This window comes from Leptothrix ochracea (genome assembly GCF_041083635.1).
In the GTDB taxonomy this organism is placed as follows: Bacteria; Pseudomonadota; Gammaproteobacteria; order Burkholderiales; family Burkholderiaceae_C; genus Sphaerotilus; species Sphaerotilus ochraceus.
Map to the genome: position 1 here is coordinate 1 of NZ_JBFPHB010000006.1, position 105919 is coordinate 105919.

At 61.6% G+C, this 105919-nt stretch carries 104 protein-coding genes and 2 tRNA genes; 45 read left to right on the plus strand and 61 right to left on the minus strand.

The features are described 5' to 3' along the window. Positions 1–152 precede the first annotated feature (152 nt). The 6 genes from AB3X39_RS02525 (at position 153) to AB3X39_RS02550 (ending at position 3873) form a co-directional block, all read left to right on the plus strand. Entirely contained in the window at positions 153–830 is a 678-nt protein-coding gene (locus AB3X39_RS02525; RefSeq protein WP_369415783.1) for a hypothetical protein, read from the plus strand. Between the two features lie 161 nt (positions 831–991). Then, the gene (locus AB3X39_RS02530; protein WP_369415784.1) at positions 992–1510 is read left to right on the plus strand and encodes an Imm21 family immunity protein; all 519 of its coding nucleotides are present in this window, start codon (positions 992–994) and stop codon (positions 1508–1510) included. A 66-nt stretch (positions 1511–1576) separates the two neighbouring features. Further along, positions 1577–2122, plus strand: a complete 546-nt coding sequence (locus tag AB3X39_RS02535) for a hypothetical protein (protein WP_369415785.1) — start codon at positions 1577–1579, stop codon at positions 2120–2122. Positions 2123–2213: 91 nt separating this feature from the next. Next, positions 2214–2552 carry a hypothetical protein gene (locus tag AB3X39_RS02540; RefSeq protein ID WP_369415786.1) on the plus strand — a complete coding sequence of 113 codons (339 nt, stop codon included), beginning with the start codon at positions 2214–2216 and terminating at the stop codon, positions 2550–2552. A gap of 102 nt (positions 2553–2654) precedes the next feature. After that, complete coding sequence (locus AB3X39_RS02545) at positions 2655–2966, plus strand: hypothetical protein (protein ID WP_369415787.1); 312 nt, start codon at positions 2655–2657, stop codon at positions 2964–2966. Positions 2967–3045: 79 nt separating this feature from the next. Further along, a complete protein-coding gene (locus AB3X39_RS02550) occupies positions 3046–3873 on the plus strand; it encodes an SDR family oxidoreductase (protein WP_369415788.1) in 828 nt (275 codons plus the stop codon). Between the two features lie 618 nt (positions 3874–4491). Here the strand turns inward: AB3X39_RS02550 and AB3X39_RS02555 are convergent. Genes AB3X39_RS02555 through AB3X39_RS02570 form a run of 4 tightly spaced genes read right to left on the minus strand, consistent with a single transcriptional unit; the run spans position 4492 to position 11873 of the window. Beyond that, positions 4492–4998, minus strand: a complete 507-nt coding sequence (locus tag AB3X39_RS02555) for a transposase (protein WP_369415789.1) — start codon at positions 4996–4998, stop codon at positions 4492–4494. 44 nt (positions 4999–5042) lie between these two features. After that, positions 5043–10337: an AAA family ATPase gene (locus AB3X39_RS02560; protein WP_369415790.1), complete on the minus strand. Its 5295-nt coding sequence runs from the start codon at positions 10335–10337 to the stop codon at positions 5043–5045. Positions 10338–10343: 6 nt separating this feature from the next. Then, the gene (locus AB3X39_RS02565; RefSeq protein WP_369415791.1) at positions 10344–11066 is read right to left on the minus strand and encodes an MBL fold metallo-hydrolase; all 723 of its coding nucleotides are present in this window, start codon (positions 11064–11066) and stop codon (positions 10344–10346) included. Positions 11067–11081: 15 nt separating this feature from the next. Beyond that, positions 11082–11873 (minus strand): gamma-glutamylcyclotransferase family protein, encoded by a 792-nt coding sequence (locus tag AB3X39_RS02570; RefSeq protein ID WP_369415792.1) that lies wholly within the window; start codon positions 11871–11873, stop codon positions 11082–11084. Between the two features lie 99 nt (positions 11874–11972). Here AB3X39_RS02570 and AB3X39_RS02575 point away from each other — a divergent pair, with 99 nt between their 5' ends. From AB3X39_RS02575 to AB3X39_RS02585, 3 genes are all read left to right on the plus strand, one after another. Next, positions 11973–14372: an alkaline phosphatase family protein gene (locus AB3X39_RS02575; RefSeq protein ID WP_369415793.1), complete on the plus strand. Its 2400-nt coding sequence runs from the start codon at positions 11973–11975 to the stop codon at positions 14370–14372. Positions 14373–14381: 9 nt separating this feature from the next. Beyond that, complete coding sequence (locus AB3X39_RS02580; protein WP_369415794.1) at positions 14382–15773, plus strand: hypothetical protein; 1392 nt, start codon at positions 14382–14384, stop codon at positions 15771–15773. 113 nt (positions 15774–15886) lie between these two features. Further along, complete coding sequence (locus tag AB3X39_RS02585) at positions 15887–17149, plus strand: AGE family epimerase/isomerase (RefSeq protein ID WP_369415795.1); 1263 nt, start codon at positions 15887–15889, stop codon at positions 17147–17149. Here the strand turns inward: AB3X39_RS02585 and AB3X39_RS02590 are convergent. From AB3X39_RS02590 to aroC, 3 genes are all read right to left on the minus strand, one after another. Further along, positions 17096–18190 (minus strand): GGDEF domain-containing protein, encoded by a 1095-nt coding sequence (locus AB3X39_RS02590; RefSeq protein WP_369415796.1) that lies wholly within the window; start codon positions 18188–18190, stop codon positions 17096–17098. The genes AB3X39_RS02585 and AB3X39_RS02590 overlap by 54 nt on opposite strands. A gap of 274 nt (positions 18191–18464) precedes the next feature. After that, positions 18465–19685 carry an MFS transporter gene (locus AB3X39_RS02595; RefSeq protein WP_369415797.1) on the minus strand — a complete coding sequence of 407 codons (1221 nt, stop codon included), beginning with the start codon at positions 19683–19685 and terminating at the stop codon, positions 18465–18467. A gap of 4 nt (positions 19686–19689) precedes the next feature. Then, on the minus strand, positions 19690–20808 hold the full coding sequence (aroC, locus tag AB3X39_RS02600; RefSeq protein ID WP_369415798.1) for a chorismate synthase: 1119 nt from the start codon (positions 20806–20808) through the stop codon (positions 19690–19692). A gap of 111 nt (positions 20809–20919) precedes the next feature. Between aroC and AB3X39_RS02605 the strand changes: the two genes are divergently transcribed. The 4 genes from AB3X39_RS02605 to AB3X39_RS02620 all read left to right on the plus strand — a co-directional run bounded on the left by AB3X39_RS02605 (position 20920) and on the right by AB3X39_RS02620 (position 24177). Further along, positions 20920–21834, plus strand: a complete 915-nt coding sequence (locus AB3X39_RS02605) for a C1 family peptidase (RefSeq protein ID WP_369415799.1) — start codon at positions 20920–20922, stop codon at positions 21832–21834. 100 nt (positions 21835–21934) lie between these two features. Then, positions 21935–22657: a DUF2589 domain-containing protein gene (locus tag AB3X39_RS02610; protein ID WP_369415800.1), complete on the plus strand. Its 723-nt coding sequence runs from the start codon at positions 21935–21937 to the stop codon at positions 22655–22657. 29 nt (positions 22658–22686) lie between these two features. Continuing rightward, positions 22687–23556 carry a hypothetical protein gene (locus AB3X39_RS02615; RefSeq protein WP_369415801.1) on the plus strand — a complete coding sequence of 290 codons (870 nt, stop codon included), beginning with the start codon at positions 22687–22689 and terminating at the stop codon, positions 23554–23556. A 30-nt stretch (positions 23557–23586) separates the two neighbouring features. After that, on the plus strand, positions 23587–24177 hold the full coding sequence (locus tag AB3X39_RS02620; protein ID WP_369415802.1) for a hypothetical protein: 591 nt from the start codon (positions 23587–23589) through the stop codon (positions 24175–24177). On the opposite strand, the gene AB3X39_RS02625 is transcribed toward AB3X39_RS02620, so the two are convergent. Both AB3X39_RS02625 and AB3X39_RS02630 read right to left on the minus strand, forming a co-directional pair. Continuing rightward, positions 24178–24675 carry a CBS domain-containing protein gene (locus AB3X39_RS02625; RefSeq protein ID WP_369415803.1) on the minus strand — a complete coding sequence of 166 codons (498 nt, stop codon included), beginning with the start codon at positions 24673–24675 and terminating at the stop codon, positions 24178–24180. A gap of 46 nt (positions 24676–24721) precedes the next feature. Next, positions 24722–25945 carry a YihY family inner membrane protein gene (locus tag AB3X39_RS02630; protein ID WP_369415804.1) on the minus strand — a complete coding sequence of 408 codons (1224 nt, stop codon included), beginning with the start codon at positions 25943–25945 and terminating at the stop codon, positions 24722–24724. Between the two features lie 25 nt (positions 25946–25970). Here AB3X39_RS02630 and AB3X39_RS02635 point away from each other — a divergent pair, with 25 nt between their 5' ends. Further along, the gene (locus AB3X39_RS02635; protein ID WP_369415805.1) at positions 25971–26369 is read left to right on the plus strand and encodes a DUF2069 domain-containing protein; all 399 of its coding nucleotides are present in this window, start codon (positions 25971–25973) and stop codon (positions 26367–26369) included. Next, positions 26366–27799, plus strand: coding sequence for an FAD-binding oxidoreductase (locus AB3X39_RS02640; protein WP_369415806.1), 1434 nt, complete (start codon positions 26366–26368; stop codon positions 27797–27799). The genes AB3X39_RS02635 and AB3X39_RS02640 overlap by 4 nt, the downstream gene beginning before the upstream one ends. Here the strand turns inward: AB3X39_RS02640 and AB3X39_RS02645 are convergent. From AB3X39_RS02645 to AB3X39_RS02760, 24 genes are all read right to left on the minus strand, one after another. Then, the gene (locus tag AB3X39_RS02645) at positions 27771–28226 is read right to left on the minus strand and encodes a DUF1178 family protein (RefSeq protein ID WP_369415807.1); all 456 of its coding nucleotides are present in this window, start codon (positions 28224–28226) and stop codon (positions 27771–27773) included. The genes AB3X39_RS02640 and AB3X39_RS02645 overlap by 29 nt on opposite strands. Positions 28227–28248: 22 nt before the next feature. Continuing rightward, on the minus strand, positions 28249–28863 hold the full coding sequence (locus AB3X39_RS02650) for an NUDIX domain-containing protein (RefSeq protein ID WP_369415808.1): 615 nt from the start codon (positions 28861–28863) through the stop codon (positions 28249–28251). Further along, positions 28860–29165, minus strand: coding sequence for a DUF2818 family protein (locus AB3X39_RS02655; protein ID WP_369415809.1), 306 nt, complete (start codon positions 29163–29165; stop codon positions 28860–28862). Before AB3X39_RS02655 ends, AB3X39_RS02650 begins: the two co-directional genes overlap by 4 nt. Positions 29166–29188: 23 nt before the next feature. Further along, complete coding sequence (nuoN, locus tag AB3X39_RS02660; RefSeq protein WP_369415810.1) at positions 29189–30673, minus strand: NADH-quinone oxidoreductase subunit NuoN; 1485 nt, start codon at positions 30671–30673, stop codon at positions 29189–29191. A 19-nt stretch (positions 30674–30692) separates the two neighbouring features. Further along, the gene (locus AB3X39_RS02665) at positions 30693–32183 is read right to left on the minus strand and encodes an NADH-quinone oxidoreductase subunit M (protein WP_369415811.1); all 1491 of its coding nucleotides are present in this window, start codon (positions 32181–32183) and stop codon (positions 30693–30695) included. 19 nt (positions 32184–32202) lie between these two features. Then, positions 32203–34224, minus strand: a complete 2022-nt coding sequence (gene nuoL / locus AB3X39_RS02670; protein WP_369415812.1) for an NADH-quinone oxidoreductase subunit L — start codon at positions 34222–34224, stop codon at positions 32203–32205. A 21-nt stretch (positions 34225–34245) separates the two neighbouring features. After that, entirely contained in the window at positions 34246–34554 is a 309-nt protein-coding gene (gene nuoK, locus AB3X39_RS02675; RefSeq protein ID WP_369415813.1) for an NADH-quinone oxidoreductase subunit NuoK, read from the minus strand. Further along, the gene (locus AB3X39_RS02680; RefSeq protein WP_369415814.1) at positions 34551–35177 is read right to left on the minus strand and encodes an NADH-quinone oxidoreductase subunit J; all 627 of its coding nucleotides are present in this window, start codon (positions 35175–35177) and stop codon (positions 34551–34553) included. Before AB3X39_RS02680 ends, nuoK begins: the two co-directional genes overlap by 4 nt. A 6-nt stretch (positions 35178–35183) precedes the next feature. Beyond that, complete coding sequence (gene nuoI / locus AB3X39_RS02685) at positions 35184–35693, minus strand: NADH-quinone oxidoreductase subunit NuoI (RefSeq protein ID WP_369415815.1); 510 nt, start codon at positions 35691–35693, stop codon at positions 35184–35186. A gap of 38 nt (positions 35694–35731) precedes the next feature. Beyond that, positions 35732–36790, minus strand: a complete 1059-nt coding sequence (gene nuoH / locus AB3X39_RS02690; RefSeq protein WP_369415816.1) for an NADH-quinone oxidoreductase subunit NuoH — start codon at positions 36788–36790, stop codon at positions 35732–35734. 31 nt (positions 36791–36821) lie between these two features. Further along, on the minus strand, positions 36822–39161 hold the full coding sequence (nuoG, locus tag AB3X39_RS02695) for an NADH-quinone oxidoreductase subunit NuoG (protein ID WP_369415817.1): 2340 nt from the start codon (positions 39159–39161) through the stop codon (positions 36822–36824). A gap of 20 nt (positions 39162–39181) precedes the next feature. Next, positions 39182–40525 carry an NADH-quinone oxidoreductase subunit NuoF gene (gene nuoF, locus AB3X39_RS02700; protein WP_369415818.1) on the minus strand — a complete coding sequence of 448 codons (1344 nt, stop codon included), beginning with the start codon at positions 40523–40525 and terminating at the stop codon, positions 39182–39184. Positions 40526–40578: 53 nt separating this feature from the next. Further along, positions 40579–41106 carry an NADH-quinone oxidoreductase subunit NuoE gene (gene nuoE / locus AB3X39_RS02705; RefSeq protein WP_369415819.1) on the minus strand — a complete coding sequence of 176 codons (528 nt, stop codon included), beginning with the start codon at positions 41104–41106 and terminating at the stop codon, positions 40579–40581. Between the two features lie 5 nt (positions 41107–41111). Then, positions 41112–42365 (minus strand): NADH-quinone oxidoreductase subunit D, encoded by a 1254-nt coding sequence (locus AB3X39_RS02710; protein WP_369415820.1) that lies wholly within the window; start codon positions 42363–42365, stop codon positions 41112–41114. Between the two features lie 8 nt (positions 42366–42373). Beyond that, entirely contained in the window at positions 42374–42973 is a 600-nt protein-coding gene (locus AB3X39_RS02715) for an NADH-quinone oxidoreductase subunit C (protein WP_369415821.1), read from the minus strand. Between the two features lie 14 nt (positions 42974–42987). Then, positions 42988–43464: a NuoB/complex I 20 kDa subunit family protein gene (locus tag AB3X39_RS02720; protein WP_047484384.1), complete on the minus strand. Its 477-nt coding sequence runs from the start codon at positions 43462–43464 to the stop codon at positions 42988–42990. Between the two features lie 46 nt (positions 43465–43510). Beyond that, positions 43511–43870, minus strand: a complete 360-nt coding sequence (locus AB3X39_RS02725) for an NADH-quinone oxidoreductase subunit A (RefSeq protein WP_369415822.1) — start codon at positions 43868–43870, stop codon at positions 43511–43513. A 153-nt stretch (positions 43871–44023) separates the two neighbouring features. Beyond that, a tRNA-Leu gene (locus AB3X39_RS02730) sits at positions 44024–44108 on the minus strand. Between the two features lie 132 nt (positions 44109–44240). Continuing rightward, positions 44241–44621, minus strand: a complete 381-nt coding sequence (gene secG, locus AB3X39_RS02735) for a preprotein translocase subunit SecG (RefSeq protein ID WP_369415823.1) — start codon at positions 44619–44621, stop codon at positions 44241–44243. 34 nt (positions 44622–44655) lie between these two features. Continuing rightward, positions 44656–45405, minus strand: coding sequence for a triose-phosphate isomerase (gene tpiA / locus AB3X39_RS02740; RefSeq protein ID WP_369415824.1), 750 nt, complete (start codon positions 45403–45405; stop codon positions 44656–44658). Between the two features lie 38 nt (positions 45406–45443). Next, entirely contained in the window at positions 45444–46439 is a 996-nt protein-coding gene (locus tag AB3X39_RS02745; RefSeq protein ID WP_369415825.1) for an NAD(P)H-quinone oxidoreductase, read from the minus strand. 35 nt (positions 46440–46474) lie between these two features. Then, the gene (gene pnp, locus AB3X39_RS02750) at positions 46475–48802 is read right to left on the minus strand and encodes a polyribonucleotide nucleotidyltransferase (protein ID WP_369415826.1); all 2328 of its coding nucleotides are present in this window, start codon (positions 48800–48802) and stop codon (positions 46475–46477) included. Positions 48803–49060: 258 nt separating this feature from the next. Beyond that, positions 49061–49324 carry a 30S ribosomal protein S15 gene (gene rpsO / locus AB3X39_RS02755; RefSeq protein WP_407069379.1) on the minus strand — a complete coding sequence of 88 codons (264 nt, stop codon included), beginning with the start codon at positions 49322–49324 and terminating at the stop codon, positions 49061–49063. 175 nt (positions 49325–49499) lie between these two features. Beyond that, the gene (locus AB3X39_RS02760; RefSeq protein ID WP_369415827.1) at positions 49500–49718 is read right to left on the minus strand and encodes a cold-shock protein; all 219 of its coding nucleotides are present in this window, start codon (positions 49716–49718) and stop codon (positions 49500–49502) included. A 23-nt stretch (positions 49719–49741) separates the two neighbouring features. Between AB3X39_RS02760 and AB3X39_RS02765 the strand changes: the two genes are divergently transcribed. The 4 genes from AB3X39_RS02765 to AB3X39_RS02780 all read left to right on the plus strand — a co-directional run bounded on the left by AB3X39_RS02765 (position 49742) and on the right by AB3X39_RS02780 (position 51878). After that, positions 49742–49894 carry a hypothetical protein gene (locus tag AB3X39_RS02765; protein WP_369415828.1) on the plus strand — a complete coding sequence of 51 codons (153 nt, stop codon included), beginning with the start codon at positions 49742–49744 and terminating at the stop codon, positions 49892–49894. Positions 49895–50002: 108 nt separating this feature from the next. Beyond that, entirely contained in the window at positions 50003–50968 is a 966-nt protein-coding gene (gene ylqF / locus AB3X39_RS02770; RefSeq protein WP_369415829.1) for a ribosome biogenesis GTPase YlqF, read from the plus strand. Between the two features lie 8 nt (positions 50969–50976). Beyond that, positions 50977–51615, plus strand: a complete 639-nt coding sequence (locus AB3X39_RS02775; RefSeq protein ID WP_369415830.1) for an SOS response-associated peptidase — start codon at positions 50977–50979, stop codon at positions 51613–51615. Beyond that, positions 51612–51878, plus strand: coding sequence for a YkgJ family cysteine cluster protein (locus AB3X39_RS02780; protein ID WP_369415831.1), 267 nt, complete (start codon positions 51612–51614; stop codon positions 51876–51878). The genes AB3X39_RS02775 and AB3X39_RS02780 overlap by 4 nt, the downstream gene beginning before the upstream one ends. Positions 51879–51889: 11 nt before the next feature. Here the strand turns inward: AB3X39_RS02780 and AB3X39_RS02785 are convergent, their stop codons facing one another. Genes AB3X39_RS02785 through AB3X39_RS02805 form a run of 5 tightly spaced genes read right to left on the minus strand, consistent with a single transcriptional unit; the run spans position 51890 to position 54115 of the window. Further along, positions 51890–52348, minus strand: a complete 459-nt coding sequence (locus AB3X39_RS02785) for a GNAT family N-acetyltransferase (protein ID WP_369415832.1) — start codon at positions 52346–52348, stop codon at positions 51890–51892. A 55-nt stretch (positions 52349–52403) separates the two neighbouring features. Further along, positions 52404–52628 carry a BrnA antitoxin family protein gene (locus AB3X39_RS02790; protein ID WP_369415833.1) on the minus strand — a complete coding sequence of 75 codons (225 nt, stop codon included), beginning with the start codon at positions 52626–52628 and terminating at the stop codon, positions 52404–52406. After that, entirely contained in the window at positions 52625–52912 is a 288-nt protein-coding gene (locus AB3X39_RS02795; RefSeq protein ID WP_369415834.1) for a BrnT family toxin, read from the minus strand. Before AB3X39_RS02795 ends, AB3X39_RS02790 begins: the two co-directional genes overlap by 4 nt. A 35-nt stretch (positions 52913–52947) precedes the next feature. Then, complete coding sequence (locus tag AB3X39_RS02800) at positions 52948–53496, minus strand: hypothetical protein (protein ID WP_369415835.1); 549 nt, start codon at positions 53494–53496, stop codon at positions 52948–52950. Then, on the minus strand, positions 53480–54115 hold the full coding sequence (locus tag AB3X39_RS02805) for a nuclease-related domain-containing protein (RefSeq protein WP_369415836.1): 636 nt from the start codon (positions 54113–54115) through the stop codon (positions 53480–53482). The genes AB3X39_RS02800 and AB3X39_RS02805 overlap by 17 nt, the downstream gene beginning before the upstream one ends. Positions 54116–54197: 82 nt before the next feature. Here AB3X39_RS02805 and AB3X39_RS02810 point away from each other — a divergent pair, with 82 nt between their 5' ends. Next, the gene (locus AB3X39_RS02810; RefSeq protein ID WP_369415837.1) at positions 54198–54329 is read left to right on the plus strand and encodes a hypothetical protein; all 132 of its coding nucleotides are present in this window, start codon (positions 54198–54200) and stop codon (positions 54327–54329) included. Between the two features lie 346 nt (positions 54330–54675). On the opposite strand, the gene AB3X39_RS02815 is transcribed toward AB3X39_RS02810, so the two are convergent. The 5 genes from AB3X39_RS02815 to AB3X39_RS02835 are packed head-to-tail and all read right to left on the minus strand — an operon-like array spanning position 54676 to position 60050. Further along, on the minus strand, positions 54676–55209 hold the full coding sequence (locus AB3X39_RS02815; RefSeq protein WP_369415838.1) for a hypothetical protein: 534 nt from the start codon (positions 55207–55209) through the stop codon (positions 54676–54678). A 44-nt stretch (positions 55210–55253) separates the two neighbouring features. Then, positions 55254–56495 (minus strand): M20 family metallopeptidase, encoded by a 1242-nt coding sequence (locus AB3X39_RS02820; protein WP_369415839.1) that lies wholly within the window; start codon positions 56493–56495, stop codon positions 55254–55256. Further along, positions 56492–58288, minus strand: a complete 1797-nt coding sequence (gene uraD, locus AB3X39_RS02825; RefSeq protein WP_369415840.1) for a 2-oxo-4-hydroxy-4-carboxy-5-ureidoimidazoline decarboxylase — start codon at positions 58286–58288, stop codon at positions 56492–56494. The genes AB3X39_RS02820 and uraD overlap by 4 nt, the downstream gene beginning before the upstream one ends. Before the next feature lie 8 nt (positions 58289–58296). Beyond that, positions 58297–59265, minus strand: coding sequence for an allantoinase PuuE (gene puuE / locus AB3X39_RS02830; RefSeq protein ID WP_369415841.1), 969 nt, complete (start codon positions 59263–59265; stop codon positions 58297–58299). An 8-nt stretch (positions 59266–59273) separates the two neighbouring features. Beyond that, a complete protein-coding gene (locus AB3X39_RS02835; RefSeq protein ID WP_369415842.1) occupies positions 59274–60050 on the minus strand; it encodes a GntR family transcriptional regulator in 777 nt (258 codons plus the stop codon). A gap of 61 nt (positions 60051–60111) precedes the next feature. Between AB3X39_RS02835 and uraH the strand changes: the two genes are divergently transcribed. From uraH to AB3X39_RS02860, 5 genes are all read left to right on the plus strand, one after another. Continuing rightward, entirely contained in the window at positions 60112–60471 is a 360-nt protein-coding gene (uraH, locus tag AB3X39_RS02840; RefSeq protein ID WP_369415843.1) for a hydroxyisourate hydrolase, read from the plus strand. A 40-nt stretch (positions 60472–60511) separates the two neighbouring features. Next, entirely contained in the window at positions 60512–61729 is a 1218-nt protein-coding gene (locus AB3X39_RS02845; protein WP_369415844.1) for a urate hydroxylase PuuD, read from the plus strand. 65 nt (positions 61730–61794) lie between these two features. After that, positions 61795–63189, plus strand: coding sequence for a nucleobase:cation symporter-2 family protein (locus AB3X39_RS02850; RefSeq protein ID WP_369415845.1), 1395 nt, complete (start codon positions 61795–61797; stop codon positions 63187–63189). A 42-nt stretch (positions 63190–63231) separates the two neighbouring features. Further along, on the plus strand, positions 63232–64251 hold the full coding sequence (locus AB3X39_RS02855) for a porin (RefSeq protein ID WP_369415846.1): 1020 nt from the start codon (positions 63232–63234) through the stop codon (positions 64249–64251). Positions 64252–64263: 12 nt separating this feature from the next. After that, entirely contained in the window at positions 64264–65145 is an 882-nt protein-coding gene (locus AB3X39_RS02860; RefSeq protein ID WP_369415847.1) for an urease accessory protein UreD, read from the plus strand. 26 nt (positions 65146–65171) lie between these two features. Here AB3X39_RS02860 and urtE read toward each other — a convergent pair whose 3' ends face one another. From urtE to AB3X39_RS02890, 6 genes are read right to left on the minus strand one after another with little or no spacing between them, the layout of a single operon-like run. Beyond that, positions 65172–65876, minus strand: coding sequence for an urea ABC transporter ATP-binding subunit UrtE (urtE, locus tag AB3X39_RS02865; RefSeq protein WP_369415848.1), 705 nt, complete (start codon positions 65874–65876; stop codon positions 65172–65174). Positions 65877–65900: 24 nt separating this feature from the next. Continuing rightward, positions 65901–66704 (minus strand): urea ABC transporter ATP-binding protein UrtD, encoded by an 804-nt coding sequence (urtD, locus tag AB3X39_RS02870; RefSeq protein ID WP_369415849.1) that lies wholly within the window; start codon positions 66702–66704, stop codon positions 65901–65903. Then, positions 66701–67777: an urea ABC transporter permease subunit UrtC gene (gene urtC, locus AB3X39_RS02875; protein ID WP_369415850.1), complete on the minus strand. Its 1077-nt coding sequence runs from the start codon at positions 67775–67777 to the stop codon at positions 66701–66703. The genes urtD and urtC overlap by 4 nt, the downstream gene beginning before the upstream one ends. An 8-nt stretch (positions 67778–67785) precedes the next feature. Further along, a complete protein-coding gene (urtB, locus tag AB3X39_RS02880; RefSeq protein ID WP_369415851.1) occupies positions 67786–69390 on the minus strand; it encodes an urea ABC transporter permease subunit UrtB in 1605 nt (534 codons plus the stop codon). A gap of 11 nt (positions 69391–69401) precedes the next feature. Then, on the minus strand, positions 69402–70679 hold the full coding sequence (gene urtA / locus AB3X39_RS02885) for an urea ABC transporter substrate-binding protein (RefSeq protein ID WP_369415852.1): 1278 nt from the start codon (positions 70677–70679) through the stop codon (positions 69402–69404). A 38-nt stretch (positions 70680–70717) separates the two neighbouring features. Then, entirely contained in the window at positions 70718–70897 is a 180-nt protein-coding gene (locus tag AB3X39_RS02890; protein WP_369415853.1) for a hypothetical protein, read from the minus strand. Between AB3X39_RS02890 and AB3X39_RS02895 the strand changes: the two genes are divergently transcribed. Continuing rightward, positions 70896–71567: a DUF1345 domain-containing protein gene (locus AB3X39_RS02895; protein ID WP_369415854.1), complete on the plus strand. Its 672-nt coding sequence runs from the start codon at positions 70896–70898 to the stop codon at positions 71565–71567. The two genes, AB3X39_RS02890 and AB3X39_RS02895, sit on opposite strands and share 2 nt — an antisense overlap. A 28-nt stretch (positions 71568–71595) precedes the next feature. Here AB3X39_RS02895 and AB3X39_RS02900 read toward each other — a convergent pair whose 3' ends face one another. Together AB3X39_RS02900 and AB3X39_RS02905 are read right to left on the minus strand one after the other, a co-directional pair. Continuing rightward, positions 71596–72573 carry a response regulator gene (locus AB3X39_RS02900; RefSeq protein WP_473964882.1) on the minus strand — a complete coding sequence of 326 codons (978 nt, stop codon included), beginning with the start codon at positions 72571–72573 and terminating at the stop codon, positions 71596–71598. Then, positions 72570–75569 carry an ATP-binding protein gene (locus AB3X39_RS02905; RefSeq protein ID WP_369415856.1) on the minus strand — a complete coding sequence of 1000 codons (3000 nt, stop codon included), beginning with the start codon at positions 75567–75569 and terminating at the stop codon, positions 72570–72572. Before AB3X39_RS02905 ends, AB3X39_RS02900 begins: the two co-directional genes overlap by 4 nt. Before the next feature lie 77 nt (positions 75570–75646). On the opposite strand from AB3X39_RS02905, the gene AB3X39_RS02910 reads away from it, so the two are divergent. The 13 genes from AB3X39_RS02910 (at position 75647) to AB3X39_RS02970 (ending at position 86901) form a co-directional block, all read left to right on the plus strand. Then, positions 75647–75949, plus strand: a complete 303-nt coding sequence (locus tag AB3X39_RS02910) for an urease subunit gamma (RefSeq protein WP_369415857.1) — start codon at positions 75647–75649, stop codon at positions 75947–75949. Positions 75950–75993: 44 nt separating this feature from the next. Continuing rightward, a complete protein-coding gene (locus tag AB3X39_RS02915; protein WP_369415858.1) occupies positions 75994–76590 on the plus strand; it encodes a HupE/UreJ family protein in 597 nt (198 codons plus the stop codon). 15 nt (positions 76591–76605) lie between these two features. Then, a complete protein-coding gene (locus tag AB3X39_RS02920) occupies positions 76606–76911 on the plus strand; it encodes an urease subunit beta (protein WP_369415859.1) in 306 nt (101 codons plus the stop codon). Next, a complete protein-coding gene (ureC, locus tag AB3X39_RS02925; protein ID WP_369415860.1) occupies positions 76911–78683 on the plus strand; it encodes an urease subunit alpha in 1773 nt (590 codons plus the stop codon). Before AB3X39_RS02920 ends, ureC begins: the two co-directional genes overlap by 1 nt. 16 nt (positions 78684–78699) lie before the next feature. Beyond that, entirely contained in the window at positions 78700–79293 is a 594-nt protein-coding gene (locus AB3X39_RS02930) for a transglutaminase-like domain-containing protein (protein ID WP_369415861.1), read from the plus strand. Between the two features lie 84 nt (positions 79294–79377). Further along, complete coding sequence (locus AB3X39_RS02935; RefSeq protein ID WP_369415862.1) at positions 79378–80091, plus strand: YebC/PmpR family DNA-binding transcriptional regulator; 714 nt, start codon at positions 79378–79380, stop codon at positions 80089–80091. A gap of 57 nt (positions 80092–80148) precedes the next feature. Next, entirely contained in the window at positions 80149–81378 is a 1230-nt protein-coding gene (locus tag AB3X39_RS02940) for a hypothetical protein (RefSeq protein ID WP_369415863.1), read from the plus strand. A 53-nt stretch (positions 81379–81431) separates the two neighbouring features. Then, complete coding sequence (ureE, locus tag AB3X39_RS02945; RefSeq protein WP_369415864.1) at positions 81432–82004, plus strand: urease accessory protein UreE; 573 nt, start codon at positions 81432–81434, stop codon at positions 82002–82004. A gap of 31 nt (positions 82005–82035) precedes the next feature. Next, positions 82036–82716 (plus strand): urease accessory protein UreF, encoded by a 681-nt coding sequence (locus AB3X39_RS02950; protein WP_369415882.1) that lies wholly within the window; start codon positions 82036–82038, stop codon positions 82714–82716. Between the two features lie 3 nt (positions 82717–82719). Then, positions 82720–83400 (plus strand): urease accessory protein UreG, encoded by a 681-nt coding sequence (gene ureG, locus AB3X39_RS02955; RefSeq protein ID WP_369415865.1) that lies wholly within the window; start codon positions 82720–82722, stop codon positions 83398–83400. A gap of 9 nt (positions 83401–83409) precedes the next feature. Then, positions 83410–84429 carry a porin gene (locus AB3X39_RS02960; protein WP_369415866.1) on the plus strand — a complete coding sequence of 340 codons (1020 nt, stop codon included), beginning with the start codon at positions 83410–83412 and terminating at the stop codon, positions 84427–84429. Between the two features lie 41 nt (positions 84430–84470). Next, entirely contained in the window at positions 84471–85862 is a 1392-nt protein-coding gene (gene dbpA, locus AB3X39_RS02965) for an ATP-dependent RNA helicase DbpA (RefSeq protein ID WP_369415867.1), read from the plus strand. 259 nt (positions 85863–86121) lie between these two features. After that, on the plus strand, positions 86122–86901 hold the full coding sequence (locus AB3X39_RS02970) for an HTH domain-containing protein (RefSeq protein WP_369415868.1): 780 nt from the start codon (positions 86122–86124) through the stop codon (positions 86899–86901). 78 nt (positions 86902–86979) lie between these two features. Here AB3X39_RS02970 and AB3X39_RS02975 read toward each other — a convergent pair whose 3' ends face one another. The 3 genes from AB3X39_RS02975 to AB3X39_RS02985 form a co-directional block, all read right to left on the minus strand. Beyond that, complete coding sequence (locus AB3X39_RS02975; RefSeq protein WP_369415869.1) at positions 86980–88968, minus strand: TonB-dependent receptor plug domain-containing protein; 1989 nt, start codon at positions 88966–88968, stop codon at positions 86980–86982. A 23-nt stretch (positions 88969–88991) separates the two neighbouring features. Then, complete coding sequence (locus tag AB3X39_RS02980; protein ID WP_369415870.1) at positions 88992–89843, minus strand: DNA ligase; 852 nt, start codon at positions 89841–89843, stop codon at positions 88992–88994. A gap of 116 nt (positions 89844–89959) precedes the next feature. Next, a tRNA-Arg gene (locus AB3X39_RS02985) sits at positions 89960–90035 on the minus strand. Between the two features lie 71 nt (positions 90036–90106). On the opposite strand from AB3X39_RS02985, the gene AB3X39_RS02990 reads away from it, so the two are divergent. Both AB3X39_RS02990 and AB3X39_RS02995 read left to right on the plus strand, forming a co-directional pair. After that, a complete protein-coding gene (locus AB3X39_RS02990) occupies positions 90107–90409 on the plus strand; it encodes a hypothetical protein (protein WP_369415871.1) in 303 nt (100 codons plus the stop codon). A gap of 10 nt (positions 90410–90419) precedes the next feature. Next, entirely contained in the window at positions 90420–91010 is a 591-nt protein-coding gene (locus AB3X39_RS02995) for a c-type cytochrome (RefSeq protein ID WP_369415872.1), read from the plus strand. On the opposite strand, the gene AB3X39_RS03000 is transcribed toward AB3X39_RS02995, so the two are convergent. The 7 genes from AB3X39_RS03000 to guaD form a co-directional block, all read right to left on the minus strand. Continuing rightward, positions 90966–91889 carry a DMT family transporter gene (locus tag AB3X39_RS03000; protein ID WP_369415873.1) on the minus strand — a complete coding sequence of 308 codons (924 nt, stop codon included), beginning with the start codon at positions 91887–91889 and terminating at the stop codon, positions 90966–90968. The genes AB3X39_RS02995 and AB3X39_RS03000 overlap by 45 nt on opposite strands. Further along, positions 91890–92993: an adenosine deaminase gene (locus AB3X39_RS03005; RefSeq protein WP_473964883.1), complete on the minus strand. Its 1104-nt coding sequence runs from the start codon at positions 92991–92993 to the stop codon at positions 91890–91892. Positions 92994–93187: 194 nt separating this feature from the next. Then, positions 93188–94345, minus strand: a complete 1158-nt coding sequence (locus AB3X39_RS03010; protein ID WP_473964884.1) for a BMP family ABC transporter substrate-binding protein — start codon at positions 94343–94345, stop codon at positions 93188–93190. A 34-nt stretch (positions 94346–94379) separates the two neighbouring features. Further along, the gene (locus AB3X39_RS03015; RefSeq protein WP_369415885.1) at positions 94380–95300 is read right to left on the minus strand and encodes an ABC transporter permease; all 921 of its coding nucleotides are present in this window, start codon (positions 95298–95300) and stop codon (positions 94380–94382) included. 14 nt (positions 95301–95314) lie between these two features. After that, a complete protein-coding gene (locus AB3X39_RS03020; protein WP_369415874.1) occupies positions 95315–96394 on the minus strand; it encodes an ABC transporter permease in 1080 nt (359 codons plus the stop codon). Next, the gene (locus AB3X39_RS03025) at positions 96381–97958 is read right to left on the minus strand and encodes an ABC transporter ATP-binding protein (protein WP_369415875.1); all 1578 of its coding nucleotides are present in this window, start codon (positions 97956–97958) and stop codon (positions 96381–96383) included. The genes AB3X39_RS03020 and AB3X39_RS03025 overlap by 14 nt, the downstream gene beginning before the upstream one ends. After that, positions 97955–99271 carry a guanine deaminase gene (guaD, locus tag AB3X39_RS03030; RefSeq protein ID WP_369415876.1) on the minus strand — a complete coding sequence of 439 codons (1317 nt, stop codon included), beginning with the start codon at positions 99269–99271 and terminating at the stop codon, positions 97955–97957. Before guaD ends, AB3X39_RS03025 begins: the two co-directional genes overlap by 4 nt. A 58-nt stretch (positions 99272–99329) precedes the next feature. Here guaD and xdhA point away from each other — a divergent pair, with 58 nt between their 5' ends. From xdhA to AB3X39_RS03050, 4 genes are all read left to right on the plus strand, one after another. Beyond that, the gene (gene xdhA, locus AB3X39_RS03035; RefSeq protein ID WP_369415877.1) at positions 99330–100862 is read left to right on the plus strand and encodes a xanthine dehydrogenase small subunit; all 1533 of its coding nucleotides are present in this window, start codon (positions 99330–99332) and stop codon (positions 100860–100862) included. Between the two features lie 4 nt (positions 100863–100866). Continuing rightward, positions 100867–103278, plus strand: coding sequence for a xanthine dehydrogenase molybdopterin binding subunit (gene xdhB / locus AB3X39_RS03040; RefSeq protein ID WP_369415878.1), 2412 nt, complete (start codon positions 100867–100869; stop codon positions 103276–103278). Between the two features lie 6 nt (positions 103279–103284). After that, entirely contained in the window at positions 103285–104175 is an 891-nt protein-coding gene (xdhC, locus tag AB3X39_RS03045) for a xanthine dehydrogenase accessory protein XdhC (protein ID WP_369415879.1), read from the plus strand. 186 nt (positions 104176–104361) lie between these two features. Continuing rightward, complete coding sequence (locus AB3X39_RS03050; RefSeq protein WP_369415880.1) at positions 104362–105783, plus strand: 8-oxoguanine deaminase; 1422 nt, start codon at positions 104362–104364, stop codon at positions 105781–105783. Positions 105784–105919 lie beyond the last annotated feature (136 nt).

Here is a 105919-nt window from a genome sequence, read left to right on the forward strand (position 1 = left end):
CTCTAGGGCAAGCCGGCCTGCTATGCCGACTTGCACTTCGAAATGGTCGGCATGGGAAGGCATAACCACTCATTGCAACGGACCTGCGCCAGCAACGCTGGCTGGTCCGCTGAATTCAAACGTTAGGGCCCTTGATTGAGAGCGCGCTCGTCATGAAGATCCAAGTATGCTTACTGATAATGCTAGTTACGTATACGCCTTGTAGTGCTGGCACGACTGCCCCGGTAGATGCGCCTGAAATTCAGTCCGTTGCAGTGGGTGAAGTTTGGAGAAAATCGGAACACAGAAACAATGTTGGAAATTTTCTCCCACCGTGGAAAGAGATATCCATTACGAATATCTTTGGGTTCAAACAAAAACCCATGATCGGCACGAAAGTTACCGTTATTCCTCTTGCTGAGGGCGTTCATCCTCTAGAGCTGCGGATCGTCAAGACAAATTTGAAAAGTGGGTGCACCGAACGTGGGCCAAAGTGGTGGGCGGTTGAACTAGAGCCGATTACCCGAGAAGAATTTTTTACGGCGCCGCCGAATCGTAATCGGGGAAATGAATTTCCGTTTTCTGTAGCCATTATTTATCCGTCCGTGACGAGCGCGCAATTACAAGCAAAGTCTCAGCTTTCGCGTGAGAACCTACCCAAAGGTATTTCCTTAAACACAGTAACGGCTGCAATCACGCTGATGAATAGCGAAAATCCAGATGTGGTAATGACGGAATATTGCTGCGCGAAGCCAAACAAATCAGAAGAAGCGTGCGATTACACGTGTAGCAAGACTTTTATAAAAGTGGACCGTACTTGGAAACTAGTCGACAGTTCCACACCATGCTAGCGTTGCGTAAAGCCACGACTCGTGGCGTTCGTCTCGTCGGCTTTGTCTTGGCACCGTGCACCACCAGGGTACCCTGCCGCCCAAGCCCTAACAGGCTATTCAAGCCGGATTGCCTTCGGCAACCGGTTTAATCGCAACGTTAGGCCTCACAAACTACGACTATGACTCGCTGGCTCGACTTCTCTGGCGCACCGCCGCTGCTGATTCCGACGCGGCTCCTTTCGCAATGGCGAGGCGGGATCAATCCTGCAACTGGTAAGTACTCCGAACTAAACACGAAGGCCCCACTCACTGACTATGACCGTGCTTGCGCTTCCGCGTGGCCTGGTCGCGGAGTCCTGCCAATCGCCGACGCATCAGCACTCGTTCTATACACAGAGTACGACCAGCACACCTGGCATGCACCCCACAATGTTGTGGCTTGCGGCAGTTGGTTGCCAACCGAAGCTGAACTTGTGGCGGCATCGTGGGAAGACCCGTTGTCTTGGAATGTTCAAGACACGGACTTCTTTCTCGTCAATTCCGCCGCTGACGGTGCTGCGGGTTTACGCGCGGACGAGTTCATGGAGGTTCGTCTGGCTCCTGGCAAGTACGTCATCGAATACGCGGCCTTGGAGGGAACGTATATTGGTTGCTTTCACAGGTTATCTCTAGTCGAGAGTGGGCGATGTGCGGCCTAACTCGGCGTTCAACACGGACAAAAATGCTCCGCATTTTTGCCGGTTAACTTGGGCGTTAGCCATCACATGAGCCTCACGCGCCGTACCCTCCTTAAGTCTGCACTGGCCACTGCGGTAGTTGCACTTGCCGACTGCTGTGCCGCGTCCGATGCCAAACCAATGAAACCATCCACTTCTCTCGTCTCGTTTCAGGAGTTCCTGAAGCAACAGCACCTCGCCCAGAGCGAGCTAACTGTGCCTCAGTTGGTTGAGCGCACGTTGTCGTTCTACCAGTCCGTTCGCGCCACTGGTCTCGCTACGGACGCACAGTCCGACATGCTGCTGTTTCAATGGGGCGTCTTCGACTGGGGCCACGGCGAGCGCTTTGAATTTGACATTACGCGCCAATTCATTAGTTCCGGCGCCTTCGGTGATGACGCCATTAGCCAACTCCACTGCACTGCCTACTTCCCGCCCTCGCCAGAGTTACGCGCCATCCCGGTAGCAAATCGCTGGTGCAGCTCGGTCGCAGACGTCGAGTCTTTTTCGGCATTCATCCGTGACAGTGCCGCCTATCGTGCCGTCAGTTCGCTCAAACCTGCTCAAGTGTCTTTGCACTGGGAGAAGGTCTGATGGCTAACATTCCAATCCACCGGACCTCCGGCAAGCTGCGCTTGCCTGCGTCCGGTGATTTACAACGTTAGGCCCATGAGAAGAAACACCGATGACCATTGACGATCTGCCGCTGCTGATTCCCACCGAACACGCCGATCTTCAAAGTGATCTGGCGCGTTGGATCACTGATTGGAAGCGCTCGGAGGATGACATTGAGAGGCTTCGCTTTCTTGTTGACAAGTGGCTTGGCAACGTTTGGATCAACGACGAAAACGCATTCAAGGCGCTTATGCAAGCGTGGCAAACCTTCAAGGCGGAATCACTTGATAGAGTCCCGGCGCTCACCGTGAATGAAAGGCTGTTCATTTTTGGACTATTCGAACAATGGGACGCGTCGGGTCCTGAAGGGCATAAAGCCCTCATGGCAAAGGTGCATGCCAATGCCTAGCAGTCTCATCGGCCTAACAGGTTGTTCAAGGGGACGCCAACATATATCGCGTCGCTTCGGCCAAGCCAAGCGCGGCGCCCCTTAACGCCGGCGTTGGTCGTCATGAAAACGTTTCCTTTAATAGCAGAGATGCACGATGCAACGCTCGAGTCGATCAAATTCGAGTGGAGTACTCGAACCTGTGTTTTTGAGTTTTCCGGTTCGCCGCAATTCGAATTTCCTTTCAGCATCACATTCTCTGGTGTCACCCAATTGTTGGTGCCAGCGACCTTAGCGTGGGGGCCTTCAGCCTCGATACTTGAGATCCAAGAGCCCACGAATGGGCATTTTCAAATTGCAATGCAATCAGGTGACACCATCACCGTCATGGCGTCCAACCATACATTCCAGCAGACCGCCTTCGGCGTCTGCTGAATTCAAACGTTGGGCCTACCTTTAGCCTTCGCAAGGCTCAATGCTTACTCAAAGTGGTTTGGTTTTGGGAGAGACTGCAATGACAGATGTAATCGTCGTTATCGGCGCCGGATCAATCGGTCAGGCAATCGCGCGGCGCGTAAGCGCAGGCAAGCACGTTCTGCTATCGGATATCCGCAAAGAAAACGCCGATGCTGCTGCCAAGGTACTGAGCGAGGCCGGTTTTGAAGTCAGTACAGCGATCGTTGATGTCTCTTCGCGGGAGTCGGTTCATGCGCTTGTCGAGACAGCCGCTGCGTTCGGCTCCATAACCGGTGTTATTCACGCGGCAGGGGTATCCCCATCGCAAGCATCGCCAGCCACGATCCTGAAGGTCGATCTCTTTGGTACTGCGCTCGTCCTTGAAGAATTTGGCAATGTCATCGCTCGTGGTGGAGCAGGTGTCGTGATCGCGTCCCAGTCTGGCCATCGCCTCCCGGCGCTAACACCTGAGCAATACAAGGCACTCGCCACCACTCCCGCCGACGATCTGCTCGCACTTCCCATGCTTCAACCAGACCGCGTGACGGATTCACTCCACGCATATCAAATTTCCAAGCGTGGCAATTCGCTACGGGTAATGGCCGAAGCGGTAAGGTGGGGTAAGCGCGGCGCGCGGATCAACACAATCAGTCCAGGCATCATCATTACTCCTCTCGCCAAGGACGAACTGACAGGCCCACGCGGCGCAGGTTATAAGCGCATGATCGAGCTTTCCGCGGTCGGACGCGCCGGAACCCCGGATGAAGTTGGCAATGTCGGCGCTCTCTTAATGGGGTCGGACGGAGCGTTCATCACAGGCAGCGACTTCCTCATGGATGGAGGAGTCACGGCAGCCTACTGGTTCGGCGAGCTTGCTCCTAAATAATGACCGGCAGGCCCAACCCATCATTCCACCGGACCTGCGCGAAAGGCCGCGCAGGCCGATGAATTCAAACTACAAGGGCATCCCCATATGTCAAGCAAAAGTAGGCCCTGACGAATTGCGCAGCAATTCGCCTGGGAATAAGTGATCTGAATCTCTCCATCGCGACGACAGCATCTCAAGCAAAACAAGGGTGCGGACTGCAAAACGACAACCGGTCTTTGATGCGGCCTTTAATGCCGCTGACCCTGATGAAAGACGCGCGCGGGGGCTCCATTCGTTAGCCGAGGTCGCTCCTAAAAGCGCCTCCTTGAATTAAACGAGCACTCCCCGCGCAGGTCCAACCTTGTCCCATCAACGCAAGCATCACGCGGTGGCAGATTCCATATTCAGTTTGGGCGGGTTCGATTCAACTCGTCCTCAGCCAACGTCGTCGCCCAGCGACTCAGTCGGTCTGTTTTCTTCGCAGAACTGGCACAGCAAACAGACTGCACATGGATCTCCATTCGCAGTCCTGAGTCGCTCACCCCCGTTGTGGCGCTGATACCGCATATCGGCTACGACCGCGCCGCCCATCAAGAAGGCTTGAACCCGCGCGATGGGGGCCACCGCGGCTTTCAGTCAGGGCTCGAACCGCCCGACATCCGGATGCAAGGCGTCGTCCGACCAGCGTTGGGGGTTGGTGAGGAGTGCGGCGGTGGCGCGTTCTTCGTCGAGGTCGGAGCGCAGGAGGTGTTCGTGGGCGTGGCGTTCCCAGACGATGGCGCCGGGGGTGTCGAGCACGATGTTGATGCGCTGGGTGACGAGGGACTTGAAGGCGCGGATCTCGTCGCGTAGGCAGACCGGGGCCGCCGTAGACGCTTGGATGCGAACGATGGCGTGGATGTGGTTGGGCATCACCACCAGCGCGCCTCGGCTCAAGCCCTGCGGTTGGCGAGGTGGCGGCTGGAGCCATGTGGCTTGCACGATCTCGCCCAGCGCGTTGAGGTGCATCACGCCGTCGCTGATGTCACCGAACAAGCAACGCCGGTCTTGGGTGCACGCGGTGATGAAGTAGGCCCCGGAGCGCGTCGCAGCATGAGCATGGGTATGGGGGGCGGCATGGTTTTGGCGGCGACGTGAGGTCATGCAACACCGTCCTCGTGGCTTATATGGCTTATAGGGCTGATGGCTTATTTGCTGGTGAGTTTTTCGAAACCTTGCCAGTCAGCACTGGGGGGTGCGGCGAGGTAGCGGTGGCAGCGCTCGACAAAAAGGGGCGGCACCAAGTCCTCGGGATCGCGCTCGATGATCTGTTGCAGCAGCGCCAGCGCCCCAACAAAATCCCGCCCGAAGTAGGCCTGCATGGCCGCCTCAAGCAGCGGCGCGGTGGCCAGTTTGGCGGCGCGCCGTTCGGGCTGCTCGGCATCGATCACCTCGTAGAGTTCGACCGCCGTGTTCTTGCCCTTGACCGCCACCCGGTCCACCTTGCGAATGGCCCACGCCTCAGGCTGCGCCAAAGCCCGGAAGGTGTGCTCACCGATCAGCAAGGGCGCACCGTAGAGCTTGGTGAGCTGCTCGATGCGCGAGGCCAGATTGACGGTGTCGCCAATCACCGAGCACTGGATGCGTTGCCGCGCCCCCACCGTGCCCAACACCACCGGCCCGGTGTTCAGGCCCACGCCCATGAGCAAAGTCGGCTGATCGGTGGCGCGCAAATGTTCGTTGAGCGCGTCCAGGGCACGCCACATGCCCACAGCGGCTTGCACCGCCGCGTCGGTCGAGGCCTGGTCGAACAGCCCCTTGATCTCATCGCCCGCAAAGGAATCGATGAAACCGCCGCTCTGGGTGATGGGCCGCTCCATGCTGGAAAAAAACTGATTCAGCAAGGCGATCACGGTGCGCGGATCAAGGCGCTCGGCCAAGGGAGTGAAGCCTCGCAGATCGCAAAACAGCACGCTCATGCGCTTGGCCACATGCTCGCCCAAGCTCACGCGGGCCAGGTCGTGGTGATTCAGGCTTTCGAGAAACTCACTGGGCACAAAGTGGCTTTGGGCCTCAATCAGCCGCGATTGATCTTCATAGAGCTTGGCGTTCTCGATCGAGATCGACACCTGTGCAGCCAGCAGACGCAGCACCTCGATGCGATCTTCGGTGAAGGCCCCGACCGCCAGCCGGTTCTCCATGTAGATCGCCCCTTCGAACTTGCCCTGACGCTGTAGCGGGATGCACAGCACCGACTGCGGCCGATGCGCCAGCAAATAGGGGTCGCGCGCAAAGTGCCCTGCCCGGCTGGCGTCGTTCAGCACCACCGGGGCGTGGCTATGCAACACCTGATGGACGATGGCCATCGGCAGCAGGGTCTCGACGGCAGAGCGGTCGGGCGCATCCTCGCTGACCCAACCTTCGATGTGCAAAGCCCCGTCCTTGCGCACCACGAAGCAGCCGCGCTGGCCGCCGGCGTTCTCCAACATGATGCGCATCGTGGTGGTCCAGAGTTGCTCCAGCACGATCTCACCCGAAATGGCTTGCGAAGCCTTCATCACCGAAGCCATGTCCAAGGTCGCGGCACCCGTCCCGGCCAAACCCGCGTGCCGAACCTTGAAGATCGCGGCGAACTCCTCGCTCAGATGCTCGACCTTGCGTTTAGCGCCCCAGCGCTCATAAAGATGCAAAGCAGCGCGCAAATAACCTTCGGCTGCCTTGTGTCGGCCCACCGACCACAGATGCCGGCCCGCCAGCTCGTGAGCCATGGCTTCGTCGCGGATAAAGCCGCTGGCGTGGGCCGCGTCGATGGCGCGCTCGTAGGCGCGCAAAGCCGCTTCGATCCGGCCATCAAGCCGCGCCAGCTCAGCCTGCATCAAGAGCTGCAAGTGCAGGAAGTTGTCCGGGCAGTGGCGCGCCCAGCGGCGCATGCGCTGATGGTCACGGACCAGGCGCTGGCGGGTGCGGGCCTGCTCCTCGGCGCTCATGGCCGGTAAACAAGCGGCCAAGGTGAGAAAGGCCACGATGTGGTAGCGCACCAGCTGCGGCAGCGACATCGCCGACGCCATCAGCTGATCCTGGGCCCGCACATGCACCAGCGCCTGATCCAAGGCGCCGTACAGGAAGCAGATCTCGACCTTGTAGATGTGATGGTTGGCGATACCGGTCATGAAATGGCGCTCGACCATGCCGGCCACGCAGCGCTGCTCATCAAAGCTGGCGTCGTTCATCGAGCACAAAGCATCGGTGCGGCCGAGAAAGTTGCGCTGCATCTGCAAAAACAGCGAGCCGGAATCGAAGGAGTCTTGGTAGGCGCAGTCGCGCACGATCTGGAGGTAGTCAGCGTGCTCGCGCTCGGCCGCCTCCAGATCCAGACTCGGGTCCCAGATGATGCAATCCTGGGCGCTGTAGGCAAGGTACAGCAGATCGCCCGACTGATAGCCCGCCTCGATGCCCTTGCGAAACCACGGCGTCATGCTCGCCCACGGTCGGCTCCAGTGATGGATGAACATCGTGTAGAGGTAGATCACTCGCGACTTGAGCGCGATGTCGTCGAGCTGCTCGTTCATGGCAACCGCCAGCTGCCCGAACTCGAAGCCCAAGGCCGGATCTTCCAGCACGCCACAGAGCAACATGCCGTAAGCCGCGTAGGCAAACGCCGACTCGGGGCTGTTGCCACCGCGCAGCGAGATCGCCACCGACTTGAGCACCAGAAACGGGAAGAGATTGCCGCTGCCGGAGAGAAACGCCGCCGGAAAAATCTCCATCAGCAGCCGGATCGCCACTTGCTGGTGCGGATCGGTGAGCGGCGGCGCATGGATCAGATCGGCGATCCGGCGCCCGGCCAAGGCACGACGCACGCTGGCACGCTCACGGGCGATGGCCGCGCGGTCGGGATCCGCCAAGAAGCGAATACCCAACAGGTTCAGGCCCATGATCGCGGCTTCGATCGACTCGACCATCCGGCCGGTGGTGGCGTACTGGCGGGTGCGCATCGACAGAATCTCGGCCTTTTCCAGCGCCGTGCGGGCTTGGCTGAGCATCTGCTCGATCCCGCGCTCGGCCTCGTCGAACTGCGCTGTCAGATAAGCACATTGCTGCGATTCCATGGCCAGCGCCATGGTGAGCGTGTAGGCCGAATCCCAAGCATCAGCGGGCAGCAGGTCCTGGCCGATCTGCAAATAGCCCCGCGCCGACTCGTAGGCCGAGGAACGCTGCGCCAAGATGCCGGCCGCCAGATTCATCGCCGCCAAGGCCAAACGCTCGGCCGGGTCTTCGATCAGCCGGCGTCCTTCGTTGAGGTGGCCGACGATGTTGATGAGCTGCTCGCGCCGCTCGTCCTCGCTCGCATGACGCTGGATCAAGCGACCGATGGACAAATGCACCGCCTGCTTGCGGTCCTCGTCGATCAAGGCGTAAGCCGCTTGCTGCACCCGGTCATGCTGAAAACGGTAGCTCGGATTCAGCCCCGTGCCAGCCCCAGCGGCCTGCCCCACCAGCTTGTAGTCCGCATGCAAGGGCAGGACCATGTAACGCTGCAAAGCGGGCAAAAGCTCTGCCCCAGTCTGATCCATCGACGCTTCGCGAATGATCGACAGGGTGCGCAGATCGAAGGTATTGCCGATGCATGCCGCCAATTGCAAGACGCGCTGAGTGGCTGGGTCGAGCTTGCGCAGATTGCTGACCACCAAATCGACCACGTTACCGCTGAGCCCATGGCGGCGTACGGCGGCCATCGCCCACTGCCAACGCCCCAAGTGCGGCGAAAAATGCAGCACACGCTCTTGCGCCAGGGTACGCAGCGTCTCGTTGAGGAAGAACGGATTGCCCTCAACTTGGTCATGCAGCAAAGCACTCAAAGGCTGGACGCTGGCCCGATCGGTGGACAACGTGTCAGCCACCAAGGCCTCGACCGAGGCCAAATCCAGCGGTTGCAGCGGCCAAGCATGGACCCGTCGCAGCCCTTCGACCTCGTTGAGCATCAAGCGCAAAGGATGGCCCGCACCGACTTCATTGCTGCGATACGCACCGATCAACATCACCCGTTGCAGATCTCGCGCCGCCGCCAGCCAGCGGATCAAGTGCAGGGTGGCGACGTCGCTGAACTGCAAGTCATCGAGAAAAATGACCAACGGCTGATCGCGGGTGATGACGCGCACAAAGTTCAGCAAGGTGAGCTGAAAACGATTCTGGGCCTCGGCGCGCGGCAGCTCGGGCACGGCCGGTTGCGGGCCAAGAATCAGCGCCAGCTCGGGGATCAGATCGATCAGCACTTGGCCGTTGGGCTCGACCGCTGCGACAAGCTTGCTTCGCCACGCCTGAAGACGCTCGGGCGACTCAGCCAGCCACTGCCGAGCCAAGGCCCGGAATGCCATGGCCACCGCCGCGTAGGGCGTGCCGCGTTGAAATTGATCGAATTTGCCCTGAATCAGATACCCCTGGCGTCGCACCAAGGGTTTGCTGAGTTCGTTGACCAGCGCCGACTTCCCCACGCCGGAATAGCCCGAGACCATGCACAGCTCGGTCTGACCTGCGGCCACTTGCTCGAACAGCGCCATCAAAGCGGCCAGTTCAGGCTCTCGACCGTACAGGCGTTGCGGAATCTGCAACTTGCTGGAAATGTCATGCTGCCCGAGCACGAAAGGTGCCACCGTGCCCGTTTGTCGCCAGTCTTGCTGACAGCGCCGCAAATCGTTGAGCAGGCCAAAACCGCTTTGATAGCGGTCTTCAGCGTTCTTTGCCAACAATTTAAGGACGATGGCCGAGACCATGAGCGGAATCGACGGATTCAGATCGCTGGGTGAAAGCGGCGGTTTGCTGATGTGGCTGTGCACCCACGCCAACACGGTCTCGGCCTGAAACGGCCACTGTCCGGTGAGCATCTCGAACAGCAGCACACCGAGGGCGTAGCCATCCGAGCGGTGGTCTAGGTCACGGTTCATGCGCCCGGTCTGCTCGGGCGAAAGATAGGGCCAACTCGCTGGGCTTTGCTGCGCCATCGCATCCGGACTCTGGCGCTCCAACCCCAACTCGCAAGCCCCGTTGAAGTCACTCAGGAACAAGGTGCCAGCGGCGTCAAACAACACACTGCTCGGCTGCAAACGCTTGTGCACCATGTCGAGCGCATGGATCTTGGCCAGCACCAAGCTCAGGTCGATGCCGATGGCCAAGCAGCGCTCAACCGGGAAAACCTGCCCAAGCTGGCGTCGGCGCGCTGTCCCCAAGTCATGGTCCAGCGCCACCAACACCAAGGCCCAGTTGCCGTGGCCGTGGCCCATTTGATCCAGCAGGCGGACCACACCGATCACGGGCTCATGGCCGGTGTGCAGGCGCTGGAGGATGCTGCCCTCACGCCGTAGCGCGGCGACATGCGTCCGATCGGGGTATGGGGCCTCCAGCGTCTTGATGATCACGGGCTGAGCGTCATCCAAGCGCACAGCCCGGTAGATGCTGTGAAGCGCCGAGCGATGGATGCGCTCGCCGAGGACGTACCCGGGAATCACCACCCGTCAGCGGCCAAAAACTTGCTCGCAGCGGGCTGTGTAGGCGGCCTTGGCGGTTTCACGCAGGGGGGAACCATGACCACACAGGGCGTGCTTGAAATCCAGCGCCAGCAGACGGGTGTAATCCTCACGCTTGGGTTCGCTGACTTGCAAGAACACCAGACCAAAATTGGCTTCTTGGAAGAAACCCATCTCGGCCATCATCGTGCGCGACTCGTCCGAGAAGAACGCATCGGGCGCCAGCCAGTTATGCAGCGCATCGCACGCCACCAAGATGCCGCCCGCACGCTCAATGAGCACCAAACTCTCAGGCAGCTTGGTCGATTGGAAAACAACGAAGCGGGCATCTGGGAAGGGCCGCTCCGCCCCCTCATCCGCGCTGATCAGCTTGTCGGGCTGCAAGCCCTCAGGCATCGGCATGCCGGGCAAGGCCCAGAAGGTGGCGCCATAGCGATCTTTGTAGAAGGCATCGTCCCGACCATGCAAAGCGCCGATGCGCAACACATGGGTCACGCGACCCAAAGCCTCAAGCTGGGCCAGCCCGTCGGCATCCAGACGCACGCTGTTGATCAACGTGAGCTCTTGGCCGCTGCGCACCACGGTCATGTTGCGACTGAAATGCCAGTGCGCCCCCATCAAGACCGTCTGCATGGCGCCGGTCACCACAAAGATGTCGGGAAAAACTTCTTCCAAAGCACCGTGTGACAGGGCAGGCGGAAAAGTATCCATGAAACCAGACTCCAATCAATCGTAGGAAAAGCGCCCGACGTAGCGGTACTCGGCATTGTAGGCATGCAGATAAGCGTCCAAATAGGCCCGCTGGACCCAACTCAAGCGGTCATGACGCAAATCATCCAAGCACTCGTGGCCGTCGGATTGATCCATGCGCCGCAAGTGAAACAGCGTCATGTCTTTGCCGCCGAAATAGCCTTTGAGGAAATCATGCTGCCAGCGCGCCGGTGACATATCGAACACCGACCCGGCCAAAGCCGTCAGCGGCGGATCCAAGGTCAAGGTCTGGGCCGTGAACACCGGAAAGACGCCCGCCGGCGGCTCGAAGGGGGCCACGGGCGGATTGACATGCACCGGCTGCGACCGCAAGGCCTCGATGTAGGCCGCGTCAAGACCCGCAGCTTGGGCGCCTTTGAGCAAGATGTTCAGATAACGCTGGGTGGGCCGACAGTGCTCATTGAGGAACGACGGGATGCCCACATAGGCAATCGCCCGCTGCGGGCCCTGTGCGGTACTCACCGCCACCTCGATGCGGTCGTAGCCGTGACCATAGGCTTCAGCGTCATCAAGCAAGGCCAAATGATGGTCCTCGCAGCGATGCAGCACCCCTTGAACCGCTGAGCCAGCCTCGGTGCAGGGTTCGATGTTGCCGACCCCACCTTCGTGGAGAAAAAAGTGCTGCACGTTGAAGCGCAAACGCCAACCGGGCAAGGTGGCCCGCAGCGATGCGAGCGGCGCCACACCCTTGGCGCGCAGCGAGGTGCGCTCCATGTTCGATCCATAACCAAAGTACAAGAAAGTCACACTTTTATCCTCATGGCCCGAAAACCTCTCAGCTAGCATTCAGCGCGGTTGGACCAGCCTGCAGGCGCGGGATTGTGTCACCCCAAAGGAGTCTCTGTGATGGCACGCAACACCGCCGGAGCGCTTGAGCGCTACGACTTCCTCATCAGCCGCAGCCAGGTCGATGATCGCTACGGCGTTTGGCGCATGGATCTCAGCGCTGAAAACTGGCTCCAGCCACTGCCGCTGAGCGCCGAAGCGCGCTTCGATCACACCCATCAGATGGTGCCCATCGGTCGCTACCTGCTGGAGTGGGGCCCCCTGACCCTCAAGGCTTATCAGCCGTGCTTTCCCTATCGGCTCTTCGAGTTCGATCCCAACAGCCCCGATCCGCTGGCCGGCAAGACGGTGCAAAAAGGGCTTTGGACCAAGACCAAGTTCTGGCAGTACCGCCCTGACTTTGGCAACCCCAACGGCGCCCATGAAGGCTATGACTCGGGCGACGTTTTGATGCTGATTCCCTTGGGCAGCTTTGTGCTCAATGTCATCCCGACCGAAGGCCGAGGTACGTTTCAGCTCTGGAACTTCGACCCCAACCCCCAAGCCCCCGGACGCAGCGATCCCCTGCCCCAGCCTTACAGCCCTCAAGGCTCGTTCAACGACATTCAGATCGGGCACGAACTGATCCCGCTGGGCAATTACGTGCTTGATCGCGAGGTCGACAGCGGCCGTTACCGGCTTTGGAGTTTTGATCCACAACAGGCCATCCCTCTTTCTCTGCCCGCCATCCAGCAAGGCTGCTGGGCCGACATCGACAGCCAGCACCAACTGGTGGCCATCGGCGACTTGGTGCTGGACTGGGTGCCCGCCACCGGGGCGTACCGCCTCTGGCAGTTCGACCCCCAAAGCAGCAATCCCCTCACAGGCCCCGTGCGCAGCGGTGTGTTGCCGCCCGAGTTTGATGCCAACACCAGCATCACCGGCTTTCAGCCGCTGCTGCCCATCGACGCCGTCCGCAAAGAGCAGCCCGGCACGATCGACTTCATGCGCTCGAAGATCAAGCACGTGGTCTATTACATGGTCGAAAACCGCTCCTTCGATCACGTCTGCGGCTGGCTCTATGACAAGGGTGAGAAAGGCATGCACTTCTTGGGGCATGACGGCCCCTTTGAGGGCGCCACTCTTGCGATGCACAACATCGATCCGGGTGCCAAGGAGGGGTCAAGGGTGGTCCCGCTCTACAAGTACCTGGGCGGCAAGCCGGATCCCCACCAACCGCTGGACTTCTTGCCCAACGATCCGTATCACGACAACTCCGATGTGCTGCGGCAGCTCTACTTCCTGGACAAACAGGGTTACGCCAACCAAGCCACACCGAACATGGGCGGCTTTGTCTGGAACAACGGGGGCGATGCCGTCATGGGCACCTACACCCCGGCACAACTGCCGGTCCTGAATGGTTTGGCGCGCCAATTCGCCGTCTCGGATGCGTGGTTCAGTGCCATGCCCGGCCCGACCGATCCGAACCGGGCCCTGGCTTTCACCGGCTCCACGCTCGGACAACTGAATAACTTTCAAAACGGCAACCAGTACATCCACTGGTCTGAATCGCCCCATCGACCCTCGATGTGGAAGGTGCTCTGGGCCAACGGCTTCACGGACTGGAAGATCTACAACTCGGTCGAGTGGCTCGGCTTTGTCCACACCTATCAGCTCTTCCTCAAAGGGCAGATCCCTTCGGTCGATGCCAACCCCAGCCAACACATCGCCGGGATCGAACAATTCAAGCAAGACGCCAAGGCGGGGCACCTGCCGGCATTCAGTTTTCTGGAACCGGTCTGGATCGCCAAGGACGGCACCACCTCCTATCACCCCGGGGCCGATCTGGTGCCGGGTGAGCGCGCCCTCAACGAGATCTACGAAGCCCTCAAATCGAGCCCGGCTTGGCATGAGACGCTGCTGGTCATCACCTTTGACGAACACGGCGGTATCTTTGACCACGTCCCGCCGCCCACGGCCCACAACCCCTGGCCCAACGACGAGATCGATGGATTTCGCTTCGACCGGCTGGGCGTGCGCGTCCCCACCCTCGTGGTGTCACCGTGGATCGACAAAAAAACTGTCTTCCGCTCCAGCACCCCGGTGGCCTATGACGCCACCTCGTTCATGGCCACCTTGTTGCAGTGGTACGGCATTCCACGCTCGCGCTGGGGTCTGGGGGATCGCACCGATCACGCTCCCAGCTTCGAAGGCCTGCTCCGGCGCCACAGCCCACGCCGGGACAAGCCGAGCTTCGAAGCACCGCACGACAGCGAGTTCCCGGCGGACGGCAGCAGCCCGGACCGCATTGCGCTGCACGACCTGCACCGCTTGATGCTGCCGCGCCTGATCGAGTCGCTGATCGGCCACAAGCTCCGTCCGGCCCGCATCCAGCAGCTGAGCCAAGAGCTGCTGTCTCAGGCCGATGACCTCCAGAGCTTGCACCGACTCATCCAGGACTTGGTCCGCCAACACAGCTAAGACACCCTCATGAAATCCCGTTTTCAACCCCTGATGCAGGCGCTGGCCTTGAGCATCGTCTTGGCGGCTACCTCGATCACAGCAACAGCGGCAACGACCCCCGCCAGCATCAGCTACACCCTGGGTCCCAAAGCCACGGTGCAACGCCTTTACCCGGATGCGTCGTGGTTACCGGCGGACTACGCTGGCAACTATCCTGACTTGGCCGCCACGATCGAAAAATTCACCCTGCAATCCTTGGCCCGCGACGGCGTGACCGACGCCAAGGTGACGGTGAGCTTTCCCAAGAGCAAGGGGCAGATCCAAGTCCGGGTCAAGATTGAGCCCACCAGCGCGTTAGGCAGAACTGTGGCTAAGCGCTATGCCAAGGTCCACCCCCAACTGCTGGACGCCACCCATGCGCAAGCGGCTTTGAGCGCTGTCACGGCCTGTCAGGCCGCACAGACCTCCCCAGCCGCTCCAGCTTGCTGGGACCCGCAGCCCGTGGCCCATCAGCCTTGGGCCTTGTATCTGCCCTTGGGGCTGCCGATGGCAGCACAGCGCTCGGTGCTGTTTCTCGACTATCCGCCCATCCCTGCGCTCACGGGACAGGACTATCTGAACAACTTCACCATGTGCCGCTGGGAACGGATCATGGGCGCGGCCGGTGCGACCAACCCGCACGCTTTTGAAGCCATCGTCGATTCCCGACCGATTGCTGCCCCCGGCAGCGGCGCGGAAAAGCTCTTGCCCAATCCGCAAACCTGGTTCAACAGCCCCACAGGCGCCGTTTACCTCACCCCCACCCTGCAACTGCTCAGCAGCCCACCACACGCCAGCAGCAAGCAGACCTTGCCGGTGGCGGTGTTCGGCAGCGCCCCACGCGCCACATGGGCGCAGATCGTCGGTCAAAAGACCGTCAAAGTGATGGACGTCGGCACGACCCCACTGGGCGGTCAGGCGCGCCAGACCCCTTGGATCGCCACCAATCATCCCGATGTGACGAGCTACAACTGCTGTCCCGGTGATCCGGCGGCCTCGTGCGCAGGCAGCCACGATTTGCTGGCCGATGAGCAGCTTGATTTCGTCGCGGCCTGCTGGCTGCAAACCATGTCGGCCCCCGGCGCACCGACCGCTGAAGTTGCAAAACAACGCTGCCAAACCACTTGGCAGGACAGTGCATCGAGCCAGCCAAGCGCGCAGGCCAAGCAGACCCTGTGCGTGCAAGCCAAGCTGGATAACCAGAACCGCAGTGCACAGTGCGCGTCCTTTGAAGAAGCATGGAACTACTGCTCGGCGCACGACGCCAACGCCTGCGCCACCTTCGATTGCACCTTTGACGCCACCCAGGTCAAACAGCCGGTGCCCGCCCTGGATTTGCGACCCACGGGCTGGCAAGACACCTGTCATCACAAGTTCTAAGCACCACGGCGCAGCGTTCTATGCAAGAGGTCAACGAATAAGGTTCGATTTGATGGGTGGCTCGGCTACAGTCCGGTAAACGTTGACCTCTTGCGACGGAAGCCCTTGATCCCATGCGTGCCCATCCCGACTTTCGATCCCCCGCCTTTTTGCGTCGTCACGCCCACGAAATCATGGCGTTCTACGACGGGCGTTGCGTCGATCCAAGTGGCGGTTTTTTTCACTATTACAAAGACGATGGCCGGGTCTACAACCCGAGTCGGCGTCATTTGCTGAGCAGTGCAGGCTTCATCACCATGCACGCACGCATGCTCCAGCACTTTCCAGACGATGCCCAAGCCGAAGTCTGGCGACGTTCCATGAACCACGGTTTGGCCTTTCTGGAGCATGTGCACCGCGACCCACATACCGGTGGCTATGCTTGGACGTTGGAATGGCATGAACACCGTAAAACGGTGGTGGATGGCACCCAGTACACCATCGGACTGGCCCACGTGCTGATGGCCCATGCCCACGCCATGCTGGCCGGGTTTGAGGCCTCACGCCCACGCTTGCAGGCCGTTTTCGACCTCTTGGAAAAACACGTCTTTGATCCGGCCACAGGGCTCTATAGTCCAGGCGCACGGGCGTCGGTGGAGTCGTGGCAACCGGATGACAGCTACCAGCAGCCAAGCGCCAACATGCATGTCTGCCAAGCCTTGATGGTGGCGTTCTCGGCGACCGGCGATGAGCATTTGCTGCAACGCGCCGCCCAAGTGGCTGAAACCATCTGCATGCATTTGGCGCCACGCACCGGGGGTCTGATCTGGGACCATTACCTCGCCAACTGGACGCCCGATCTGAATCATCCGGGGGATTTCGATGTACGCACCCGCCCGTGGGGGTATCAGATCAGTGATCAGTTGCAGTGGGCTCGATTGCTGCTGCAAATCGACCAAGATCTGTCCTCGGAAGTGAGTCAAAACGAGCTGCATCCCCTGGCCCAACGGGCCAAGGAGCTGTTTGCGCTCAGCACCCGTCTTGGCTGGGACCGTAGTCATGACGGTTTGGCCCAAGGCTTGGGATTGGATCATCAGGTGTGCGACGCCACCCGACATCACACCGCCTTGGCAGAAGCCCTCTGTGCCGCAGCCTTACTCGGTCAACAGACCGCCAGCGGGGCTTACTGGGACTGGTATGACCGCCTTTGGAGCTTTGCGTGGAAGCATTTTGTCGATCCCAAGCATGGCGGCTGGTGGCGGGCCCTCAACGGTAGCAATCACAAAATCAGCGACGACAAGAGCCCCGCTGGGAAAGTCGATTTGGTCAACCTGAGTGCGTGTCTAGATATTCTCGAGGCCTTCGAGACCCAGACCATCCCCGGCGCCCTGACCTGAGGACGATGTTTCATCAAGATCGGAAAACCCGCTGGTGCGCACCTTGTTTCGGCCCGATTTCTTCGCCTTATAAAGCGCAACATCAGCGGCTTGCATGGCCGTGGGCACATCGACCGTCCATTCATCAAACTCAGCCACACCCAAGCTCACGGCCGCTTGCCGAGTATCTTGGTCGAACGTGAATATCTTTGATTCGACGTTTTGGCGAATTTGCTCGGCAATCCGTGCTGCTGCCGCGCCATCGCACCCCATCAATAAAACGGCAAATTCATCGCCGCCCAAACGTGCCACCGTATCGCTGGAACGCACCCCGGCACGCAAGATGTCGGCCACACCGATCAGCACCTGATCGCCCGCTGCATGACCATGGGTGTCGTTGATGCTCTTGAAATGGTCGATGTCGATGTAGAGCAGCGCTGCGGGCAAAGACATCGGGCGATGCTTCAATCGATTGGCCACCATCGTCTCGAAAGCTGCCCGGTTGAGCAGCCCGGTCAAGGCGTCATGGGTCGCCATCCAAGACAGGCGCTCGCGGGCATCGCGCTCATGCGTCACGTCCATCAAAATCCAGGTCGTTCCGGAAGAGGCATCATCTTCATCCACCGGGCTGCCCTGTAGCCGCCCCCAAAACGAGCTGCCATCCTTGCGGCGAAATTCGAATTCTTCAGAAAAAACACGGCGATCTGCAAAAGCCTGGGCCACCTTGGGCCCCAAAGTCTCGTAGCTGGTCACATCCGCGAACAGTTGATGGGTGGGCATGGCCAAAAGCTCAGCCTCCGAATACCCCATCATCCCCGCCCAACGGGTGCTGATGATCTCAAAACGTCGAAAACGCGTGAACGCGATGCCCACCGGTGCCGTGGTCAAGATGGAGTGCATTTGTTTGAGCAACGCTTGAGCGGTTTGCTCAGCAGAGGCATGGCGTTCGAGGGCGGATGCCAAGGCATGTAACTGGCGCACCATGAACCCAAACGCCAACCCACCGACCCCCGCCACCAATCCCAGCACCCCGAACTGAAGCCCAGGGTTATCGGCATCCATGCTTGGAAGATACAAAAGAATCGTTGCAACCACACCACCAACGACCCCTATCCATGAAGCCCAAATTAAGCGATACCGGGGAATGTTGCGCATTGATGGATCGACCCTCGCCTCTAAAATTGACAAATATCAACTCATTCATCAATCGCTTAGATTTATTAAAAATCCAAGTAAAGTTAATCGGCATGATTGTGGTCAATCTATGACGCAAGAAATCATAGTAAGCGTTATACGGATAAATCTTGGCAATACCTGACTAGTTTCATCAAACGAATCATTTTTCGAGCAAATTTGGCATTTTCATGGCACGCCATGCACACATCGCTCCGATCAAGGCAGAGGCGCTGGCCGCCCAGAAGATGCTTTGATAGCCCAGATGCTGCGCCAGCCAGCCGCCCCCCAAACTGCCCAAAACCCCCGGTACGCCGTAACCGACCGCCGAATAAAGCGCTTGGCCACGGGCACGTAAACGCCCCGGAAAGTGCTGCTGAATCAACGCCACGCTGGCGGTGTGCTGCGCCGCAAAGCTCAAAGCGTGCAGCGCCTGCGCCAGCAAAAGCACCCATAAATGCATGCCTGCGGCCGCGGTCAAAGCAAATCGAAACGCACTCACCAGCGATGTCGCGATCAACCAAGGGTGGATGGCGGTGCCGAACCAACGACCTTGGAACCAGAACCAAACGATCTCGACCGCCACAGAAACACCCCAAGCGGCCCCAATCACTGCCGGCCCATGGCCCAAGGCGGTCAGATAGAGCGATAAGAACGCATAGAGCGCCATATGCGCCAGCACCGTGAAAACAATCCCTGCCAGCGCCCAGCGAAACTCGGGCCGCGCCAGCACCGGGGCCATCGACGGCATCGCCTCTTCTTGGCTCGCACGCACACCGTCGTGTTGCAACGGTGTCCAGTAACTGGTGGCCCACACCAAGGTGAAGATCAGCAGCAGCGCGGGGGCAAAGGTGCCCACGCCCATGTGTTCAAACCAAACGCCAAAACCCAGCACACTGCACAGAAAACCGACGGAGCCCCAAACCCGCACCCGGCCATAAGCCCCAGCGTTCAACGCTCCATCGGCCGAGACGATCTGACTCACGACCGCCTCGCCCAAGGGCATGATGCCGGCGTTGCTCAAGAACACCCCAGCGGTGATGGCCGCCAGCCAAAACAGCGGCTCAGCCTGCCACGCCAGCGGCAAGCCCGGCACGGGCCAGAGATAGAGCAGCGCCAAGACCCACGTGGCCGCACAAGCGCGGCGAATCCAACGCACCCGCTCGCCATGCCGGTCCGCCCACCAACCCCACAGATAGGGACCCAACAAGCGGGTCAGGCTGGGAACCGCGGCCAGCACCCCTAAACCCAAAGGTCCGAGGCCCCAACTTTTGAACCAAAGGGGGGCGTACAGATTGAACAAACCGAGCGCCGCAAAGTAGGCGGCCGACAACGCCGCAAAGGCCGGCAGAGCCCGTCGTGCGGCATGAGGGTCGGGAGGCAAGGCCTCAGTCCGGCTGCTGTGCCGCCGAAGCCGGCAAACGTGGTGTGCTTACCCGCACGTCCCCGCATTGCGCCCGGTGGCGCAGCGCCAAATCGATCACCACCAACGCCAACATGGCCTCAGCGATGGGTGCAGCGCGAATGCCCACACACGGGTCGTGTCGGCCGTGGGTCTCGACCACCGCCGGCTCACCCGCGATGTCGATCGAGCGCCGGGGCAACCGGATGGAGCTGGTTGGCTTGATGGCCAAATGCACCACCAAGTCTTGGCCGGTCGAGAGACCGCCCAAGGTGCCGCCTGAATGGTTCGAGGCAAAGCCTGCGGGCAACAACTCATCGCCGTGCAAACTGCCACGCTGGCGCACCGTCTCGAAGCCATCGCCAATCTCGACCCCCTTAACGGCGTTGATGCCCATCATCGCGTAGGCGATCTCAGCGTCGAGCTTGTCAAACAGCGGCTGACCCAAACCCACCGGCATGCCCAAGGCCTCCACTTGCAGCCGCGCACCGACCGAATCACCCGCCTTGCGCAGCGCGTCCATGGCCGCTTCAAGCGCGGCAATGCGCTCAGCGTCGGCCGTGGCGGCAAAGAACGGGTTCGAGCCGATCTGACTCCAGTCCTCGACCGGGATGTCAAGGTCACCGATGGCCGTCATGCAGCCGCGAAACGTGGTGCCGTACTGTTCCCGCAACCACTTCTTGGCCACGGCCCCAGCGGCCACCATCGGTGCGGTCAACCGGGCCGAGGAGCGGCCACCGCCACGCGGATCGCGCTCGCCGTATTTGTGCCAGTAGGTGTAGTCGGCGTGCCCGGGCCGGAAACTCTGGGCGATATTGCCGTAGTCCTTGCTGCGCTGATCGGTGTTGCGGATCAGAAGCGCAATCGGCGTGCCGGTGGTGCGCCCTTGATAGACGCCCGAGAGGATTTCGACCGCATCGGGCTCATTGCGCTGTGTCACATGGCGACTGGTGCCGGGACGACGCCGGTCCAGATCAGGCTGGATGTCAGCCTCGGACAACGCCAAACCCGGCGGGCAGCCGTCGATCACACACCCGATGGCCGGCCCATGGCTCTCGCCAAAGTTGGTCACACAGAAAAGCTTGCCAAAAGTGCTACCGGACATGGATTCAAACCACCCTGAACGAAAGAGAACAGGGGCTGATTGTAAGAGTAGACCGAGGCGCTGGTTTGGGCGCAGAATCGGCGACGACATACGCCACAAAGAGGTTTGATCATGTCAAGTCTTGAAACCACCCCCCGGTTTGGCTGGCTACCGGACTATCCAAGTTTCAGCGATTACACCGCCCAGCATGACAAAATCAAGGCGCGGCACAAGGAAATGGGGCAAAAGCATTCGATCAAGAAACTCTTGGCCACCACCACCTCCAACGTTTATTCAGCCTCCGCCTTACCCAAATCAGTCGATTTAAGAGCTTGGTTTTCTCCGATTGAAAATCAACTCAGCATCAGCTCCTGCACCGCACATGCGGGCGTCGGTTTGGTTGAATATTACGAACGGCGTGCTTATGGCAAACATATCGACGCTTCGCGTTTGTTTTTATATAAATCCACCCGTAATTTATTGCACTGGACAGGCGATACGGGGGCCTTTCTGCGCAGCACCCTCGAAGCCTTGGTGCTTTGCGGCGTGCCCCCTGAAGAGTATTGGCCCTATGACATCACCAAATATGACGTCGAGCCCTCGGCTTTTGCCTATGCCTTGGCCCAGAGTTTCAAGACAATCAACTACTACCGCTATGACCCCCCCGGTACCGCGCCAGAGGCCGTTCTGGCGTTGATCAAACAGAATTTGGCAGCCGGTCTGCCTGCCTTTTTTGGCTTCACCGTGTACGCCTCTTACACCCAAGGTGCACAGAGCGGCCGCTTGCCCTACCCCAGCGCAGGCGAGAAAGTCTTGGGTGGCCATGCCGTGATCGCCGCTGGCTTTGATGACACCCTCAAAATCAAGAACACCGCCCCCGGCGCCCAAGAAACCACCGGCGCCTTGCTGATCAGAAACTCTTGGGGCACCGGGTGGGGCGAAGCCGGCTACGGCTGGTTGCCCTATGACTACGTGCTGAACCGGCTCGCCACCGATTGGTGGTCGGTGATTTCTCAGGGCTGGGTGGATACCGGCAACTTTGGATGATCCATGAAGACCGCGATGGGTCGGCTCCCTCAGGCTCGAAACCAGCCCATCCCGTGACACACCCGATCGAGCCTCCTTTTGGTTCTACGGAGTCATCATCATGACCACCTCCAAGCCCCCCAAGGGCACACCCTCGGATACCCCGATGGTTCCTTCTTCATCGATCCCCACCGATGACCACAGCTCTGCGGCTTTAGCGGCTCACGTGGGTGGAGCCCAGCAAGCTCTGCAAACGGCGACCGGTGTCTTTGGGGGCGGTGTTGGCCCACTGGGGGCCACACCGTCCACCGATCTGACCAGCGAACTCAACAACATTGACTTCAAGAAGATGATCGGCGGGCCCCTGCAAGCGGCCGTTGATGCTCAAGTGGCCTCATCCATGGCCTCGATCAACTTCATCAAGGAAGTCGGTTTCCAAACCGATGCCAGCACCGGAAAAAGTGAGTTGGTGATGGTCGATTTTTCACACACCCGCAAGGATGTGGATAAAGACGGCAATCCGGTTGAAACCGATGTCAACATCAAGGTGCCGCTGCTGGCCATGGTGCAAATTCCCAGCTTGCGCATTGAGCACGTCATCATTGATTTCAACGTCAAGCTCAATTCGGTCGAAAGCTCCAAGGTTTCGGACAAGTTGGGCATTGATGCCTCGGTCAGTGGTGGTTGGGGCCCGGTGAATTTCAAGGTTTCTGCGTCTTACCAACGTCAATCAACCACGGGCGTGGAAGTCAAGAAAGAATATGCCTTGAATGTGAATGTCAAGGCGGTTCAGGATGAAATTCCACTGGGACTTGAGAAGATCCTGAACATGCTGGCAGCCTGAGTCAGCGATGCCGCGATGGAGATAAAGACATGTCAGAAATCACCTTATCCGACTACACCGGCTATATCTTCATCGAGATCATCAAAGCCCGAGAAATGGCGGATGCCTATGCGCGCGAGGTGGCGCAGCGGTATGCCCAAGATGAAGTGCTGCGCCATTTCTCGGCACCACGATTCAAAATACCCAAAATGAATCTCACGGTGCCGGTGCTTATTTCCGGGGCCAAGTTCTCCCAGATTGTTCGGTTCAACATGGAAGAAACCGCCTTCAGGGACTACATCAGCAAGGAAATCCAACTGATCCTTCGCACGATTGAGTTCAACACCATCAAGGTCTTGCCCATCATCGACCGGCCCATCAAGCCCGTGGCGCCCATCATCACACCGATCATCAGCCCGATCACGCCGATCAGCCCGATCAATCCTGTCAAACCCTTCAGTCCTTTGACACCCCTGACACCGCTCCTGATGGCCGCCCCAGAAGGTGCCATGGGTGCATCGGCCACGGATGACACGATCGGCATCTTCTACAAAGATTTGACTGGCAACGCCTTGGCCACCCAACCCGAGATCACGATCCGTGATTCATGGCGACTGATCTTTGACACCGCCATCAAGGAAGCGGGCTTGAGCGAGGTCTATCAAAAGCAAAACCCGAATAACGAGCTGTTCGATCAGTCCGTTGCGGACATCATCAGCACGATCAACACCCATACGGTCATTGCCAAGACGCAAATCGAGAGCTTGCTGGTCGATCCAGAAACCAATGTGGTCAAAAATGGCAGCTCGGATTCCTCCGTCTTCACCCTGCAAGCCGAACTCAACGAAGAGGGGTTCTTCATCAAGTCGGTCAAAGACGCCAACACCGGCATGCAAAGCCTGATCGTCGAGTTCGATTGACGTCGCATCACGGGAGAGGGGCCCAGTGCCATGAACGTTTTTCTCCACGGCCACTTGCATCAACTGACCCAGTTGCAGCAACTTTGCAATGGGCTGCTCAGTCGATACAACCAAGCCGATCCAACGTTGAGCGCCGATCTGGCCTTGTTTCTCGACACGGTGTCAGAGGCTTATCGCAAGATGGCCCGTCACGACATGGAAGGCCAAGCTTTGGCCCTGAAGGCCGAGCTGCTCAGCGTTCATCGCGGCCTTGATCCACGCACTTTGGAGCACATCACCGGGCGCCGTCGCGAGGTGGAAATGGGCGTGATCTTGCGTATCTTGCAACGCAGTCACGAACAGGTCTGTGGCGATCGACAAACGACCGAGAAATCACTGGCCGACGCCAGAGCACTTCTCAGCCCCGTGATGCTCGCCAGCTTGCAACGCGGCTTGATCAAGGGCAGCGATCTCCACCAAGGAGCTTACAAACGTCAAGCCAAGGTCGAAGCGCTCTGGAAGTTGATCCGTATCGATCCAGCCTTGGCTTTGGCCGCCAATCAGATCAGCATCAACCTGAGCGTTCATGACATCGTCATCTTGGCGATGGAGCTGCTGGCCGGTATGACGGCCCTGCCATGATCAAGGCTGCGAGCGTGCTTCCAGCGTCGCCTCGTTCTGCTTGCCATCCTCATCTTCCGGCCAGTCGCGGATATAGGCCTTGAGCATGCGGTTTTCGAAGTCTTGGGCTTCGACCACGGCCTTGGCGATGTCGTGGAACGAAATCACCCCCATGAGCGTGCCGCCTTCATCGTTTTCATCGATCACGGGCATGTAGCGTGCATGACGCCCGAGCATCAAACGACGAGCCGCATCGATTTCGGTCTCTGGGGTGCACGTCAGCGGTTTAACTTCCATGGCGTTTCGCACCAGAGCGACCCCAATTTCACCGCCATTTTTGACGATCGTTTGCAGCACTTCTCTGAAAGTCAGGATACCGTCGATGCGCCCATGTTCCATGACAACCAGCGAACCGATATCGCGTTCGACCATGGTTCGAACGGCTTCAGCCAGAGGCTGCTCGGGAGGCACGGTATAGAGGGCGTGGCCCTTGACCCGCAGGATGTCGCTGACATGCATGATCGTCTCCGGTAGAACGCTGAAAGGGTGTTGCGAGCAATATAGCCTAGAGCTTGGCTCCACCGTCATGGGGTGCGCCCTCAATCAGTGCATCGAGTGCGGCGTTTTCTAATTGCGTGACAGCCCAGAAAGCAGCGGTCTCCGGCTCGTGACTGAGCAGCATCTGTTCCAACATGGGTTTTGCGAGGGTCCGGGCAGGATCGATCAGCAAAACATGGCGCGGCTCACCCCCTTCGTCTAACCGCCCAACCCAATCAAGCGCCATCAAACCCTCCAGCACCGGTTCAACGTGTACCGGCTCCACACCGCTGACCGTCACCAAATCGCTCATCCGCATTCCACCCGCAGCCTCAGCACGACTCACCGCCAAATGGCGCAGCAAGACCAAAGCCAACGCAAAGCGCCCCCCAACCCGTGAAACATCCCGCAGCGCCTGACCTCCCAAGCTCGGCGCACTGGCCACCAACACCGCACCAGCCAACACGATGCCCCAGCTCAAATAAAGCCAGATCAAAAAAATCGGTGCCATGGCAAAGGCTCCGTAGATCGCGGCGTAGGTGGTGACCTTGCTCAAGTACCAGCCCATCAAACGCTTGGCGATATCGAAGCCGATGGCGACAAAAATCCCACCCGCCAACGCATGACGCCACCGCACAAAGGTGTTGGGCACAAAACAAAATAACCCCGAGATCGCCAAAGCGAACAGGATGAATTCAAGACACTCCATCAACAAGTGAACCCCCCACGGCGGCGCCCCCACCCAGCCTTTGGAAGCCGTCAGCGCATAAGACGTGAAGCTCAAACTCACGCCCAAGACCAAAGGTCCAAGCGTCAAGGTGGCCCAGTAAATCAGCACCTTCTGCGCCAAAGGACGCGACTGGCGCACATGCCAAATGCTGTTGAGCGTGCGGTCGATGGTCAACATCAGTGAGAGCGCGGTCACGCCCAAAACGATCAGGCCGACGGTGCCCAGCCGATTGGCCTTGGTGGAGAACTGCGTCAAGGTCTGCATCACCGGCTTGGCGATGCTGTCCGGGATCAGGTTATCGACGAAATAGGTTTGGAGCGAGGTCTCGAAGGTCGAGAACATCGGAAAGGCGCTGAAGATCGCCAACGCCACCGTGATCAGCGGCACCAAGGAAATCACGCTGGTGAATGTCAGGCTTCCCGCACTGACCCCCAAACGCTCCTCACGAAAACGCGCTCGCAGGATATGGATGGACGTTCTTAGCGTTTGTCGCCAATGGATGCGGGTCGTGGAAGCGGTCATGGTCATGCGAACTATCATGCCAAAGATGTCTGCCACCCCTGTGATTTCCTCCTTGCCCCCTCCGACGGTTCGTTGGGCCCGCCTTGCTTGTTTGATCCTCTGCGCCGCACTGGTGCTGCTTGGCCTGCTGTGGGAGCTTTGGCTGGCCCCCACCGGCCGAGGCACATGGGCGATCAAAGTGCTGCCCCTTGCCGCCGCCCTGCCCGGCCTATGGCGCTACCGGCTCTATACCGCCCGCTGGTTGAGTCTGTTGGTGTGGGCTTATAGCGCCGAAGGCTTGATTCGGGCCTTGACAGAATCCATGCCCTCTGCGGCCTTGGCAGCCACGCAAACCCTCCTAGCGGTCGGCCTGTTTGCGGCGTGCACCGTGCAAATCCGCCTGCGACTCGCCATGGGTCCTCACAGCACGGTCCCGGCGCCATGACATCCCTCCCTTTGATCGCCGCCCTGCAAACCTGTGTGGGGGCACGCCATGTGCTGGTTGAACCGACCGACATAGCCCCGTTCATGCGTGACTGGCGCAAGCGCTATGTCGGCCAAGCCTTGGCCGTGGTGCAACCAGCAACCACAGCCGAGGTGGCCGCCGTGATGCGGCTTTGCCATGCGCATCGGGTCGCCGTGGTTCCCCAAGGCGGCAACACCAGTTTGGTCGGCGGCGCAGTGCCCGACACCTCGGGCCAGCAAGTGCTGCTGAGCCTGCGCCGTCTCCAACACATCCGGGCCATCGACCGCGCCAACCTGACCATGACGGTCGAGGCCGGCTGCATCCTGCAAGACGTACAAATCGCGGCCCAAGACCAAGGGCTGCTCTTTCCGCTCAGCCTGGCCTCTGAGGGCAGTTGCACGCTTGGCGGCAACTTGGCCAGCAATGCGGGCGGCACCCAGGTGCTGCGTTACGGCAACGCGCGCGATCTGTGCCTTGGATTGGAAGTCGTCACGCCCAGCGGCGAGATCTGGCACGGTCTATCGGGCCTGCGCAAGGACAACACCGGCTACGCCTTGCAGCAGCTCTATATCGGCAGCGAAGGCACGCTGGGTGTGATCACCGCCGCCGTGCTCAAGCTTTTTCCCCAACCCCGCACGGTGATGACGGCTTTGGCAAGCTGTGGTGACATCAAGCAGCTGGTCACACTCCTTGGCCTCGCCCAAACGCAGGTGGGCGCGGCCCTCACCGGCTTTGAAGTGATGGGGGCCTTGGCACTTGATCTGGTGCGCAAACACTGCCCTCAGCTCCCACAGCCGCTGCCCCCCAGTCCTTGGATGGTGCTGATCGAATTGTCGGACGCTGACAACGACGTTCACGCCCACCAGCGACTCGAAGACCTGCTTGGTCAAGCACTTGCCGAAGGCGTGATTGCCGACGCCGCCGTGGCGATGTCAGGGGTGCAATCGCAAGCCATGTGGCACCTGCGCGAGGCCATCCCGCTGGCCCAAGCCCTCGAAGGGCTGAACATCAAGCACGACATCGCCGTGCCGATCTCGGCGATACCCGCCTTTGTGGCCCAGACCGACGCGGCCCTGCACCAGCTGCTGTCCGGCGTGCGGCTGGTGACCTTTGGTCATTTGGGCGACGGCAACCTGCACTACAACGTCCAAGTGCCCGAAGGCGGGGACGCGGCGAGCTTTCTACAAGCGCACGAAGCCGCCGTCAACGCGGTGGTCTACGATGCGGTGCAACGCTTTGGCGGCTCGATTTCGGCCGAGCACGGCATCGGTCAGCTCAAGAAGGAAGAACTGGCGCAGCGCGCCGATCCGGTGGGTTTGGGGCTGATGCGCACCCTCAAGCAGGCCTTGGACCCCGACAACCGGATGAACCCTGGCCGGGTTATTGCAGCGAGCCCCGGGGTGGCATGAGTGGCAACGGCACCGCCAGCACCTCAATGCCTTCGTCTTGAAGGGCCTCGGCCTCTTCCCGTGTCGCTTGGCCGCGGATGTTGCGGGAGTCGGTCTCGCCGTAGTGCATCCGCCGAGCCTCTTCAGCAAAACGCGCCCCCACGTCTTCGGTGTGCTTGAGCACATGCTGCACAGCCTGCTGCCACAAGGCCTCCACGCCTTGCCCTTCTGGGCTGGACAACGATGCAGATGCGGTGTGGGCGGGAGCGGGGGCGGCGGTTGCCCCGAAGTTCAAACGGGTGGCCGACGGTAGGCGCCGGATGGTGTGCGAGTGGCACATCGGACAGCTCAGCAAGCCAACGTCAAGCTGATGGTTGTAATCGGCTTCCGAGCCAAACCAACCTTCGAAGCGGTGATCTTGGGCGCAAACAAGATCGAACACCTTCACAGCAACGTCCTCATCAACAACCTCAGGCAGATAAAACGCCCATGGGCTCGGGCTGCCACGTCAACGGCCAAGCACCGGCTTGCCATTGCTGCCACCACAACAAGGCGATGAGGGTCTTGGCATCCGTCACTTGACCGTCACGCACACCGTCCATCAACGCTTGCGGTGTGGCAGTGAACACATCGAGAAACTCGCCTTCGTCGAGATGGCGTTCACCCAAACTCAAGCCTCGGGCAAACCAGATCTCAATGCCTTCGTCGCAATAAGCGATGGCATTGTGCAAGATGCCGGCATAGGCCCATTCGCGGGCGCGGTAACCGGTTTCTTCGTGCAGTTCACGCACAGCGCAGTGCCAAGGATCCTCACCCCGACCGAGCTTGCCAGCGGGGAATTCGATCACCGCCCGGCCCAAGGGATAGCGGAATTGCCGCTCTAAAACGAACTGCCCGTCGTCGAGCAGCGCCACGATGGCCACCGCACCGGGATGCACGATGTATTCGCGCGAGGCCAATTTACCGTCGGGCAGACGAACTTGGTCGCGGCGCACATCAAGGAAGTGGCCGCGAAAGACTTGCTGGGACTCGACACAAGCTTCACGCAGATGGGCGCAAGAAGCCTTGTCATCGCCCAAACTCATGGCTGAGTGCGCCGCATGTAGCGCCAGACAAAACCCGGAAACGCCAAGGTCAAGAGCACACACAGCACCACGGCATAGAACTGCCAGTTCTGTGCTTGCACTTGACCCAAGCGGCCTTCAAGCCATCGACCCGTGAAGATCACGCCCAAGCCGAAAACAACCAGCTCGACCAATCGCCAAGCAAAGATCTTCGGGGCGCGCTTCGGGCCCACCAGAAAGATCCGCTCGCTGAGAAACGGCACATTCGCAGCCGCCAAGGCCAGGATAAAAATCAGGCCAAAGCCTTGGTTTGCGGCATCCATACGCGTTCGGGCATTCAGAGGGTTCAGGTATTCGACAACGCTTTGATGATCGACTGCTGACACAGGGTCATCAAACCACCGGGCAACACGCCCAAACCCAACACCAGCGCACCGTTCAAGGTCAGCATGAAGCGGGCATCGGCCGGAGCTTCGAGGTAGAGGCTTTCGTCTTCGGGTTCTTCAAAGTACATCACCTTGATGACGCGCAGGTAGTAGAAAGCGCCGATCAGCGACATCACCACCGCGAATACCGCCAAGGCGATCAAGGTGCTGCTGCCCGTGGCCACCAGCGCTTGCAAGACCGACAACTTGGCGTAGAAGCCAGCCAGCGGCGGGATACCGGCCAAGGACAGCATGAACACGGCCATCACGCCCGCAAGCAGCGGATTGCGCCGATTCAAACCGGCCAGATCGCTCAGGTGTTCGGACTCAAAACCGTAGCGGCTCAAGACCAAAATCACGCCGAAGGTGCCCAGCGTGGTGATCACGTAAGTGATCATGTAGAACATGGCCGAGCCGTAGGCCGCACCGGCCAGTTCGGTGTTGCCGTGCGCCACGCCCGAGATCAGACCCAGCAACATGAAGCCCATTTGCGCGATGGTCGAATAGGCCAGCATGCGCTTGAGATTGGTCTGCGCAATCGCCGCCAAGTTACCCACCAAGAGCGAAGCCACGGCCAAGATGGCCAGCATTTGCTGCCAATCCACCGCCAGACCCAGCATGCCGTCCACCAGCAAACGCATGGCCATACCGAAGGTGGCAATTTTGGGCGCACCAGCAATCAAGAGGGTCGCAGCGGTCGGAGCACCGTGATAGACGTCGGGCACCCACATGTGGAAAGGCACCGCCCCAAATTTGAAGGCCAACCCTGAAACCACAAACACCAGACCAAAAACCAGCACTTGGTGGTTGATGTCGCCCCGGCCGATGCGCTGGAAGGCTTCGTCCAAATCAAGCGTGCCGGTGGCACCGTAGACCATCGACATGCCGTACAGCAAGAAGCCGCTGGCAATGGCGCCCAGCACGAAGTACTTCATGGCCGCTTCGGTGGCCATGCTGTTGTCACGGCGCAAGGCCGTCAAAGCGTAGAGCGACAAGCTCATCAGCTCCAAGCCCAGATAAACCAGCAGCATGTTGTTGCTGGACACCATGATGTTCATGCCGAGCAAGGCAAACAGGCTCAGCGTGAACAACTCGCCCTTGAGCATCTCACGCTCACCGGCATAAGCACGGGCATAGATCAAGGTGACCGCCACCGACAGCGTGGACACCAAGGCCAGCAACTGGCCCATCGCGTCACTGACCATCATGCGATTCATCAGGAAAAGCGCTTTCCCGTCGATCAGCATGGCGTGATCAAAGGCCACCGCCAGCAGCGTGGCCAAGCTCAGCCCATACGTCAGCAGCCGACGCGGATCCACGACAAACAGATCAACGATGGCGATGACGCAGGTCATCACGAGCAGAAGGATCTCCGGGGAGACCGCGAGCCAGTTCATTGCAGTCATAGGTGTGCTCGCTCAGCAATCAAGGTTTCAAGGGTTGCGGGAGTTTGGAGACACCCACATGGCGGATCAGTTCGTTGACCGAGGTGTGCATCACGTCCGTGAAGGGCTTCGGATACAGGCCCATGACGAGCACCGCCACGGCCAGCACCGCCAACATCGAGAACTCACGGGTGTTGACGTCTTGCAACTCCGCCACGTGGTCGTTGGCCACGTCACCGAAGTAGACCCGCTTGATCATCCACAAGGTGTAGGCGGCGCCCAAGATCAGCGCAGTGGCCGCGATGGCACCGATCCAGAAGTTGAACTTCACCGCACCCAGAATGACCATCCACTCACCGATGAACCCCGCTGTGCCCGGCAAACCGCAATTGGCCATGCCGAAAAAGACCGCCAGCGCCGTGAACTTGGGCATCACGTTGACCACCCCGCCATAGGAAGCGATTTCACGCGAATGCATGCGGTCGTAGAGCACGCCGATGGAGAGGAACATCGCGCCCGACACAAAGCCGTGCGAGATCATCTGCACCAAGCCGCCCGAAATACCGAGGTCGCTGAAGATGAAAAAGCCCAAGGTCACAAAACCCATGTGCGCGATGGACGAATAGGCCACCAGCTTTTTCATGTCGTTTTGCACCATCGCCACCAAGCCGATGTAGACCACCGCAATCAGCGACAAGGTGATCACCATCGGCGCCAAGTCATGGCTGGCATCGGGCACGATCGGCAGCGAGAAGCGCAGGAAACCGTAGGCGCCAAGCTTAAGCATGATCGCCGCCAGCACCACCGACCCCCCCGTAGGGGCTTCGACGTGAGCATCCGGCAACCATGTATGCACCGGCCACATCGGCACCTTGGCGGCAAACGCGATGAAGAAGGCCAAGAACAGCAAGGTCTGCGCGGTCTCACCCAGCGGCAACTTGTGCCACACCAGCACGTCGAAGCTGCCGCCCGACTGGGTGTAGAGATAGACCAGTGCGACCAGCATCAACAACGAGCCAGCCAAGGTGTAGAGGAAGAACTTGAACGCTGCGTAAACCCGGCGCGGCCCTCCCCAGATGCCGATGATGACGTACATCGGGATCAGGGTCGCTTCGAAGAAGACGTAAAACAGCAGCCCGTCCACCGCACAGAACACGCCCACCATCAAGCCCGAGAGGATCAAGAAGGCGCCCAAGTACTGATGCACGTTGTTGGTGATGACTTCCCAGCCCGCCACCACCACGATGACGGTGATGAAGGCGGTGAGCAGCACAAACCAGACTGAAATACCGTCCACACCCAAGTGGTAGAAGACGTGGAAACGCTCAATCCAAGAGACGTTTTCTTGGTACTGCATCAGCGCGGTGGTCGGATCGAAATTCGTGATCAACGGGATCGTGACCGCGAAACTGATCAAGGAGCCGACCAGCGCGATCCAGCGCATCAAGGACGCATTGTGATCACGCCCGAGGGCCAGCAAGACAACACCGAAAGCAATCGGCAGCCAGATCGAAAGCGAAAGATAAGCCATGACGTCGTAACCCTTGCGCTCAGCGATGCACCAAGATGAACCAGGTCATCAGCGCGAACACGCCAACCAGCATGACCAAGGCGTAGTGATAGATGTAGCCGGTTTGGAACAAGCGCACGATCTGCGCCAACCAACCCACAGCCTTGGCGGAACCATTGATGACCCAACCATCGATCAAGGCCACATCGCCGCCCTTCCACAGGCCGCGACCCAACATGCGGGAGCCCGCAGCGAGAACGCGTTCGTTGAAAGCATCCATGTAGTACTTGTTTTCCATCACGGTGATGACCGGTGCCAAGACCCGGGCAAACGCAGCCGGGATGGCCGGATTGACCATGTAGAACACATAGGCCGTCACCACCCCGCCCAGCGCCAAGAAGAAGGGCAAGGTTGTCACCGCATGCAGGGCCATGGCCGCTGCACCGTGGAACTCATGGGCCAACTCTTCCATGGCCGGATGGTGTTCGAGGTTGATGAAGATGACGTCCTTGAAGAAGTCGCCAAACAACATCGGCTCAATCGTCAGGAAGCCAATCAGCACCGACGGGATGGCCAGCAGGATCAGCGGCAGCGTCACCACCAGCGGCGATTCATGCGGCGTGTGGTCATGGGCGTGACCATGATCGTCATGCGCATCGTGGGCATCATGGTGATCGTGTTCACCCGGGAACGGCTTGTGGCGGAAGTTTTCCTTGCCGTGGAAGACCAAGAAGTACATCCGGAACGAATAGAACGCGGTCACGAACACACCGATGATCGCAGCCCAGTAAGCCCAGTGCGCCGCCGGCAAGTGGCTGGCGTGCAGCGCCTCGATGATCGAATCCTTCGAGTAAAAACCCGAGAAAAACGGTGTGCCGATCAGCGCCAAGGAACCCAACAGCGAGGTGATCCACGTGATGGGCATGTACTTGCGCAGGCCGCCCATGTTGCGAATATCTTGGTCGTGGTGCATGCCGATGATCACCGAGCCGGCACCCAAGAACAGCAGCGCCTTGAAGAACGCGTGTGTCATCAAGTGGAAAACAGCGACCGAGTAGGCCGAAGCCCCCAGCGCCATCGTCATGTAGCCCAGCTGCGACAGGGTGGAATAGGCCACCACACGCTTGATGTCGTTTTGGATGATGCCCAGAAAGCCCATGAACAGCGCCGTGATCGAACCGATGATCAAGATGAAGTTCAGCGCGGTGTCCGAGAGCTCAAACAGCGGGCTCATGCGCGCCACCATGAAGATACCGGCCGTCACCATGGTGGCGGCGTGGATAAGCGCTGAAATCGGCGTCGGGCCTTCCATAGAGTCCGGCAGCCAGACGTGCAGCGGAAACTGTGCCGACTTGCCCATCGCACCGATGAACAAGCAAATGCAGGTCACGGTGATCAGCATCCAATCAGAGCCCGGGAAGCCGAGCTTGCTGTACTCACCCGCCTTGGCGAAGGTCTCAGCGTAGTTCAGCGTGCCAGCGTAGGCCGCGATCAGGCCGATGCCCAAGATGAAGCCGAAGTCACCGACGCGGTTGACCAAAAAGGCCTTCATGTTGGCGAAGATCGCCGTGGGCTTCTTGAACCAGAAGCCGATCAGCAAGTACGACACCAAGCCCACCGCTTCCCAGCCGAAGAACAGCTGTAGGAAGTTGTTGCTCATGACAAGCATCAGCATCGAGAAGGTGAACAGCGAGATGTAGGAGAAGAAGCGCTGATAGCCGTCGTCTTCTTCCATGTAGCCGATGGTGTAGATGTGCACCATCAGCGACACGAAGGTCACCACGACCATCATCATGGCGGTCAGGCTGTCGATGAGGAAACCGACTTCCATCTTCAGGCCGCCCACGTTCATCCACTCGTAGACCGTCTGGTTGAAGCGTGTGCCACCCTGCACATCGATCAGGGTCATGACTGAAAGCACGAAGGCGATCAGCACACCCAAAATTGTGGCGGTATGGGCGCCACGACGGCCCACCTGTTTGCCGAAGAAGCCAGCGATGATCGACCCGGCCAGCGGGGCCAAGGCGACAGTGAGCAAGGTTGATTGCGAGAGCTGCGACATGTGTCTGGTTTCCTCTTGGCCTCAGCCCTTCAGCGAGTCGAGTTCATCAACGTTGATGGTCGAGCGGTTACGGAACAGCACGACCAAGATGGCCAGCCCGATGGCCGATTCAGCCGCCGCCACCGTCAGGATGAAAAACACGAACACCTGCCCGGCCATGTCCCCCAAATAATGGGAGAACGCGACGAAATTCAGGTTGACCGCCAGCAGCATCAGCTCAATGGCCATCAGCAGCACGATCAGGTTCTTGCGGTTCAGGAAGATGCCGATCACCGACAGGGCAAACAAAATCGCCCCAAGCGACAGGTAATGGCCAAGCGCGAGCGTCATGCTGCGGGTCCTTTCGATGCTGCGATATCACGCTCAGCGTCCATCTTGACGATGCGCACGCGGTCGGCCTTGCGAGCCTTGAGCTGTTCAGAAGGTGCCATGGCCTTGCTGTCCTTGCGATGACGCAGGGTCAGAGCGATGGCCGCAATGATGGCCACCAAGAGCAGCACGGCAGCGATCTGCAAGGGCAAGAGATAGGCCGTGTAGATCTCGATACCGAGCATCTTGGTGTTACCCAGCTTGAGCGCAGCGGCTTCAAAGGGATGCGGCGAGGAGACGTGAAAACCACGCACCAAGACGTAGGCCATCTCGACCGAGATGATCGCCCCGACAAAACCCGCCAAGGGGAAATGCCGCCAGAAACCTTCGCGCAGCGTGTCGATGTTGATGTCCAACATCATCACCACGAACAAGAACAGCACCATCACGGCGCCGACATAGACCAGCACCAAGGACAGGGCCAGGAATTCGGCTTGCAGCAGCATCCAAACGCCGGAAGCATTGAAGAAGGCCAACACCAGATAAAGGGCGGCGTGCACCGGGCTGCGCGCTGTGATGACGCGAAACGCGGCAAACAGCAGCACAGCCGAGAAGGTATAGAAAAGCGCGGTGGTCGTGTCCATGTCGTCTCAGCGGTACTTGGCGTCCGCACCCTTGTTGGCGGCGATGTCTTTTTCGTAGCGATCCCCCACCGCGAGCAGCATGTCTTTGGTGAAGTACAGATCGCCGCGCTTTTCGCCGTGGTATTCGAAGATGTGCGTCTCGACGATCGAATCGACCGGGCAACTTTCTTCGCAGAAACCGCAGAAGATGCACTTGGTCAAATCGATGTCGTAGCGCGAAGTCCGGCGCGAAGTTTGTCCGTTCGCATCCTGACGCTCGGTGGACTCGATGGTGATCGCCATGGCGGGGCACACGGCCTCGCACAGCTTGCAAGCGATGCAACGCTCTTCGCCGTTGTCATAACGGCGCAGCGCATGCAGACCGCGAAAACGGGGACTGAGCGGGGTTTTTTCTTCCGGAAACTGCACGGTGATCGTGGGCTTCAGGAAATGCCGCCCAGTCAGCTTCATGCCCTTGAAAAGTTCCAAGAGCAAGAAGCTCGACAGGAAATCCTTGACGGTGGCCACTGCGAACATGTGTATGTCTTCCTATTCCGAGATTCCAGCGGGCCGGATCACTTCCAGATATTCCAAGGTGTCTGCATCCACAGGCCCACCACGAGCAACCACACCAAGGTGATCGGAATAAAAATCTTCCAGCCCAGACGCATGATCTGGTCATAGCGATAACGCGGGAAGGTGGCACGAACCCAGAGGAACATGGTCACGACCGCAAAGGTCTTGATGCCCAGCCAGATCCAACCTGGGATGACATCGAGGAACCCAAACGGTGGCAACCAGCCGCCCAAGAACATGAGCACGGTCAGGATCGAGACCAGCCACATGTTGGCGTATTCGGCCAAGAAGAACATCGCAAACGACATGCCCGAGTACTCGATCATGTGACCGGCGACGATTTCCGATTCGCCTTCGACCACGTCGAAAGGATGGCGGTTGGTTTCGGCCAAACCAGCGATGAAATAGATCAGAAAGATCGGCAGCAGCGGCAACCAGTTCCAAGACAGCACGCCCGCACCGTGATCAGCCATCATGCCCTTGCCTTGACCCATCACGATGTCGGTGATGTTCAGGCTGCCTGAAACCATCAGCACCACCACGAAGGCAAAGCCCATGGCAATTTCGTAGCTCACCATCTGTGCCGAAGCCCGCAGCGCGCCCAGAAAAGCGTACTTCGAGTTCGAGGCCCAGCCAGCGATGATCACGCCATAGACTTCGAGCGAGGTGATCGCCATGACAAACAGCAAGCCTGCGTTGATGTTGGACAGCGCCACATCGGGACCGAAAGGCACCACCGCCCAAGCCGCCAGCGAAGGCGCAATCGCCATGATGGGGCCGAGGAAAAACAGGCCTTTGCTGGCCACCGTCGGGCGGATGATTTCCTTGAAGATCAGCTTGACCGCATCAGCGATGGGCGTCAGCAAACCGTAGGGGCCAACGCGATTCGGACCCGGACGAATCTGCGACCAAGCAATCGCCTTGCGCTCCCACAGCGTGAGATACGCCACCGCACCCAACAGGGGCAGCAGCACCGCGACGATCTTGATCAGGGTCCAGACGACCGGCCACAACCCACCCAGGGTTGCAGCGCCAAAAGATTGCAGGGCATCGAGCATCATCAGTTCCTTGTTGCCGTCTTTGGCCGACTCAAGCGCCTGCGCGTTCGACGCTCAACGCGCCGAAAGCACCACCCAAAGCCGCCGTCGCCGCATGGCCCATCGGCACCCGCACCACCGTGTCCGCCAAGCTGGCATCGAGCACGGCGTCCAGCTCCACGCTTTGTTCGAGCATGCGCACCCGCACGCGGGGCGCCACGCCGGCTTGATTCAAGCCCAAACCCATCCACGTCGCCGCAGACAGTGCAGCCACCGGGGCCGCAGCATCGACGGTGTGTTGCAAGGCCGGCGCGCGACGCACCAAAGCGTCGGTGCTGTAGATCGGCACATCGGCCAAACGCTCCAAACCAGCCGGAGCGATCGCGCCATAGCCATCGCCGGCGTTGTGGCTGGAACGGTTGGACAAGCGCGTCGAGAGATCCTGCGCGCTGACCCCAGCGGCTTGCAAGGCCGCAGCCCGCACAGCCTCCACGCTGTCTTGGGTAAAGCCAGCCAGCCCCAGCATCTCACCGAGCACGCGCAGCACCTTCCAGCCCGGACGGGTTTCGCCCAGCGGCCGCACCACACCGTGGAAGCTTTGCAGACGACCTTCGGCGTTGACAAAGCTGCCGGCGGTTTCGGTGAACGGCGCAATCGGCAGCAGCACGGTGGCGTGCTCCATGGCCGTCTTGAACGGGCTGAACGCAATCACCAACTCCGCAGCGTCCAACGCCTTGGTGGCTTGAGCGCCGTTGGCGCTGTCAAGCACCGGCTCGGTGTTGTAGAGCAGATAAGCCCGACGCGGCTCAGCCAGCATCTGACCGGCGTGAGCCCCTTGAGCTTGGGGCTGCGCGCCCACAAGCTGTGCGCCCACGCTGTTGGCCGCTTCACCCAAGACGCCACAGGTGGCGCCGCATTGGTCAGCGATCCAATGGGCCACCGCCAGCAACTCGGCTGCTTGCGGATGCTGCATGGCGGCGTTACCGAGCAAGATGGCGGCGTGTTCACCGGCAAACAAACTGGCCGCGATGTCTTGGGCCGCTTGGCTGGGCTGAGCCGGGACATCCATCCCCTTGGCCAACGCCACCGCTGCCGCGACTTCTTGCAAAGCGCTCAACCACGCCGAAGGCGCCGTGATCATCTGCGCGGTGATCGGCATGTTCCAAGCGTCGTTCAAAGCATGGATGCGCGAGATCTTGGCGCCGTGGCGCGCTGCTTGACGCAGGCGCTGCGCAAACAGCGGGTGATCCTTGCGCAAGAAGGAACCCACCACCAGCGCCCCACTCAGGCTCGACAGCGCAGCCACCGAAGTCCCCAGCCAACGCACGCCGCCGTCGTGGCGGAAATCGCTGTGACGCAAACGGTGATCGATGTTGTCGCTGCCAAGACCGCGCACCAACTGCGCCAACAAGGACAATTCTTCAAGCGTGCTGTGCGGCGAAGCCAGGGCGCCCAACGCATCGGCACCATGGCTGCTGACAATGTGGCGCAGCCCGTTGGCCACCACTTCCAGCGCGGTCTTCCAGTCCACCGTGCGCCAAACGCCATCTTGACGCAGCATCGGCGCACTCAGACGCTCGTCGCTGTTCAAGGCTTCGTAGCTGAAACGATCGCGGTCGGCCAGCCAGCATTCGTTGACCGCTTCGTTTTCGAGCGGCACCACACGCAACACTTGGTTGTTCTTGACTTGAACGATCAGGTTGGCGCCGGTCGAATCGTGCGGGCTGACGCTCTTGCGACGCGACAGCTCCCACGTGCGAGCAGAGTAGCGAAACGGCTTGCTGGTCAGGGCACCGACCGGGCAGATGTCGATCATGTTGCCCGAGAGCTCTGAATCGACCGTGCCGTTCAAGAAGGTGGTGATTTCAGCGTGCTCACCCCGGTGCAGCATGCCGAGTTCCATCTCGCCAGCGATTTCCTGTCCAAAACGCACACAGCGGGTGCACTGGATGCAGCGGCTCATCTCTTGCATCGAGATCAGCGGGCCGACTTCCTTGGGCATGACCACGCGCTTTTCTTCGTCATAGCGCGAAGCGGTTTTGCCGTAGCCGACCGCCAAGTCTTGCAGCTGGCACTCGCCGCCTTGATCGCAAATCGGGCAATCGAGCGGGTGATTGATGAGGAGGAACTCCATCACCGACTGCTGCGCCTTGATCGCCTTATCGCTTTGGGTACGCACGATCATGCCTTGCGTCACCGGCGTGGCACAGGCCGGCATCGGCTTGGGCGCCTTCTCGATCTCGACCAAGCACATGCGGCAATTGGCGGCGATGGAGAGCTTCTTGTGATAACAAAAATGCGGAATGTGGCAACCCGCCTTCTCGGCTGCATGCATCACCATGCTGCCGGGGGGCACTTGGACCTTTTGGCCGTTGAGTTCGATTTCAACCATCTTTGTGCGCCAGTTCGACTTCAGACGTAAGCGGGGACCATGCAGGTCTTGTGTTCGATGTGGTGAACGAACTCATGCCGGTAATGCTTGATCATGGCCCGTACCGGCATGGCCGCCGCATCACCCAAGGCACAAATCGTGCGCCCCATGATGTTTTCAGCCACGTTGTCCAGCAAGTCCAAGTCTTCAGCACGGCCTTGACCGTGCTCAATGCGATTCACCAACCGCCACAGCCAACCCGTGCCTTCACGGCAAGGGGTGCACTGACCACAGGATTCATGCGCGTAGAAATAAGACAAGCGCAGCAAGCTCTTGACCATGCAACGGCTGTCATCCATGACGATGACCGCGCCCGAGCCCAGCATCGAGCCCGCCTTGCTGATGGCGTCATAGTCCATCGTGCAAGCCATCATGATCTCGGCCGGCAACACCGGTGAGGACGAGCCCCCAGGGATCACGGCTTTGAGCTTTTTGCCGCCCTTCACCCCACCCGCGAGTTCCAGCAGGGTTGCGAAAGGCGTGCCCATCGGCACTTCGTAATTGCCCGGACGCTCAACATCACCCACCATCGAGAAAATCTTGGTGCCGCCGTTATTGGGCTTACCGCATTCGAGATAGGCCTGACCACCGTTGTTGATGATCCAAGGCACGGCGGCGAAGGTTTCGGTGTTATTGATCGTGGTCGGCTTGCCGTAAATACCAAAGCTGGCCGGGAACGGCGGCTTGAAGCGCGGTTGGCCTTTTTTGCCTTCGATCGATTCGATCAGGGCGGTTTCTTCACCGCAGATGTAGGCCCCAAAACCGTGATGGGCGTGCAACTGAAAGCTGTGCGCGCTGCCAAGGATGTTGTTGCCCAAATAGCCAGCGGCGCGCGCCTCTTCCAAGGCCTCTTCAAACCGGTCATAGACCTCAAAGATTTCGCCGTGGATGTAGTTGTAGCCCACGCTGATACCCATCGCCCAAGCGGCGATGATCATGCCTTCGATGACGATGTGCGGGTTGTAGTTCAGGATGTCACGGTCCTTGCACGTACCCGGTTCACCTTCGTCCGAATTGCAAACCAAATACTTTTGCACCGGCAAAGCACGCGGCATGAAGCTCCACTTCAGCCCCGTGGGGAAACCCGCACCGCCGCGACCGCGCAAGCCCGAAGCCTTGACTTCAGCGATCACTTGCTCCGGGCTCATGCCGGCGCCGTCCAAGGCCAGCACCTTGCGCACAGCTTGGTAGCCACCGCGTGCTTCGTAGTCTTTCAGACGCCAATTGCGGCCATTCAAGCCGGTATAAATCTGCGGCTGGATGTGCCGGTCGTGGAAACAGGTTTCCTGGCCTGTGGCCTGAAACTTGGAAAGGTCCAACGTCATCGTGGTCAACTCCGTCTCTGCCGTCTTTGCTGCTGTGCCGTGACGATGGATGTTCAAGCGCCCTGCCCGGCATGCGCCTGCAAGGTCTGAACCAACTCATCAAGGCGGTCATGGCTCATGAAACTGAGCATTTGGCGATCATTGACCAGCATCACTGGTGCATCGGCACAAGCACCCAAGCATTCGCAAGGCTGCACCGTGATCAACCCATCTTGGGTCGTACCACCGGGTTCAACACCCAGCTTGGCGCACAGATGATCGAGCGCCGCTTGCCCGGCACGCAACTGACAAGGCAAATTGGTGCAGACGTTGAGCTTGAAGGTCCCCACCGGCTGCTGGTTGTACATGTTGTAGAAGGTCGTGACCTCCTTGACCGCAATCGCGGGCATGCCCAGATAGTCGGCAATACCTTGCTCGGCCTCGGGAGACACCCAGCCGGCTTCTTGCTGAGCAATGGCCAGACAAGCCATCACGGCCGACTGCTTCTGATCGGCGGGATATTTGGCAACTTCGCGCGCAAAACGCGCCAGGGTGGCTTCACTGAACATGATGGGGGCGGTCGGGTTCGGGTGCGGCGACATGGGGTTCAACGGTCAATCTCACCGAACACGATATCCATCGTGCCGATGATGGCCACAGCGTCGGCAATCATGTGACCGCGCGACATTTCATCCAAGGCCGCCAAGTGCACAAAGCCTGGGGCGCGGATCTTCAGGCGATAGGGCTTGTTGGCACCGTCGCTGACCAGATAGATACCGAACTCACCCTTCGGATGCTCAACGGCTGCGTAGGCTTCGCCTTCGGGAACATGGAAACCTTCGGAGAAGAGCTTGAAGTGATGGATCAACGCTTCCATCGAGGTTTTCATGCCTTCGCGCGACGGCGGAGCCACCTTGTGGTTGTCGGTGATGACCGGCCCCGGATGGACACGCAGCCAATCGACGCACTGCTTGATGATGCGGTTCGACTGACGCATTTCTTCGATACGCACCAAGTAGCGGTCGTAGGTATCGCCGTTCACGCCCACCGGAATGTCGAAGTCCATGCGGTCATAGACGTCGTAAGGCTGCTTCTTGCGCAGATCCCATTCGATGCCCGAACCACGCAACATCGCACCCGTGAAACCGAGATTGATCGCGCGCTCCGGCTCGACCACACCGATACCCACCGTGCGCTGCTTCCAGATGCGGTTCTCGGTCAAGAGCACTTCGTACTCATCGACCAAAGCCGGGAAACGCTGGACGAAATCGTCGATGAAATCGAGCAGTGAGCCTTGGCGGTTTTCGTTCAGCTTGGCAATCGCCTTGGCGTTGCGCACGCGGCTGGCTTGATACTGCGGCATGGTGTCGGGCAGATCACGGTAGACACCGCCCGGACGGAAATAGGCTGCGTGCATCCGCGCACCCGACACCGCCTCGTACATGTCGAACAGGTCTTCCCGCTCGCGGAAGCAGTAGATCAAGATGTTCATGGCGCCACAGTCCATGCCGTGGGCACCCAACCAAAGCAAATGGTTCAGCAAGCGGGTGATTTCGGCAAACATCACACGGATGTATTGCGCACGCACAGGCACATCGACCCCCAGCAGTTTCTCAACCGCCAAGCAGTAGGCGTGCTCGTTGCACATCATCGAGACGTAATCGAGCCGGTCCATGTAGGGCAGCGACTGCATGTACGTCTTGGTTTCGGCCAGTTTCTCAGTGGCCCGGTGCAACAACCCGATGTGCGGGTCCGCACGCTGAATCACTTCGCCATCCAGCTCAAGCACCAAACGCAGCACACCGTGCGCCGCTGGGTGCTGGGGACCGAAGTTAAGGGTGTAATTCTTGATCTCAGCCATGACTCGCCTCAGTGCAGACCGCCGTAGTTGTCTTCCCGGATGATCCGGGGCGTAATCTCACGGGTCTCGATCGACACCGGCTGGTAAATCACTCGCTTTTGCTCCGGGTCATAACGCATTTCAACGTGTCCCGTGACTGGGAAATCTTTGCGCATCGGATGCCCGATAAAACCATAGTCGGTCAAAATGCGCCGCAAATCCTCATGGCCTTCGAAAATAATGCCATACATATCAAAGGCTTCGCGCTCAAACCAGTTGGCAGCACCCCAAATAGTATTGACCGAAGGAATGCGCGGGAAATCATTGTCCGCGCAGAAAACCTTCAAGCGCAGACGCCAGTTATGCCGAATCGACAAAAGGTGCAGCACCACGCAATAACGCAGGCCCTCCCAAGGCTCATCCTTGTAAGCGCCGTAATCCACACCGCACAAATCAATCAACTGCTCAAAAGCCAGTTCATGGTCTTCTTGCAGCACCAGTGCGGTGGTTTGGTAATCTTCAGCGCTGACCGTGATCGTGATTTCACCGCGAGCATTCACTTGCTTCACGATCCGCTCACCGAGCACATTTTCAAGGGCCGCCGTCAGTGCTTGGAGTTTCTGAGTCATGCTATTTCCTCAGCTCAACGAGCAATGGTGTTTTCGCGCCGGATCTTGGCTTGCAGCTGCAAAATGCCATAGAGCAACGCTTCCGCCGTCGGCGGACAACCCGGGACATAGACATCCACCGGGACAATCCGGTCACAACCACGCACCACCGAATAGCTGTAGTGGTAGTAGCCACCGCCATTGGCGCAAGAACCCATCGACAAAACCCAGCGAGGTTCAGCCATCTGGTCATACACCTTGCGCAGAGCCGGAGCCATCTTGTTGCACAAGGTACCCGCCACAATCATCAGATCGCTCTGGCGCGGACTTGGCCGGAAAAGCATGCCAAAACGATCAATGTCATAACGGGCCGCACCCGCATGCATCATCTCGACCGCACAACACGCCAACCCAAAGGTCATGGGCCACAACGAACCGGTCTTTGACCAGTTGATCAGTGTATCCACACTTGTTGTGACAAAGCCTTCCTTGAGAACGCCTTCAATACCCATTGCTTATCCCGTCATCCAGAGCCGAACAGAGAGAGTCAAAAAAGGATTATTCCCAATCCAACGCCCCTTTTTTCCACTCGTAGACAAATCCAACGACCAGAATCCCGAGGAAGACCATCATGGCCCAAAAGCCTGCCGCCCCAATTTCCTTCAGGGACACAGCCCACGGAAATAGAAAAGCGATCTCCAAATCAAACAAAATAAAGAGAATGGCCACCAAGTAGTAGCGCACATCAAACTTCATGCGCGCATCTTCGAAGGCTTCAAAACCGCACTCGTAGGGAGAGTTTTTTTGCGCATCCGGCCGCTGAGGACCCAGCAAAAAACCGAGGATTTGAGGAGCGATACCGACCCCAATGCCCACGAGAATAAAAAGAAGAACAGGAAGGTACTGGTCGAGGCCCATGATTACAAACGTCTCTCCGTGCCGAATCAGACAGCAAAAAGCGCGCCTGCATCAGTCGTCGATTTTGACAGAACTGCACAAAGAGCGCGCCGCGTACTTTCCCCAATACCTGACCAAAAACTGACGTCAGTCAGGTATTGTTTTTTATTTGCTTGGTGCCGACGGCGAGACTCGAACTCGCACAGCTTTCGCCACTACCCCCTCAAGATAGCGTGTCTACCAATTTCACCACGTCGGCACAAACTTCGTCCAAGTCACTGACTTGATCCCTTGAAGGGCCGGTCAACAACCTGAAGCCCTGCATTCTATCGCCAAATTGTGCTCAGCTCAAGACTGCCAAACACAATGGTCGGATAAAAATCCAAGATGTTTATCGCCCGGGAATTTGTGCTGGGGCTTGAGTCGGGATGGTCACGCTATTCACCGAACTCGCTGCTTGCACAGAAGCCGATGCCGCCGGACGCATTTGAGCGGGACGATCGAGCACCGACTCAGCAGCCGCAGCCGCGCCGCGCTGATGCCCAAAGTACGCCAACACCAAAGTGGCAGCAAAGAACACCGTGGCACTGACTGCCGTGGTCCGCGACAGGAAGTTCGCACTGCCCGTGGCACCAAACAGGCTGCCTGATGTGCCGCTACCAAAAGCAGCCCCCATATCGGCACCCTTGCCGTGTTGGATCAAAACCAAGCCAATCATGGCCACAGCAGAAAGGATCTGGAGGGCCAGAACCAAGTTCATCACGATATGCATCAGACGGGACTCCTCAGGAAAAGATGCAGAAATATCAGGCGGCAGCCCGAACAATGGCGACAAAATCAGCCGCTTTAAGTGCAGCGCCACCAATCAGCCCGCCATCAATGTCGGGCTGCGAAAACAAAACGGCAGCGTTATCAGGCTTGACGCTACCGCCGTACAACAACGTCATCTCAGCTGCGCGCGCCGTCGCAGCAGCAAGTTGGGCGCGCAACACGGCATGCACCGCCTGGGCTTGCTCGGGCGAGGCCGTCAAGCCCGTACCGATGGCCCAGACCGGCTCATAGGCCACCACGATTTCACCGATGCACTGCCCCAAGGTGTGGATCACCACCGAGAGTTGACGCTTCACCACCGCTTCGGTTTCACCGGCTTGACGCTGTGCCAAAGTTTCACCCACACAAACAATCGGGGTGATGCCGCGCGCCAGCGCCGCTTTGGCTTTGTCGGCCACGATTTGATCGCTTTCACCGTGATAGGCCCGACGCTCTGAGTGGCCCACGATGGCGTAGCGGCAACCGAATTCCACCAACATGGCGGCGGAAACTTCACCGGTATAAGCGCCTTGTTCGTGCGCAGACACGTCTTGCGCCCCCCAAGCCAAGCCAGAGTTGGCCAAGGTCACGGCCACTTCGGACAAATAAGGGAACGGCACACACACCGCCGCATCAGCCCCCAAGGGGCGAACAGCCAAGATGCCTTGCAGCAATTCCGCATTGGCTGCGTGATTGCCGTGCATTTTCCAGTTACCAACAACGAGTTTGCTGCGAGCTTGGGTCATGACGATTCCTTGTCTCTTGATGTCTACTGCTTTGTTGTTCACCACGCCAGCACGATCTTGCCGATGTGCTGGCCACTTTCCATCAGGGCGTGTGCCTCAGCGGCTTTTGAAGCCGGCAGCACCGCATGAATCACGGGTCGGATCTGACCCGAAGCGATACGCGGCCAGATGTGCTGCTTGAGCGCTTGGGCAATCGCCGACTTGAATGCCACCGAACGCGCCCGCAAGGCTGAGCCAGTGATCACCAAACGGCGCTGCAAGATCAAACCCGCATGGATGCTCGCTTTGGAGCCCCCCTGCACCGCGATGATCACCAAACGGCCATCCTCGGCCAAGCAGGACAATTCACGCGCGACATAGTCACCCGCCACCATGTCGAGGATCACATCCACCCCTCGACCATCGGTCAGGCGCAACGCCTCGGTGCTGAAATCCTGCTCACGGTACGCGATGGCGTGATCGGCCCCCAGACGCAAAGCGGCCTCGCACTTGGCGGCACTGCCCGCTGTCACAAGCACCTTGGCGCCGAGCGCTTTGGCCACTTGAAGGGCCATCACACCGATCCCGCTGGTGCCCCCCTGAATCAACAGGGTTTCCCCCGCCTTCAGACCGGCTCGATCCACCACGTTGGACCAAACGGTGAACAGCACCTCGGGCAAGCTGGCCGCGTCAATGTCTGTCAGACCTTGGGGCACTGGCAGACATTGGCCGATCGGTGCAACACAGGCTTGGGCATAGCCCCCGCCGCTCACCAAGGCGCAAACACGCTGCCCGATCGCCAAACCAGCTTCAGCCAGCTCAGCCAAGCTGTCGGGATGCACCGCTTCGATCACGCCGGCCACCTCCAAGCCCGGCAAATCGCTGGCTCCTGGCGGTGGCGGATAGACGCCTTTGCGTTGCAACACATCGGGCCGATTCACCCCGCTGGCAGCCACCCGGATCAGCACCTCGCCGGGTGCTGGCACGGGCAGCGGACGCTGCACCCAGCGCAACACATCGGCCGCGCCCGGTTGGCTGATTTCAACAGCGTGCATGTCCACAAGCAGCAGCCAGAGCGAGCGGTTGTGGGTTATTGCTGTTGTTGCTGCTGAGCTTGGGTGTCGTCACCGGCACCTTGCTCGACAGCACCGTCAGCACGCGCTTCATGACGCGGCTCACGCTCACCACGATCGCTGCGTTCTTGGCGCGGCGGACGATCGCCACGTTCACGGCGCGGACCACGGTCACCACCACGATCACCATAACCACCACCGTCGCGATCACGACGCGGCGGGCGGTCTTCGCTGACGGCTTCCATGCCTTCCGGACGCTCGATCAGCGCCTTCATCGACAGCTTGATGCGACCCTTGTCGTCGGTCTCCAGCACCTTGACCTTGACGATCTGACCCTCGGTCAGGAAGTCGGTGACCTTCTCGACGCGTTGATGCGCGATCTGGCTGATGTGCAGCAGGCCATCCTTGCCGGGCAGCACGTTGATCAAAGCACCGAACTCCAAGATCTTGACCACGGGGCCTTCGTAGACCTTGCCGATTTCAGCTTCAGCGGTGATGTCGGTGATGCGCTTCTTGGCCAGTTCAGCCTTTTCAGCGTCGGTCGAAGCGATGGTGATGGTGCCGTCTTCACCGATGTCGATGTGACAGCCAGTTTCTTCGGTCAGCGCACGGATGACCGAGCCACCCTTGCCGATCACGTCACGGATCTTTTCCGGATTGATCTTCATGCTGTACAGACGCGGTGCAAATTCGGAGACTTCCGTGTTGGCACCGGCCACTGCCGTGGTCATTTTTTCCAAGATGTGCAGACGCGCTTCCTTGGCTTGAGCCAGCGCGACTTGCATGATTTCCTTGGTAATGCCCTGGATCTTGATGTCCATTTGCAAGGCGGTGATACCACCCGTGGTGCCGGCCACCTTGAAGTCCATGTCGCCCAAGTGATCTTCGTCACCCAAGATGTCGGTCAGCACCGCGAAGCGGTTGCCTTCCTTGATCAGGCCCATGGCGATACCCGCCACGTGGGCTTTCATCGGCACACCGGCGTCCATCATGGCCAAACAGCCACCGCAGACCGAAGCCATCGAGGACGAGCCGTTCGATTCGGTGATCTCAGAGACCACGCGCACGGTGTAGGCAAAGTCTTCACGGTTCGGCAACAACGGCACCAGCGCGCGCTTGGCCAAACGACCGTGGCCGACTTCGCGGCGCTTGGGCGTGCCCATGCGGCCGGTTTCGCCGGTGGCGAACGGCGGCATGTTGTAGTGGAACAAGAACTTGTCTTGGAACTCACCGGCCAGCGCGTCGATCTTTTGCGCGTCTTGATCGGTACCGAGGGTGGCGATCACCAAGGCTTGGGTTTCACCCCGGGTGAACAGCGCCGAGCCGTGGGTACGCGGCAGCACGCCGGTACGAATTTCGATCGGACGCACGGTGCGGGTGTCGCGACCGTCAATACGCGGCTCGCCCGACAGGATCTGACCACGCACGGTGGCAGCTTCGAGTTCGAACAGCAGGTTTTCGACCTTGACGTCGTCAAAGCTCACACCTTCAGCCGTCAAAGCTGACTTGATGTCGGCATAAGCGGCACGGCAAGCGTGGGTACGGGCTTGCTTGGAACGGATCTGATAAGCGGCCTTGATCTTTTCTTCGCCCAGCGCCTTGACCTTGGCGATCAGGTCTTCGTCCTTGGCCGGAGCTTGCCAATCCCAAGCAGGCTTGCCAGCGTCACGCACCAGTTCCTTGATCGCTTCGATGGCGACCTTGCCTTGTTCGTGACCGAACACCACGGCGCCCAGCATCACGTCTTCCGGCAGCTGGTCGGCTTCGGACTCCACCATCAGCACAGCAGCTTCAGTACCGGCCACCACCAAGTCCATCTTGGACTGGCTGAGTTGGGTCGGGCCCGGGTTCAAGACGTATTCACCGTTGATGTAGCCCACGCGCGCACCAGCGATCGGGCCATTGAACGGGATGCCAGAGATGGCCAGCGCAGCGCTGGAGCCGATCAAGGCGGCGATGTCGGCCGAAACTTCTGGGTTCAACGACATCACGTGCACCACGACTTGGACTTCGTTGTAGAAGCCTTCGGGGAACAACGGGCGCAGCGGGCGGTCGATCAAGCGGCTGGTCAGCACTTCCAGTTCAGAAGGCTTGGCTTCACGCTTGAAGAAGCTGCCCGGAATGCGGCCAGCAGCGTAGGTCTTTTCGATGTAATCGACCGTCAGGGGGAAGAAGTCTTGGCCCGGCTTGGCGTTCTTGGCGCCGACCACGGTGGCGAGCACCACCGTGTCTTCCATGCTGACCATCACGGCACCGCCCGCTTGACGCGAGATTTCACCGGTTTCCAGCGTGACGGTGTGTTGACCCCATTGGAAGGTCTTAGAGACTTTATTGAACATGCTCATGCGTTTTTCCTTTGCCGCTTTAGCGGCTGGTTGCATCCAAACGGTGGGATGCGACACCCGGAGTCGGTTCATGGGCGCAATGCCATTCCAGCGAAGCACCGCAGCCCTGAGGCCACGGAACGCCGGTGGAATGACACAGCAGCGCGATCAAAGACCGGAACTCCACCAACAAAAAAGCCAACACAAAGAGCCCGTTCTGGAAACTGACGTCCAGACAGGCTCTTCATGGGAGCGTACGTAACAAGTACGTGACGCGAATTACTTACGCAGGCCCAGGGTCTGGATCAGCGCGGTGTAACGACCTGCATCGCGGCTCTTGAGATAGTCAAGCAGCTTGCGACGACGGCTCACCATGCGCAGCAGACCACGGCGACCGTGATGGTCCTTCATGTGGGCCTTGAAGTGCGGGGTGAGGTGGTTGATACGAGCTGTCAGCAGTGCCACTTGCACTTCAGGAGAGCCAGTGTCGCCAGTACCACGAGCGTGGGCGGCAACGATTTCAACGGTATTGATGTTCGACATGTTGATTTCCAAAACGATGGAAACCGCGTCGCAGCCGAGCGCGGGGGCGCCTGCTGCCGACGGTTTCCGGGTTGACTTGCGGACACAGGTGAAACCGACCCGTGCCGTGTGGACTTCTCGAACCCGGGCCTTGAGCAAAGCTCAGAGCCCGGGCACGAAGCCCGGGATTATAGGCTTACAGCGGGCGGATGTTGGCCGCTTGCAAACCCTTGGGACCTTGCTTGGTCTCAAATTCGACGCGTTGGTTTTCTTGCAGGCTGCGGAAACCGCCACCGTTCTTGATTTCGCTGTGGTGAGCGAACAAGTCCTTGCTACCGTCTTCCGGCGTGATGAAGCCGAAGCCCTTGCCGTCGTCAAACCACTTCACGATGCCGACTTGTGTTTGGGTACTCATGGATGATGTTCCTTGGAGTGTTGATGAAAAAAGAAAAAGCCACCCTGCAAGCCATGAAACAGCCAGCAGGAACAGAGACACTCAAGAAACGTCAAACCGGGGAAATTCCACCTGAGCCGACCACGCAAGAGAACAAAAGCACATCAAGCGAAGTGGGTAAAAGAGCAAGACCTTGAAAAAAACGGCCTTGTGTATGTCTGCGGCGCGGAGTGTAGCGCACTATGCCTTGGAGCGAGGTGATAGATTCACCCGCCCAAACCCTAACCCCCAAGAAAGACTCCCCGATGGCGATCCAATGGTTTCCCGGTCACATGCACTTGACCCAGAAAGCCATCACCGAACGGTTCAAGGATGGCATCGATGTCGTCATCGAACTGCTCGATGCTCGGCTGCCCGGCTCCAGTGCCAATCCACTCTTGGCCAAACTTGCCCAAGGCCGCCCAGCCTTGAAGGTGCTGAACAAACAAGATCTGGCCGACCCGCTGCAAACCGAAGCCTGGCTGGCGCATTACAACGCCCTGCCCCAGACCCAAGCCTTGGCGCTTGACGCCAGCGTCACCGCCCCCGCGCAGCGCCTGATCGCCGCATGCCGCGCCTTGGCACCCACACGCGGCGGCATGGCCAAGCCGATGCGGGTGCTGATCTGTGGCATCCCCAATGTGGGCAAATCGACCTTGATCAACACCATGGTCGGCAAGCGGGCTGCTAAAACCGGCGACGAGCCCGGCATCACCAAGCTGGAGCAGCGTATCGCCTTGGCGCCCGACTTCTACCTCTACGACACCCCCGGCATGCTCTGGCCCAAGATCACCGTGCCCGAGAGCGGCGAAAACCTTGCCGCCAGCGGCGCGGTGGGCCGCAACGCCATGGACGAAGACGTGGTGGCCGCCGCCTTGTTGGGCTACGTGCGCCAGCACTATCCCGGCCAGATCGAGGCGCGCTACAAACTCGACCCGAGCAAGCTTGATCTGAGCGCCCTCAACGCCGCTGAGTGGCTGGTCGTCATCGGCAAAAAGCGCGGCGCCATGCTGGCTGGGGGACGCGTCAACCTGCAAAAAGCAGCTGAGATGGTGCTGCACGAGTTCCGCGCTGGCACCTTGGGCCGCATCACGCTTGAAACCCCCGAGGAGTACAGCCGCTGGGTCGTGGCCGCTGAGGCGGTTGAAGCCGCCGCCCAAGAGAAAAAGCACGCCCGCAAAGAAAAACGCCACAGCTCGCGCCAACCCGCCACTGAAACGTCACCGGAGTAAACCCCGCGATGTGCGTCCACTTTCAAACCCAAGGCCGGGACGTGTTTCCGGGCCAATCGGCCTCGATCTGGCTCAAAGGTCCGCTCAAGGATCAGCGGGTCTGGGCGCGTTTCGGCCTGATTCCCAGTTGGGCCAAGGATGAAAGCTTGGCACGCCATACCCTCAACGCCCGCAGCGAGAGCGTGGCTGAAAAGCCCAGCTTTCGCGGCCCTTGGCGCTTGGGTCAACGCTGCGTGGTGCCGATCAGCACCTTTTTTGAGCCCTGCTGGGAAAGCGGCCACGCTGTGCGCTGGGGCATGCGCGCCGTCCCCCCCGAAGAAGAACTGCTCGCCGCCGGGCTTTGGGACAGCTGGCAGCCGCCAGCCAGTCACTCTGAAGGCCACCCCGAGCGCCCCGCCGAGGCCACCCTCAGCTTCACCATCTTGACGATCAACGCAGACAACCATCCCTTGATGCGCCGCATGCACCGGCCCGGCGACGAAAAGCGCATGCCCGTTTTGCTGCGACCCGATCAGGTCGAAACGTGGCTCAACCTGCCCGCCCACGCCAGCGACACCAGCCGCGCCTTGTTCAACAACACCTTCGATCTGCGCGGCGAGCCCATGCCCCTGCCCAACCAGATCGACATCAACCTGTCGCTGTTTTGAGCGCCGCCCCCACCTGCCGCCTTGGCTGCGGTGCCTGCTGCATCGCCCCGTCCATCAGCAGCCCCATCCCCGGCATGCCCCACGGCAAACCCGCAGGCGTGCCCTGCATCCAGCTCGACCCCCACCTCGGCTGCCGCCTCTTCACCCACCCCAGCCGCCCTGCCGTCTGCGCCGGCCTCCAACCCAGCACCGACATGTGCGGCCCCCACCGCGAACACGCCCTGCACTGGCTCGGTCGGCTGGAAGTGCTGACAGCGCCGTAGAAAAGCGGGGCTCATGGCTCAGTGACCCGGCGGTTGTAAGTCCAAAACACCTCGTCTCGAACCCACCCTAGGGATGCGTACAAAGACTGGGCTGGAGCGTTGGTTTTGGCGGTGGTGAGGTCCATGCGCGCCTTGCCATCCGCTGCCGCCCGCAGCTCAGCCGCTTCGAGCAAGCGTCGCCCGGCACCACTTTGACGGGCAGAAGGGATCACAAAAAGGTCGTAGAGCACATAAATGGGCTTGGCTTCGACCGAGCAAAACGAGGGATAAAGCTGGCAGAAGCCGACCAATGCCGACCGTTTGTCTTCAGCCACCAAGATGACCGACTCGCGCTTGTTGAAGCGCTCGCTGATGAACCCATGCGCCAGCACCAGATCAGGCGCTTGTGCATAGAACTGCCGGTACAAATCAAACAAAACCGCGATGGCCGGCAGGTCGCCTTGCTGCGCTTCTCGGGTGATGAAAGTCATGGAGTCGTTGCGTCGTTGCGTCGTGACCGCGAACAATCATTCAGTGATTGCCAGATCAAACCGCTTGCGGCCAATTGATCTGCAACTTTCGATGATTAGCAAGGCAGTCACGCAGGTACAGATTGATGAGACTCTGGTACGGGATACCTGCTTCCTCAGCCATGCCCTTGAAATACTCCAAAACGTCTTCAGAGAGGCGCATGGTGACCGGCTTCTTCAGCTTTGATGCGTATGGATTCTTGCGAGCCTTCAGCTTGGAGAGGTCGTATTCAGCTTTCATGTCGAACCACCTTGGTAGAACGCGCTTTCACGCTTGGTTGCCTTGCGAGCGGAAATGATTCGGATGATCTCGCCATGTTCGCGCTCGCAATGACACACGATGAGCAATTTGGCACCAGAGCTCATGCCCAACATCAGAAAACGATCCTCGTCCGACGAATGTTGTTCATCGAAAAATTGAAGGGCGAATTCGTCATAGAAAACAGATTTCGCTTCCTCGAAAGTAACTTGGTGCTTCTTGAGATTGGCCGTAGCTTTGGGCGGATCCCATTCGAACTTAATCATGCGTACATTGTATGTACGGTATTTCGTTCGTCAATTTACATCAGCCCCGCTTGCAACGCTGCGCTCATGTCGGCAGGGAGCGATTGCACGCCTTTGATCACGCCGGGGCCACCGTTGCGCCAGTGGATAGAGAACTGCCGATCCGGTTCACGCCGACCCGGCAAGTAGCGCGCCACGTCGATGAGCACCTCCGTGCCACCATCAATCAGGGCTGCGGATGAAAAGAGCTTCACCGTCGGGCCAAGCTCTCGGACGGTCAACACAAGGAGCAGATCCGATCCGGGCGGAACAACGGGCTCTGGGCTACTTGCATCTGCACGGCCAATCACCACCGATGCAAAGCACTTCGCCCCCGCAAAAAAGTCAGCCACCCCCTGCGCCGCCGCAGCCTCGCGGGCCCACACATCCTTCTGGTTCGCCCGCCAGCCCGTGCCCCAGCGCACCGCCGCTTTCAGCCCCGACTGCGGCTGACACACCGCCCCTTGATCCGCCGGCCAAATTGCCACCGTCGTGGTGGCACTGCACGCCGCCAACAACATAGCAACGACGATTCCTGCGGCTTTTTTGCTAGTGAGGTGATTCACCATGCCTCCGCTTCAAGCTCTGCACATGTTCGACATCCGTTTCCCCGGTGATAGCGAGGCGTGCAGTCTCAAGCCGACCAACACAGAACTGAACTCGATTGAGCGACATAACTTCAGTTGTTTGCTCACGGATGTGATCAACAAAACCAGAAAGACTAAAAACTCCGTAAGGAACTTCTGTCTTGAACTCAGCTTCTCCCGTAAAAACAACCACTGATTTGACGGTTTCGGGAGGCAGAAAATCGAGCAACTCCTGTACAGCGCGAACATGCCGAGAGTTCTGAAGAATTGGATTCTGAAACCTGAACTTCCATCGATACAAAACCTGAGACCACTGGGCCTGCGCCGCATTCCCAAAGATCCAACCTCGGTAATCTTTCGTTTCGATGACGAAGACGCCAAATCTAGAAACAAGAACATGATCAACCTGCGTGGTGCCATCACCTAGCCGCAAAGTGATGTGGTTCATCAAGTGATAGTCAGGAGCAAAAAAGTTCTCCTGTGCTGCACGGGACAACCTTGCTTCGCCACGATTTTGAAAGGCATACCAACGGTGCTGCCTACGACCAAGCACATAGCCAATGGCAAGTACGAAGAGAAAGTAGAAGATCGTTTTCACGCGGCTTGCATTTCAATTTTTAATCTGAAGCTTCGCCGTCCGAAAGTCCTGTGCAAACCACTAAACCACTGTCGTGCGAAACATGCGCTCTAACTACATCTCAACACCACCCGCCGACCTGCGGGATGCGGCCTATCGCGCTGGTGATGCTTCCCTGAGTCGGCATCGTAAGTCAGACGGTCCGCTGCAAAGCACCTCGTGGATCAACTTCTGAGGCGGGTGTGAGGGCTTCGACAGGCTCAGCTCGAACGGGGTGTGGGCGAGTCATGCCCGTCGATGGGGCTGGGTGATGGGCATGCTTGGGGACATGGGGGTGACGGCTCGGGCGCACCGAGGTGCCTGCTCGGGAGTGAGCTGCTCATGTTTGACAAACAAGCGGGGTGTGCTTGGGAGCAATGAGGTCGGTGCTTGGGCACACCGGGGTCACTGCTTGGGCGCACCGAGGTGCCTGCTCGGGAGCGGGCTGCTCATGTTTGACAAACAAGTGGGGCGTGCTCGGGAGCACGGAGGTCGGTGCTCGGGCACACCGAGGTCAATGCACGGGTGCAGTGCGTGGTTGTTCAGTCATCCCGAGCACGACCCACTGAGGTGAAACCGCTGGCGACCCAAGCTTCGGCGCTGGTGCGGGTGAGCTTGAAGGTGGGTGAGACGCGGAGTTGGGCCAGCGCTTCGTCAGTGCTGCTATCCACAGCGGCCAGCAAGGCGTAGGGGTGGTCTTCGTCGGGGACGATGTCGAGGCTCACGAGGATGCGCTGCTCGGCGGTATCGACACGGATCTCTTTGTGCAGTTGGGCGCGCAGTTGCTGCTCGTGGCGGCGGATCACCTCGCTGGCGGTTTTGACCAAGGTGTTGAAGGCCGCGGTGTCGAGCGGCTTCGGGTCTTTTTTGTTGCGGCCCATGGTCCACGGCCCGACCAAGGCGGGTTCGGACTGCCCCGCAAGGTACATCGCCACCGCCCAACCGTCGTCGTCCTCGTTCTTGATCACCTTGGCCGTCCAGCCGTTGTCGCGCCACAGGCGCGGCTCGTGCAGGACGTCATCAGGGGCAGCAACGGGATCGGTGGTTTCAGTGTCAAAGGCAGGATTCGGGATCATGGACAAGAGTCTAGAGCCCGCCGCCCTTGGAAGGTAAGGACTTGCTAGCCCAACACATCCACCAGCGTCCGTGCCACCACCTTGGTGGCGCGGCGCAGGTCTTCGAGCACGAGGTGTTCGTCGGCGCGTTTGGCGTTGCTTTCAAACACGGTGCGCGGGCCGGCGCCGTAGATGGCGGCGGGGATGCCGTAGGCACCGAACAGTCGCACATCGGTGTAAAGCGGGGTGCCGGAGGTCGGGATCGGCTCGCCAAATACCGCTTCGCCGTGACGTTGCAGGGCGGCCACCAAGGCGGCGTTGCCCGCTTGGGGCTGGAGCGACTCAGCCAACAGCAGGCGGCGGATTTCGACGCGCAAGCCGGGGTAAGTGGCAGCGGCTTCTTCGATCACGCGGCGCACATCGGCTTCAACCTCGCTGGAGTTTTCTTCGGGGATCATGCGGCGGTCGAGTTTGAAGACCACCTTGCCCGGCACCACGTTGGTGTTGGTGCCGCCTTCGATCCGGCCCACGTTGAGGTACGGATGCTTGATGCCCGGCACCTGCGACGTCACAGCCTTGTAGCGCTGGTTCTGGGCGTAAAGCGCGTTCAGGATCTGCACGGCGCCTTGCAGCGCGTCGATACCGGTGTCGGGAATGGCGGCGTGCGCCATCTTGCCGTGCACCGTCACTTCAAGCTGCAAACAGCCGTTGTGCGCGGTAACCACTTGGTAACTAAAACCGGCAGCCAAGAGCAAGTCGGGCTTGGTCAGGCCTTGCTGCAACAGCCAACCGGGGCCGAGTTCACCGCCAAACTCTTCGTCGTAGGTAAAGATCAGCTCGGCCGCCCCTTTCAGCGCCAGCCCTTGCGCGGCGCTCACGGCCTCCAAGGCGCGCACCGCAAAGGTGTAGGTGGCGAAATCGCTCTTGCTCACGGCCGAGGCCCGACCGTAGAGCTTGCCGTCCACCACCTCCGCACCGTAAGGGTCGTGCGTCCAGCCCTCGCCGGGCGGCACCACGTCGCCATGGGCGTTGAGCGCGATGGTCGGCCCACCTGCACCGTAGCGGCGACGCACGATCAAGTTGGTCAACGACTCCAAGCCGTAATCGTGCACGGCTTGCGCTGGCACGGGGTAAGCCGCCACCTCAAAACCGAACGCCGTCAGCAACTCAGCGGTGCGCTGGGCGTGCGGGGCGTTGTTGCCGGGCGGGGTGTCGGTGGGCACGCGCACCAAGGCTTGCAGAAAAGCCACTTGCTGGTCGAAATGCTGGTCGATCCAAGCGTCAAGCAAAGTGTGGAGGGTCGTCATGGGGTCATCTCGCGTTCAAGTTGGTCCACCAAAGTTTTGAAGGCCTGCACGGCCAGCTCGGCGTCGTCGCTGGTGATGCTCTCCAGCGGGTTGTGGCTGATGCCACCGTTGCCGCCCCGCACAAACAACATCGCCTGCGGCAAGAGCTCGTGCAACTTCATGGCGTCGTGCCCGGCCCCGCTGGGCAAGGTGTGCACCGGCAAGCCCAGCTGCGCCACAGCGCGCTCCCAGCGGGCCTGCCAAGCCGGATCACTCGGTGCCGCCGGGGCACGCATGGTTTCTTCGAGCTGGGCATGCAGCCCGCGTGCGGCGCAAATCTCGTCCAAGTGACGCCGCACATCGGCAAGACAAGCGTCGCGTGCGGCGTCGGTGGTGGCGCGGATATCAAGGCTGAAGCGACAGCAGCCCGGCACCACGTTGATGGAGCCGTTGGGCACGCTGAGCATGCCGACCGTGCCCACCACGTGCTGCACCGACGCGGCGCGTTGTTCGACAAAGAGCAGCAGCTCAGCCACCGCCGCCGCCGCGTCGCGCCGCCGACCCATCGGCGTGGTGCCGGCGTGGCTGGCCTGACCGCGCACCTCGCCCATCAGCCGCACGCTGCCGTTGATCGAGCTGACCACGCCGAGCGGCAAGTCCAGCTCGCTCAACACCGGCCCTTGCTCGATGTGAACCTCGACAAAGCCGAGATAGCGCGCCGCGTCGCGGGCCAGCGCGGGGATCTGCGCCACGTCCAAACCGGCCTCAGCCAACGCAGCACGCATCGGGATGCCTTCGGCATCGAGCTGATCGAGCCACATGGGCTCGAACTGCCCCACCAACGCACTTGAGCCGATGAAGGTGGCTTTGTAGCGCTGGCCCTCCTCTTCGGCAAAGCCAACCACCTCGATGCCAAAAGGCAGCCGCCGACCGGCGCGGTGCAGCTCGCGCACCACGGCCATCGGCACCAAGATGCCCAAACGCCCGTCGTATTTGCCGCCGTTGCGCACGGTATCGAAGTGGCTGCCGGTGAGCAGCCGACGGGCCTGCGGCTCCGTGCCGTGATAAACCCCCACCACATTGCCCACGGCGTCGATGCCGACCTCATCGAAGCCACAGTCCTCGCGCATCCAGCGCACCAACTGCGCCGCGCAAGCGCGGTGCGCCTCGGTCAAATAGGTGACGGTCAACTCGCCGCGTTCGGCGTAGCCCGGCTCGCTGTGCTGCGCCAGCTGCTCGGCCCTATCCCAAACCTGGTGGCCCAGCTCGGGACTCAGCCCGAACTTGTCGCCCAAGCGGATCTCGGCGATGCGGTGGATGTTGCGCAAACACTCAGCGCGCTCGTCCTCCGGGTGCGCCGTCAGCCGCCGCTCAAAGGTGGCGATGATCTCCTGCCGCCCCAAACCTTGGCCACGCGGGCCACGCACCGCCAAGATGAAGGGAAAGCCAAAACGGGCGTTGTAGTCGGCGTTGAGCTGCTGCAACTGTGCAAATTCAGCCGGGGTGCAATCGGTCAAACCTGCGCGGCTTTGCTCGCCGGTCGATTCCATCGTCAAGGTTTTGCTCACCATCGCCTTGCCCGCCAGCTCAGGGTGGGCGCGGATCAGGCCGAGTTGTTCGTCCAGCCGAGCGTGGCGCACCACCTCGGCCAGCACCTGCTTGAGGTGCGCCAAGCTCTTGAACGGCCGCTGGGTGGCGGCCCGCGCAGCGATCCACGGCGAATGCTCATAGGTGCCGTCGAGCAAGGCGACACATTCAGCAGGCGTGGCGGCGTTGAGCTGCTCAATCGTTAGGCGTGGCATGAGAGAAGACATGGGCGAGCTCACTCCCACACAAAGGCGGTGGCCGGGTTGAAGGGATGGGTTTGGCGCCAGTGCCGGGCGATGTCGATGCGGCGCGTGATCCAGACCCGGTCGTGGCGTTGGATGTGATCCAAAAAGCGTTGCAGGGCCTTGATGCGCCCCGGTCGGCCCAACAAGCGGCAATGCATGCCGATCGACATCATCGACGGCTGCTGTGCGCCTTCGGCGTACTGCACGTCAAAGGCGTCGCGCAAGTATTCAAAAAACTCGTCACCGTGGCTGTAGCCCTGCGGCAAGGCAAAACGCATGTCGTTGCAGTCCAGGGTGTACGGCACCACCAGCTGCGGGGCCAAGCTGCCATCGGTTTTGCGCACCTGCAACCAAAACGGCAGGTCGTCGCCGTAGTAATCGCTGTCGTACTCGAAGCCCCCCAAGTCAGCCACCAGCCGACGGGTGTTGGGGCTGTCGCGGCCGGTGTACCAGCCCAAGGGCCGCTCGCCGGTGAGCTGCTCGATGAGGCTCATGCCAAGGCGCATGTGCTCACGCTCCACGGCTTCATCAAGGTTTTGGTAATGGATCCAGCGCCAGCCGTGGCAAGCGATCTCGTGGCCAAGTTCTTTGAAGGCGGCAGTGAGTTCGGGATGGCGTTGCAGCGCCATCGAGACCCCAAACACCGTCAGCGGCAGGCCGCGTTGTTCGAACTCACGCAGGATGCGCCAAACGCCCACGCGGCTGCCGTATTCATAGACGCCTTCCATGCTCAAGTGCCGCGCCGCAAAGGCCGGCGGATTGAACATCTCGGAGAGAAACTGTTCGCTGCCCGCGTCGCCATGCAACACCGAGTTCTCGCCGCCCTCTTCGTAGTTGAGGACGAACTGCACGGCGATGCGCGCGTTACCGGGCCACTGGGCGTGGGGCGGGTTGCGACCATACCCGACCAAGTCACGGGGGTACGGCGTGGTGGAAGAAGGATGCAGACCGGCGTTCATACGTGGGTTCAACCTTGGGTTTTTCGACGAGATGGGCTGGCTTTGGCGGGCGCAACCTGTGGGAGCAACACGCTGGCCAGATCGGGCACACGCGGATGCAAGCGCAAATTGCGCTCCACCTGCCCAAGGTGCGCCGTCATCAGCTGTTCAGCCGCTTCGGCATCGCGGCGCACCAGCGCTTCGACCAACTGGCGGTGTTCGCCGTGCGATTGCTCGGCCGAATGGGCGCTTTGATACATCAACGAAATCAGCGCGCTGCGCCGCAGCAAGTCGTCAAGCAGTTGTGCCAGCACCTCGTTGCCCAACATGCGCGCCAACAGCACATGAAAGTCGGCCAAGAGCCGCGTGCGCCCCGGCACATCGGTGCGCGCCACCGCCGTGGCCTCGGCCTGCAAGTGGGCTTCCAAACGCTGCTGCATGTGGCGCAACTGGCTGTCGCTGAGCTCGGTGCAGAGCTGACGCACCATGGCCGACTCCAGCATGGCGCGCACCGCAAAGACCTGCTGCGCTTCAGCCACGCTGGGCTGAGCGACAAAGGCGCCGCGCGCGGGCTCCAGCGTCACCAACCGATCGCGGCTGAGCTGATGCAAGGCTTGGCGCACAAGGGTGCGCGAGACCTTAAAAATGTCAGCGATGGGTTGTTCAGCCAATTTGGTGCCCGGCATCAGGCGGCGCTCGACGATGGCCGCCGTGATGGCTTGGACGATACGCTGGGTGCTGTCGTCTTGCACGCTTGGCGAATCGAGCAAAGCGGAGGAAGGGTTGGCAGGGGCTTGGCGCGACATGATCGAAAGTGTATACACTTTGAAGAACAATATGCTTCCAATGCGTCATCCAAGGAAACCCATGGGCCACCTTAGCACCCACGTGCTCGACACCATGCATGGCTGCCCAGCGGCGGGCATGCAGCTCACTTTGCAGCGCATCCACCCCGATGGCTCGGTCGAGACCTTGCAACACATCACCCTCAACACCGACGGTCGCAACGACGGTGGCGCGCTTCTCAAAGCTGAATCCATGCTCCAAGGGCGCTATCGGCTGCTGTTTTCGGTGGCGGCTTACTTCCGCCAACGCGGTGTGACCCTGCCGGAACCCCCTTTCATCGATGTGGTCCCGATCGACTTTGGCATCCATGACGCCCAAGGGCACTACCACGTGCCGCTGCTTGTCAGTCCGTGGTCCTATGCCACGTACCGGGGCTCTTGAACGTCTTTTCGTGCCCCAAAACTGTATACAGCGCACCATCATGGACACCTATCTTTTGAATCACATCCTCGACTACAGCAACTTGCTGCTGCGTTGGGCGCATGTCATCACCGCCATCGCTTGGATCGGTTCATCGTTCTATTTCGTCTTTCTCGACAACAGCCTCACCCGCCCCACCTCGCCCGATTTGATCCAGCGCGGCGTGGGCGGCGAGCTTTGGGCGGTGCACGGCGGCGGCTTTTACAACCCGCAAAAGTACCTTGTCGCGCCCACGACCCTGCCGGAGCATTTGCACTGGTTTTACTGGGAAAGCTACTCGACGTGGCTCACCGGCTTTGGATTGTTCACGGTGCTTTACCTCTTCAACGCCGGCACCTTTTTGATCGACGCCAACGTGCATGCCTGGTCCCCCGCGCAAGCGATTGGGGCCGCGCTGGGGTTTTTGGCGGCGTTTTGGCTCGTCTACGACGGGATCTGCCGCAGCTTGGGCGGGCGGACATACGGCGATCTGATCGTCGGTGCCACCGTCTTGCTCTGCGTGATCGGCGCGGCGTGGCTGGCCAGCCAGCTCTTTGCCGGCCGGGCGGCCTTTTTGCTGGTCGGCGCCATGATGGCCACCGCCATGAGCGCCAACGTCTTCTTTTGGATCATTCCCGGGCAAAAGAAGGTCATCGCCCAGCTCAAGGCCGGTCAAGGGGTCGATCCCATCCACGGCTTGCGCGCCAAACAGCGCAGCGTGCACAACACCTACTTCACCCTGCCGGTGCTGGTGGCGATGCTCTCCAACCACTACGGCTGGCTCTACATGGGGCCGCACAACTGGGCGGTGCTGGTGCTGTTGATGTTGGCCGGGGCCTTGATTCGGCACAGCTTTGTGGCGCGCCACAAAGCCAGCGTCGAAGGTCGGCGCGCGCCGTGGGAACACGCCCTGATCGGCACGGCTTTGCTGCTCGGCGTGGCCTTCTGGCTGGCCCCAGCGCCGCCCAGCGCTGCTGAGCGCGAAGCCGCTGCTCACCCCTTGCGTTTTGCCCAAGTACAAAGCGTGATTGAGCAGCGCTGCGTGCCCTGTCACAACGCCCAGATTCAGAACAAAGGCGTGGCCCTGCACACCCCTGCGCGCATCCAGCGCCACGCCCAAGCCATCTATCAGCAAGCGGCCATGCTCAAGCTCATGCCGCTGAACAACGCCACCCAAATCAGCGAACAAGAACGCCAACTGATCCAGCGCTGGTTTGAGATGGGTGCGCCGCTGGAATGAAGCTTGCTTTGACTCCGTGACATCGTTCACGCCACGCCCATCGCCCCAACGCCAAGGACACTTTGATGACTGCCGCATCCGTTCAAACCGTCCACCCCGTGGATGAACGACTCCCCACCGGCCGACTGGCCGCGCTGGGTTTGCAACACGTCTTGGTCATGTATGCCGGGGCCATCGCCGTGCCGCTGATCGTCGGACGCGCCTTGAAGCTCAGCCCCGAGCAAGTGGCCACCCTGATCTCGGCCGACCTCTTTTGCTGCGGACTGGTGACGATCATTCAGTCCTTGGGTTTGGGCAGGTTTTTTGGCATCAAGCTGCCAGTGATGATGGGCGTGACCTTCGCCGCCGTGGGCCCGATGGTGGCGATGGCCAACGCCCAAGGCGGGGTGGACGGTGCCCGGGCGATCTTCGGCGCGATCATCGGGGCCGGGCTGATCTCGATCGCGATTGCGCCGCTGATGAGCCGCTTGCTGCGCTTTTTCCCGCCAGTGGTCACCGGCACCATCATCGCGGTCATCGGCATCAGCCTGATGCGGGTCGGCGTGAGTTGGGCCTTGGGTGGACCGGCCCACTTGGCGCAAAGCAATCCCAACTACGGCGCGCTCGACAACCTCGGCATCGCAGCGTTCGTGCTCCTCACCATCGTGCTGCTGATGAAGTACGCCCGGGGCTTTGTGAGCAACATTACCGTGCTTTTGGGCATCGTGGCCGGCTGCGGGGTGGCGGCCCTGCTGGGCAAGATGAACCTTGACAAAGTGGTCAAGGCGTCGTGGTTCGAGGTCGTCACACCCTTCACTTTCGGTCTGCCCACCTTTGACATCGTCATGGTGCTGACCATGGCCTTGGTGATGATCGTGGTCATGATCGAATCGACCGGCATGTTCCTCGCCTTGAGTGATATGACCGGCAAGAAAATCAGCGCCCAAGAACTCGCAGCCGGGCTGCGCACTGATGGTCTGGGCACCGTCTTGGGCGGTCTGTTCAACACCTTCCCCTACACCAGCTTCTCGCAAAACGTCGGTCTGGTCGGTGTCACCGGCATCCGCAGCCGCTGGGTTTGCGTGGCCGGCGGCGTGATCATGCTCATCCTTGGTCTGCTGCCCAAAATGGGCGCGCTGGTGGAGTCGATTCCCCAAAGCGTGCTGGGTGGCGCGGGCCTGGTGATGTTCGGCATGGTGGCCGCCACCGGCATCCGCATCCTCTCCGGCGTGGACTTCAAAACCAACCGCCACAACCTGAGCATCGTCGCCATCTCGATCGGTTTCGGCCTGATCCCGCTGGTGGCACCGCGCTGGATGCAACAGATGGCGCTGCCCCTGCACCCGCTCATGGAGTCCGGCATTTTGCTGGCCTCTTTCTCGGCCGTGCTGCTCAACGTGGTGTTCAACGGTAGCCACCCAGACCCCCGAACCAGCACCCAAGCCAGCATCGAAGCCAGTCGCGCTGCTGAAGCCATCTGATACTGTTTGACACTTTTTTCCACCACCCACCCACGAGGCTCTATGAAAACCACTGCCATCCGTACCCTGATCGCCACGGCCGCTCTCGCCAGCATCGCTGCTTTGCCCACAGTGGCGCAGGCCCAAACCAGCATCAAATTCAACGGGCTGTTTGACTTGGGCGTGTCCTCCATGAAGGCCCCCGGTGCGGCATCGGCCACCTCTGCGGTGGACAGCGGCAACATGAGCACCAGCTGGATCGGTTTCAGCGGCAGCGAAGAACTGGGCAACGGTTTGACGGCCATCCTCGCCGCCGAACAATTCATCCGCAACGACACCGCCCAAGCCGGTCGCTTCACGGGCGATGGCCTCTTCACCCGCAACGCCTACTTGGGCCTGAAGTCCGCCACGCTGGGTACCGCCACCATCGGCCGCAACACCACGCCGTTGTTTGTCTCGACCTTGGTGTTCAACGCTTTTGGGGACTCCTTCGGCGTCTCCCCGGCCATCCGCCACTACTTCCTCGGCCCCGTCACCGGCGATAGCGGCTGGAACGACTCGGTGCAATACAGCAGCCCGAACATCGGCGGCCTGAGCGTCAACCTGATCAACGCCCAAGCCGAAGGCAGCAACGGCATCAACTGGGGCGGCAACGCGATGTACTTCTCGGGCGCACTGGCGCTGAGCTACGCCATGCAAGACGTCAAGAAAGACGTCAGCCCCACCGTTCCGACGGACGACACCCACACGTGGCAAGTCGGTGGCTCTTTTGATCTGAAGTCGGTCAAGTTCTACGGCCAAATCGGTGATGTGAAGAACAACACCACCGGCACCGACAACAAGATCAGCGGCCTCGGCGCCAAGATCGCCTTGGGCACCAACGCCGCCATCTTGGCGCAATGGGGCATCCTCGAAAGCACCCCGCTGAACGGCACCACCACCTCGCGTCGCACCCTGTCGATCGGCTACGACCGCAATCTGGGCAAGCACACCGATGTCTACGCCGCTTGGATGCGTGACACCTTGGATCAGGCCTCGTCGGACGGCGGCGGCGTGGCGCTTGGTATCCGTCACGCGTTCTAAGTCGATGCGTTCATGACGGTGCAGCTACAGCCACAGCCGCACGATGCGGCTTCTTGGCTGGGTCATCTCCAGCTGCGCTATTGGCGTGACAAGGGTGCGGGCCCCCTGCGCACCTTGGCCCATGACCGTCATCAAGGGCCGCTGCGTGTCTTGCAGCGGCTCTACCCCGAAGGCCCCGGCATTTGCCACCATGTGCTGGTCCACCCCCCAGGCGGGGTGGTGGGCGGCGATGTCTTGCAACTGGACCTCGACCTCGAAGCCGACAGTCACGCCCTGATCACCACGCCGGGAGCGACGCGCTTTTATCGCAGCGCGGGCAAGCTGGCCCGCCAAGGGGTGGTCGCCAAGCTCGCAGCAGGCGCACGGCTTGAATGGCTGCCGATGGAAAGCATCGCCTACAGCGGCTGTTTGGCGAGGAACCACCTGCGCTTCGAACTCGCCCCCGAAGCCGCGATGATCGGCTGGGATAGCGTGGCGCTCGGACTCCCCGCCGCTGGGGCGGCCTTTGAAGACGGCTGCTTCGAGCAGCATCTGGAGCTGCCGGGACGCTGGCTGGAACGTGGCCGCATCGACGCCCACGATCACACCCTCTTGGCCTCCCCCTTGGGCTTGGCCGGCCAGCGTGTGCTCGGCATGATCTGGTTCGCCCAAGGCCACGCTTGGGCCAAAGCTCAACGCGAAGGCCTGCTCGACGCCGCCCGTGATCTCCTCCCCACCGAAGTCAACGCCCCCGTTTGGGCCGGTGCCACCAGCCCCCACGAAGGCATCGTCGTCGTCCGCGCCCTGGCCAACCGCGTCGAACCCCTCATGGCCCTGCTCACCCGCATCCGCGCCGCTTGGCGCCAACACGCTTGGGGCCTGAACGCTGAGCCGCCGCGTATTTGGCGAACTTAAGGGGTGAAACGGGGGGGACTGCCCCCTCAAATCGCCATCATCGCCCGCACGCCGTCGGCGGCCATGGTGGGGCCACGGCCTTGGGCGATGATGTCGCCGCGTTCCATGACCAGGTATTGGTCGGCGAGTTCGGCGGCGAAGTCGTAGAACTGCTCGACCAGCACGATGGCCATGCGCTGGCCGTTCAAGCCTTCGTCGGCCAGACGGCGGATGACGCGGCCGATGTCTTTGATGATGCTGGGCTGGATGCCTTCGGTGGGCTCGTCGAGCAGCAGCAATTGGGGGCCGGGAGCCAAGGCGCGGGCGATGGCCAGTTGCTGCTGCTGGCCACCGGACAAGTCACCGCCCCGGCGGTGCAGCATCGTCTTGAGCACCGGAAAGAGCTCGAAGAGTTCGGGTGGGATGACGCTGCTGGCGGGTCGGGAGGCCAAACCCATGCGCAGGTTTTCCTCAACGCTCAGGCGACCAAAAATCTCGCGGCCCTGCGGCACGTAGCCCATGCCCCGGCGCACCCGCTCAAAAGGGGCTTGATGGCTGATGTCAAGCCCGCTCAGCGTGACCGAACCCGAGCGAATTGGCACCACGCCCATCAAGCTTTTGAGCAGCGTGGTCTTGCCCACGCCGTTGCGCCCGAGGATCACCGTGACCTCGCCGGGTTGCGCCACAAAGTTCAGCCCGCGCAGGATGTGCGAGCCGCCGTAATACTGATGAAGACCGGCCACGTTGAGCATCTTGCTTCTCTCTTGCTTGTCGTTTTATCGGCCGAGATAAACCTCAACCACCTTCTCGTTGGCCTGCACATCCGCCAGCAGCCCTTCGGCCAGCACCCGGCCTTCGTGCAGCACGGTGACGGTCTTGCGGCCTTGGGTGAGCTGCTCGACAAAGCTCATGTCGTGCTCGACCACCACCAAGGAGTGCTTGCCTTCCAAGCTTAAAAACAGCTCAGCGGTGCGTTCGGTTTCCTCATCGGTCATGCCCGCCACCGGCTCGTCGAGCAGCAAAAGCTGGGGCTCTTGCATCAAAAGCATGCCGATCTCCAGCCACTGCTTTTGGCCGTGACTGAGCAAACCAGCAGTGCGCTGCCACGCCTCTTTCAAGTGGATCAGCGTCAAGGTGGCTTCGATGCGGTCGCGTTGCTCCCCGCTCAAGCGGTGGAACAAACTGGCCCACACGCTCCGGTCGGTCTTGAGGGCGAGCTCCAAGTTATCGAACACGCTCAGCTCTTCAAAGACCGTGGGTTTTTGGAACTTGCGCCCGATGCCGATGTGGGCGATCTCGTGTTCGCGCAGACGCAGCAAATCGATGGTCGAGCCAAAAGAGGCGGTGCCAGCATCCGGCCGGGTTTTGCCGGTGATGACATCCATCATCGTGGTCTTGCCCGCACCGTTGGGGCCGATGATGCAGCGCAGCTCACCGACGTTGATCGACAAACTCAGCTCGTTCAAGGCCCGAAAGCCGTCGAAGCTCACGGTGATGTCGTCGAGATAAAGCGCCACACCGTGGGTGAAATCGGGCTCGCCGATCTTGGCCAAACGCCCGCCGTACAGCTCCATGCTCATGACTTAGCTTCCTTTTTGTGGCGAAACAAGCGCAACAAGCCGACGATGCCTTGGGGCAAGAACAGCGTCACCGCGATGAACAATCCGCCCAGAAAGTAGAGCCAAAACTCGGGAAAAACCTGCGTGAACCAGCTCTTGGCCCCGTTGACGAAGAAGGCACCGATGATCGGCCCGATGAGCGTGGCGCGCCCGCCAACCGCCGTCCAGACGGCGATCTCGATCGATGCAGCGGCGCTCATTTCACCCGGATTGATGATGCCGACCTGCGGCACATAGAGCGCGCCGGCCACGCTGCACATCACCGCCGAGAGCGTCCAGATGCTCAGCTTGTAGTGCAGCGGGTTGTAGCCGGTGAACATCACGCGGCTTTCAGCGTCGCGCAGGGCTTGCAGCACCCGGCCGTACTTGCTGGCGACGATCCAGCGCGCCAGCCAGAAAAAACCGATCAAGCTCAGGCCCGTGATCACAAACAGCACCATGCGTGTCGAGGGTTGCGCCAAGGGCACGCCCAAGATGCGTTTGAAGTCGGTGAAGCCGTTGTTGCCGCCAAAGCCGGTCTCGTTGCGAAAGAACAGCAGCATCGCCGCGAAGGTCATGGCCTGCGTGATGATCGAGAAGTACACGCCCTTGATGCGCGAGCGAAAAGCGAAGAAGCCAAACACCCACGCCAGCAAGCCCGGCACCAAGAGCACCAAGAGCATTTGCAGCACAAAGCTGTCGCTCCACGACCAAGCCCAAGGCAGCGACTTCCAGTCAAGAAAGACCATGAAGTCGGGCAAATCGCTTTTGTAGTTGCCGTCATGGCCAATCTGGCGCATCAGGTACATGCCCATACCGTAGCCGCCCAAGGCGAAGAACAGCCCATGCCCCAAGCTCAGGATGCCGGTGTAGCCCCAGATCAGGTCCATCGCCAGCGCACAGATGGCCAAACACATGATCTTGGCCGTCAACTGCACGGCGTAGTCGCCCACGTGCAGCGGGCTCGATGCAGGCACGGCCAAGTGAAGCAGCGGCACCCCCGCCAGCACGACCAGCACGACCGTGAGCACACCCACCCCGCTCAAAGACTTCATGTTCAGGCTCATGCGTCAGCACTCCGGCCCTTGAGGGCAAACAGTCCTTGGGGACGCTTTTGGATGAACACCACGATGCACACCAGCACCATGATCTTGGCCAACACCGCGCCGGCCACGCCCTCCAGCAACTTGTTGAGCACCCCCAAACCCAGTGCGGCGTAGACCGTGCCAGCCAACTGCCCCACGCCGCCCGTGACCACCACCATGAAGGCGTCAACGATGTAGCTCTGGCCCAAGTCCGGCCCGACGTTGCCGATCTGACTCAGCGCGCAGCCTGCCAAGCCCGCGATCCCGGCGCCTAAGCTGAAGGCGTAGGTGTCGATGCGGGCGGTGGGGATGCCCACACAAGCAGCCATGCGGCGGTTTTGGGTCACGCCGCGCACAAAAAGGCCCAAGCGGGTCTTGGCGATCATCAGCGCCACGCCGCCCAGCACCAAGAAAGCAAAGACGATGATGGCCAAGCGGTTGTAGGGCAGCGTCAGATTGCTTAGCACCTGCACACCGCCCGAGAGCCAGCTCGGGTTCTCGACCGCCACGTTTTGCGCACCAAACAAGCTGCGCACAGCTTGCATCAGCATCAAACTGATGCCCCAAGTGGCCAGCAACGTTTCCAGCGGACGCCCGTAGAGCCAGCGGATCACACTGCGCTCCAAGGCCGCCCCAACCAGCGCCGCCACCAAAAATGAGGCCGGTATCGCCGCCACGATGTAAGCGTCAAAGTAGCCTGGCAGGTGTTGGCGGAACAGGTTTTGCACCATGTAGGTGGCGTAGGCGCCGATCATCATCAGCTCGCCGTGCGCCATGTTGATCACACCCATCAGGCCGTAAGTGATCGCCAGCCCGAGGGCCACCAGCAGCAGGATCGAGCCCAAGCTCAAGCCCGTAAAGAGCACCCCAAGCCGCTCGCCCCAAGCCAGACGGTTCTCGACCGCCGCCAGCGACATCATCAAGGCGCTGCGAATTTCCAGATCGGTTTCGCCCTCTGGCCCCAAGCGATCTTGCAGCAGGCTCTTGGCTTGACTTTGAGCACTCTGCCCGAGCAGATGCGCGGCTTGGAGGCGCTGATCACGCTCCTCTGAAGCCAGCCAAAGCGTGGCCCGCATCATCTTGAGTTGCGCTTGCAGACCCAAATCGGGCTCCACCGCCAGCGCCTTGTCGATCAGCGGCAACTGCGCCGGCAGCAACGCTTGTTGACTCAAAGTTTGAATGGCCGCTTGGCGGACCTTGGCCTCGGGCGAGACCAAACGCAGCGCGCCCATCACCGCTTCAAGGGCTGCACGCATGCGGTTGTTGTTGACCACCTCTTCGGCGTCCAACGGCAAAGGGGCTGGAGCCTCGCTGCCCGCGATCACGGCCCCGACGGCCACGTCGGCCTGCACCACATAGGCCACGCTGCCCGCGACCCGAACCTGATCGTCGAGCAGCGCTTGCACCAAGCGGCCCAAGGCCGGGTCGGCCTCCGCCACCGCCTGATTCAAAGCCGTGATGCGCGCATCTGGCTCACCCGCCGCGATGGCATAGGCCTGTTGGGGGCTGAGGGCGTGGGCACTGCTGCTCAAGGCAAGCAGGCCCGCGCACAGCCATGAGATCCACCGCAAGGGGCGCAACATGGCTTGGGGTCTCACTTCTTCTCAGGCTCGTCTTTTTTGCCCTTGTTTTCCGCGATGTACGGGCTCCAAGGTTGAGCTTTGATCGGGCCGGGCGTTTTCCAGACCACCGAGAACTGGCCGTCGGCTTTGACTTCGCCGATGAAGACCGGCTTGTGCAGGTGGTGATTCTTGGCGTCCATGGTGCTGGTGAAACCACCCGGAGCCTTGAAGGTTTGACCAGCCATGGCGGCGATCACCTTGTCGGTGTCGGTGCTCTTGGCCTTGGCCACGGCTTGCGCCCACATGTGAATGCCGATGTAGGTCGCTTCCATCGGATCGTTGGTCAGCGGCTTGTCGGCATGACCCGGAATCTTCTTGGCCTTGGCGTAGTCACTCCACTGCTTGATGAAAGCGGCGTTGGTCGGGTTCTTGATCGACATGAAGTAGTTCCACGCCGCCAAGTGGCCCACCAGCGGCTTGGCATCGACGCCGCGCAGTTCTTCCTCACCCACCGAGAACGCCACCACCGGCACGTCGGTCGCCTTCAGGCCTTGGTTGCCCAGTTCTTTGTAGAACGGCACGTTCGAGTCACCGTTGATGGTTGAAACCACCGCCGTCTTTTTGCCTTCAGCAGCGAACTTCTTGATCTTGGCGATGATGCCTTGGTAGTCGGCGTGCCCGAAGGGGGTGTACTCCTCCAAGATGTCCGCATCCTTCACACCCTTGGACTTCAGGAAGGCACGCAAGATCTTGTTGGTGGTGCGCGGGTAGACGTAGTCGGTGCCCAAAAGCACAAAGCGCTTGGCCGAGCCACCGTCCTTGCTCATCAGGTATTCGACCGCCGGAATGGCCTGCTGATTGGGCGCTGCGCCGGTATAGAAGACGTTTTTGCTGAGCTCTTCGCCTTCGTACTGCACGGGGTAGAACAGCAGCGCGTTCTTCTCTTCAAACACCGGCAGCACCGATTTGCGCGACACCGATGTCCAGCAACCAAAGGTCACGGCCACTTTGTCTTGGTCGATCAGCTGCTTGGCTTTTTCCGCAAACAGCGGCCAGTTCGACGCCGGGTCCACCACCACGGGCTCCAACTTCTTGCCCAACAAACCACCCTTGGCGTTGATCTCTTCAATCGCCATCAAGGCGACATCCTTCAAGACCGTTTCCGAAATGGCCATGGTGCCCGAGAGCGAATGCAGCACCCCGACCTTGATGGTGTCGGCGGCCTGCGCCCAGAGCGGCAGCCCAACGGCACTCACGCCGACGGCAACAGCGCTGAGATGCTTGGCAAAGGTGCGACGGGAAGATTTCATGGCGAGGCACAAGGTTGGTGAAGGAATGAAACCCAGTGTCATCGCCACGCCCCAGCAAGGAAATACGACGGATGGCGTAGCAAGCGGGTGGTGCGCAGCGCAGCGCTCAACGCACCAAAGTCGGGCATCAGCGCGTCGAGGTCCCTTGCCCTACCATCGCCAGCCTCACGCTGACCCGCCCCCACCCACCACCCAACCACCACCCCAAGCATCACCATGTTTCGCAGTCCCTCTCGCTTTATGCGCATCCTGCGCACCCGCCCGCGACTGTGGTCCGCCATCTTGGCCGGCGGGCTGGTCTATCTGGCCTTGCCCGAGGCGCTGGTGCATCACGCCGAGGCGCGCGTGCTGATCGGCTGGAACACCTGCACGCTGCTGTATCTCGGCCTGGCCCTGCACATGGTGCTGCGCTCCGATGCGACCCGGATGCAACACCGCGCGCTGCATCAAAACGAGGGCCGGATCTTGGTACTGACCATGGTGGTGGCGGCCGCCGTGGCGGTGCTGCTGGCCGTCGGCTCACAGATCGCGGCGGTCAAAGACATGTCGGGCATGCTCAAGCACCTGCACCTCGGTTTGGCCGGGCTGACGGTGGTGAGCTCATGGCTGTTCACCCAGACCTTGTTTGGCCTGCATTACGCCCACGATTTCTACGTCGCCCGCGCTCGCAAGCAGCCCGACATTTTGGCGTTCCCCGGCACAGCCCAACCAAGCTACGGCGACTTCTTCTACTTCGCCGCCGTCATCGGCACCTCTGGCCAAACCGCCGACGTCGCCTTCACCCACTCCGCCCTGCGCCGCATCGGCGTGCTGCACTGCATCCTGGCCTTCTTCTTCAATACCACCGTCCTCGCCCTGACCATCAACATTGCTGCGGGCTTGTTTTGAGCGCTCACGCTCAGGCTCAGTAAAGCCGTCATCCACCCCCCAACTGCCGCACGCTGGCCAAGGCGACCGCTGCCGCGGCATTGCGCGTTTCCACGCCGAGTTTTTCGTAGACGTGTTCGAGGTGTTTTTTGACGGTGGCGGGGCTGGAGCCGAGGATGTCGCCGATATCGCGGTTGGTTTTGCCCCGGGTGACCCAGGCCAAGACTTCGGCTTCGCGGGGGGTGAGTTTGAAGGCTTGGATCAGGGCGTCGAGGGTGGCGCTGTCGTCGTCTTCGCGCAGGACCAAGAGCCATTGATCCTCGCCCGTGGCTTCGTGCACGGTGAAGCGCAGGCGGCGACAACCGGCGTTCAGGGTCAGGGACGGGGGCGGTGCAGAACCTGGCCAAGGGCCGCCCAAGCTACCCAGGCTAGCCATGGTGAGGCGCTGCAACCACGCGATCAGCGCGGGCGGGGCCAAGCGGCCATCGCTGGCAAAGTGGATTTCAAGCAGCTGGCGCGCCAAGGCAGTTTGCCAAAGGAGCCGACCGTCAGGCACCTGCACCACCAACGTGGCGTGGCCGAAAGCGTCCAAGGCGTTGCGCGCTTGGCGCTGGGCGCGGGCGCTGTGCAAATGGGTGGCGATGCGCGCCAGCACCTCGCGCACCCGGATCGGCTTGTTGACGTAATCCGTACCACCCGCCGCAAAGGCCGCCAGCACATGCTCGGTGTCGGTCAGGCCGGTCATGAAAACAATCGGCATCGTGGCAGTGGCGGGTTCGGCCTTCAGGCGGCGCGCCACCTCAAAACCGTCCATGCCCGGCATCACGGCGTCGAGCAAGATCAGATCGGGCTGCGCCTGCGCAGCGCGGCTCAGGGCGGAGGGGCCGTCGGTGGCCACCAGCACGGTGTAGCCCGATTCGTCGAGCGCGTCGTGCAGCACGGCCAAGTTGTCGGGCACGTCATCGACGATCAAGATCAGATCGGTGCTGCTGCGGTCAAAACCCAGGTCGTGGTTCATGGTGATCATGGCGATGAGGTGGGTGGCAAAGCGGGTGACAACGCTTGTTGAATCGCAGCGTCCAAAGCGTTGAGCTGGCAGGCGCGGGCCAGAAGGCGCAGCTGCGCCAAAAGCGGTCGGTGAGGGTCTTCGGGGCCAAGCTCGGTATCAAGCGTCTCCAAAAGACGCAGCACCCCACGCACATGGCCCAGCGCAGCGGCCGAGCGGACCGCTTGCAGCCCGGAGCACAACGCCACGCTCAAGGCGGGCGGCTGATCCGGGGGCGGAGCGAGTATGGGCGATGGGGTGGGTGATGTGGATGCTGGCAATGCCGCCACGCTGGGCAAAAAGAGCTTGAGCCGGAACACCGTGCCCACCCCCGGCGTGCTCTCGACCGTCAACTCGCCGCCCATCAAATCGGTCAACATGCGGCTGATGGTCAGCCCCAGCCCGGTGCCGCTGCCGGTGCCCTGCCCTTCACTGGGCCCAGCGCCAGCGGCCGCGCCGCGCTCAAAAGGCTCAAAGACCCGCGCCAGCTCGTCACGCGTCATGCCGGGCCCCGTGTCGCGGATCTCAAAGCGCGCCATCTCGCGGGTGTAGCCCACCCAAAGCACGACCTCGCCTTGGCGAGTGAACTTGACGGCGTTGCCCAACACGTTGATCAGGATCTGGCGCAGGCGCTTGTCATCGGCGCGCACAGCCTCAGGCAAGCCGGCGTCCAGCAGGGTTCTAAAGCCAAGGCCTTTGGCGGCGGCTTGCAGCTCAAAGAGCTGACTGATCTCGCGCAGGCTTTGCACAAAGCGCATCGGACGCACGTCCAGACTCAGCTTGCCGCTTTCGATGCGCGCCAAGTCGAGCGTGCCCTCGATCAGCGAGAGCAAATGATCCCCGCCCCGGTGGATCACGCTCAGCGCGTGCCGCCGATGGGCCGGCATGCTGGCGTCTTCCTCCAGCAGTTGGGCATAACCCAAGATGGCGTTGAGCGGCGTGCGCATCTCGTGGCTGATGGTGGTGATGTAGCGGCTCTTGGCCTGATTGGCCGCATCCGCGCGCCGCTTGGCCTCTTGCAAGGCCAGATCGGTTTGGCGATGGCGCGCGATCTCGTCTTGCAAGGCTTGGGTCTGGCGCTGAGCTTCCTCCTGCGCCACCCGCCGACTTTGCTGCGCCAGCACCAGCCACCACACGCCCACCCCGGCCAGCACACTCAGGGCAGCAAAGGCTTTGAGCGCGCCCAAACTCAGCAAGCCGCCCAGCAGCGGCAGCACCCCCAGCATCAACACCAAGTAGTCGCCCAAACCTTTGTCGAGATAGGGCCCCAGCGCACGCGGCAAGAGCCGCTGCAATACCCATCTCAGCAGCCGCACGCTCTGCACCGACCAGCGCGCTTCGGGCGGTTTGCAGCGGTCTTGGCAGCGCGCATCCAAGGTGCAGCACAGCGAACAGATCGAGCCCCCATAAGCCGGGCACAGCGCCATGTCTTCGGCCTCAAACGTGCCGGCACACACCGTGCAGCCACAAGCGTGTGCTGGAAGTTGGGCGGGCAGGCGCGCCAGATAAAAACGCCCTTGGGTCGCCCAAGCGATCAGCGGCGAAACCGACAACGCCGTCAGCAGCGCGATCAGGGCCGACCACGCTTGGGCCAAGGCTCCAAAAGCGCCCAAGTGCGCTGCGATCGACACAACCGAGGCCAAGCCCATGGCGCCCACGCCCACCGGGTTGAGGTCATGCAAATGCGCGCGCCGACATTCGATCCCCTTGGGCGACCAGCCCAGCGGTTTGTTGATGAGCAGATCGGCCACCACCGCCATGAACCAGCTGATGGCGATGTTGGCGTACAGCCCCAGCACACCGCCCAAGGCTTGAAACAGATCCATCTCCATCAGCAGCAGCGCAATGCCAATGTTGAACACCAGCCAAACCACCCGACCGGGATGGCTGTGGGTGAGGCGGGCAAAAAAGTTCGACCACGCCAGCGAGCCGGCGTAGGCGTTGGTGACGTTGATCTTGAGCTGCGACACCAGCACCAACAGCGCCGTGGCCGCCACCGCCAAGTCATCGCGCGCGAACACCTCTTCAAAAGCTCCCAAGTACAGCTGGTTCGGATCGACCGCGCGCTCCAGCGGCACCTCGTGGGTCACGTCGTGGCTCAAGGCCAGCCAAGCCAGCAAGGCTCCACCCAACATCTTCAACACCCCCGGCACCACCCAACCCACCCCGCCGAGCAAGGTGGCCGCCAGCCAGCGGCCTCTCCCCAGGGTGGCGCGCTCGGGCATGAAGCGCAGGTAATCGGCCTGCTCGCCCATTTGGGTGATGAGCGCCATCCCGACCGTGAGTGCCGCACCAAAGGCCTGCGCATCGACATGCGTCAACCCCGCTTGGCCGCCGTAGCGCGCCAACTCGGCCAGCACGCCGGGATGGTGCGCAAAGACAAACACATAGGGCGTGATCAACAGCAGCAGCCACAGCGGCTGGGTCCAGACCTGCAAACGGCTGAGGGTGCGGATGCCGTGCGTCACCAGCGGCAGCACCACCAAGGCGCAGATCAAGTAGCCCCAAGCGGGCGGGATGTCGAAGGCCATGTCCAAGGCGTAAGCCATCACGGCGGCTTCGAGGGCAAAGAAGATGAAGGTGAAACCGGCGTAGATCAGCGAGGTCAGCGTCGAGCCCAAGTAACCAAAACCGGCCCCCCGGGTGAGCAGATCCATGTCCACGCCGCAGCGTGCGGCGTACAAGCTGATGGGCACACCCGCCACCAAAATGATCAGCCCGGTGGTGAGGATGGCAAGGGCGGCATTGACGAAACCGTACTGCACCAAAAGTGTCGCCCCGACCGCTTCCAGCACCAAAAACGACGCCGCGCCCCCGAAGGCCGTGTTCGCTACCCGCCAAGCGCCCCAGCGGCGGGCCGAGCGCGGGGTGAAGCGCAAGGCGTAATCTTCAAGCGTTTCGCTGGCGACCCACGCGTTGTAGTCGCGCCGGATTTTGATGACGTGCTGGGTGGGCTCAAGGGTCGATGGCGGAGGCATGCCCGCTCCTGTTCAAGAATCGCACCAGCTGCGCGCCGACTCAGGCAAGCTGGCATCCATCCTGCAAGGACGCACCCATGGAACTGACCCCGCGTGAAAAAGACAAGCTGCTGATCTTCACCGCCGCCTTGCTGGCCGAGCGCCGCTTGGCCCGGGGGCTGAAGCTCAACTACCCCGAGGCCGTGGCCCTGATCAGCGCGGCCATCATGGAAGGAGCCCGCGACGGCAAAACCGTGGCCACCTTGATGAGCGAAGGCAAAACCATCCTCACACGCCATCAGGTCATGGACGGTATCCCCGAGCTGATCCCCGACATCCAAGTCGAAGCCACCTTCCCCGACGGCACCAAATTGGTGACCGTGCACCAACCGATTGCCTAATCCCGCCTGATCTCGCACGACCCGCACCCAAACGGAGCATCACCATGACCCCCTTTGCGCGTCTCGCCGCCCTCGGCATCGCCACCCTTTTGCCCTCACTGGTCTGGGCCCATGTCGGCACCGATGCCCACGGACATCACAGCCTCAACGCAGGCTTCGCAGCCGGTTTCACCCACCCCTTCACAGGCCTTGATCACTTGGTGGCGATGCTGGCGGTCGGCGTTTGGAGCGCACTGGCCACGCCTCGGGCGGGCTGGCGCTCACGGGTGATGGTGCCGCTCAGTTTCGCCAGCTTGCTGCTGATCGGCGCCCTGCTGGCACCAAGCAGCCTGAGCTTGCCAGCGGTGGAGCCCATGATCGCCACCTCGCTTTTGGTGCTGGGCCTTTTGGTGGCAACGCGCCAAGCTTTGCCGACGGTGGTCGGCATGGTGTTGGTGGGCGGCTTTGCCCTGTTCCACGGCGCGGCGCACGGCAGCGAATTGGCGGGCGGCTCCGCGCTGGCGGGCATGGTGCTGGCCACCGGCTTGCTGCATGGGGCGGGTCTGCTGATCGGTGGGCTGCTGCGCGAGCGTTCAGTCTGGCTGGCTCGGGCGGCGGGCCTCGCTTCGGCGGCCTTCGGTGCAGCGCTGCTGCTGGCTTGACGCGGGAGGCGGACCATGATTCCCGGCGAACTGTTCACCGATGACGGCGAGCTCACCCTCAACCCCGGTCGGCGCACGCTGAGCTTGGTGGTGGAGAACGCCAGCGACCGCCCCATTCAAGTCGGCTCGCATTACCACTTTGCCGAGACCAACGCCGGGCTGCGCTTTGATCGCGCGGCCGCGCACGGCATGCGGCTCAACATTGCCAGCGGGCTGGCGGTGCGTTTCGAGCCCGGCCAACAACGCACGGTTGAGCTGGTGGATTACGCCGGGGATCGACAGGTCTACGGTTTTCGCGGTTTGGTACAAGGAGCCCTCTGATGGCCACGCTGGGCAAACGCGCTTACGCTGAAATGTTCGGCCCCACGGTGGGCGACCGCCTGCGGCTGGCCGACACCAACTTGATCATCGAAGTGGAAGCCGACTACACCTTGCGCGCCGGCGGCTACGGCGAGGAAGTGAAGTTTGGCGGCGGCAAAACCATCCGCGACGGCATGGGTCAGAGCCAGCGCATGAACGGGCCGGGTGCGGGGGATGCGGTGGACTGCGTGATCACCAACGCGCTGATCCTCGACCACTGGGGCATCGTCAAGGCCGACATCGGCTTGCGGGGCTCACGCATCTGCGCCATCGGCAAAGCGGGCAACCCGGACGTGCAACCGGGCGTGGACATCGTCATCGGCCCCGGCACCGAAGTGATCGCTGCCGAAGGCATGATCGTCACCGCAGGTGCCATCGACACCCACATCCACTTCATCTGCCCGCAGCAGATCGAAGAAGCCCTGAGCAGCGGTGTCACCACCATGATCGGCGGCGGCACCGGCCCGGCCACCGGCACCTTTGCCACCACCTGCACGCCCGGCCCCGAGAACCTCGCCCGCATGCTGCAAGCCGCCGACGCTTTTGCGATGAATCTGGGCTTTCTCGGCAAAGGCAACGCCAGCCGCCCGGAAGCCCTGCGCCAGCAGGTTGATGCCGGGGCCATCGGCCTGAAGCTGCATGAAGACTGGGGCACCACGCCCGCCGCCATCGACACCTGCTTGTCGGTGGCCGAAGAAACCGACGTGCAAGTGGCGATCCACAGCGACACGCTCAATGAATCGGGCTTTGTCGAAAACACCGTCGCCGCCTTCAAAGGCCGCACGATCCACAGCTTCCACACCGAAGGCGCGGGCGGCGGCCACGCGCCCGACATCATGAAGGTGGTCGGCGAAGCGAACGTGCTGCCCAGCTCGACCAATCCGACGCGGCCCTACACCGTCAACACGCTCGACGAACACCTCGACATGCTGATGGTCTGCCACCACCTCGACGCGGGCATTGCCGAAGACTTGGCCTTTGCCGAATCGCGCATCCGCCGCGAAACCATCGCCGCCGAAGACATCCTGCACGACTTGGGTGCCATCAGCATGTTCTCCTCCGACAGCCAAGCCATGGGCCGGGTCGGCGAGGTCCAAATCCGCTGCTGGCAAACCGCGCACAAGATGAAGGAGCAACGCGGATGGTTGGCCCCCTCTCCCCTTGGGGGAGAGGGCCGGGGTGAGGGCTCGACAGTCGAACACAACGTTCGCAACGACAACACCCGCGTCAAACGCTACCTCGCCAAACTCACCATCAACCCCGCGTTGGCCCACGGCATCAGCCACGACGTCGGCTCGATCGAGGTCGGCAAATGGGCCGATCTGGTCTTCTGGCGTCCGGCTTTTTTCGGTGTCAAACCGAGCCTGATTCTGAAAGGCGGCTTCATCGCCATGGCCGCCATGGGTGATCCGAACGCCTCGATCCCGACGCCGCAGCCCGTCCACTACCGGCCGATGTTTGGCGCTTACGGCGGCGTGGTGGCCCGCACCTCGCTCACCTTCCTCAGCCAAGCAGCCACCTCAGCCGGCGTGGCTGAACGCTATGGCCTGCGCAAACAAACCTCCGCCGTCAAAGGCTGCCGCAGCGTCCAAAAAACCGACATGATCCACAACGCCTACCTGCCGGTGATGGACATCGACGCCCAAACCTACCAAGTCCGCGCCGACGGTCAACTCCTCACGTGCGAACCCGCGACCTCACTGCCAATGGCGCAGAGGTATTTCTTGTTTTGAAGACGCCACCCTCCCCATGCAAACCTATCTCGCCCGCAGCACCTTCATTGACTTTGATGCCCCAAATGTGTCGGCGTTGGCGCGAGAGTTGGCACAAGGGGTGGGGGAGGAAGAAGAGCTGGTGCGGCGCTGTTTCGAGTTTGTGCGGGACCAGATCAAGCACAGCTCAGATTTCAAACTGAATCCGGTCACCTGTCGGGCCTCGGATGTGCTGCGCCACGGTACGGGCTACTGCTATGCCAAGAGTCATCTGCTCGCAGCCTTGTTGCGGGCCCATGGGGTGCCGACAGGCTTGTGCTATCAGCGCTTGTCGGTGGGCGAGTCGGGGCCACCGTATTGCTTGCATGGACTCAACGCCGTTTATCTGCAAAAGCACGGCTGGTACCGCATGGATGCGCGCGGCAACAAAGCGGGGGTGGATGCACAGTTCTGTCCCCCGAAAGAGCAACTGGCCTTTGCCATCCGCGAAACAGCGGAACGGGACTTGTCCGAAATCTGGGCCGAGCCCTTGCCGGTGGTCATCCATGCCTTGCACGCCCATCCCGACTTCGCCAGCGTCTTGGCCCATTTACCGGATGTGATGCTGGTGGGTACGAGCCACAACCCGTGATGACAGGAAGTGCTGACCCAAGTCCCCTCACCTAGAATCTCTGCGCACTTCATATCGACTCAACAACACAAGGAAACGCAGAACATGGGCGCGCAATGGAAAGCCAAGCACAAGGATCTCGCAGCCAACGCCAAAGGCCGGCTGTTTGGCAAGCTGTCCAAGGACATCATGATTGCGGCCCGACATGGGGCGGACCCGGCGGCCAATTCGCGTTTACGGTTGGTGCTTGAACAAGCCCGCAAGGTCTCGATGCCCAAAGACACCTTGGAGCGCGCCATCAAAAAGGGCGCGGGCTTGACGGGTGAGACGGTGCATTTTGAGCACGCCATGTACGAAGGCTTTGCGCCGCACCGCGTGCCGGTGATGGTGGAGTGCTTGACCGACAACGTGAACCGCGCGGCCTCAGAAATGCGCGTGCTGTTTCGCAAGGGCCACCTGGGCACATCGGGCTCGGTGTCGTGGGATTTTGAACACGTCGGTCTGATCGAGGCCGAAGCGGCTGCGGCTGGGGCCGATGTGGAAATGGCCGCCATCGAAGCCGGGGCCCAAGACTTTGAAGCCGCTGACGACGACGGCGTGGCCGTCTTTGTGACCGAGGCCGCTGATCTTGACTTGGTCTGCCGCGCCCTGCCCGCTCAAGGCTTCACGGTGCTCTCGGCCAAGCTCGGCTACAAGCCGAAAAACCCCATCGCTCCAAGCAGCCTGAGCACTGAGCAGCTCGAAGAAGTCGAAGCTTTCCTCGCCGCGCTCGACGCCAACGAAGACGTGCAAAACGTGTTCGCGGGGCTGGCGGGCTAAACCCAGATCGACCGTCGCCCCTCGCACCTCGCCCTTCTTCAACCCTCGCCCTGCACCATGAAACTCAGCCCACCGCTCACCCTTGCTCGCTCCGTGTTGTTGGCCGGTGCCTTGTTGGCCGGGCTGGGGTCGAGCGGGACGGTGCTGGCGGCAGCCCCCAAGAGCCTGCCCACCTGCCAAGTGATCTTTGATGCGGGCAGCAGCGGCACACGGCTGGCGGTGTTTGTCCGCAAGGGCCGGGACTGGGAAGAGCATCTGGGGCCCAAAGTTTCAGCCTTGGCCGACCCGGTGCGCGAGATCCGGGGCCGGCATCACGCTGACATGCAGGCGGTCAATACCGAGGTGGCGAATGCCTTGGACGCCATCCGCCATGACGGCCCGAAAGATGACAAAGGCGAGCCCGAATGGCAAGGCTTCGACTGGGCCAGCCAATGCTGGGTGGAAGGTGCGCAGATCTTCGCCACCGCTGGCATGCGTCTGGCCGAACAAGAACACCCCGCGCTGAGCGCCGCCTTGTGGAGCGATGTGCGCCAGCGGTTGAGTGATCGGCTGCAAGATCGCTTGGGCCGCACGGTGCCGGTCGAAGCCCGCACCCTCACGGGCTTCGAAGAAGGTCTCTACGCCTGGCTGGCGGTGCGCCAAGAGCGCAAAGGCCGCAGCGACTTTGGCATCGCCGAGATGGGCGGCGCGTCCTCGCAAGTGACCTTTCCCTGCAAGCGCTGCGAGGCCTCGGACGACGCCACCCGCATGGTCAAAGTCGATGGCAAATCGATGCGGATCTACAGCTATTCCTTCCTTGGTCTGGGTCAGGACGAAGCACCGCACACCTTGGGCGTGGCCCCAAGCTGCGCTTACGGTGCGGGCGTGGATCACCCCGGCTGGAAAGCGCTGGACTGCGCCAGCACCTTGGCCCTGCAAGATGCCACCCAAAGCATCGTGGACCCCTACAACTTTGAGCACGGCCAACGCGGCAGCCATCGCCGCATCCCTACCGAACGCGCCGACAGCCCACGCTGGTTCCTGACCGGCTCGTTCAATTACATGAACCCGAACGACGTCAACACCAACTGCTTGGGCCGGGGCAAATATGTGGGCGAAGAAGCGGTGGCCTGCTTCCGGCCGATCTACCTGCAACGCTATTTGCAAGCGCTGCACATCCCTGTCACGGCCCCCAGGGCGGCTTCGAGCTGGACCTTGGGCGCGGTGATCTGCTCAGCCAATCAATGCTTGCGCCAAAGCCCGCCGCCGCTGTGTCGCTGGAGCGCGCAGGGTTGCTTGCAGCCTTGAGGCGCTGACGCCGAGCGGCGAGCAGCGCTCGGCGTGGGGTTAAAGTGCGGTCCATGCTTACCGTCAACAAACTCCTCTCCCAAGGCCAGGGTCTGGCCGCTGCGCTCTTGAAACGCGCCTCCACGGTGGAACTCGATTGGGACGTGCGCCAGAAAAGCCGTTTCGACGCCACCGATGCCAGCGGACGCCATCTCGGGGTCTTCTTGCCCCGAGGCAGTGTGGTGCGCGGCGGCGATGTCTTGGTGGCTGAAGATGGCTCGCTGATCAAGGTGCTGGCCGCCCCCCAAGCCGTGCTCGAAGTGCGCGCCTGCGCCACACACGGCTCGCCCTTTGACTTGGTGCGCGCCGCCTATCACTTGGGCAATCGCCACGTGCCGCTGGAGCTGCAACCCGATCACCTGAAGCTGGAGCCCGACCACGTGCTGGCCGAGATGCTGCGCCAGATGCACCTCACCGTCACCGAAACCCAAGCCGCGTTCGAGCCCGAAGGCGGGGCTTACGTGAGCAGCGGTCATGGGCATGGGCACGATCACGCCGCCCAAGCTGTGGCGATCCCCGTGGCCATCCCCGTCAAAGCGGCCCCGGCACCGCACGTGCATGGGCCGCACTGCAAACACGACCACTGACCCCCACACAGTGCTGACAGTGCTGACGGTGATGGACCCTTCCGCCTTTTTGCAGTTGATGTGGCTGGCTTCGCCCGCTTTGCCGGTGGGCGGCTTCAGCTACTCGGAAGGTCTGGAAGCGGCGGTCGCGTCCGCGCGGGTCAGCAACGAGGCCGAAGCCACCACGTGGTTGCACGATCAGTTGGTGCTGGCCTTGGGCCGCGCCGATCTGCCGGTGGTGGCCCGAGCGTTCGAGGCTTGGCAGCAAGACGACTTGGCGGGCATCGAGGCGCTGAACACGTGGGTGCGCATGACGCGCGAATCGAGCGAGTTTCGCCAGCAAACCGAGCAAATGGGCCGCTCGCTGCACGACTGGCTGCGCCAGCGCCATGCCGAAGAGCCCCGCGTGCAGCACTTGGGCGGTTTACGCCCAGCACCCACATGGCCGGTGGCTTTCGCCTTGGCGGCCGCACAAACCGGCGCGCCCCTGCGCCAAGCCCTGCTGGCCCACGCCTTTGGTTGGGCCGAGAACATGGTCCAAGCGGCGCTCAAGTCCGCGCCCTTGGGTCAAAGCGCCGGTCAGCGTATCTTGCAAGGCTTGAGCGAGGCCATCCCGGCGGTGGTGGAGCGCGCCATGCATCTGCCCGAGGCCGAGCAGCAAGCTTTCACCCCCATGCTGGCCATCCTCTCGGCCCAGCACGAGGCTCAGTATTCACGCCTGTTCCGCTCCTGAACCATGCTCAACACCTTCAACACGGCCCCCACGTCTCAGTCGAACCCGCGCACCAAGAAACGGCCACCCTTGCGTGTCGGTGTCGGCGGCCCCGTCGGCTCGGGCAAAACCACGCTGCTGGAAAGGCTCTGCAAAGCCATGCGTGAGAAGTGGGACTTGGTGGTCGTGACCAACGACATCTACACCAAAGAAGACCAGCGCCTGCTCACCGTGGCCGGGGCGCTGGAGCCCGAGCGCATCATGGGCGTGGAAACCGGCGGCTGCCCGCACACCGCCATCCGCGAAGACGCCTCCATCAACCTCGAAGCGGTGGACCGGATGCTGGAGAAGTTTCCCAACGCCGACATTGTCTTCATTGAAAGCGGCGGCGATAACTTGGCCGCCACCTTCAGCCCGGAACTCTCCGACTTGACGCTCTATGTCATCGACGTGGCCGCCGGTGAGAAGATCCCGCGCAAGGGCGGCCCCGGCATCACCAAGAGCGACTTGTTCGTCATCAACAAAACCGATCTGGCTCCCTATGTGGGCGCCAACCTCGACATCATGAAAGCCGACACGGAGCGCATGCGCCGGATGCCCCAAGGCGGGGTACGGCCCTTCGTGATGACCAACCTCAAAACCCAGCAAGGACTCGATGAGGTGATCCGCTTCATCGAAACCAAGGGCTTGCTGACAAGCGACTGAAAGAGAACCATGAAAAACCCTGCCCACCCCCCTCTCACCCGGCCTGTTGTAGCCGCCTTGGCCCTGACCAGCCTGAGCGCGGCCATGCCCGCCTCGGCCATCACCACCCTCAAAATCGGCGGCTTGATCGATATGAGCGTTGGCACCAGCCAAGCGCCCGGCATCAGCAAGGGTCTTGCGGGCGTCCAAAGTGGCAGCATGAGCACCAGTTGGTTGGGCATCGAAGGCAACGAAGAGCTCAACATGGGCTGGAGTGCGCTGTTCCAACTCCAGCAATTTCTGCGGCCAGACACGGGCGAGACGGGCCGTTTCACCGGCGATGGCCAGTTCACCCGCGCGGCCCATGTCGGCCTGAAACACAGCCGGTACGGCACGCTGACCGGCGGTCGCAACACCACCCCGCTGTTCATCTCGACGGTGGTGCATAACGCCTTCGGTGACTCCTTCGGCTTTTCCCCGGCGGTGCGTCAGTACTTCAGCAGCAACACCGTCTCTGGCGACACGGGCTGGAACGATTCGGTGCTCTACGTCAGCCCATCCTTTGATGGTTTCAATGCCAGTGTGATGGCAGCCCCCGGCGAAGGCAGCGGGAGCCGCAACTGGGGCTACACCTTGGGCTATTGGAAGGGCGGCATGGGGCTGTCCTACAGCCAGCAATCCGTTCGCAAAGACAGCCCCACCCAGACGGTGGATGACACCCGCACCAGCCAAATCGGAACGTCATACACCTTGGGCCCGGTGAAGTTGTTTGCCCAGTCCGGTGAGGTGCAAAACATGACCACAGCGCTCAGCAGCAAGATCAGCGGCTTAGGTGCCACGCTCAGCTTTGGCAAGGGCTCGTCGATCATGCTGCAAGCAGGCCGGATCGTGCCCAAATTCAACATCCAACCGATACGCACCACCGTGTCCTTGGGCTATGACCGCGCCCTGACGCGCTACACCGATCTGTACTTGGTCGGCATGAGCGAAAAGGTCGATGGCTTGAGCGATGGCAGCAGCGTGGCACTGGGACTGCGCCACAACTTCTAAGGCGGCGTGGTCGCCATGGGGGTCGGCCCGATAATCCCGGGATGAACCCCCAACTTTTCTCGACCCTGCCCCTCTCGCCCGCCACCCTGGCCAATCTGGACCGCCTGGGTTATGCGGCGATGACGCCCATCCAAGCCGCCGCCCTGCCTTTGGCGCTGGCCGGCAAAGATCTGATCGCCCAAGCCGCCACCGGCAGCGGCAAGACCGCCGCCTTTGCCTTGGCCTTGCTGCAACGCATCGAAGCCAGCCGCTTCGATGTCCAAGCCTTGGTGCTATGCCCCACGCGCGAGCTGGCCGATCAAGTCAGTCAAGAGATCCGCCGCTTGGCCCGCGCTGAGGACAACATCAAGATCTTGACCCTGTGCGGTGGCAGCCCCATCCGGCCGCAGCTCGACAGCCTAGCGCACGGCGCGCACATCGTGGTCGGTACGCCCGGGCGTTTGATGGATCACCTGGAACGCGACAGCCTGAACTTGGCGCAGCTCAGCACCTTGGTGCTCGATGAGGCCGACCGAATGCTCGACATGGGCTTCATCGACGACATCCGCGCAGTCGTCAAACGTTGCCCCAAAGACCGGCTCACGCTGCTCTTTTCAGCCACCTACCCGGACGACATCGCCGCCTTGGCGCAGCAGTTCATGCGCACGCCGCAGCGCATCGAGCTCAACGCCCAGCACAGCGCAAGCACCATCGAGCAGCATTGGTTCGAGGTGAATGAAGCCGACCGCCTGCACGCCGTGACTTTGCTGCTTTGGCACCATCGCCCGAGCCGCACCTTGGCCTTTTGCAACACGCGCCAGCAATGCCGCGATCTGGTCGAAGTGCTCAAGGCCCACGACATCGAGGCCTTGGCGCTGCACGGCGAGCTGGAACAGCGCGAACGCGATCAAGTGCTGCTGCAATTTGCCAACCACAGCATCTCGGTGCTGGTGGCCACCGACGTGGCCGCACGCGGCTTGGACGTGGCCGACATGGACGCCGTGATCAACGTCGATGTTTGCCATGAACCCGAAGTGCACGTGCACCGCATCGGCCGCACCGGCCGCGCTGGGGCCCAAGGCTTGGCGCTCAACTTGGTCAGCATGGAAGAAATGGGCCGCGTGGGCCGCATCGAGCTGCTCCAAGGCCGCGAAACCGTCTTTGAAGCCCTGCCCGCCGAACCCGACGGTCGCCCCGAACCACTGCGCCCACCGATGATCACGCTGCAAATTCTGGGCGGCCGCAAAGACAAAATCCGCCCCGGCGACATCCTTGGCGCGCTGACGGGTGATGTGGGCCTGGACGCCAAACTGGTCGGCAAGATCAACGTCGGTGACTACACCGCCCACGTCGCCATCGCCCGCAGCCACGCCGACGAAGCCCTCAAACGCTTGGACGCCGGCAAACTCAAGGGCCGCAAAGTCAAAGTGCGCTACCTGCACGACGTGGTCTAAACCCTTCGACATCCAACCTGCCCCCAGGGCTTGAAACCGCCCTAGACCCACTCAGCCAACACACCGTTGCCGCCTAGAGCGGGTTGGCTGTGCCTGAAAATCAGGCGACCTATCCGCTCCCATAAATTTGTTGCTCACGGCTCTTTTCAGAAGTATTTCAATGACTTACGATGACATTCATGAAGTCATTACCAGCGTAACAGGTCACATCCAGCGAACTGGCAGGTGATGCGCTTAACCCATTTGGAGGTAAAAAGCTGTGCCAAACCTTAGTTGGCGTGACGCAATCACTACCGTACTCCGAGGAAGCACGGAGGCAATGCACTACACAGAAATTGCCGAGGCAATCGCAAAGCAGGAACTACGTACAGAGTTTGGTGCGACGCCAGCCGCATCGGTCAACAGCATCATCTCGGTATCGATCCAAAACGAAGGAAATGACTCCCCCTTTATTCGCGTAGATAGGGGACGCTATTGGCTGCGGACACCTCCCTCCACTCAACCCCAAGCGGCTGGCATACCAGAGCAGCACCCAGTACCAGAGCCAGACGAAACTGGCCTTATCAATGCCTTCGGCATGTACTGGTCTCGCAGTAACGTATTGTGGACATCGACCCCAAGAATTCTCGGCCAACAGCAACCTGGTAGTACTGCGGTCGACTTCTGTAACGAAAAGGGCGTGTATCTCCTTCATGACGGAAGAACTGTTGTCTATGTTGGCCGCACGACGGATCAGCCACTTGGCATTCGTCTCCGCCAACACATCAATGATCGACTAAACGGGCGGTGGGATCGCTTTTCTTGGTTCGGGGTCTACTCGGTTGATGAGGATGGTTCGCTCACAGCCTCTGCCGTTACCTACGATCTAACAATGCTCATCGTCACGATGGAGGCATTGCTTATCGAAGGGCTCGAGCCACCACAAAACAGAAAGCGCGGCGATGACTTTCGGGCAGTTGAGTTTCTTCAGGTTGAAGATACTGAAATTCAGAAGGCGCAAATTGTGAAGCTGATGGACGAGTTGAAGAAGAAGCTGTGACGCCCAATCAGGTAACCGGGAGCATCTAATAACTCCCAGCCCCCACACCACCCACCGTGCGGGTCCGCAGTGGGCGGTTCACCAACTGAAATTCACCCCAAACGAGATCAAACGGGGCAGTTGGTTGACGGGCTCGCGAGTTTGGTAATCGGCGCTGTAGTTGTAGCCCGAGAGGTTTTGGCGGCCGTAGGTGTTGATGGATTCCAAGAAGAACTTGAGGCGCGCTGAGACGATGCGGTCCACGCGGAGGTCGAGGCGGTGATAGGGCGGCAGGCGCTCGCTGTTGATGGGGCCGTAGATGGGTCGGGCGCGGCCGTCGGGGAAGGTGCCGGCGCCCACGATGGGCGTGATGGGCGAGCCGGTGTGATACGTCCACTTGCCGCCCCACTGCCAGCGATCTTCGGGCTTGTAGGTGCCGACCACGGTGGCGACCACCGGCTGATCGAACTCAAAGGGAAAGAGCGCGCCGGTGACATCGTTGTGGCGCTCGGAGTGGGACAGGCTCAGCGCCATCCAGCCTGAAAAAGCGGAGCCGGCCGGATCTTTTTTGAGCAGCACTTCCAACCCGCGCGCCGTGCCGCTGGCACCGTTGATGTAATTGCGCAGCGGGTCCGCCACCACAAAGTCGTCAAATTGCTTGTGATAAGCCTCGGCTGACCACGACCAGCCGCCCGCGCCTTTTTGCGCCAGCCCCAGCACGCTGTGACGCGCCCGGATCTGGCTCAGATTGGGGTTGCCCAAGCCCGCCACGATCTGATCGCCCGGCGGCATTTGGTGATGCAAACCCCAACCGGCGTGCAGCGTGGTGCGGCTGGACCAGCGCCAGTCCAGCCCCAAGCGCGGCTCGGTATAGCGGGTGTGCAAATAGTCCTCGCCACTGTGGCGCGCACCCAGCGCCAAGCTCCAGTCCCGATCCAACTGCCAGCGATCTTGGGCGTGCAGCGCCCAACCTCGGGCATGGACCACCTCACTGACTTGCTGGCGCGGCGCGCTGGTGAGATCGCAATTCGGGTCGAACGAGGTGCATCGCGCAGCGTTGATGTCCAAGTTGACGTCGATGCGGGTCAGGTCGAGCGTCGCGCCGAGCGTCAGCTCATGGTGCTCGCTCGGCTGGAGGTCCATGGTCTCGCGCACAAAAACGTTATCGACCGCCACCCCCACCTGACCGGCAGCGGCAATCCGGGTGCTTTGGTGATTCAGGGTGTGGCCCAGCGCCAACTGGTTGCGGGCATCGGCGCTGAAAGCGGCGTCCCACACCAAAGCTTGGGTGCCGTAGGCGGTTTGAATCTCGCTCGTGCCCACCAGCACCGGCTGCTGGGTGCCCAAGTTGGAGTCCCCGGCCAGCTTGAACGACAACTCGTCGCCCGCGCCGTTGACGTGCAGCGACACGCGCTGATCAGCGTTGAGCCGCCAGAGGTACTTGGCTTGGTAGTCGGCGTAGCGCGGCAAGGTCAGCGTCACACCCGATTTTTTGTCTTCGACGCTTTTAAGCAGCAGGTCGATGTAGCTGCGCCGCGCGGCCACATAGAAGGATTGATCCTCACCCACCGGGCCTTCGACCACGCCATCGACACCAAAGAAACTGGCGTTGAGCGTGCCGCCCAGCCGGTCGGTGCGGGGCTTGCGCAGATTGACATCCAGCGCCGCGCCGATGGCGTTGCCGAACTGCGGCGCCCACGCAGCGCTGTAGAGCTCAAAGCTGCGCACCAGATCGACTGGCAAAACACTGACCAAGCCGCCGACGTGGAACAAGTAGCCGACCGGCAGCCCATCCACGGTATAGGTGTTGTCTTTGGGGCCGCTGCCGCGAATGGCCGGCTCGCCGTTGGCATCGCTGGTGGAGGTCACGCCGGGCAAGGCCTGCAAGCCTTTCATCGGGTCACCGCCCGAGCCCGGCACCATACGCAGCTCGGCGCCACTGATCTCGGTCTTGCCCGCTTGGGGCTGAAAACTCGGGGCTTGGCGCGTGATCACCACCGTGTCAAGGCGCGGTGGCTCGGGCTCGGTCTGCGCCCAGACAGCACCCGTCGCCACACAACACATCGAGCCCGAACCCCACACACGCATCCAACGACAGAAAAACATAGCGATCAATACCCCACAGCCAGCCGCATGAAACGGGCAAAACGTGGCTGGCCCTTGGCCGTCAAGCCCTGATAAATGTAGGTCACCACCGAACCCACGGGCGGGGGCTCGTCGCGCTCAGCGTCGGTAAAACCGCTGCCGATGTTGAACTCCCGCCCATCCGTGGCCCGCACCCGCAAGGCCCCCAGTCGGCCCTCATGGCGACCCTTGCCCGGCAGATGAGCGATCACCACCGCTTCGGCGTCATCAAAAGGCTTGAGCTTCAAAAGTGCTTCGCTGCGCCCGGTGTGATACGGCGCATCCAAGCGGTGCAGCATCAAGCCCTCACCACCCGCTCGCAAGACGGCTTGCAAGCGCACTTGCAACTCAGAGCGGTCCGCCACCCGGCTCTGATCGACCGCCGCCAGCTGATTCCACCCCATGTTATGGACGATCCCTTGAAGACGCTCAGCACGCTCGGCAAAAGGGCCCGCCGCCTCAGGCAGCTCGAAGCACAGATAGCGCAACTCGCGCCAATCGGCGTCCACCGGCACCGCTCGACGCAAGAGCGCAGAAGTTGCCTCAAAACGCCCGCGACCGAGCCAAAGCTCACCGTCCAAGGCTTGTGAGGGCAAACGCTCGATGAACCAGCTTGGCGCCGGCACCGTGTTGCCACTGCGAAAACGCAGGCGCTCACCGTCCCAGACAGCGCGCACGCCGTCGAACTTTTCACTGATCAGATAGTTGGCCGGATCGACATGGGGACCGAGATTGCGTGCCAGCAGCAAAGGCACATCGGCAGCAGCGGCTTCGGTGTAAACACCCCATGGCATCAGGGTTGCGAGACAACCCAAGGCCAAAACATGACGTCTTTCCATGACTAGCTCCCTCGGCAATAGCAGAATTTGCCGTAACGAGCAGGTTACTCAGGGAAAGACCCCATAGGAACAACCCGAAAGGGGGTATTCCAGACCCCCAATGGGGGGGAGAATGATGGTGCGCCCGGCGGGGATCGAACCCACGACCCTCGGCTTCGGAGGCCGATACTCTATCCACTGAGCTACGGACGCGAAGCGCGCATTCTAACTGTTTTCAGTGCATTCCAGAAAAGCCTCGGATCTTTGTCCCCTGAAAGTCCATCATGAGTACCTACAACACCGTCCACCCCGAGCTTTCCAGCGACGTCGATCCCTCCACGGCCTATGGCTGCCGGGTCGTTTTGGGCCTCAATGTCTGCATGGCGATGTGGATCGCCGGACTCTGGATCATCGTCGCCGTGGTGGTGGGCGGCATCCACTTCATCACGCAGTACACCTTTTCGTCGCTGCCACACGATCAACAGGCCGTGACGGAGCGCATCCAGCCCATCGCCAAGGTCCGTGTCGCCACGGCTGAGACGAACGTGACCCCGGCTACGGCCGGGAAGTCTGGAACTGCTCCCTGATCGGACCACCATGAGCGCACACGACCCCATCTACCCCGAGCTTTCCAGCGATGTCGATCCCTCTACGGCCTATGGGTGTCGGGTTGTCTTGGGCCTCAACGTCTGCATGGCCATGTGGATTGCAGGACTCTGGATCATCATCGCCGTGCTGATTGGCGGCATTCGCTTCATCACCCACTACACCTTGTCGTCGCTGCCGCACGACCAGCAAGCCGTGACGGAGCGTATCCAGCCAATTGCCAAGGTACGCATGGTCAACAGCGCTGAGCCAGCGCCGGCTGCGGCTGCGGCTGCGGTCACAGCAGCGGCACCAGCAACCGCTCAAGCGCCCGCCGCCGTGGTTGCCACGACAGCCAAAAGCGGCGAAGCGGTCTTCAAGTCCACCTGCTCGGCTTGCCACGCCACCGGCGCAGCGGGTTCACCCAAATTTGGCGATACCGCCGCTTGGGCGCCACGCATCAAGACCGGTTTGGATGCGCTGGTCCTTTCAGCCTTGAAGGGCAAAAACGCCATGCCCGCCCAAGGCGGTCATGCGCTGAGCGATGCAGAGATTCGCTCAGGTGTGATCTACATGGCCAACGCGGGTGGGGCTCACTTCTGAAGTTTCTGACCCTTTGGCGACCGAGCGGAGAACGAGCCCGAGCAGGATCAGCCCGGAGCCCGTCCAAGCGAGCCCCCCGAAGCGGTCTCCCGCCCACACACCGATCAAGCCGGCCCAAACCGGCTCCAAGGCATAGATCAGCGTGGCGTGGGTGGCAGACACCGTCTGCTGCGCCCAGCTCATGGCGAATTGGATGAAAGCGGTCATCAGCGCCAGCGCGCCCACGCACAGCACCCAGCCTGCATCCAACTGCGGCAGGCCCTCGCCGTGCCACAGCGCCAGCGGTGCACCCACCAGCGCCACCACCATGGTCTGAACCCAGGCCAAGCGACGCGGATCGCAGCCGGGACTCCACTGCCCAAGCAGCACGATCTCCAGCGCCGCCATCAACGCCGCCGCCAAGGTCAGCGCGTCGCCTTTGCCCAAGGCCCAATCAGCCCCCGCCGGCTGCGCCAACAACACCATGCCGCCAAAAGCTGCCGCAATGCCCCACCACGCCAGCGGGCGGGGCGGTTGCCGCCAAAAAAGGGCCAGCAACAGCGGCACCGCCGGCACATAAAGCGCCGTCAGAAAAGCCGACTTGCTGCTAGATATCTGCGTCAAGCCCATCGTCTGCAAACCGTAGACCGCTGCGATCACCAGCCCCGTGAGCACCCCAGCGCGCAATTCATGGCGCGTGAGACCGCCCAAGCGCTTCGGCCCCATCAGCAGCGCCAGCAACACGGCGGCCGAGGCAAAGCGCGCGCTCACCAAGGTCAGCGGCCCGCTCCAGCGCAGCGCCGTGTGCAGGATCAAAAAGGTGCTGCCCCACAGCACAGTGATGAACACCAGCACCGCTTCATGACGCCATGTCGGGCTGAGCCCCCTCAGGCGTGGCACTTAGATCGCACCGCCTTGCGCCGCTGCTGCAAACACGGCGTCCAGCGCTGCTAGCCAGCGCTGTTTTTGGTCTTCGGCCACAAAGCTGGCCTCAAAGCTGTTGCACGCCAGCTGATAGGCCTCTTGGGGCCCGAGCTGCGGCAAAGCGGCAAACGTTGCCTCAAAGTTTTTGAGGATGTAGCCGCCAAAGTAGGCCGGATCATCGGCGTTGATCGTTGCCACTAGGCCCGCTTCAAGCAGTTGCGGCAGCGGGTGATCGGCCAGATCCTGGACCACGCGCAGCTTGAGGTTCGACAGCGGACAGACCGTGAGCGGCACGCGCTCCACCGCCAAGCGCTGCATCAGCGTGGGGTCTTCGACGCTGCGCACCCCGTGGTCGATGCGCTCGGCGTGCAGCACATCCAGCGCGCTCCACACATAAGCGGGTGGACCTTCCTCACCCGCGTGGGCCACCGCGTGCAAGCCCAGCTCGCGGGCGCGGGCAAAAACGCGGGCAAATTTTTCTGGCGGATGGCCGCGCTCCGAGCTATCCAAACCCACGCCGATGAACAGCGCCCGATGGGGCAGCGCCTCCTCCAGCGTCTTGAAGGCCTCGTCTTCGCTCAAGTGACGCAAGAAGCACAGGATCAGCGCCGCGCTCAGACCCAGCTGCGCCTGGGCTTGGGTGCAAGCGCGGTGCAAGCCCCGAATCACCACTTCGAACGGCACACCGCGCTCGGTATGGGTTTGCGGATCAAAAAACAGCTCGGCATGCACCACGCCATCCGCATGCGCGCGCTCAAAGTACGCCCAAGCCATGTCGAAGAAGTCCTCCTCCTTCCACAAAACGCTCGCCCCAGCGTAGTAAATGTCGAGAAAACTTTGCAGATCGGTGAACGCATAGGCCGCCCGCAAGGCCGCCACACTGGAATAAGCCAGCGTGAGGCCATTGCGCTGCGCCAGCTTGAAGATCAGCTCCGGCTCCAGCGAACCCTCGATGTGCAAATGCAACTCCGCCTTGGGCATGCGCGCCAGCAACAACGGCAACTGCGCACGCGGGATGGCGCTGAAGTCGATGGCGCTGGTGGCCGATGAAGACAGGTCAGAACGGGTCGTTGCATGCATGGCGGGCGCTCCTGAAAGCCAGTTTTTCGACGGGCATTCTCCTATGATCCCGGCCCACCATGCCCATCGGTTTCAGACCACCGTGATCCGTTTCCCCGTTCGGGCTGAGCCTGTCGAAGCCCCAGCCCTTCGACAGGCTCAGGTCGAACGGAAGAAGCAGGCGCAGTACGAACGGGAAAGCAGCGTCAAGCGGCTTACTTGTTCCCTGGCACCTGACCGTCCACGCCCTTGACGTAGAACTTGATGCCACCCAAGAGGGCGTCATCGGCGACAGCACCGCTGGCGAGGACTTCCTTGCCGGTGTTGTCCACCAGCGGACCCTTCCAGATCACGAAACTGCCGTCTTTCAAGCCGGCTTTGACGGTTTCGAGCTTGGTTTTGATCTCAGTGGGCACATCGGCAGCCAGCGAGACGAAGTCGATGGCACCTTCCTTCACGCCCCACCACGCTTTGCCGGTGGCCCACTTGCCTTCAAGCGCGTCGCGGGTGGCCTTGATGTAGTACGGCGCCCAGTTGATCACCGCAGAGCCCAAGTGCGCCTTGGGGCCGTAGGCGGTCATGTCGCTGTCCCAGCCGAACGCGCGCTTGCCTTTGTCCTCGGCGGTCTTGAGCACGGCGGGCGAGTCGGTGTTTTGCATCAGGATGTCGGCCCCGCCGTTGATCAGCGCGGTGGCGGCTTCGGTTTCCTTGGGCGGGTTGAACCATTCGTTCACCCACACCACCTTGGTCTTGATCTTGGGGTTCACGCTTTGCGCGCCCAAGGTGAAAGCGTTGATGTTGCGGATCACCTCAGGAATAGGGATCGAGCCGACCACGCCCAGCGTGTTGGTCTTGGTCATGCCGCCGGCCACCACCCCCGCCATGTAGGCCCCTTCATAGGTGCGGCTGTCGTAGGTGCGCAGGTTCTCAGCGGTCTTGTAGCCGGTGGCGTGCTCAAACTTGATGTCTTTGGCGTCAGCCGCCACCTTGAGCATCGGCTCCATGTAGCCGAAGGTGGTGCCGAAGATCAGCTTGTTGCCTTGGCCGAGCATGTCGCGAAACACGCGTTCAGCATCGGCCGATTCGGGCACTTTTTCGACAAAGCTGGTGACAATCTTGTCGCCAAATTCCTTCTCCAGCGCCTTGCGGGCGTTGTCGTGCGCAAAGGTCCAGCCGCCATCGCCCACCGGGCCGACGTAGGCAAATGCCACCTTCAGCGGCTCGGCCTTGGTGGCGGAAGCCGGGGCAGCCACCACCGGGGCTTCGGCCTTCTTGCCGCAACCCACCAAAGCGGTGGTGGCAGTCACGGTAGCCACGGTCGCCAAGGTCGTTAGCGTGCTCAACGTCATCAAGCGGGTTTTCTTCAAGGTCATGCTCTCTCTCCGGTTGGTTAGAAACATCAGGAACTCAGTGCCCCGGCACAAAGGGCTTGCCCAACGAGGCGGGCATGTTGGCGCGGATCCAAGCAGGGTTGCGCGAGATCAGCACCAGCACCACGATGGTCGCCACGTAGGGCAGCATGGTCAGCCACTGGCTGGCGATCTGCACGCCCTCGCCTTGCAGATGGAACTGCACCATCGTGACCAAGCCAAACAAGTAGGCCCCGAGCAAAATCCGCGCCGGCCGCCACGTGGCGAAGGTGGTCAGGGCCAAGGCGATCCAGCCTTTGCCCGCCACCATGCCCTCGACCCACAGCGGGGTGTAAATCACCGACAAATAGGCCCCCGCCAAGCCGCACAGCGCCCCGCCCGCCACCACAGCCATGAAGCGGATGCGCCGCACGGGATAGCCCAGCGCGTGGGCCGACTCAGGCGACTCGCCCACCGCGCGCAGCACCAGCCCTGCACGGGTGCGGTACAGAAACCACGCCAGCCCCACCGCCAACGCGATGGTGAGGTAGACCATCGGGTGCTGCTTAAAAAGCGCCGGGCCGATGAAGGGCAGATCGGCCAAGCCGGGGATCTCAAACGTCATGCGTGTGGGCAAGCGCTCTTGGGTGTAGCGGATGCCGACAAACGCTGAAAAGCCTGCGCCGAACAAACTGAGCGCCAAGCCCGTGGCGTATTGATTGGTGCCGAGCCAAATCACCAACAGGCCCAGCACAGCAGCCAGCAGCGCCCCAGCCGTCGCACCCGCTGCAAAGGCCAGCACGTCCGAGCCGGTCTGAACGCCGGTGGCAAAACCCGCAATCGCCGCCACCAACATCAGGCCCTCGGCCCCCAAGTTGATGATGCCGGCGCGCTCGTTGATCAACAGGCCCAAACCGGCCAGCGCCAGCACGGTGCCAGCGCTCAAGGTGGCGGCCAAGAGTAAAGCCAGCGAGGTCATGGTTGAAGCATCGGTCATGACTTGGCTCCGACAAAACGCAGGCGGTGATGCACCAAGGTGTCACAGGCCAGCAGGGCAAACAGCAGCAAACCTTGAAAGACGCCGGTCAGCGCCTTTGGCAGCCCCAAACGCGACTGCGCCAGCTCGCCGCCGATGTAGAACATGCTCATCAGAAGCGCCGAAAAAACGATGCCCACCGGATGCAAGCGCCCCACGTAGGCCACGATGATCGCGGCGAATCCGTAGCCCGCTGGCACATAAGGCGTGAGCTGCCCCAGCGGCCCGGCCACTTCCAGCGCCCCGGCCAAACCGGCTGCGCCGCCTGAGATCAAGAGCGCCATCCACAGCGCCCGGCGCGAAGAAAAGCCGGCGTAACGCGCCGCCGCCGGGGCCAAACCACCCACCTGAAGCGCAAAGCCCTGATAGGTGCGAAACAAAAAGGCCCAAAGGCCCAGCACCGCGCCCAAGGCGATCAGCGCGCCCACGTTGAGCCGCAAGCCGTCCACCAGACGCGGCACTTTGGTCACGGCGTCAAAGCTGATGGTTTGGGGAAAGTTGTAGCCGTTCGGGTCTTTCCACGGGCCGTAGACCAAGTAGCCCAGCACCTGCTCGGCCACGTAAACCAGCATCAGGCTGACCAAAATTTCGCTGGCGTTGAAACGGTCGCGCAGCCAAGCCACCACCCCCGCCCAGACCATGCCGCCCAGCACCCCGGCCAGCAAAATCAGCCCCACCACGCCCCGGCCCAGCCACGCCCAGCCGGTTTCGGGCCCGGCCTGCATCGCCACCCAACCGGCCGCCAAGGCGCCAAAAACAAACTGCCCTTCGGCCCCGATGTTCCAGACGTTGGCCCGAAAGCACACCGCCAAACCCAGCGCGATCAGCACCAGCGGCACCGCCTTGACCGACAGCTCGGACAAGGCATAAGCACTCTTCAAGGGCTCGACAAAAAAAGCACCCAACCCTTTGAGCGGGTCGATGCCCAGCGCGACAAAAAGCACCACGCCGATCAACACCGTGATCGCCAAAGCCAGCACCGGCGAGGCCATCGACATCGCTTTGGACGGCTGGGCACGGGGTTCAAGCTTGAACATGGGGGGTCTCCTTCCAAAGCCCGGACATCCAAGCGCCGATCTGCTCGATGGTCGCCTGGGCGGTCGGGATGGCGGGCGAGAGTCGCCCTTGGGCGATGACCTGCAAACGGTCGCTGATCTCAAACAATTCGTCCAACTCCTCACTGACCACCAGCACCGCGCAGCCTTGATTGCGCAGTTGCAGCAACGCCCCCCGGATCTGCGCCGCTGCGCCCACGTCCACCCCCCATGTGGGCTGCGAGACGATCAGCAGCTTGGGGTTGGCGTCGATCTCGCGCCCGACGATGAACTTTTGCAAATTGCCGCCCGAAAGCGACTGCGCGCTGGCCTGCGGCCCACCGGCCTTGACCTTGTAGCGCTCGATCAGCGCCGCTGCCAAGCGCTGGGTGGCGGCCAGATCAAGCCAGCCGGTTCGGCGCGCCACCGCTTCGGTGCGCGTCAGCAAGGTGTTTTGCGCCAGTGACAGGCTGGGCACCGCCCCGCGCCCCAAGCGTTCTTCGGGCACAAAGTGCAGGCCCAAGGCGCGGCGCTTGCGCGGACTGGCTTGGGCGATGTCGCTGCCGTCCAACGTGATGCTGCCGTGGGGGGCGCGCGGGTCTTCACCCGACAACGCCGCCATCAGCTCTTGCTGACCGTTGCCCGACACCCCGGCGATGCCGAGGATCTCGCCCGAGCGCACCTGCAACGCCATGGCTTGGAGCGTCACGCCAAAGGCGTCTTGCTGCGGCAAGCTCAAGCCTTGCACGCCCAGCACCACCGCCCCCGTGCGCGCTTGGCGCGGCGTGAGCACAGGAGGATCGGCCCCGATCATCAGCCTTGAGAGGCTGGCGTTGCTCTCTTGCGCCGGGTCCACCTCGCCGCTGACTTTGCCCGCGCGCAGCACCGTGCAGTGGTGGCACAGCGCGCGAATCTCGTCGAGCTTGTGGCTGATGTAGAGGATGCTGCACCCTTCGCTGCTGAGCTTGCGCAGCGTCACAAAGAGCTTTTCGACCGCCTGCGGCGTCAGCACCGAAGTCGGCTCGTCCAAGATCAACAGCTGCGGCTCGGTCAGCAAGGCGCGCACGATCTCGACCCGCTGGCGCTCGCCCACGCTCAAGGTATGCACCGGCCGCAGCGGGTCCACATCCAGGCCGTAGCCGACTGAGACCGCGCGGATGCGCTCAGTCACTTGCGCCAGCGAGCGCGATGGAGCGAGCGAGGGATCCAGCCCGAGCCAAACGTTCTCAGCCGCCGTGAGCGTGTCAAACAGCGAAAAGTGCTGGTAGACCATGCTGATGCCCAGCTTGCGGGCTTGCGCTGGGCTGGCGATCTGCACCGGCTGGCCGTTCCAGCGCAGCTCGCCCGCGTCGGGCCGGGTGGCGCCGTAGATGATCTTCATCAGGGTCGATTTGCCGGCGCCGTTTTCGCCCAACACCGCGTGGATCTGGCCGGGTGCGACTTGGAGATGCACGTCGTCGTTGGCCCGCACCGCCGGGTACTGCTTGGTGATGCCGCGCAGTTCAAGCCGCAACGGCAGCGAGCTGGGTGCGCCTTGGGCGGAAGAGGAAGAAAGAGGTCGATTCATGAACTCCGCCGATAGCGCTCAACCCCGGCCACCCGGGTGGACACCACATGGTCTTCGCCGGCCACAGTCAGCCAAGCAAAAACCGCTTCATGCAAGTCTTGCGCCACCGCTTGGCGGCGCTGCTCGACGGGGCTGCGTGCGCGGTCCCAGACCACCACGTCGGCGAGTGTACCGACGTCAAAGCTGCCGATTTCATGACTCAAGCCCAGCGCCTCGGCCGCACCTCGGGTGGCGGCATAGAGGAGATCCCACGCCGTGACCCGCCGCCCCGCCAAGGCCTGCACCTTGTAGCCGTCGGCCAGCGTGCGCAGCATCGACAAGCTGGTGCCGCCGCCCACGTCGCAGCCCACGGTGACGGCGCAGCCGCTTTGACGCGCAGCCCGCCAATCAAACAGCCCGCTGCCCAAGAACAGATTCGAGGACGGACAAAAGGCCAGCGCCGCACCACGTTCGTGCAACAAGGCCCGATCGCTGGCGTCCAGCCAGATGCCATGCGCCAACATGGCGCGCGGCCCCAGCAGGCCAAAGCGCTCGTAAACGTCCAGATAGCTGCGCGCCTCGGGAAAGAGTTCCGCCACCCAGCGCACCTCGTCGCGGTTCTCAGCCACATGGGTTTGCATGTAGAGCTCCGGCCGTAGCGTCATGAGTTCGCCGGCCATGGCGAGCTGCGCGGGCGAAGAGGTCGGCGCAAAGCGCGGCGTCACGGCGTAGCTCAAACGGCCCTGCCCGTGCCAGCGCTCGATCAGATCGCCGCAGTCGCGCTCGGCTTGCACCACGTCGTCGCGCAAGTTGGCGGGCGCATGGCGATCCATCAACACCTTGCCGGCGATCAGGCGCATGCCGCGCGCTTCAGCCGCCTCAAAGAGGGCTTCGACCGAGCCCTTGTGCACGGTGGGAAACACCATCGCCGCCGTGGTGCCGGCGGCCAGCAAGCCGTCCAGAAACAAGCCCGAGATGAACGCAGCGTGGGCCGGATCAGCCATGCGCGCTTCGGCCGGAAAGGTGTGGCGCTCCAGCCAGTCGAGCAAGGCCGCGCCCCAAGCGCCGATCACGTCGATCTGCGCCGCATGCACATGGGTGTCGATGAAGCCCGGCAGAATCAGCCGGCCGGGGTGGCGCTCTTGGGTCCAGCTGGCGTCGGGTTCTTCGGCTTGGACCGCGTGGATGCGGCCCCGCTCCATCAGCAACCAATGCGCCGGGCGATAACGTGGCCCCAAACTTGCGGGATCTTCAAGCGTCGGCTGAGCCACCATGTCCAGCACATCGCCGTACAACGCTCGTCGATCAGGGGGTGCGGAGAAGGCGGGTTTCATGGGTGACTCAGCTGGGTCTCATTTGTAACTGGTGCCGCATCGTATTACGCTCCAAGCCATGAACGCTCCGATTCGATTCATTTTTCGCGGTCAGGTGGTTGAAGCTGCCAACACCGACCCCACCCGCACCCTCTTGCAATGGCTGCGCGAGGATGCCCGCACGTTGGGCGGCACGTTAGGCGGCACCCTCGGCACCAAAGAAGGCTGCAACGAAGGTGACTGCGGCGCCTGCACGGTCATCGTCGCTGAACTCGAAGACGGCAACGTTCGGTTGCGCACCCTCAACGCCTGCATCCGCTTTTTGCCCACCCTGCACGGCAAAGCCCTGCTGACGGTGGAAGATCTCAGCCCCGCTCCACCCACCGATTCCACCCAACCACCCCGGCTGCATCCGGCCCAAGAAGCCTTGGTGCGCTGTCATGGCTCGCAATGCGGGTTTTGCACCCCCGGCTTTGCGATGTCGCTGGCGCTGAGCTTCGAGCGCCAGCGCCTTCAAGGCCGCTGCGCCAGCCGGGCCGAGTTGGCGAATGACTTGGCTGGCAATCTGTGCCGCTGCACCGGCTACCGACCGATTCTTGACGCGGCCGAACAGATGGGCCACGGTCAAGAAGACGGCTATTTGCCGGAAGGCTTGGTGCTGGGCCCGCTCCAAGCCCAATTGGAAGCGCTGCGCCAAGACGCCCCGCTCGACAGCCCCACTTGGCACGCGCCGCGCAGCCTGCCTGAACTGGCCGAGCTGCGACTGGCACACACCCAAGCCCGGCTGCTGGCTGGCGGCACCGACATCGGCTTGTGGGTCAACAAACAGCTGCGCGAAACCGGCCCCTTGATCCACTTGGGCGACGTGGCTGAGCTGCGCCAACTGCGCCGCGAAGACACCGGCTTGCACATCGGCGCAGCCGTGACCCTGGAAGACGCTTGGCAAGCCTTGGTCCAGCACTGGCCGAGCTTGAGCGAGATCCACCGCCGCTTTGCCGGCCCGCCGGTGCGTCACGCCGGCACCTTGGTCGGCAACTTGGCCAACGGCTCGCCCATCGGCGACGCCGCCCCGGTGCTGATGGCCTTGGGGGCCAAGCTGCTGCTGCGCCGAGGCGCGGCGCAGCGCGAGCTGGCGCTGGATGCGTTTTACGTCGATTACATGCAAAACCGTTTGGAAGCCGGTGAATTCATCGAAGCGGTGCAAGTGCCGTTATCACCGTCACCCCAGGAAAGCCCTTGGCACATCCGCGCGTGGAAGATCTCGAAGCGTTTCGACTGCGATATCTCGGCCTTGAGCGCGGGCATGGCGATTCAGCTTGATAGCGCTGGCGTGGTCACGGACGTCAAGTTGGCTTTTGGCGGCATGGCGGCGGTGGTCAAGCGGGCGGCGGGCACCGAAGCGGCGTTGCTGGGCCAGCCGTGGAACGAGGCCACGCTGGAGCGGGCGCTGGCCGCGCTGGAGGCCGACTTCACGCCGCTGAGCGATCTGCGCGCCAGCGCCAGCTATCGCCGGGCCGCCGCACGCGGCCTGTTGATGCGTCTGTGGCTCGAAACCCGCCCCGATCAACCCCTGCCCGCCGCGCAGTTGCGGGTCTTTGAAGGCACCGTTTAACACCATGGATGCTCCCGCGCTGCGCAGCCCTTTGGGCCAGTCCTTGCCGCATGAATCGGCCCACCTGCACGTCAGCGGTCGGGCCGCCTACACCGACGACATCCCTGAGCCCGTGGGCACCTTGCACGCCGCCTTGGGTCTTTCGCCCGTCGCGCATGGGCGCTGGCTCGGCATCGATCTGGACGCCTTGCGCGCCCTTGCCGGGGTGGTGGCGGTCTACACGGCGGCGGATTTTCCGGGGCCGAACGATTGCGGTGCCATCGTTCACGACGAACCGATCTTGGCCGAGCCGCCCAGCGCCGCAGGCCCCGGAACGCTGCGTTACTTGGGCCAGCCGGTCTTTGCCGTGATCGCCACAGATCGCATGGCGGCTCGGCGGGCGGCGGCCCACGCCAAGCAGGTGCTGCGCATCGAGCCCCTGCCAGCGGTGCTGGACGTGCGCGCCGCCCACACCGCAGGCGACTATGTGGTGCCGCCGATGCACCTGAGCCGCAGCCACCATCCCGGCGGCGTGGCCGGGGCGATCCACGGCGCAGCGCATCGGCTTGAAGGCCGTTTCAGCCTGGGCGGCCAAGAGCAGTTTTATCTCGAAGGTCAGATCGCTTTGGCCTTGCCGCAAGACGACGGCGGCTTGCTCGTTCACTGCTCCACCCAACACCCCAGCGAAATGCAAGCCGTGGTGGCGCACGCCTTGGCGCTGCCCACACACCAAGTGCAGGTGATGTGCCGGCGCATGGGCGGCGGCTTTGGCGGCAAGGAGTCGCAATCCGCCCCCTTTGCCTGCGTCGCGGCCTTGGCCGCCCAACGCTTGGAGCGGCCAGTGAAGCTGCGACTTGACCGGGACGACGACTTCCTCATCACCGGGCGACGCCATGGTTTCGAGTTTGATTGGGAGGTCGGCTTCGACGCCGAGGGCCGCATCCAAGGCCTCGACGTCAGCCTGATCGGCCACGCTGGGCATTCGGCCGATCTCTCAGGCCCAGTGCTCACCCGGGCGCTGTGCCACATCGACAACGCCTATTGGTTGCCCAACGTCGCCCTGAACGGCTACATGGCGCGCACCCACACCCAAAGCAACACCGCCTTTCGCGGCTTTGGGGGGCCGCAAGGGGCGCTGCTGACCGAGGTGGTGCTGGATCACATCGCCCGCCATCTGGGACTTGATGCGCTGGCGGTGCGCCAAGCCAACTGGTACGGCGTCGAGACGCAGAACGTCACGCCCTACGGCCAGACGGTGCGTGACAACGTGATTGCGCCGCTCACCGCGCAACTCATCGACCAAAGCGCTTACCACGCGCGGCGCGCCGCGCTGCAAGCCTTCAACGACGCCAGCCCGATCCTCAAAAAAGGCTTGGCGCTCACGCCGGTCAAGTTCGGCATCGCCTTCAACGTCAACCACTTCAACCAAGCCGGGGCGCTGGTGCATGTCTACCAAGACGGCTCGGTGTTGGTGAACCACGGCGGCACCGAGATGGGCCAAGGCGTCAACACCAAGGTGGCGCAGGTGGTGGCGCATGAGTTGGGTCTGCCGCTGAGCCGGGTGCGTTGCAGCGCCACCGACACCAGCAAGGTGGCCAACACCTCGGCCACAGCCGCCTCGACCGGCTCGGACCTGAACGGCAAGGCGGCCCAAGACGCCGCCCGGCAGATCACGCAGCGCTTGGCGCAGTTGGCTGCGGACCTTTGGGGCGGCGCGGTGCGCGCAGAGCAAGTGCGTTTTGCCGGCGGCGCGGTGCGCGCAGAGCAAGTGCGTTTTGCCGGCGGCGCGGTCCACGGCCCGGACGGCCAGAGCATCGCCTTCAGCGCGCTGGTGCAAAAAGCCTATGTGGCCCGGGTGCAGCTTTGGAGCGACGGCTTCTACGCCACGCCCGGTTTGTCGTGGGACCGCAGCACCTTGAGCGGCCACCCGTTTCACTACTTTGCCTACGGCGCAGCGGTGAGCGAGGTGCTGCTCGACACCCTCACGGGCGAATGGCGCTTGCTGCGCAGCGACTTGCTGCACGACGTCGGCCGCTCGCTCAACCCCGCCATCGATATCGGTCAGATCGAGGGCGGCTTCATCCAAGGCATGGGCTGGCTGACCAGCGAGGAGCTGGTTTGGCACCCCCGCAGCGGCGCGCTGCTGACCCACGCGCCCTCGACCTACAAAATCCCCACCGCCAACGACGCCCCTGCGGTTTGGCACACCGCACTGTTTGACAACGCCAACGTCGAAGACAGCATCCACCGCAGCAAAGCCGTGGGTGAGCCGCCGCTGCTGCTGGCCTTTTCGGTCTTTCTGGCCCTGCGCGACGCCGTCGCCGCCTGCGGCCCGGCCGGTTGCCAGCCACCGCTACGCGCCCCGGCCACGCCCGAAGCGCTCTTGATGGCCGTGGAAGCGGTCCAAGCCCAGCGCAATGCAACCGCCGCCGCCTGAAAAACCATGCTCGATCTGGCCCAAGCCCGGCAGTGGCTCCTGAGCGGCGCACCGGCGCTGATCATCACGGTGCAGCACACCCGTGGCTCGGTGCCGCGCAATGCCGGCACGCGCATGCTGGTCGGGCTGGACGCGGTGGCTGGCACCTTGGGGGGAGGCCATCTGGAATGGCAAGCCATCGCCCGCGCCCGCCAAGCCTTGGCGGCTGATTCCCGCCATCCTGCCCCCTTCGACTGGCGCGTGGCCCTCGGCCCCTCACTGGGCCAGTGCTGCGGCGGCGAAGTCACCCTGCACTTCGAGCCCCTCAACGCCGCCGCCTTGGCCGCTTGGCCCGCGCCCGCAGTGCGCTTTGTTTTGCAGCTCTACGGCGCAGGCCACGTCGGCCAAGCCATCGTGGCGGTGTTGGCGCACATTCCCTGCCACGTCCTCTGGCTCGACGCCCGCGAAGACGCCTTCCCGCCCCCATCCACCCTTTTGCCCGCACCCCTGCCCAGCCACATCGAACGCCTGTGCTCTGACCCCCTCGAAGCCGAAGTCGATCTGGCCCCGCCCGGTGCCTTCCACCTCGTCCTGACCCACGACCACAGCCTCGACCTGCGTCTGGCCCAAACCATCCTGCACCGCCAACGCCACCACGCCGACATCGGCTGGTTCGGCCTCATCGGCTCCGCCACCAAACGCGCCCGCTTCCACCACCGCCTCACCCATCACGGCTTCACCCCCACCGAGCTCAACCTCATGCACTGCCCCATCGGCCTCCCCACCCTCCCCGGCAAAGAACCCGGCGTGATTGCGGTGTCGGTGGTGGCGGAGATGTTGATGGTCACGCAACCCACCATGGCACCGAAGCCCAACTCGGCTCCGTTCGATCTGAGCCCCCTTGACCGTTCGCCCTGAGCTTGTCGAAGGGCCTTAACACACCACAGTTACACCACCGTTCGGGCTGAGCCTGTCGAAGCCCCGCCCGTTTGGCCTCAAGCCCTTCGACAAGCTCAGGGCGAACGGGTTCGTGATGCGACCATGCCGTCCCCCCATTTAAAAAGGCCATGGGTGGTTTCAAGCGAAACACCCACTGCACCCACCATGACACCCACGACCCCCACCCTCCTCATCCACCACGCCACCCTCATCGCCACCATGGATGAACAGCGCAGGGAGGTGCGGGATGGGAGTGTGTTGATTCGGGGCGGGGTGATTGCGGCGGTGGGGCCGGCGGCGGAAGTCGCGGGCATGGCGCAGCAGTGGGTGGGCGAGGTGGATGAGGTGATTGATGCGCGGGGGCATGTGGTGGTGCCGGGGTTGATCAATACGCATCACCACATGTACCAAAGCCTCACGCGGGCGATTCCGGCGGCGCAGAACGCGGAGTTGTTTGGGTGGCTGAAGACGCTTTATCCGATCTGGGCCGGCCTGACGCCCGAGATGGTGCGCGTGAGCACCCAGGTGGCGATGGCGGAGTTGATGCTGTCGGGCTGCACCACCAGCTCCGACCACCTCTACCTCTACCCCAACGGCGTGCGGCTTGACGACTCAATCGAAGCGGCGCAGCAAATAGGCATGCGCTTTCATGCCGCACGCGGCAGCATGAGCGTGGGTGAATCCAGCGGCGGGTTGCCGCCCGACAGCCTGGTGGAGCGCGAAGACGCCATCCTCAAAGACACCCAGCGCCTGATCGAAACCCATCACGACGAAGGGCGCTACGCCATGCTGCGGGTGGTGGCGGCACCCTGCTCGCCCTTCAGCGTCAGCCGCGACTTGATGCGCGAATCGGCGCAGCTGGCGCGGGCATACCGCACCCGCATGCACACCCATCTGGCCGAGAACGACCACGACGTGGCCTACAGCCGCGAAAAGTTCGGCATGACGCCCACCGAATACGCCGAAAGCCTGGGCTGGCTGGGCGACGATGTTTGGCACGCGCACTGCGTCAAGCTCGACGCCCCCGGCATCGCCCGCTTTGCCGCCACCGGCACGGGGGTGGCGCACTGCCCGTGCAGCAACATGCGCTTGGCCTCGGGCATCGCGCCCATCCGCCGCATGCTCGACGCTGGCGTGCCGGTGGGCTTGGGCGTGGACGGCAGCGCCAGCAACGACGCCGCGCACCTGCTGAACGAAGCGCGCCAAGCCATGCTGCTGGCGCGGGTGGGGCGCTCACTGGAGCCCTTCGGCTGCGACCACGGCCCGGCCGAGATGACCGCCCGCAACGCCCTTGAAATCGCCACCCGAGGCGGAGCTCGCGTGCTGGGCCGCGACGACATCGGCCACCTCAGCGTCGGCATGGCCGCCGATTTGGCGATCTTCGACACCCGCACCCTGGGCTTTGCCGGCGGTGCCCTGCACGACCCCCTCGGCGCTTTGCTGCTCTGCGCCTCAGCCCAAACCGCCTACACCATCGTCAACGGCCGCATCGTCGTCCGCCAAGGCCAACTCACCACCGTGGACCTCGGCCCGCTGGTCGAGCGACATAACCGGCTGGCGGGGGTGTTGGTGGGCTTGAACAGATGACGTGGTGCTCCTCACCCGGTCCATCCGTCCCAACAAACTTTGCCAAGCGTGCAGATCAGGCGGTGCGTCTTCGGGGGCGATCAGGGTCAAAGCGCCATCGGTGTTGGCGGCTTGCAGGCGGCTCTCGATATGGAGC

Coding starts and splice junctions, on each gene's coding strand:
- AB3X39_RS02525 (WP_369415783.1), top strand. CDS start 153: ATGAAGATCCAAGTATGCTTACTGATAATGCTAGTTACGTATACGCCT.
- AB3X39_RS02530 (WP_369415784.1), top strand. CDS start 992: ATGACTCGCTGGCTCGACTTCTCTGGCGCACCGCCGCTGCTGATTCCG.
- AB3X39_RS02535 (WP_369415785.1), top strand. CDS start 1,577: ATGAGCCTCACGCGCCGTACCCTCCTTAAGTCTGCACTGGCCACTGCG.
- AB3X39_RS02540 (WP_369415786.1), top strand. CDS start 2,214: ATGACCATTGACGATCTGCCGCTGCTGATTCCCACCGAACACGCCGAT.
- AB3X39_RS02545 (WP_369415787.1), top strand. CDS start 2,655: ATGAAAACGTTTCCTTTAATAGCAGAGATGCACGATGCAACGCTCGAG.
- AB3X39_RS02550 (WP_369415788.1), top strand. CDS start 3,046: ATGACAGATGTAATCGTCGTTATCGGCGCCGGATCAATCGGTCAGGCA.
- AB3X39_RS02555 (WP_369415789.1), bottom strand. CDS start 4,998: ATGACCTCACGTCGCCGCCAAAACCATGCCGCCCCCCATACCCATGCT.
- AB3X39_RS02565 (WP_369415791.1), bottom strand. CDS start 11,066: ATGGATACTTTTCCGCCTGCCCTGTCACACGGTGCTTTGGAAGAAGTT.
- AB3X39_RS02575 (WP_369415793.1), top strand. CDS start 11,973: ATGGCACGCAACACCGCCGGAGCGCTTGAGCGCTACGACTTCCTCATC.
- AB3X39_RS02580 (WP_369415794.1), top strand. CDS start 14,382: ATGAAATCCCGTTTTCAACCCCTGATGCAGGCGCTGGCCTTGAGCATC.
- AB3X39_RS02585 (WP_369415795.1), top strand. CDS start 15,887: ATGCGTGCCCATCCCGACTTTCGATCCCCCGCCTTTTTGCGTCGTCAC.
- AB3X39_RS02590 (WP_369415796.1), bottom strand. CDS start 18,190: ATGGATGCCGATAACCCTGGGCTTCAGTTCGGGGTGCTGGGATTGGTG.
- aroC (WP_369415798.1), bottom strand. CDS start 20,808: ATGTCCGGTAGCACTTTTGGCAAGCTTTTCTGTGTGACCAACTTTGGC.
- AB3X39_RS02605 (WP_369415799.1), top strand. CDS start 20,920: ATGTCAAGTCTTGAAACCACCCCCCGGTTTGGCTGGCTACCGGACTAT.
- AB3X39_RS02610 (WP_369415800.1), top strand. CDS start 21,935: ATGACCACCTCCAAGCCCCCCAAGGGCACACCCTCGGATACCCCGATG.
- AB3X39_RS02615 (WP_369415801.1), top strand. CDS start 22,687: ATGTCAGAAATCACCTTATCCGACTACACCGGCTATATCTTCATCGAG.
- AB3X39_RS02620 (WP_369415802.1), top strand. CDS start 23,587: ATGAACGTTTTTCTCCACGGCCACTTGCATCAACTGACCCAGTTGCAG.
- AB3X39_RS02625 (WP_369415803.1), bottom strand. CDS start 24,675: ATGCATGTCAGCGACATCCTGCGGGTCAAGGGCCACGCCCTCTATACC.
- AB3X39_RS02630 (WP_369415804.1), bottom strand. CDS start 25,945: ATGACCGCTTCCACGACCCGCATCCATTGGCGACAAACGCTAAGAACG.
- AB3X39_RS02635 (WP_369415805.1), top strand. CDS start 25,971: ATGTCTGCCACCCCTGTGATTTCCTCCTTGCCCCCTCCGACGGTTCGT.
- AB3X39_RS02640 (WP_369415806.1), top strand. CDS start 26,366: ATGACATCCCTCCCTTTGATCGCCGCCCTGCAAACCTGTGTGGGGGCA.
- AB3X39_RS02650 (WP_369415808.1), bottom strand. CDS start 28,863: ATGAGTTTGGGCGATGACAAGGCTTCTTGCGCCCATCTGCGTGAAGCT.
- AB3X39_RS02655 (WP_369415809.1), bottom strand. CDS start 29,165: ATGGATGCCGCAAACCAAGGCTTTGGCCTGATTTTTATCCTGGCCTTG.
- nuoN (WP_369415810.1), bottom strand. CDS start 30,673: ATGACTGCAATGAACTGGCTCGCGGTCTCCCCGGAGATCCTTCTGCTC.
- AB3X39_RS02665 (WP_369415811.1), bottom strand. CDS start 32,183: ATGGCTTATCTTTCGCTTTCGATCTGGCTGCCGATTGCTTTCGGTGTT.
- nuoL (WP_369415812.1), bottom strand. CDS start 34,224: ATGTCGCAGCTCTCGCAATCAACCTTGCTCACTGTCGCCTTGGCCCCG.
- nuoK (WP_369415813.1), bottom strand. CDS start 34,554: ATGACGCTCGCGCTTGGCCATTACCTGTCGCTTGGGGCGATTTTGTTT.
- AB3X39_RS02680 (WP_369415814.1), bottom strand. CDS start 35,177: ATGGACACGACCACCGCGCTTTTCTATACCTTCTCGGCTGTGCTGCTG.
- nuoI (WP_369415815.1), bottom strand. CDS start 35,693: ATGTTCGCAGTGGCCACCGTCAAGGATTTCCTGTCGAGCTTCTTGCTC.
- nuoH (WP_369415816.1), bottom strand. CDS start 36,790: ATGCTCGATGCCCTGCAATCTTTTGGCGCTGCAACCCTGGGTGGGTTG.
- nuoG (WP_369415817.1), bottom strand. CDS start 39,161: ATGGTTGAAATCGAACTCAACGGCCAAAAGGTCCAAGTGCCCCCCGGC.
- nuoF (WP_369415818.1), bottom strand. CDS start 40,525: ATGACGTTGGACCTTTCCAAGTTTCAGGCCACAGGCCAGGAAACCTGT.
- nuoE (WP_369415819.1), bottom strand. CDS start 41,106: ATGTCGCCGCACCCGAACCCGACCGCCCCCATCATGTTCAGTGAAGCC.
- AB3X39_RS02710 (WP_369415820.1), bottom strand. CDS start 42,365: ATGGCTGAGATCAAGAATTACACCCTTAACTTCGGTCCCCAGCACCCA.
- AB3X39_RS02715 (WP_369415821.1), bottom strand. CDS start 42,973: ATGACTCAGAAACTCCAAGCACTGACGGCGGCCCTTGAAAATGTGCTC.
- AB3X39_RS02720 (WP_047484384.1), bottom strand. CDS start 43,464: ATGGGTATTGAAGGCGTTCTCAAGGAAGGCTTTGTCACAACAAGTGTG.
- AB3X39_RS02725 (WP_369415822.1), bottom strand. CDS start 43,870: ATGGGCCTCGACCAGTACCTTCCTGTTCTTCTTTTTATTCTCGTGGGC.
- secG (WP_369415823.1), bottom strand. CDS start 44,621: ATGCATATCGTGATGAACTTGGTTCTGGCCCTCCAGATCCTTTCTGCT.
- tpiA (WP_369415824.1), bottom strand. CDS start 45,405: ATGACCCAAGCTCGCAGCAAACTCGTTGTTGGTAACTGGAAAATGCAC.
- AB3X39_RS02745 (WP_369415825.1), bottom strand. CDS start 46,439: ATGCACGCTGTTGAAATCAGCCAACCGGGCGCGGCCGATGTGTTGCGC.
- pnp (WP_369415826.1), bottom strand. CDS start 48,802: ATGAGCATGTTCAATAAAGTCTCTAAGACCTTCCAATGGGGTCAACAC.
- rpsO (WP_407069379.1), bottom strand. CDS start 49,324: ATGTCGAACATCAATACCGTTGAAATCGTTGCCGCCCACGCTCGTGGT.
- AB3X39_RS02760 (WP_369415827.1), bottom strand. CDS start 49,718: ATGAGTACCCAAACACAAGTCGGCATCGTGAAGTGGTTTGACGACGGC.
- AB3X39_RS02765 (WP_369415828.1), top strand. CDS start 49,742: ATGAAAAAAGAAAAAGCCACCCTGCAAGCCATGAAACAGCCAGCAGGA.
- ylqF (WP_369415829.1), top strand. CDS start 50,003: ATGGCGATCCAATGGTTTCCCGGTCACATGCACTTGACCCAGAAAGCC.
- AB3X39_RS02775 (WP_369415830.1), top strand. CDS start 50,977: ATGTGCGTCCACTTTCAAACCCAAGGCCGGGACGTGTTTCCGGGCCAA.
- AB3X39_RS02785 (WP_369415832.1), bottom strand. CDS start 52,348: ATGACTTTCATCACCCGAGAAGCGCAGCAAGGCGACCTGCCGGCCATC.
- AB3X39_RS02790 (WP_369415833.1), bottom strand. CDS start 52,628: ATGAAAGCTGAATACGACCTCTCCAAGCTGAAGGCTCGCAAGAATCCA.
- AB3X39_RS02795 (WP_369415834.1), bottom strand. CDS start 52,912: ATGATTAAGTTCGAATGGGATCCGCCCAAAGCTACGGCCAATCTCAAG.
- AB3X39_RS02810 (WP_369415837.1), top strand. CDS start 54,198: ATGCGCTCTAACTACATCTCAACACCACCCGCCGACCTGCGGGATGCG.
- AB3X39_RS02815 (WP_369415838.1), bottom strand. CDS start 55,209: ATGATCCCGAATCCTGCCTTTGACACTGAAACCACCGATCCCGTTGCT.
- AB3X39_RS02820 (WP_369415839.1), bottom strand. CDS start 56,495: ATGACGACCCTCCACACTTTGCTTGACGCTTGGATCGACCAGCATTTC.
- uraD (WP_369415840.1), bottom strand. CDS start 58,288: ATGTCTTCTCTCATGCCACGCCTAACGATTGAGCAGCTCAACGCCGCC.
- puuE (WP_369415841.1), bottom strand. CDS start 59,265: ATGAACGCCGGTCTGCATCCTTCTTCCACCACGCCGTACCCCCGTGAC.
- AB3X39_RS02835 (WP_369415842.1), bottom strand. CDS start 60,050: ATGTCGCGCCAAGCCCCTGCCAACCCTTCCTCCGCTTTGCTCGATTCG.
- uraH (WP_369415843.1), top strand. CDS start 60,112: ATGGGCCACCTTAGCACCCACGTGCTCGACACCATGCATGGCTGCCCA.
- AB3X39_RS02845 (WP_369415844.1), top strand. CDS start 60,512: ATGGACACCTATCTTTTGAATCACATCCTCGACTACAGCAACTTGCTG.
- AB3X39_RS02850 (WP_369415845.1), top strand. CDS start 61,795: ATGACTGCCGCATCCGTTCAAACCGTCCACCCCGTGGATGAACGACTC.
- AB3X39_RS02855 (WP_369415846.1), top strand. CDS start 63,232: ATGAAAACCACTGCCATCCGTACCCTGATCGCCACGGCCGCTCTCGCC.
- AB3X39_RS02860 (WP_369415847.1), top strand. CDS start 64,264: ATGACGGTGCAGCTACAGCCACAGCCGCACGATGCGGCTTCTTGGCTG.
- urtE (WP_369415848.1), bottom strand. CDS start 65,876: ATGCTCAACGTGGCCGGTCTTCATCAGTATTACGGCGGCTCGCACATC.
- urtD (WP_369415849.1), bottom strand. CDS start 66,704: ATGAGCATGGAGCTGTACGGCGGGCGTTTGGCCAAGATCGGCGAGCCC.
- urtC (WP_369415850.1), bottom strand. CDS start 67,777: ATGAAGTCTTTGAGCGGGGTGGGTGTGCTCACGGTCGTGCTGGTCGTG.
- urtB (WP_369415851.1), bottom strand. CDS start 69,390: ATGTTGCGCCCCTTGCGGTGGATCTCATGGCTGTGCGCGGGCCTGCTT.
- urtA (WP_369415852.1), bottom strand. CDS start 70,679: ATGAAATCTTCCCGTCGCACCTTTGCCAAGCATCTCAGCGCTGTTGCC.
- AB3X39_RS02895 (WP_369415854.1), top strand. CDS start 70,896: ATGTTTCGCAGTCCCTCTCGCTTTATGCGCATCCTGCGCACCCGCCCG.
- AB3X39_RS02890 (WP_369415853.1), bottom strand. CDS start 70,897: ATGGTGATGCTTGGGGTGGTGGTTGGGTGGTGGGTGGGGGCGGGTCAG.
- AB3X39_RS02900 (WP_473964882.1), bottom strand. CDS start 72,573: ATGATCACCATGAACCACGACCTGGGTTTTGACCGCAGCAGCACCGAT.
- AB3X39_RS02905 (WP_369415856.1), bottom strand. CDS start 75,569: ATGCCTCCGCCATCGACCCTTGAGCCCACCCAGCACGTCATCAAAATC.
- AB3X39_RS02910 (WP_369415857.1), top strand. CDS start 75,647: ATGGAACTGACCCCGCGTGAAAAAGACAAGCTGCTGATCTTCACCGCC.
- AB3X39_RS02915 (WP_369415858.1), top strand. CDS start 75,994: ATGACCCCCTTTGCGCGTCTCGCCGCCCTCGGCATCGCCACCCTTTTG.
- AB3X39_RS02920 (WP_369415859.1), top strand. CDS start 76,606: ATGATTCCCGGCGAACTGTTCACCGATGACGGCGAGCTCACCCTCAAC.
- ureC (WP_369415860.1), top strand. CDS start 76,911: ATGGCCACGCTGGGCAAACGCGCTTACGCTGAAATGTTCGGCCCCACG.
- AB3X39_RS02930 (WP_369415861.1), top strand. CDS start 78,700: ATGCAAACCTATCTCGCCCGCAGCACCTTCATTGACTTTGATGCCCCA.
- AB3X39_RS02935 (WP_369415862.1), top strand. CDS start 79,378: ATGGGCGCGCAATGGAAAGCCAAGCACAAGGATCTCGCAGCCAACGCC.
- AB3X39_RS02940 (WP_369415863.1), top strand. CDS start 80,149: ATGAAACTCAGCCCACCGCTCACCCTTGCTCGCTCCGTGTTGTTGGCC.
- ureE (WP_369415864.1), top strand. CDS start 81,432: ATGCTTACCGTCAACAAACTCCTCTCCCAAGGCCAGGGTCTGGCCGCT.
- AB3X39_RS02950 (WP_369415882.1), top strand. CDS start 82,036: ATGGACCCTTCCGCCTTTTTGCAGTTGATGTGGCTGGCTTCGCCCGCT.
- ureG (WP_369415865.1), top strand. CDS start 82,720: ATGCTCAACACCTTCAACACGGCCCCCACGTCTCAGTCGAACCCGCGC.
- AB3X39_RS02960 (WP_369415866.1), top strand. CDS start 83,410: ATGAAAAACCCTGCCCACCCCCCTCTCACCCGGCCTGTTGTAGCCGCC.
- dbpA (WP_369415867.1), top strand. CDS start 84,471: ATGAACCCCCAACTTTTCTCGACCCTGCCCCTCTCGCCCGCCACCCTG.
- AB3X39_RS02975 (WP_369415869.1), bottom strand. CDS start 88,968: ATGCGTGTGTGGGGTTCGGGCTCGATGTGTTGTGTGGCGACGGGTGCT.
- AB3X39_RS02980 (WP_369415870.1), bottom strand. CDS start 89,843: ATGGAAAGACGTCATGTTTTGGCCTTGGGTTGTCTCGCAACCCTGATG.
- AB3X39_RS02990 (WP_369415871.1), top strand. CDS start 90,107: ATGAGTACCTACAACACCGTCCACCCCGAGCTTTCCAGCGACGTCGAT.
- AB3X39_RS02995 (WP_369415872.1), top strand. CDS start 90,420: ATGAGCGCACACGACCCCATCTACCCCGAGCTTTCCAGCGATGTCGAT.
- AB3X39_RS03005 (WP_473964883.1), bottom strand. CDS start 92,993: ATGCATGCAACGACCCGTTCTGACCTGTCTTCATCGGCCACCAGCGCC.
- AB3X39_RS03010 (WP_473964884.1), bottom strand. CDS start 94,345: ATGACCTTGAAGAAAACCCGCTTGATGACGTTGAGCACGCTAACGACC.
- AB3X39_RS03015 (WP_369415885.1), bottom strand. CDS start 95,300: ATGACCTCGCTGGCTTTACTCTTGGCCGCCACCTTGAGCGCTGGCACC.
- AB3X39_RS03020 (WP_369415874.1), bottom strand. CDS start 96,394: ATGTTCAAGCTTGAACCCCGTGCCCAGCCGTCCAAAGCGATGTCGATG.
- AB3X39_RS03025 (WP_369415875.1), bottom strand. CDS start 97,958: ATGAATCGACCTCTTTCTTCCTCTTCCGCCCAAGGCGCACCCAGCTCG.
- guaD (WP_369415876.1), bottom strand. CDS start 99,271: ATGAAACCCGCCTTCTCCGCACCCCCTGATCGACGAGCGTTGTACGGC.
- xdhA (WP_369415877.1), top strand. CDS start 99,330: ATGAACGCTCCGATTCGATTCATTTTTCGCGGTCAGGTGGTTGAAGCT.
- xdhB (WP_369415878.1), top strand. CDS start 100,867: ATGGATGCTCCCGCGCTGCGCAGCCCTTTGGGCCAGTCCTTGCCGCAT.
- xdhC (WP_369415879.1), top strand. CDS start 103,285: ATGCTCGATCTGGCCCAAGCCCGGCAGTGGCTCCTGAGCGGCGCACCG.
- AB3X39_RS03050 (WP_369415880.1), top strand. CDS start 104,362: ATGACACCCACGACCCCCACCCTCCTCATCCACCACGCCACCCTCATC.